Source organism: Pseudomonas azerbaijanoccidentalis (assembly GCF_019145495.1).
In the GTDB taxonomy this organism is placed as follows: domain Bacteria; phylum Pseudomonadota; class Gammaproteobacteria; order Pseudomonadales; family Pseudomonadaceae; genus Aquipseudomonas; species Aquipseudomonas azerbaijanoccidentalis.
Window position 1 is genome coordinate 171018 of sequence record NZ_JAHSTU010000006.1, and the last position, 115343, is coordinate 286360.

At 59.8% G+C, this 115343-nt stretch carries 88 protein-coding genes, 2 tRNA genes, 3 pseudogenes and 1 riboswitch (2 of these 94 cut by a window edge); of the genes and pseudogenes, 29 read left to right on the top strand and 64 right to left on the bottom strand.

Annotation, left to right across the window (positions count from 1 at the left end):
• The 3 genes from rpsF to rnr all read right to left on the bottom strand — a co-directional run.
• On the bottom strand, positions 1–217 hold the 5' portion of the coding sequence (gene rpsF / locus KVG88_RS20340; RefSeq protein WP_003217491.1) for a 30S ribosomal protein S6. It extends 206 nt beyond the left edge of the window; 217 of the gene's 423 nt are visible here — the first part of the coding sequence; its start codon is at positions 215–217; its stop codon lies off the left edge, out of view.
• A gap of 285 nt (positions 218–502) precedes the next feature.
• The gene (rlmB, locus tag KVG88_RS20345) at positions 503–1270 is read right to left on the bottom strand and encodes a 23S rRNA (guanosine(2251)-2'-O)-methyltransferase RlmB (RefSeq protein WP_150705313.1); all 768 of its coding nucleotides are present in this window, start codon (positions 1268–1270) and stop codon (positions 503–505) included.
• Entirely contained in the window at positions 1267–3903 is a 2637-nt protein-coding gene (rnr, locus tag KVG88_RS20350) for a ribonuclease R (protein ID WP_150705312.1), read from the bottom strand. The genes rlmB and rnr overlap by 4 nt, the downstream gene beginning before the upstream one ends.
• 224 nt (positions 3904–4127) lie before the next feature.
• On the opposite strand from rnr, the gene KVG88_RS20355 reads away from it, so the two are divergent.
• The 4 genes from KVG88_RS20355 to KVG88_RS20370 all read left to right on the top strand — a co-directional run bounded on the left by KVG88_RS20355 (position 4128) and on the right by KVG88_RS20370 (position 7315).
• A tRNA-Leu gene (locus KVG88_RS20355) sits at positions 4128–4214 on the top strand.
• A gap of 166 nt (positions 4215–4380) precedes the next feature.
• A tRNA-Leu gene (locus KVG88_RS20360) sits at positions 4381–4467 on the top strand.
• Positions 4468–4739: 272 nt separating this feature from the next.
• Complete coding sequence (locus KVG88_RS20365; RefSeq protein WP_217872575.1) at positions 4740–5750, top strand: extracellular solute-binding protein; 1011 nt, start codon at positions 4740–4742, stop codon at positions 5748–5750.
• Positions 5750–7315 (top strand): ABC transporter permease, encoded by a 1566-nt coding sequence (locus KVG88_RS20370; RefSeq protein ID WP_217872576.1) that lies wholly within the window; start codon positions 5750–5752, stop codon positions 7313–7315. The genes KVG88_RS20365 and KVG88_RS20370 overlap by 1 nt, the downstream gene beginning before the upstream one ends.
• Positions 7316–7404: 89 nt before the next feature.
• On the opposite strand, the gene KVG88_RS20375 is transcribed toward KVG88_RS20370, so the two are convergent.
• The 12 genes from KVG88_RS20375 to KVG88_RS20430 form a co-directional block, all read right to left on the bottom strand.
• Positions 7405–9339 (bottom strand): methyl-accepting chemotaxis protein, encoded by a 1935-nt coding sequence (locus KVG88_RS20375; protein WP_150705342.1) that lies wholly within the window; start codon positions 9337–9339, stop codon positions 7405–7407.
• A gap of 150 nt (positions 9340–9489) precedes the next feature.
• Positions 9490–10779, bottom strand: a complete 1290-nt coding sequence (locus KVG88_RS20380; RefSeq protein WP_110657998.1) for an adenylosuccinate synthase — start codon at positions 10777–10779, stop codon at positions 9490–9492.
• A gap of 54 nt (positions 10780–10833) precedes the next feature.
• Positions 10834–12021 (bottom strand): ATP phosphoribosyltransferase regulatory subunit, encoded by a 1188-nt coding sequence (locus tag KVG88_RS20385; protein WP_090328525.1) that lies wholly within the window; start codon positions 12019–12021, stop codon positions 10834–10836.
• A 313-nt stretch (positions 12022–12334) separates the two neighbouring features.
• Positions 12335–13204, bottom strand: coding sequence for a protease modulator HflC (gene hflC, locus KVG88_RS20390; protein ID WP_095192129.1), 870 nt, complete (start codon positions 13202–13204; stop codon positions 12335–12337).
• The gene (hflK, locus tag KVG88_RS20395; RefSeq protein ID WP_150705341.1) at positions 13204–14376 is read right to left on the bottom strand and encodes an FtsH protease activity modulator HflK; all 1173 of its coding nucleotides are present in this window, start codon (positions 14374–14376) and stop codon (positions 13204–13206) included. Before hflK ends, hflC begins: the two co-directional genes overlap by 1 nt.
• Before the next feature lie 96 nt (positions 14377–14472).
• Positions 14473–15774 carry a ribosome rescue GTPase HflX gene (gene hflX, locus KVG88_RS20400; protein WP_008048071.1) on the bottom strand — a complete coding sequence of 434 codons (1302 nt, stop codon included), beginning with the start codon at positions 15772–15774 and terminating at the stop codon, positions 14473–14475.
• A 12-nt stretch (positions 15775–15786) separates the two neighbouring features.
• A complete protein-coding gene (hfq, locus tag KVG88_RS20405) occupies positions 15787–16047 on the bottom strand; it encodes an RNA chaperone Hfq (protein WP_007902656.1) in 261 nt (86 codons plus the stop codon).
• 93 nt (positions 16048–16140) lie between these two features.
• The gene (gene miaA / locus KVG88_RS20410; RefSeq protein WP_217872660.1) at positions 16141–17112 is read right to left on the bottom strand and encodes a tRNA (adenosine(37)-N6)-dimethylallyltransferase MiaA; all 972 of its coding nucleotides are present in this window, start codon (positions 17110–17112) and stop codon (positions 16141–16143) included.
• Positions 17112–19010 (bottom strand): DNA mismatch repair endonuclease MutL, encoded by a 1899-nt coding sequence (gene mutL, locus KVG88_RS20415; protein WP_217872661.1) that lies wholly within the window; start codon positions 19008–19010, stop codon positions 17112–17114. Before mutL ends, miaA begins: the two co-directional genes overlap by 1 nt.
• A gap of 8 nt (positions 19011–19018) precedes the next feature.
• Positions 19019–20401, bottom strand: coding sequence for an N-acetylmuramoyl-L-alanine amidase (locus KVG88_RS20420; RefSeq protein ID WP_412071310.1), 1383 nt, complete (start codon positions 20399–20401; stop codon positions 19019–19021).
• Between the two features lie 48 nt (positions 20402–20449).
• Positions 20450–20920, bottom strand: coding sequence for a tRNA (adenosine(37)-N6)-threonylcarbamoyltransferase complex ATPase subunit type 1 TsaE (gene tsaE, locus KVG88_RS20425; RefSeq protein ID WP_150705338.1), 471 nt, complete (start codon positions 20918–20920; stop codon positions 20450–20452).
• A complete protein-coding gene (locus tag KVG88_RS20430) occupies positions 20908–22407 on the bottom strand; it encodes an NAD(P)H-hydrate dehydratase (RefSeq protein WP_217872577.1) in 1500 nt (499 codons plus the stop codon). Before KVG88_RS20430 ends, tsaE begins: the two co-directional genes overlap by 13 nt.
• A 63-nt stretch (positions 22408–22470) precedes the next feature.
• Between KVG88_RS20430 and queG the strand changes: the two genes are divergently transcribed.
• The gene (gene queG / locus KVG88_RS20435; RefSeq protein ID WP_150705336.1) at positions 22471–23535 is read left to right on the top strand and encodes a tRNA epoxyqueuosine(34) reductase QueG; all 1065 of its coding nucleotides are present in this window, start codon (positions 22471–22473) and stop codon (positions 23533–23535) included.
• Between the two features lie 88 nt (positions 23536–23623).
• Here queG and KVG88_RS20440 read toward each other — a convergent pair whose 3' ends face one another.
• The gene (locus KVG88_RS20440) at positions 23624–24235 is read right to left on the bottom strand and encodes a trimeric intracellular cation channel family protein (RefSeq protein WP_150705335.1); all 612 of its coding nucleotides are present in this window, start codon (positions 24233–24235) and stop codon (positions 23624–23626) included.
• 162 nt (positions 24236–24397) lie between these two features.
• Complete coding sequence (gene orn / locus KVG88_RS20445) at positions 24398–24940, bottom strand: oligoribonuclease (protein WP_150705334.1); 543 nt, start codon at positions 24938–24940, stop codon at positions 24398–24400.
• A 107-nt stretch (positions 24941–25047) separates the two neighbouring features.
• Between orn and rsgA the strand changes: the two genes are divergently transcribed.
• The 4 genes from rsgA to KVG88_RS20465 all read left to right on the top strand — a co-directional run bounded on the left by rsgA (position 25048) and on the right by KVG88_RS20465 (position 28151).
• Positions 25048–26079: a small ribosomal subunit biogenesis GTPase RsgA gene (rsgA, locus tag KVG88_RS20450; RefSeq protein WP_008064125.1), complete on the top strand. Its 1032-nt coding sequence runs from the start codon at positions 25048–25050 to the stop codon at positions 26077–26079.
• Positions 26080–26290: 211 nt separating this feature from the next.
• Entirely contained in the window at positions 26291–26698 is a 408-nt protein-coding gene (locus KVG88_RS20455; protein WP_150705333.1) for a TIR domain-containing protein, read from the top strand.
• A 2-nt stretch (positions 26699–26700) separates the two neighbouring features.
• The gene (locus KVG88_RS20460; RefSeq protein WP_217872578.1) at positions 26701–27660 is read left to right on the top strand and encodes a caspase family protein; all 960 of its coding nucleotides are present in this window, start codon (positions 26701–26703) and stop codon (positions 27658–27660) included.
• Complete coding sequence (locus KVG88_RS20465) at positions 27660–28151, top strand: toll/interleukin-1 receptor domain-containing protein (RefSeq protein WP_150705331.1); 492 nt, start codon at positions 27660–27662, stop codon at positions 28149–28151. Before KVG88_RS20460 ends, KVG88_RS20465 begins: the two co-directional genes overlap by 1 nt.
• 78 nt (positions 28152–28229) lie before the next feature.
• Here KVG88_RS20465 and KVG88_RS20470 read toward each other — a convergent pair whose 3' ends face one another.
• The 7 genes and pseudogenes from KVG88_RS20470 to motA all read right to left on the bottom strand — a co-directional run bounded on the left by KVG88_RS20470 (position 28230) and on the right by motA (position 37120).
• Positions 28230–28499 (bottom strand): PAAR domain-containing protein, encoded by a 270-nt coding sequence (locus KVG88_RS20470; protein ID WP_150705330.1) that lies wholly within the window; start codon positions 28497–28499, stop codon positions 28230–28232.
• Complete coding sequence (locus KVG88_RS20475; RefSeq protein WP_217872579.1) at positions 28496–30175, bottom strand: type VI lipase adapter Tla3 domain-containing protein; 1680 nt, start codon at positions 30173–30175, stop codon at positions 28496–28498. The genes KVG88_RS20470 and KVG88_RS20475 overlap by 4 nt, the downstream gene beginning before the upstream one ends.
• Positions 30172–32198 (bottom strand): annotated as a pseudogene (locus KVG88_RS20480) (T6SS effector phospholipase Tle3 domain-containing protein). The gene KVG88_RS20475 and the pseudogene KVG88_RS20480 overlap by 4 nt, the downstream one beginning before the upstream one ends.
• Before the next feature lie 59 nt (positions 32199–32257).
• Entirely contained in the window at positions 32258–32392 is a 135-nt protein-coding gene (locus KVG88_RS31210; RefSeq protein ID WP_264084128.1) for a hypothetical protein, read from the bottom strand.
• A gap of 55 nt (positions 32393–32447) precedes the next feature.
• Entirely contained in the window at positions 32448–34979 is a 2532-nt protein-coding gene (locus KVG88_RS20485; protein WP_217872580.1) for a type VI secretion system Vgr family protein, read from the bottom strand.
• 239 nt (positions 34980–35218) lie between these two features.
• Positions 35219–36265 (bottom strand): flagellar motor protein MotB, encoded by a 1047-nt coding sequence (motB, locus tag KVG88_RS20490; RefSeq protein WP_217872581.1) that lies wholly within the window; start codon positions 36263–36265, stop codon positions 35219–35221.
• 3 nt (positions 36266–36268) lie between these two features.
• Positions 36269–37120, bottom strand: coding sequence for a flagellar motor stator protein MotA (gene motA, locus KVG88_RS20495; RefSeq protein ID WP_150704300.1), 852 nt, complete (start codon positions 37118–37120; stop codon positions 36269–36271).
• Positions 37121–37286: 166 nt separating this feature from the next.
• Between motA and KVG88_RS20500 the strand changes: the two genes are divergently transcribed.
• From KVG88_RS20500 to asd, 3 genes are read left to right on the top strand one after another with little or no spacing between them, the layout of a single operon-like run.
• Positions 37287–38825, top strand: coding sequence for an HDOD domain-containing protein (locus KVG88_RS20500; RefSeq protein ID WP_217872582.1), 1539 nt, complete (start codon positions 37287–37289; stop codon positions 38823–38825).
• A gap of 43 nt (positions 38826–38868) precedes the next feature.
• The gene (locus KVG88_RS20505) at positions 38869–39684 is read left to right on the top strand and encodes a rhodanese-like domain-containing protein (protein ID WP_150704302.1); all 816 of its coding nucleotides are present in this window, start codon (positions 38869–38871) and stop codon (positions 39682–39684) included.
• An 18-nt stretch (positions 39685–39702) separates the two neighbouring features.
• A complete protein-coding gene (gene asd / locus KVG88_RS20510) occupies positions 39703–40563 on the top strand; it encodes an archaetidylserine decarboxylase (protein ID WP_217872583.1) in 861 nt (286 codons plus the stop codon).
• Between the two features lie 126 nt (positions 40564–40689).
• Here asd and serB read toward each other — a convergent pair whose 3' ends face one another.
• Complete coding sequence (gene serB / locus KVG88_RS20515; protein ID WP_217872584.1) at positions 40690–41904, bottom strand: phosphoserine phosphatase SerB; 1215 nt, start codon at positions 41902–41904, stop codon at positions 40690–40692.
• A gap of 135 nt (positions 41905–42039) precedes the next feature.
• Between serB and KVG88_RS20520 the strand changes: the two genes are divergently transcribed.
• Positions 42040–43560: an AhpA/YtjB family protein gene (locus tag KVG88_RS20520; protein ID WP_217872585.1), complete on the top strand. Its 1521-nt coding sequence runs from the start codon at positions 42040–42042 to the stop codon at positions 43558–43560.
• A 293-nt stretch (positions 43561–43853) separates the two neighbouring features.
• Here KVG88_RS20520 and KVG88_RS20525 read toward each other — a convergent pair whose 3' ends face one another.
• The 9 genes from KVG88_RS20525 to KVG88_RS20565 form a co-directional block, all read right to left on the bottom strand.
• Positions 43854–44567, bottom strand: coding sequence for a PqiC family protein (locus tag KVG88_RS20525; protein ID WP_150704306.1), 714 nt, complete (start codon positions 44565–44567; stop codon positions 43854–43856).
• 176 nt (positions 44568–44743) lie between these two features.
• Positions 44744–47011 carry a DNA topoisomerase IV subunit A gene (gene parC / locus KVG88_RS20530; protein WP_150704307.1) on the bottom strand — a complete coding sequence of 756 codons (2268 nt, stop codon included), beginning with the start codon at positions 47009–47011 and terminating at the stop codon, positions 44744–44746.
• 7 nt (positions 47012–47018) lie between these two features.
• Positions 47019–47543 (bottom strand): retropepsin-like aspartic protease family protein, encoded by a 525-nt coding sequence (locus KVG88_RS20535; protein WP_217872586.1) that lies wholly within the window; start codon positions 47541–47543, stop codon positions 47019–47021.
• Positions 47540–48529: an esterase-like activity of phytase family protein gene (locus KVG88_RS20540; protein ID WP_217872587.1), complete on the bottom strand. Its 990-nt coding sequence runs from the start codon at positions 48527–48529 to the stop codon at positions 47540–47542. Before KVG88_RS20540 ends, KVG88_RS20535 begins: the two co-directional genes overlap by 4 nt.
• The gene (parE, locus tag KVG88_RS20545) at positions 48529–50436 is read right to left on the bottom strand and encodes a DNA topoisomerase IV subunit B (protein ID WP_217872588.1); all 1908 of its coding nucleotides are present in this window, start codon (positions 50434–50436) and stop codon (positions 48529–48531) included. The genes KVG88_RS20540 and parE overlap by 1 nt, the downstream gene beginning before the upstream one ends.
• Before the next feature lie 43 nt (positions 50437–50479).
• Entirely contained in the window at positions 50480–51088 is a 609-nt protein-coding gene (locus tag KVG88_RS20550) for a YqiA/YcfP family alpha/beta fold hydrolase (protein WP_150704311.1), read from the bottom strand.
• Positions 51089–51222: 134 nt separating this feature from the next.
• Complete coding sequence (gene cpdA, locus KVG88_RS20555; RefSeq protein WP_150704312.1) at positions 51223–52038, bottom strand: 3',5'-cyclic-AMP phosphodiesterase; 816 nt, start codon at positions 52036–52038, stop codon at positions 51223–51225.
• A 111-nt stretch (positions 52039–52149) separates the two neighbouring features.
• Positions 52150–52602 carry a DUF1249 domain-containing protein gene (locus KVG88_RS20560; RefSeq protein WP_008063540.1) on the bottom strand — a complete coding sequence of 151 codons (453 nt, stop codon included), beginning with the start codon at positions 52600–52602 and terminating at the stop codon, positions 52150–52152.
• Positions 52593–53210 (bottom strand): NUDIX domain-containing protein, encoded by a 618-nt coding sequence (locus KVG88_RS20565; protein WP_150704313.1) that lies wholly within the window; start codon positions 53208–53210, stop codon positions 52593–52595. The genes KVG88_RS20560 and KVG88_RS20565 overlap by 10 nt, the downstream gene beginning before the upstream one ends.
• 223 nt (positions 53211–53433) lie before the next feature.
• On the opposite strand from KVG88_RS20565, the gene KVG88_RS20570 reads away from it, so the two are divergent.
• Positions 53434–54180, top strand: coding sequence for an RsiV family protein (locus KVG88_RS20570; RefSeq protein WP_217872589.1), 747 nt, complete (start codon positions 53434–53436; stop codon positions 54178–54180).
• Here KVG88_RS20570 and cytX read toward each other — a convergent pair.
• Together cytX and thiC are read right to left on the bottom strand one after the other, a co-directional pair.
• Complete coding sequence (gene cytX / locus KVG88_RS20575; protein WP_217872590.1) at positions 54149–55441, bottom strand: putative hydroxymethylpyrimidine transporter CytX; 1293 nt, start codon at positions 55439–55441, stop codon at positions 54149–54151. The two genes, KVG88_RS20570 and cytX, sit on opposite strands and share 32 nt — an antisense overlap.
• 151 nt (positions 55442–55592) lie before the next feature.
• Positions 55593–57482 (bottom strand): phosphomethylpyrimidine synthase ThiC, encoded by a 1890-nt coding sequence (gene thiC / locus KVG88_RS20580; protein ID WP_217872591.1) that lies wholly within the window; start codon positions 57480–57482, stop codon positions 55593–55595.
• Between the two features lie 164 nt (positions 57483–57646).
• A riboswitch (TPP riboswitch) is annotated at positions 57647–57752 on the bottom strand.
• A gap of 205 nt (positions 57753–57957) precedes the next feature.
• Between thiC and KVG88_RS20585 the strand changes: the two genes are divergently transcribed.
• Positions 57958–59397, top strand: coding sequence for a TolC family outer membrane protein (locus tag KVG88_RS20585; RefSeq protein WP_150704317.1), 1440 nt, complete (start codon positions 57958–57960; stop codon positions 59395–59397).
• A gap of 99 nt (positions 59398–59496) precedes the next feature.
• Here KVG88_RS20585 and waaA read toward each other — a convergent pair whose 3' ends face one another.
• Together waaA and KVG88_RS20595 are read right to left on the bottom strand one after the other, a co-directional pair.
• Positions 59497–60774 carry a lipid IV(A) 3-deoxy-D-manno-octulosonic acid transferase gene (waaA, locus tag KVG88_RS20590; RefSeq protein ID WP_217872592.1) on the bottom strand — a complete coding sequence of 426 codons (1278 nt, stop codon included), beginning with the start codon at positions 60772–60774 and terminating at the stop codon, positions 59497–59499.
• An 11-nt stretch (positions 60775–60785) separates the two neighbouring features.
• On the bottom strand, positions 60786–61688 hold the full coding sequence (locus tag KVG88_RS20595) for a LysR family transcriptional regulator (RefSeq protein ID WP_150704319.1): 903 nt from the start codon (positions 61686–61688) through the stop codon (positions 60786–60788).
• Positions 61689–61791: 103 nt separating this feature from the next.
• On the opposite strand from KVG88_RS20595, the gene KVG88_RS20600 reads away from it, so the two are divergent.
• From KVG88_RS20600 to KVG88_RS20615, 4 genes are all read left to right on the top strand, one after another.
• Positions 61792–62124: a DMT family transporter gene (locus KVG88_RS20600; RefSeq protein WP_015093202.1), complete on the top strand. Its 333-nt coding sequence runs from the start codon at positions 61792–61794 to the stop codon at positions 62122–62124.
• 134 nt (positions 62125–62258) lie between these two features.
• Positions 62259–63434, top strand: a complete 1176-nt coding sequence (locus KVG88_RS20605) for an NAD(P)/FAD-dependent oxidoreductase (RefSeq protein WP_217872593.1) — start codon at positions 62259–62261, stop codon at positions 63432–63434.
• Positions 63431–64243 carry an aldo/keto reductase gene (locus tag KVG88_RS20610; RefSeq protein WP_217872594.1) on the top strand — a complete coding sequence of 271 codons (813 nt, stop codon included), beginning with the start codon at positions 63431–63433 and terminating at the stop codon, positions 64241–64243. Before KVG88_RS20605 ends, KVG88_RS20610 begins: the two co-directional genes overlap by 4 nt.
• A gap of 33 nt (positions 64244–64276) precedes the next feature.
• Positions 64277–65245 carry a metal ABC transporter ATPase gene (locus KVG88_RS20615; protein WP_150704322.1) on the top strand — a complete coding sequence of 323 codons (969 nt, stop codon included), beginning with the start codon at positions 64277–64279 and terminating at the stop codon, positions 65243–65245.
• A gap of 84 nt (positions 65246–65329) precedes the next feature.
• Here the strand turns inward: KVG88_RS20615 and hldE are convergent, their stop codons facing one another.
• Both hldE and msbA read right to left on the bottom strand, forming a co-directional pair.
• Positions 65330–66754 carry a bifunctional D-glycero-beta-D-manno-heptose-7-phosphate kinase/D-glycero-beta-D-manno-heptose 1-phosphate adenylyltransferase HldE gene (hldE, locus tag KVG88_RS20620; protein ID WP_217872595.1) on the bottom strand — a complete coding sequence of 475 codons (1425 nt, stop codon included), beginning with the start codon at positions 66752–66754 and terminating at the stop codon, positions 65330–65332.
• A gap of 195 nt (positions 66755–66949) precedes the next feature.
• Positions 66950–68749 carry a lipid A export permease/ATP-binding protein MsbA gene (msbA, locus tag KVG88_RS20625; RefSeq protein WP_217872596.1) on the bottom strand — a complete coding sequence of 600 codons (1800 nt, stop codon included), beginning with the start codon at positions 68747–68749 and terminating at the stop codon, positions 66950–66952.
• Positions 68750–68865: 116 nt separating this feature from the next.
• On the opposite strand from msbA, the gene KVG88_RS20630 reads away from it, so the two are divergent.
• The gene (locus KVG88_RS20630; protein ID WP_150704325.1) at positions 68866–69507 is read left to right on the top strand and encodes a BUD32 family EKC/KEOPS complex subunit; all 642 of its coding nucleotides are present in this window, start codon (positions 68866–68868) and stop codon (positions 69505–69507) included.
• A 41-nt stretch (positions 69508–69548) separates the two neighbouring features.
• On the opposite strand, the gene KVG88_RS20635 is transcribed toward KVG88_RS20630, so the two are convergent.
• The 16 genes from KVG88_RS20635 to glnE all read right to left on the bottom strand — a co-directional run bounded on the left by KVG88_RS20635 (position 69549) and on the right by glnE (position 88495).
• On the bottom strand, positions 69549–70700 hold the full coding sequence (locus tag KVG88_RS20635; protein WP_150704326.1) for an O-antigen ligase family protein: 1152 nt from the start codon (positions 70698–70700) through the stop codon (positions 69549–69551).
• 4 nt (positions 70701–70704) lie between these two features.
• On the bottom strand, positions 70705–71472 hold the full coding sequence (locus KVG88_RS20640) for a glycosyltransferase family 2 protein (protein ID WP_217872597.1): 768 nt from the start codon (positions 71470–71472) through the stop codon (positions 70705–70707).
• A 40-nt stretch (positions 71473–71512) separates the two neighbouring features.
• Entirely contained in the window at positions 71513–72469 is a 957-nt protein-coding gene (locus KVG88_RS20645; protein WP_217872598.1) for a glycosyltransferase family protein, read from the bottom strand.
• Positions 72466–73896: a PIG-L deacetylase family protein gene (locus tag KVG88_RS20650; RefSeq protein ID WP_217872599.1), complete on the bottom strand. Its 1431-nt coding sequence runs from the start codon at positions 73894–73896 to the stop codon at positions 72466–72468. Before KVG88_RS20650 ends, KVG88_RS20645 begins: the two co-directional genes overlap by 4 nt.
• Positions 73897–73904: 8 nt before the next feature.
• Positions 73905–74801 carry an antimicrobial resistance protein Mig-14 gene (locus KVG88_RS20655; RefSeq protein ID WP_217872600.1) on the bottom strand — a complete coding sequence of 299 codons (897 nt, stop codon included), beginning with the start codon at positions 74799–74801 and terminating at the stop codon, positions 73905–73907.
• Positions 74801–75931, bottom strand: a complete 1131-nt coding sequence (locus KVG88_RS20660; protein ID WP_217872601.1) for a glycosyltransferase — start codon at positions 75929–75931, stop codon at positions 74801–74803. The genes KVG88_RS20655 and KVG88_RS20660 overlap by 1 nt, the downstream gene beginning before the upstream one ends.
• Positions 75915–77672, bottom strand: coding sequence for a carbamoyltransferase family protein (locus tag KVG88_RS20665; protein WP_217872602.1), 1758 nt, complete (start codon positions 77670–77672; stop codon positions 75915–75917). The genes KVG88_RS20660 and KVG88_RS20665 overlap by 17 nt, the downstream gene beginning before the upstream one ends.
• 165 nt (positions 77673–77837) lie before the next feature.
• The gene (locus KVG88_RS20670; RefSeq protein WP_150704352.1) at positions 77838–78173 is read right to left on the bottom strand and encodes a YceK/YidQ family lipoprotein; all 336 of its coding nucleotides are present in this window, start codon (positions 78171–78173) and stop codon (positions 77838–77840) included.
• A gap of 229 nt (positions 78174–78402) precedes the next feature.
• Entirely contained in the window at positions 78403–79854 is a 1452-nt protein-coding gene (locus KVG88_RS20675; RefSeq protein ID WP_217872603.1) for a lipopolysaccharide kinase InaA family protein, read from the bottom strand.
• Positions 79854–80606 (bottom strand): lipopolysaccharide kinase InaA family protein, encoded by a 753-nt coding sequence (locus tag KVG88_RS20680; protein ID WP_150704334.1) that lies wholly within the window; start codon positions 80604–80606, stop codon positions 79854–79856. The genes KVG88_RS20675 and KVG88_RS20680 overlap by 1 nt, the downstream gene beginning before the upstream one ends.
• The gene (locus KVG88_RS20685) at positions 80603–81337 is read right to left on the bottom strand and encodes a lipopolysaccharide kinase InaA family protein (protein WP_150704335.1); all 735 of its coding nucleotides are present in this window, start codon (positions 81335–81337) and stop codon (positions 80603–80605) included. The genes KVG88_RS20680 and KVG88_RS20685 overlap by 4 nt, the downstream gene beginning before the upstream one ends.
• Positions 81337–82143, bottom strand: coding sequence for a lipopolysaccharide core heptose(I) kinase RfaP (rfaP, locus tag KVG88_RS20690; RefSeq protein WP_150704336.1), 807 nt, complete (start codon positions 82141–82143; stop codon positions 81337–81339). Before rfaP ends, KVG88_RS20685 begins: the two co-directional genes overlap by 1 nt.
• A complete protein-coding gene (locus KVG88_RS20695) occupies positions 82140–83264 on the bottom strand; it encodes a glycosyltransferase family 4 protein (RefSeq protein ID WP_217872604.1) in 1125 nt (374 codons plus the stop codon). The genes rfaP and KVG88_RS20695 overlap by 4 nt, the downstream gene beginning before the upstream one ends.
• Positions 83264–84325 carry a lipopolysaccharide heptosyltransferase I gene (waaC, locus tag KVG88_RS20700; protein WP_217872605.1) on the bottom strand — a complete coding sequence of 354 codons (1062 nt, stop codon included), beginning with the start codon at positions 84323–84325 and terminating at the stop codon, positions 83264–83266. Before waaC ends, KVG88_RS20695 begins: the two co-directional genes overlap by 1 nt.
• Position 84326: 1 nt before the next feature.
• Positions 84327–85361 (bottom strand): lipopolysaccharide heptosyltransferase II, encoded by a 1035-nt coding sequence (gene waaF, locus KVG88_RS20705; protein ID WP_150704339.1) that lies wholly within the window; start codon positions 85359–85361, stop codon positions 84327–84329.
• Positions 85362–85555: 194 nt separating this feature from the next.
• Positions 85556–88495 carry a bifunctional [glutamate--ammonia ligase]-adenylyl-L-tyrosine phosphorylase/[glutamate--ammonia-ligase] adenylyltransferase gene (gene glnE, locus KVG88_RS20710; RefSeq protein ID WP_217872606.1) on the bottom strand — a complete coding sequence of 980 codons (2940 nt, stop codon included), beginning with the start codon at positions 88493–88495 and terminating at the stop codon, positions 85556–85558.
• Between the two features lie 383 nt (positions 88496–88878).
• Between glnE and aceE the strand changes: the two genes are divergently transcribed.
• The 5 genes from aceE to msrA all read left to right on the top strand — a co-directional run bounded on the left by aceE (position 88879) and on the right by msrA (position 98817).
• Positions 88879–91524: a pyruvate dehydrogenase (acetyl-transferring), homodimeric type gene (aceE, locus tag KVG88_RS20715; protein ID WP_217872607.1), complete on the top strand. Its 2646-nt coding sequence runs from the start codon at positions 88879–88881 to the stop codon at positions 91522–91524.
• A gap of 11 nt (positions 91525–91535) precedes the next feature.
• The gene (aceF, locus tag KVG88_RS20720) at positions 91536–93494 is read left to right on the top strand and encodes a dihydrolipoyllysine-residue acetyltransferase (RefSeq protein WP_217872608.1); all 1959 of its coding nucleotides are present in this window, start codon (positions 91536–91538) and stop codon (positions 93492–93494) included.
• A gap of 266 nt (positions 93495–93760) precedes the next feature.
• Positions 93761–95155 (top strand): alkaline phosphatase D family protein, encoded by a 1395-nt coding sequence (locus KVG88_RS20725; RefSeq protein ID WP_217872609.1) that lies wholly within the window; start codon positions 93761–93763, stop codon positions 95153–95155.
• Positions 95156–95413: 258 nt separating this feature from the next.
• Positions 95414–98107 carry a sensor domain-containing phosphodiesterase gene (locus KVG88_RS20730; RefSeq protein WP_150704344.1) on the top strand — a complete coding sequence of 898 codons (2694 nt, stop codon included), beginning with the start codon at positions 95414–95416 and terminating at the stop codon, positions 98105–98107.
• Between the two features lie 62 nt (positions 98108–98169).
• Positions 98170–98817, top strand: a complete 648-nt coding sequence (msrA, locus tag KVG88_RS20735) for a peptide-methionine (S)-S-oxide reductase MsrA (RefSeq protein WP_150704353.1) — start codon at positions 98170–98172, stop codon at positions 98815–98817.
• Positions 98818–98918: 101 nt separating this feature from the next.
• Here msrA and KVG88_RS20740 read toward each other — a convergent pair whose 3' ends face one another.
• The 4 genes from KVG88_RS20740 to putP form a co-directional block, all read right to left on the bottom strand.
• Entirely contained in the window at positions 98919–99755 is an 837-nt protein-coding gene (locus KVG88_RS20740; RefSeq protein WP_150704345.1) for a 23S rRNA (adenine(2030)-N(6))-methyltransferase RlmJ, read from the bottom strand.
• 253 nt (positions 99756–100008) lie between these two features.
• A complete protein-coding gene (locus tag KVG88_RS20745) occupies positions 100009–100746 on the bottom strand; it encodes a DUF4123 domain-containing protein (RefSeq protein WP_217872610.1) in 738 nt (245 codons plus the stop codon).
• Positions 100736–102628 (bottom strand): type VI secretion system Vgr family protein, encoded by a 1893-nt coding sequence (locus KVG88_RS20750; protein WP_217872611.1) that lies wholly within the window; start codon positions 102626–102628, stop codon positions 100736–100738. Before KVG88_RS20750 ends, KVG88_RS20745 begins: the two co-directional genes overlap by 11 nt.
• A gap of 345 nt (positions 102629–102973) precedes the next feature.
• Positions 102974–104458, bottom strand: coding sequence for a sodium/proline symporter PutP (gene putP / locus KVG88_RS20755; RefSeq protein WP_150704348.1), 1485 nt, complete (start codon positions 104456–104458; stop codon positions 102974–102976).
• 461 nt (positions 104459–104919) lie between these two features.
• Here putP and putA point away from each other — a divergent pair, with 461 nt between their 5' ends.
• Together putA and KVG88_RS20765 are read left to right on the top strand one after the other, a co-directional pair.
• Complete coding sequence (gene putA / locus KVG88_RS20760; protein ID WP_217872612.1) at positions 104920–108870, top strand: trifunctional transcriptional regulator/proline dehydrogenase/L-glutamate gamma-semialdehyde dehydrogenase; 3951 nt, start codon at positions 104920–104922, stop codon at positions 108868–108870.
• A 216-nt stretch (positions 108871–109086) separates the two neighbouring features.
• Positions 109087–110889 (top strand): acyl-CoA dehydrogenase, encoded by a 1803-nt coding sequence (locus KVG88_RS20765; RefSeq protein WP_217872613.1) that lies wholly within the window; start codon positions 109087–109089, stop codon positions 110887–110889.
• A 112-nt stretch (positions 110890–111001) separates the two neighbouring features.
• On the opposite strand, the gene KVG88_RS31390 is transcribed toward KVG88_RS20765, so the two are convergent.
• The 4 genes and pseudogenes from KVG88_RS31390 to KVG88_RS20780 form a co-directional block, all read right to left on the bottom strand.
• Positions 111002–111847: a methyl-accepting chemotaxis protein gene (locus KVG88_RS31390; RefSeq protein WP_437179958.1), complete on the bottom strand. Its 846-nt coding sequence runs from the start codon at positions 111845–111847 to the stop codon at positions 111002–111004.
• Positions 111848–111865: 18 nt separating this feature from the next.
• Positions 111866–112939 (bottom strand): annotated as a pseudogene (locus tag KVG88_RS31395) (HAMP domain-containing protein); the annotation flags it as partial.
• A gap of 100 nt (positions 112940–113039) precedes the next feature.
• Complete coding sequence (locus KVG88_RS20775; RefSeq protein ID WP_150703466.1) at positions 113040–113339, bottom strand: cell division protein ZapA; 300 nt, start codon at positions 113337–113339, stop codon at positions 113040–113042.
• Positions 113336–113566, bottom strand: a complete 231-nt coding sequence (locus tag KVG88_RS20780; protein WP_008149645.1) for a hypothetical protein — start codon at positions 113564–113566, stop codon at positions 113336–113338. Before KVG88_RS20780 ends, KVG88_RS20775 begins: the two co-directional genes overlap by 4 nt.
• A 290-nt stretch (positions 113567–113856) precedes the next feature.
• Here KVG88_RS20780 and KVG88_RS31400 point away from each other — a divergent pair.
• Positions 113857–114612, top strand: a pseudogene (locus KVG88_RS31400) (MCP four helix bundle domain-containing protein); the annotation flags it as partial.
• On the top strand, positions 114604–115343 hold the 5' portion of the coding sequence (locus KVG88_RS31405) for a methyl-accepting chemotaxis protein (protein ID WP_437179959.1). The gene runs 124 nt beyond the window's last position; 740 of the gene's 864 nt are visible here — the first part of the coding sequence; the start codon lies at positions 114604–114606; its stop codon lies beyond the right edge, outside the window. The pseudogene KVG88_RS31400 and the gene KVG88_RS31405, both read left to right, overlap by 9 nt.

A 115343-nucleotide genomic window follows, 5' to 3' on the forward strand; every position in this document is an offset into this window, starting at 1 on the left:
CGGCCAGGGCCTTGCCAGTGCACTCAACGTTCAGCATCACGTAGTGAGCCTTGTGAACATTGTTGATTGCGTAGGCCAGTTGACGACGGCCCCAATCTTCCAGACGGTGGATTTTGCCGCCGTCTTCTTCGATCAGCTTGGTGTAACGCTCAACCATGCCGCCGACTTGCTCGCTTTGATCCGGGTGGACCAAAAAGATGATTTCGTAATGACGCATGAATGCTCCTTACGGGTTGTAGCCTGCCGCTCAAAAGCGGTCAGACAAGGAGTGAATGACACTTATGGACTTGAGGACGCTAGACACGTGGGTGCCTGCCATCACAGCAAGGGGCGCAATTGTAGAGAAGGGGCGAAGGAGGCGCAAGGTAATTGGTGATTATTTGAACAACCACCATATGCCGGACACCTGTAGGAGCTGCCGAAGGCTGCGATCTTTTGACTTTGATTTTTCAAGATCAAAAGATCGCAACCTGCGGCAGCTCCTACAGAGGGACCGCGTGGATCAGGATTTCTTGGCAGCAGCCTTGGCTTTGGCACCACGCTGACGCTGCGCTTCGAACAGGCAAACGCCAGTCGCCACCGAAACGTTGAGACTGCTGACGCTACCCGCCATCGGCAGGTTCACCAGATAGTCGCAGTGTTCGCGGGTCAGGCGACGCATGCCCTTGCCTTCAGCGCCCATGATCAGAATGGTCGGGCCGGTGAGGTCCTGGTCATAAATGCTGACCTCAGCCTCCCCCGCCGTACCGACAACCCACAACCCGCGCTGCTGGAGTTTCTCCAGCGTGCGCGCCAGGTTGGTCACGGCGACCAGCGGAATCACTTCCGCGGCACCACAAGCAACTTTTCGAACAACCGGCGTCAGTGTCGCCGACTTGTCTTTGGGCACGATCACCGCCAGCGCACCTGCCGCATCGGCAGAACGCAGGCAGGCGCCCAGGTTGTGCGGATCAGTCACACCGTCGAGCACCAGCAACAGCGGCGCACCTTCCGTGCGATCGAGCAGTTCGTCGAGCATCGCTTCGCCCCAGACCTGGCTCGGGCTCACTTCAGCGACTACGCCCTGGTGCACACCCTCAACCCAGGCGTCCATTTCACGGCGCTCGGCCTGACCCACCTGGACACGGTTTTCATTGGCCAGTTCGATCAGTGTCTGCACGCGCGGGTCACCGCGACCCTCAGCCAGCCAGATCTGCTTGACGCGTTTCGGGTGGTGACGCAGCAACGCTTCTACAGCATGTACGCCGTAGATCTTTTCCAACTGACTCATGGCTTGGCCTTAGGTTTACGCGCCCCGCCACTTTTGGCTGGGGCCGAGCCCGCTTTTGGCGGGCCTTTACGATGTTTGCTCGGTTTGGCCGGCTTGCCGCCGACGTCCTTTTCAGGCGTCGACCGTCCGGTCTTTCCCCCAGACGCCGCTTTACCGCCGCTTTTCGCACCGGCCAGCAACGCCTGTTTCATTTCACGACTTTTACGCACTTCGGCGTTCTTCGCCGCAGCATCGCTCGGACGATAGGCCTCGACAGCCTTTTCCTTGGCAGGACGACGACCGGTTTTGGCCGGTGCTGGTTCTGCGGCGGTTTTTGCAGACGACGCTGCAGGCGCTGCGGTTTCGGTGCCACGCTTCTTGCGACCGATTGGCGCGCTGATGGTCTTTTCGGCCATCTCGAAGTCAATCTTGCGCTCGTCGAGGTCGACGCGCATGACCCGCACTTCCACAGTATCGCCCAGGCGGAAGCTGCGACCGGTACGCTCACCGGCCAAGCGGTGATGCACAGGATCGAAGTGGTAATAATCGCCTGGCAGCGCGGTGACGTGCACCAGGCCTTCGACGTAGATGTCGGTCAGCTCGACGAACAGACCAAAACCGGTCACCGCGGTGATTACGCCTGGGAACGACTCGCCCACGCGGTCTTTCATAAACTCGCACTTGAGCCAGTTCACGACGTCGCGGGTGGCTTCATCGGCGCGACGCTCGCTCATCGAGCACTGCTCGCCGAGCTGCTCCAGCGCGGCTTCGTCGTACGGATAAATGCGCGCCTTCGGAATGGTCATCGCACCGGCACGGCGAACGTGCGGGGTGTCCTGTTTCGAATGGATCACGCTGCGAATCGCCCGGTGCGTGAGCAAGTCCGGGTAGCGGCGAATCGGCGAGGTGAAGTGGGTGTAAGCCTCATAATTCAGGCCGAAGTGGCCCTGGTTATCAGCGCTGTACACCGCCTGGCTCAACGAACGCAGCATCACGGTCTGGATCAGATGGAAATCCGGACGATCCTTGATACCCGCCAACAAGGCCTGGTAATCCTTCGGCGACGGGCCGTCCTTGCCTTTGTGCAGGGACAGGCCGAGCTCGCCGAGGAACGCGCGCAGTTTTTCCAGACGTTCTGGTGGCGGGCCATCGTGAACGCGATACAGCGCCGGGATTTCGTGCTTTTTCAGGAACTCGGCGGTGGCCACGTTGGCCGCCAGCATGCATTCCTCGATCAGCTTGTGCGCGTCATTACGAACGGTCGGACGGATTTCGGCGATTTTGCGCTCGGAACCGAAGATGATCCGGGTTTCCTGAGTTTCAAAATCGATCGCGCCACGCACATGACGGGCCGCCAGCAACACTTTGTACAGCGAGTAGAGCTGCTTGAGGTGCGGCACCACGTCGGTGTATTCGCCACGCAGCTTGCGTGCTTCGGTGGCTTTCGGCGTTTCCAGCATCGCGCTGACCTTGTTGTAGGTCAGACGGGCGTGGGAGTGGATCACCGCTTCGTAGAAGCAGTAGTCGGTCATCTCGCCGGATTTGGAGATGGTCATCTCGCAAACCATGGCCAGACGATCGACTTGCGGGTTCAGCGAGCACAGGCCGTTGGACAGCTGTTCCGGCAGCATCGGGATCACGCGCTCGGGGAAGTACACCGAGTTGCCGCGAACCTGAGCTTCGGCATCGAGTGCCGAACCGAGTTTCACGTAGCTGGATACGTCGGCAATTGCCACGTACAACTTCCAGCCACCGGAGAACAGGCGCAATTTGCCCGGACGGGCTTCGCAGTAGACCGCATCGTCGAAGTCGCGGGCATCTTCACCGTCGATGGTAACGAACGGCAGATGGCGCAGGTCGATACGCTTCTCTTTGTCTTTCTCTTCGACTTCCGGCTTGAGCTTGCCGGCTTCCTTGAGCACGGCGTCCGGCCAGACGTGAGGAATGTCGTAGGTGCGCAGCGCAACATCGATTTCCATGCCCGGCGCCATGTAGTTGCCCACGACTTCGACCACGTCGCCTTGCGGCTGGAAGCGCGGCGTCGGCCAGTGGGTGATCTTCACTTCGACGAACTGACCGATCTGCGCATTGGCGTTACGGCCCGGCGTGACCAACACTTCTTGCTGGATCTTCGGGTTGTCGGCAACGACAAAACCGATGCCGCCTTCTTCGAAGTAGCGACCGACGATGGTTTCGTGAGCGCGAGACACCACTTCGACGATCATGCCTTCGCGGCGACCACGACGGTCCAGGCCGGAAACCCGCGCCAGGGCACGGTCACCGTCGAACACCAGACGCATTTGCGCCGGGCTCATGAACAGGTCGTCACTGCCGTCGTCCGGCACCAGGAAGCCGAAGCCGTCACGGTGGCCGCTGATGCGGCCGAGGATCAGGTCGAGCTTGTCCACCGGCGCATACGTACCGCGACGGGTATAGATGAGTTGAGCATCGCGCTCCATGGCGCGCAGACGGCGGCGCAGGGCTTCGATCTGGTCTTCTGTGGTCAGACCAAACTCTTCGACCAGTTGCTCGCGGTTAGCAGGCGAACCCCGATCAGCAAGATGCTGAAGGATCAGTTCGCGGCTAGGAATGGGGTTTTCATATTTTTCCGCTTCACGAGCGGCCTCGGGATCGAGGGACTGCCAATCGGCCATTAGAGAGTTTTCACCTTGTCTATATACGGGTTAGTTTGGCATAGGCGTAATGAAACGGGAAATTTCAGGCTAAGACGACCCTTCTTGAGCCCTGTATCGACACCTCAAAGCTGTTTTGTAGACCGCTGGCGAAATTTACGAGGTTTTTTTGAGCCTGGGGGTTTACAGTTAAAAAGACGCTCCGTATAGTGCGCGCCATCGACGACGGAGACGTTGCCGATATTGCCCAGATGGTGAAATTGGTAGACACGCCAGCTTCAGGTGCTGGTGACCGCAAGGTCGTGGAAGTTCGAGTCTTCTTCTGGGCACCAATTTCGAGCTTGAGATTAGTTCAATTTCAAGGCTCACACAAAACCCGCGAAAGCGGGTTTTTTGCATTCCGGGTTTCTGATTTATTAAATTTAAATCAGGGGTTTACAGATCAAAATGCTCTCCGTATAGTGCGCCACATCAACAGCGGCAACGCTGAAGATGATTGCCCAGATGGTGAAATTGGTAGACACGCCAGCTTCAGGTGCTGGTGACCTTACGGTCGTGGAAGTTCGAGTCTTCTTCTGGGCACCAATTCAAATCCAAGGTTACGACCCTGGATTTCACAAAAACCCGCGAAAGCGGGTTTTTGCGTTTCTGGCCTAAAAACCTCCCCCCGCAGGACCTGTAGGAGCTGCCGAGAGAAACGAGGCTGCGATCTTTTGATTTTCAAGATCAAGCCAAAAGATCGCAGCCTTCGGCAGCTCCTACAATGAGCCAACCTCGCCTTTCAATGCGCATTTGAGAAACAATATCGTTTATCATTGTTGCAAGTTTTTGCAATGCGACAGTGAGGAACCCTGCGAATGATGTTTCGAAATACCCTGCGCCGCGGCCTGACCATCACCCTTCTCGGCCTGACACTCGCCACTCCCCTCGCCCAAGCCGCCGACCCGGTTGCCCTGACCCTCTACAACGGTCAACACAAAGAAGTGGGCGACGCGGTTGCCAAAGCCTTCGAAGCCAAGACCGGCATTCACGTCAATGTACGCAAAGGCAGCAGCAATCAGCTCGCCAGCCAAGTGGTGGAAGAAGGCGATCGCTCCCCCGCCGATGTGATCTACACCGAAGAATCCCCTCCGCTGAACAAACTCGGCGAGCAAGGCCTGCTGGCCAAAGCTGACGACGCAACACTGGCGGTGCTGCCCAAGGAATACGTGGCCGGCAATGGCACCTGGATCGGTGTGACCGCCCGGGTCCGCGTGGTGGCGTTCAACCCCAAGCTGATCGATGAAAAAGACCTGCCGAAATCGGTGATGGAGTTTTCCGATCCGAAATGGCAAGGCAAGGTCGGCTTCGTGCCCACCAGCGGCGCCTTCCAGGAGCAAGCGGTCGCGATCATCAAGGTGCACGGCTTGGACGCCGCCGAAGAGTGGCTGACTGGTCTGCGGGCATTCGGCAAGACTTACAGCAATAACATGGTCGCGCTCAAAGCCGTGGAAAACGGCGAAGTGGCTACCGTTTTGGTGAACAACTACTACTGGTTCGCCTTGCAACGGGAAAAAGGCCAGCTCGATTCGAAGCTGCACTACTTCACCGGCGGCGACGTCGGCGGGCTGATCACCGTGTCCAGCGCCGCCGTCCTGAAATCCAGCAAACATCCAAAAGAAGCCCAGCAATTGCTCGCCTACATGGCCAGCGAAGAAGGTCAGCGCGTGATCACCCAGACCACCGCCGAATACCCACTGCACAAAGGCATGGAATCGGATCGTGGGCTCAAGCCTTTCAGCGAGCTGGAAGCGCCGAAAGTCACCCCGGCTGACCTGGGCAATGCTGAAGAAGCCCTGGATCTGGAACGCGAGGTTGGCCTGAACTGATGAGCGCGTCGTTATCCGCCCTCGCCACCAAGAGCATGTACGTGCCACGGCGCAAGCGACCATCGATCTGGTTGCTGCTGCCGGTGTTGCTGCTGGTTGTGCTCAGCTTGCTACCGCTGGCCTATGTCGGGCTCAAGGCCTGGCAGGCAGGCTGGGCCGAGGCGCTGCACTTGCTGTGGCGCCCTTACGTGTTTGGCCTATTGCGCAACACTCTGGCGCTGATGGTCGGCGTGACGCTGGCGTGCGGCGTGATTGGCCTGTCACTGGCCTGGTTGCTTGAACGCAGTAATTTGCCGGGACGACGGCTATGGGGCGTGATTCTATGCCTGCCGTTCGCCGTGCCCGCATTTGTCAGCAGCTTTACCTGGGTTTCCCTGAGCGCTCATTTCGAAGGGCTCGGCGGGGCCATTCTGGTGATGACGCTTTCCAAGTACCCATTGATTTTTCTTCCGGTGGCGGCAACCCTGCGCAATCTCGACCCATCCCTGGAAGAGTCCGCGCGCACCCTGGGGCAAAATCGTTGGGGCGTATTCTTCAAGATCACCCTGCCCCTGCTCTGGCCCTCACTGCTCGCCGGCTCATTGCTGATTGCATTGCACATGCTGGTGGAGTTTGGTGCGCTGTCGATCATAGGCCTGCAAACCTTTACCACCGCAATCTATCAACAGTTCGAACTGGAGTTCAGCAACGCCAACGCCGCAATGCTTTCGGCGGTGCTGTTGGTGCTATGCCTGATACTGCTGTGGCTGGAACTGCGGGTTCGTGGCAAAGGCCGACATGTGCGCACCGGACAGGGCGCAGCAAGGCGAGCGGAGCAGGTTCGTCTGGGACCATGGGCGCTGGCGGGGCAGCTTTACTGCCTGCTGCTGGCAATCATTGGCAGCGGCGTTCCCCTGGGCATGCTTGCGTACTGGCTGGCAGTAGGTTCTTCGGCGGCATTCCCGGTGGCCGCCATCGGTGAAGCGCTGTTTTCATCTCTGGCGCTGTCTGTTGGCGGCGCCGCGTTGTGCCTGGTGCTGGCGGTGCCAGTAGGCCTGTTGGTAGTACGCTACAAAGGCCAACTGGCGATCTGGGCGGAACGTTTGCCGTATCTGTTGCACGCGTTGCCTGGCCTGGTGATCGCACTGACGCTGGTGTATTTCGCCTTGCACTATGTGCCCGTGCTGTACCAGACCTCGGCGCTGCTGCTGATTGCATATGCGCTGTTGTTTTTGCCGCTGGCTCAGGCACCCATTCGCACAGCATTGAACAAGGCTGCGCCGCAACTGGAAGAAGCCGCGCGAACGCTGGGGGCCTCGTCGTTCACCGCGTTTTGCCGGATAACCCTGCCGATCATTTTCCCGGCATTGGGTGCGGCGTTTGCGCTGGTATTCCTGGATGCGATGAAGGAGCTGACGGCAACGTTGCTCCTAAGCCCCACGGGGCTCAACACATTGGCAACGGAAGTGTGGGCGCATACCGCTAATGTGGAATTTGCGGCGGCGGCGCCTTATGCGGCGTTGTTGATACTCGTGTCGGGGTTACCGGTCTATCTGCTGACGACCCGGATGTATTTGAGACACTGACAAAGCAAAAGATCGCAGCTTTCGACAGCGCCTACAGAGAAACACACATTCCCAGTAGGAGCTGTCGAAGGCTGCGATCTTTTGATCTTTTAAGCCCGGAACTGCCCCAAGCTAGCCTTCAACTGCGCGGCCAATCCATCCAGCACCTTGCCACTCGCCGTGGTTTCCACCACCGCCTGAGCCGCTTTCTCAGCCTGCGCATGAATTGTCTCGACCCGACCACGCACAGCCTGCGCACCTTTGGCCTGATGCGCTGCCGCCTGGGTCGCCAGACCGATCGCCGCATGCACCTGCTCGACCGATGCCTGCACCGACTGCTGCAACCGTGCGCTGTCGCGCAACACCAGCAAACCTTCATTGGCCTGACGCCCGGCCTGACCGATGGCCGCCACTGCCTCGCGCGCCCCCTGCTGCAATGCAACGATGTGCGCCTGAATATCGCCGGTGGAGCTCTGCGTCTTGCTTGCCAGCGCCCGCACCTCATCAGCCACCACGGCAAAGCCACGGCCGGTCTCGCCGGCCCGCGCCGCTTCAATGGCGGCGTTCAGTGCCAGCAGATTGGTTTGCTCGGCAATCCCGTGAATCACCGTCAACACCACTTCAATCTGCTCACTCTGCTGCGCCAGTCGCTCGATCACCTGCGCTCCCGTATTGACCTGGCCAGCCAACTCTTCGATCAGGCTGCCGACTTTCGCCGACGTGCGAGTGTTTTCGTCGGTCGCCTGACGAATATCCACCACCTGCTTCAATGCCGCCTGCATGGCATGGCTTTCAGACTGGGCTTCGTCGGCCATTTGCGACAAGGCGCGCAGACTTTCAGCCACTTCATCGCGCTGCATGCCCGCCGCCGCGTCGGCTCCGGCGTTGCGCAAGGTCATGGCGCCGATTTCGACACCGGTACGCTGCGCCACATCACCCGCTTCGCGCACGATCGGCTGCAACTTATCCACAAAGCGATTGACCGCCGAGGCCATGTCGCCGATTTCGTCCTTGCTGTTGATCTGCACGCGCTTGGTGAGATCACCCTCGCCCGCCGCCAGGTCATCCATGGCGACAATCAACATTTTCAGGCGATTGACCACTCGACGCCCCAGCACAACGGCCAGCAGCAGCAAAACACCACACCCCACCACCGCGAGACTCACGCCGATGCGCCAGCGCAAAGTGGACGCCGCTTCCTGCACGGTACTGGTGGTATTGGCCTTCATTTCCGATGCCGTGGACTGCGCGGACTGCAAACGCGAGCGCATGGCCGTCGCACTGTCAGCCGCAGCGCCTTTGAGGCTGTCGCCGACCAGTTGATCACTGCTGGCAATCAATGCCGAGAAGCGCTTGTCCAGCGCCGCCAGATCGGTTTCCACCGAGGCGGTCGAGACGCCCATCAGGACCTTGCCGATTTCTACGCCGTTCGGATTGATCGAAGCCTCGATGTAGAACACCGACGGATCGTTCTTCGCCGCATCCAGCACTTTGTCGAGCGCACGCTCGCCCTGCCCCTTTTCCAGCAGCGCCTTGTTGATCGGGTTTTCGCGGTTGAGGTAGCGCGTCAGGTGCTGGCCCGTGGCATCGTCATACACCACAAACAGCACGTTGGGATTGCGCTGGGCACGACGGGCGAATTCCGACAGCGTGGGAACGTCGTTGTCCCACATGGCACGGGGCGCGACGGAGGCCAGAAGTTGTGCCATGTCGCCGGCGGAATCCTTCAGGTCCTTTTCCAGCGTTGCGCGCAACTGCGCCTGCTCGTCCTTCAATCGCGAAGACAAACCCGCGGTGAGGCGCTGACGCGTACTGGTGGAGAGGTTGTCGAGGCTAGACGTGACTTCACGCCCCGCCTGCTCAAGCTCAGCGGACAGTTTTTGACTATCTGCTCCCAAGCGCACGCCCAGATCGGCTTCCAGCGCAGTCACCGTGCTCCGGGTAAGAGCAACAGCTACCAGCACCTGCACCAAAAGAGCGATACCAAGGGTAACGAACACAGGCCGCAACAAACGGCTTTGTAACAGTGAGAGAACGGCCGACACTTGAAATCCCTCTGCATGAGCGCCATTAAATTGATGGCACGCCGAAAGTGACGCTTTAAGCAAAGCTAATAGCAAAGGTCATGCCGTCCAACAGGCATAAACGACAAAGGCCCCTATTAAGGGGCCTTTGTGTTTTACATCAACAAGTTATCAAGCGAACGGATGGCGCAGAACGATGGTTTCGTTGCGATCCGGGCCCGTCGAAATAATGTCGATCGGCGCACCGATCAGCTCTTCGACGCGTTTGATGTAAGCACGGGCGTTAGCTGGCAGCTCTTCCAGGGTTTTGGCACCCACGGTCGACTCGGTCCAGCCCGGCACTTCTTCGTACACAGGCTGCAGGCCTACGTAGCTGTCTGCATCAGTCGGGGCAACCGCATTACCTTGTGCGTCTTTGTAGCCAACGCAGATATTGATGGTTTCCAGACCGTCGAGTACGTCCAGCTTGGTCAGGCAGATGCCCGAGATGCTGTTCACATCGATAGCGCGACGCAGGATAACGGCGTCGAACCAACCACAACGACGGGCACGGCCGGTCGTCGCGCCGAACTCGTGACCTTGCTTGGCCAGGTGTGCGCCGACTTCGTCGAACAGCTCAGTCGGGAACGGACCCGAACCTACGCGCGTGGTGTAAGCCTTGGTGATGCCCAGGATGTAGTCCAGGAACATCGGGCCAACGCCCGAACCGGTAGCAACGCCGCCAGCGGTGGTGTTCGAGCTGGTCACGTACGGATAGGTACCGTGGTCGATGTCCAGCAGGGAACCTTGGGCGCCTTCGAACATGATGTCTTTGCCAGCACGACGCAGGTCGTGCAGCTCGGCCGTGACGTCCAGCATCAGCGGCTTGAGCAGCTCAGCGTATTCTTTGCACTCGGCCAGGGTCTTGTCGAACTCGATGGCGGGCTCTTTGTAGTAACCCACCAGCATGAAGTTGTGGTAATCCACCAGTTCACGCAGCTTGTCTTCAAAGCGCGGCATGTTGAGCAGGTCGCCCACACGCAGGCCACGACGTGCAACCTTGTCTTCGTAAGCCGGGCCGATGCCGCGACCGGTAGTACCGATCTTCAGCTCGCCACGGGCCTTTTCACGAGCCTGGTCCAGCGCAACGTGGAAGGACAGGATCAGCGGGCAGGACGGGCTGATACGCAGGCGCTCGCGCACCGGTACGCCTTTCTCTTCCAGCTTGGTGATCTCGCGCAGCAGGGCGTCAGGTGCAACCACCACGCCGTTACCGATCAGGCACTGCACGCCTTCGCGCAGCACGCCCGACGGGATCAGGTGCAAGACAGTTTTTTCGCCATCGATCACCAGAGTGTGACCAGCGTTGTGGCCACCCTGGTAGCGCACTACGGCGGCAGCATGTTCGGTCAGCAGATCAACGATCTTGCCTTTGCCCTCATCACCCCATTGGGTGCCCAGGACTACGACATTCTTACCCATAACACTTGTCCTCATTCGCGCAAACTTGGTGCCGGCGGCGGCCGGCAGGAAAACTCAAGAAGCCAGTGGCGATACTTGCCAAAGCCCGTTCTGCTGAATCAATTGCCGGTCGCAGTCCGCTTCACGGGCGGCGGCCAAAGGTTGTCCAGGCAACGCCTGAACGACACGCTGACCCTCACTGCGCAACTGGCAAACCTGCTGCCAGAGTGCCGCATCCGTACTGTCAGGCATCCAGATACCGCCAGACGGTAGCTCGATCTCAGCACGCCCCAGGGTCACCAGGGTTTTCAAATCGGTGGAGAAGCCGGTTGCCGGGCGAGCACGACCGAAGTCGGCGCCGATGTCGTCGTAACGACCGCCCTGGGCAATGGACTGGCCAACACCCGGTACGAACACTGCGAACACCACACCCGTGTGGTAGTGGTAACCGCGCAACTCGCCCAGGTCGAAATACAGCGGCAGCTCCGGGAAACGCACGGACAAGCGCTCGGCAATTGCCAGCAAGTCATCCAGCGCAGCCAGAACCGGGGCCGGCGCCTTGGCCAGACGCTCGCGGGCTGCTGCCAGCACTTCACGGCCGCCGCATAGGTCGACCAACGCTCGCAGCATGCCCGACAGATCGGCAGGCAGGCCTTCGGTCAAGGTAATGACCTCGTCGATGGCCTTGCGTTGCAGGGCATCGAACAACTGCTGTTCAACTTCGCCGGACAAACCGGCAGCGCGGGCCAGGCCGCGGTAGATGCCAACATGCCCCAGGTCCATGTGCACATCTGGCACATCGGCCAGTTGCAGCATGGCCAGCATCAGGCTGATGACCTCAACGTCGCTGCTCGGGCTGGCGTCGCCGTACAACTCGGCACCCAACTGGATCGGGCTGCGCGAGGACGACAAGGCGCGTGGCTGAGCATGCAGCACGCTGCCGGCATAGCACAGGCGGCTTGGGCCTTCACGACGCAGGGTGTGCGCATCGATGCGCGCCACTTGCGGTGTGATGTCAGCACGGAAACCCATCTGCCGGCCCGATTGCGGGTCGATGACCTTGAAGGTACGCAGATCCAGGTCCTGGCCCGCGCCGGTCAGCAGGGATTCCAGGTACTCGATATGGGGAGTCACGACAAATTCGTAACCCCAGCTCTGGAACAGATCCAACACCTGGCGACGCGCTACTTCTATGCGCGCCGCTTCCGGTGGCAGTACTTCTTCGATGCCATCTGGCAGCAGCCAGCGGTCTACCGTTGCCATTACGCCAATCCCCTATGATCCGGGCAGCCAGCCTTGAGGCGAGCCTTGAGTGAAGCAGAAAATGATCGACCCAGCGCAAACCACGCGCATGAGCGACGTGGCGAAAAGCCTGAAACGGGCTTCGCCGACCACTTTCCTCGTAAAACCTTTCGAGCCATAGCGCTCGGGCACCTGCACAAAACAGCAATCAAACATGCAGACGCAAAAAAGCCGGGAATTTCCCGGCTGCCGCATCATACACACGTTTTCCCAAAGGATCACCCCGCCAGAGGTTTTAGCCGCCCGGCGGAGGATGATTCAGGTCAACGCCGTATCAAGGCTTGGCTTTTTCCAGGTAGTGGAAGAAGTCACTGCTTGGGTCCAGAACCATGACGTCGGATTTGTTCGCAAAGCTTTCACGGTAGGCACGCAGGCTACGGTAGAACGCGTAGAACTCCTGATCCTGACCGTAGGCCTTGGAGTAGATCGCAGCGGCCTGGGCGTCGCCGTCACCGCGAATCTCTTCAGATTCACGATAGGCTTCAGCCAACAGTACGCGGCGCTGACGATCGGCATCGGCACGAATACCTTCAGCCAGCTCGTTACCCTTGGCGCGGTGCTCGCGAGCTTCACGCTCACGCTCGGTGCTCATACGTTCGAACACACTGCGGTTTACTTCTTTCGGCAGGTCGATGGTCTTGACCCGAACATCGACAACTTCGATGCCCAGCTCCTTTTCCGCCATCTTGTTCAGCGAAGCCGTGATATCCGCCATCAGCGCATCACGTTCACCCGACACGACTTCGTGCAAGGTGCGCTTACCGAACTGGTCACGCAGACCCGACTCCAGACGACGGGACAGACGCTCGTCGGCGATTTGCTTGAGACCGGAAGTCGCGGTGTAGAAACGCTCGGCGTCCTTCACACGCCACTTGGCGTAGGCATCGACCATCACGGCTTTCTTTTCCAGCGTCAGGAAGCGCTGTGTCGGTGCGTCGAGCGTCATCAGGCGTGCGTCGAATTTACGCACCTGGTTAACGTAAGGCACTTTCACATGCAGGCCTGGCTGAACATCGGTCTGAACCACGCGACCGAACTGCAGCAACACCGCACGCTCGGTCTGAGCCACGATGTAGAAGCAGTTCCAGGCAGCGATCGCCACGACGACGCCGACAATAAGGGCGATCAGCGATTTATTGCTCATCAGCGACTCTCCCTGGTACGTGCTTGCTGTTGCTGCAGATCAGCTGCCGCACGCGCATTCGCTTCATTGCTGCTGGCTGCTGCGCCGGTCACCGGAGTGCTGGTGCTGCGGCCACTTTCGACCATCTTGTCCAGAGGCAGGTACAGCAGGTTGCTCTGGCCATTCTTGTTGCCGGTCACGAGAACCTTGCTGGTGTTGCTGAAGACTTCCTGCATGGTGTCCAGGTACAGACGCTGGCGGGTGACTTCAGGTGCCTTGCGGTACTCGGCGACCAGTTTGGTGAAGCGATCACCCTCACCCTTGGCGCGCGAGACGGTTTCGTCACGGTAGCCATTGGCATCTTCGAGAATGCGCTGGGCCTGACCACGGGCTTCCGGCACGACGCCGTTGGCGTAGGTTTCAGCCTGGTTACGCGAACGCTGTTCGTCTTCACGGGCGCGGATCACGTCATCGAAGGCTTCCTGGACTTCACGCGGTGCCGCTGCGCTCTGTACGTTGACCTGAGTGACGGTGATGCCGGTGCGATACGTATCCATGAAGCGTTGCAGGCGCTCCTTGATTTCGCTGGCCATCAATTCACGACCTTCGGTCAGCACCTGGTCCATGGCGGTGGAACCCACCACATGGCGCAATGCGCTGTCGGTCGCGTGCTGCAGGCTGATTTCCGGCTGATCGACGCTCAGCACGAAGTCCTGCAGGTTGCTGATCTTGTACTGCACGGTCAGCGGCACTTCGACGATGTTCTCGTCTTCAGTCAGCATCTGGCCCTGCTTGGTGTACGCACGCTCACGCGTTACGTTTTCCATGTACTTTTTGTCGATCGGCGGGAAATAGATGTTCAGACCCGGGCCGACGGTTTCGTAGTACTTGCCGAAGCGCAGCACCACGGCTTGCTCCTGCTCGTCGACTACATAGACCGCGCTGTACAGCCATACGGCCGCCAACACGACGAGGCCGATGCCGAGCAGGCCGCCGAAGCCGCCACCCTTGCCCGAACCACCGCCATCATCACCACGTTTCTTACCACCACCGAACAACCCATTCAGGCTTTCCTGCAGCTTTCGGAAGGCCTCGTCGAGATCCGGTGGTCCCTTGCGGTCGCCGTTATTGCGACGCTTGCCACCCCAAGGATCCTGATTATTCGAGTTGCCACCCGGCTCATTCCAAGCCATAGCGCTCTCCATCTGATAAAGCAAAGACGCACCCACGGCGCGCCGACCAATGCTACAGAATGCCTGTCACCACGGCACAACCGCTTTCTCAGGCTTTTATTGCAAAGTGTGTTGCTCGATGAATTCCATCGGCTGCAATCCCTCGCGGCTTACCAGTCGATTCAACTCGACCCGGGGCAAACGAACGGCCAGCAAACTGATGCCTTCTTCGTCGTGTTCTTCTTTCTGCACCGCACCGAGTTCGAAAAACTGCGCACGCAGTCGAGCGAATCGTTGCGGCAAGCGCAAGGTACCGACGAACAAATCACTGCCCAGTAACTCGGCAATGGCTTGTTCAAGCAATTCCAGGCCACTGCCATCACGCGCCGACAACCAGACCCGTTGGGGCTTGCCGTTTTCGTCGCGCTGGATTTGTGGCTCAACGCCTTCAAGCAAATCGAGTTTGTTATAGACCTCGAGGATCGGCAAGTCCTGAGCACCAATCTCGCCCAGCACCACCATGACCTGCTCGATCTGCAGCATGCGATCCGGTTCGGCCGCATCGATCACGTGCAACAACAGGTCGGAGTTGCTCGACTCTTCGAGGGTAGACCGAAATGCCTCGACCAGCTTGTGAGGCAAGTGACGAATGAAGCCCACCGTGTCTGCCAGGACAATCGGCCCCAGGTCGTCTATGTCCAGACGACGCAGGGTCGGGTCCAGCGTGGCGAACAATTGGTCCGCGGCGTAGACGTCGGATTTCGTCACGTTGTTGAAGAGCGTCGATTTACCGGCGTTGGTGTAGCCCACCAAAGACACGGTAGGAATGTCCGCACGCGATCGGCCGCGACGCGACTGTTCGCGCTGGCTGCGCACTTTCTCCAGCCGCCCCTTGATCTGCCGCAGGCGAACCCGCAGCAAACGGCGGTCGGTTTCCAGCTGGGTTTCACCCGGGCCCCGCATACCGATACCGCCACCCTGACGCTCAAGGTGAGTCCAGCCACGAACCAGCCGGGTGCTCATGTGGTCAAGCTGGGCCAGTTCGACCTGGAGCTTGCCTTCATGCGTACGGGCGCGTTGGGCGAAAATATCGAGAATCAGACCGGTGCGGTCGATCACGCGACACTCGAAAACACGTTCGAGGTTACGTTCCTGACTGGGCGTGAGGATGTGATTGAAAATCACCAGATCGGCCTGTTCGGCCTTGACCAGGTCGCGCAGTTCCTCGACCTTGCCACTGCCAATCAGGGTCTTGGCGGTTGGCCGATGACGCGGCACGTTAAAAAACGCGACGGTCTCGGCACCCGCCGAGTTAGCCAATTCCTGAAACTCCTGCGGATCTTCGCGCGCCTCAGGGTCCTGTCCATCCAAGTGAACGAGGATGACTCGCTCACCACCACCGTGGCGCTCAAAGAACAAAGGAGACTCCTATCAGGCGTTACCTGGCTCAGCGTCACCTGCTTCGGATTCGGTTGCGCTAGGCAGACGAATTGGACGAACCGGTACCACTGTAGAGATAGCGTGTTTGTAAACCATTTGGCTGACGGTGTTTTTCAGCAGGATAACGAACTGGTCGAAAGACTCGATCGTGCCTTGCAGCTTGATACCGTTGACCAGGTAAATGGACACCCCAACTTTCTCTTTACGTAAAGTATTCAAGTAAGGGTCTTGTAGCGAATGCCCTTTTGACATGTGCCGCACTCCTTTAAGGATTCAATATAAAAAATAGGTAATCAGATGGCTTTGGCCGTCACACCCCCAAGGATAGACGGCAATTGCAAGGACTCAGCTCAATATGGAGATGGTCCCAAGGTATTTCAAGGCGCGCGGCAGATTGTCGCAATCCAGGCTGTCCAGCCAGTGTAAATCAGCCCAACTGCGCAGCCATGTGAACTGGCGTTTCGCCAACTGGCGCGTGGCAATGATTCCACGCTCCTGCATCTCGGCTGACGTCAGCTTGCCATCCAGGTAGTCCCAGACTTGGCGGTAGCCTACTGCACGTATAGACGGCAACCCGGCATGCAGGTCACTTCTCTTACGCAGGGCTACGACCTCGTCAATGAATCCCTGTTCCAACATTAAAGTGAATCTTTGTTTAATTCGCTCGTGCAATACCTGACGATTTGCCGGAGCAATGGCCAAGTTCGCGACAGTATAGGGCAATTGTTGCCGTCCCGAAGCGGCTGCTTCAGTACTTTGCGCAGATTGTTGCAAGCGAAGCGCAGTCATGCTTTGACCGCTGACGCGATAAACTTCCAGCGCTCGACTCAGACGCTGCGGATCGTTCGGATGAATTCGCGCTGCCGATACCGGGTCGATCACCGCCAATTGGTCATGCAGGGCTTGCCAGCCAAGGCGTGCAGCCTCTTCTTCGATTTGCGCACGAACCTCGGGATCGGCCGCCGGCATTTCTGCCAGGCCTTCAAGCAAAGCCTTGTAGTAGAGCATCGTGCCGCCTACCAACAGCGGAATTTTTCCCCGCGCGGTGATATCGGCCATGGCTTCGAGGGCGTCACGGCGAAAATCGGCTGCCGAATAGCTCTCGGCCGGGTCAAGAATATCGATCAAGCGATGCGGATGCTGCGCTAACAGTTCTTTGGACGGTTTGGCGGTGCCGATATCCATGCCACGGTAAACCAACGCCGAATCGACGCTGATCAGCTCGCAAGGCAGGACTTTGGTGAGTTCGATGGCCAGGTCGGTCTTGCCGGCGGCGGTCGGACCCATCAGGAAAATCGCAGGTGGGAGCTGGCTCATCAACGACCGCGCAAGAACAGTTTGTCCAGATCGTCCAGGCCCAGTTGGGTCCAGGTCGGTCGGCCATGGTTGCATTGACCGCTGCGCTCGGTGTTTTCCATGTCACGCAGCAGGCCGTTCATTTCCGGGATGGCCAGACGCCGGTTCGCTCGAACCGCGCCATGGCAGGCCATGGTCCCAAGCAGCTCGTTGATGTGCGCTTGAATTCGATCGCTGGTGCCGTACTCCATCAGGTCGGCCAGTACGTCAGCGACCAGGCGGTTGGCTTCGGCCTGTTTGAGCAGTGCCGGAATCTGCCGGATGGCCAGGGTTTCCGGGCCAAGGCGCTGCAATTCAAAGCCCAGGCGCTGGAACCACGCGACGTGTTCTTCAGCACAATCGGCTTCACGCTGGCTGACCGCCAGGGATTCCGGCACCAGTAGCGGTTGACCGCTCAGGCCTTCGCTGGCCATCGCAACCTTGAGGCGTTCGTACATGATTCGCTCGTGGGCCGCATGCATGTCCACCAGCACCAGGCCTTGGGCATTTTCCGAAAGAATGTAGATGCCCTTGAGCTGCGCCAGTGCGTAACCCAGCGGCGGGATATCGTCCTGCCCCGCTGGTAGCGCGACGGCATTGGCCTCAGGCAGCGGTGCGAAAAACTCGCGGTAGGCCGCTTGCGCTTCAGCGACCGGCCCCCCCGATTGTGGGCGCGGCGTGTATTGATATTGGTAACCGGCACCCGCCCCTGAACCGGCGGGGGTATTGAATGCAGGCTGGGCCTGAGGCTGCTCCAGCAGCGCATTGGCTGCCAGGCGCATTTCGCCCTGAGGGCCGAACTCGCCCGCATCGAGGCCTGTGGGGCGAACGATAGCCGTCGCGACCGGTGCCGCCAGATGATCATCCGGCCGCACATCGCCCAAGGCGCGGTGCAAGGTGCCGTAAAGGAAATCGTGGACCATGCGCCCTTCACGAAAGCGCACTTCGTGCTTGGTCGGGTGCACGTTGACGTCGACGCCGGTCGGATCGACTTCGAAAAACAGCACAAACGTCGGATGCCGGCCATTGAACAGCACATCGCGATAGGCCTGGCGCACCGCGTGGGCCACCAGTTTGTCGCGCACGGCACGGCCATTCACGAAGAAATACTGCAAATCCGCCTGACTGCGGTTGAAGGTCGGCAAACCGACCCAGCCCCACAGGTGCAAGCCATTGCGCTCGATTTCAATCGGCAGTGCCTGCTCCAGAAACCCCGGACCGCAGATCGCCGCCACACGCCGGGCACGGGCCGCATCATCATGGGCCTCGTGCAAGCTGAGAATGGTTTTGCCGTTGTGACGCAAATGGAACGCCACGTCGAAACGCGCCAGAGCCAGGCGCCTGATCACTTCTTGCAGGTGATCGAATTCGGTTTTTTCGGTCTTGAGAAACTTGCGCCGCGCCGGCGTATTGAAAAACAGGTCACGCACTTCCACCGAAGTACCCACTGGGTGGGCTGCGGGCTGCACGCGAGGGGCCATGTCACGGCCTTCGGTTTCCACCTGCCAGGCTTGATCGGCATCACGGGTGCGGGAAGTCAGGGTCAGGCGTGCTACGGAGCTGATCGACGCCAGCGCCTCACCACGAAAGCCCAGGCTCATCACCTGTTCGAGGTCTTCGAGGTTGCGAATCTTGCTGGTGGCGTGACGGGCCAGGGCCAGCGGCAGGTCATCAGCGGAAATGCCGCTGCCGTCGTCGCGCACCCGCAGCAGCTTGACGCCGCCCTGCTCGACATCCACGTCGATGCGCTTGGCACCCGAGTCGAGGCTGTTTTCCAGCAGTTCCTTGATGACCGATGCCGGGCGTTCAACCACCTCACCGGCGGCAATCTGGTTCGCCAGCCGCGGGCTGAGCAGCTCGATACGCGCGCTATTGCTCACGACCTGATTCATTCTTTGGCCGCCAGATCATTGCCCGGAATGGTCAGGTGCTGACCGATCTTCAGCTCATCGCTCGACAGATTGTTGGCGCTGCGCACCGCGGCCGGCGACACCTGATAGCGAACGGCGATCATCGCCAGCGTCTCGCCCGGGCTTACCCGGTGATCACGTGGGCCTTGAGCGATTTTCCCGGAGTCACGCAGCCAGGCAATGTACGTACCCGGTGGCGGGTTTTGCTGGAAGAACTGGCGCACACCGCTGCTGATGGAACGCGCCAGCGCTTGCTGGTGGCTCGATGCAGCGAGTTTCGACGCTTCGTTGGCGTTGGAGATAAACCCGGTTTCCACCAGGATTGACGGAATGTCCGGCGACTTCAGCACCATGAACCCGGCCTGCTCGACGCGCTGTTTGTGCAGCGGCGTGACCCGGCCGATGTTGCTCAGGACTTTCTGCCCGACGTTCAGGCTGGACGTCAGGGAAGCCGTCATCGACAGATCGAGCAGAACGCCAGCGAGCATGCGGTCTTTGTCGTCGAGGCTGACGTTGCCGGCACCACCGATCAAGTCGGAACGGTTTTCGCTGTCGGCCAGCCAACGGGCGGTCTCCGACGTTGCGCCGCGATCAGACAGGGCGAACACCGAGGCACCGAACGCAGCGGCAGACGGCGCGGCGTCGGCGTGAATCGAGACGAACAGGTCGGCGCCCTTCTTGCGGGCGATTTCGGTACGCCCGCGCAATGGAATGAAATAGTCGCCAGTGCGGGTCAGTTCGGCGCGGAAACCTTTCATGCCGTTGACCTGGCGCTGGGTTTCGCGGGCGATTTGCAGCACCACGTCTTTCTCGCGCTGACCGCGCGAACCGGAAGCCCCCGGGTCTTCGCCACCGTGACCGGCGTCGATCACCACAATGATGTCGCGCTTGCCGGCCGGGGCTGGCGGCAACTTGATTGCAGGCTCTGTCGGCGTAACCGGGACGGCAGGCACAGTGGCGACCGACGGCGTCGGTGCTGGCGGCGGCGCGGCATCAGCCGGGTTATCGAACAGGTCGACCACCAGTCGATTGCCGTATTGGGCATTCGGCGCCAGGGAGAAGCTTTTCGGTGTGACCGCCTTTTTAAGGTCGATGACCACCCGTAGATCGGTCGGCGTGCGCTGAGCCGAGCGCATGGCGGTGATCGGCGTATTGGAAGTGTTGACGTTCAGCGGCGCACCCAGGCTCGCGCCATTGATGTCGATGACCAGACGATCGGGGGCCGACAGGGTAAAGACGCTGTGCTGCACCGGGCCTGTCAGGTCAAACACCAGCCGCGTGTTGTCCGGCGCCCGCCACAGGCGAACACTGTTGACCTTCGTCTCGGCCACAGCGTCGACGGTCACCGCCAAAAACAACATCCCTACGGCAGCAACCAACGCGCGAAAGCGCATACCTAACCCCATCATTTATTTGGATTCCAATGCCAAAGCGGCACACCAGGCTTCGCCGCGCGAACCCTGGGATAAAATTTTCAGCGAACGCCCGCTGTCTTGCGGGCTAATGGTAATGGTCAGGTCGGGCTTTGGCAAAAAGCCTGCACCTTTATCGGGCCATTCGATCAGGCACAGGGCGTCATCTTCGAAATAGTCGCGGATCCCGAGGAATTCCAGCTCTTCCGGGTCGACCAGCCGATACAAGTCAAAGTGAAAGGCGCGAATGTCGCCGATCTCGTAGGGCTCGACCAACGTGAAAGTCGGGCTTTTCACCGCCCCGACATGGCCAAGGCCACGGATGATGCCCCGCGACAGCGTGGTTTTACCCATGCCGAGATTGCCTTCCAGAAAAATCAAACCGTGCCCTTGAGTCGTTTGAGCGATACGTGCGCCAAACGCGGTCATCGCGTCTTCATCAGCCAGGTACAGGGTTACTTCAGACACGGTGCTTGCTCCTCCAACAACTGACGAATGGCTGGTATCAAATCACTGGCCGCCAGCCCACGGCCCGATTTTCCTTGTTGCTCACCGGCATTGGCGTGCAGCCAGACTGCCAGACAAGCGGCGTCGAACGTTGCCATGCCCTGGGCGAGCAATGCGCCGACCAACCCGGCCAGCACATCACCCAAACCGGCGGTGGCCATCGCCGGGTGGCCCTGATGACAGACCGCTAACCGTCCGTCAGGACTGGCGATCAAACTCCCGGCGCCTTTAAGCACAACGACAGCTGTATATTTTTTGCTCAACGCATGGGCCGCCCCAGGTCGGTCAGCCTGAACCTGCCCGGTGCTGATCCCCAACAATCGCGCCGCTTCGCCCGGATGCGGAGTGATCACGCAATTCTTCGGCAGAGCCACGCGATCCTCGGCCAGCATGTTCAGCGCATCGGCATCCCAGACTTGTGGCAACGGTGCGTTGGCCGCGGCGGACAACAGGCTGCGGCCCCAGGCAGCTTGACCGAGACCTGGCCCGACCACCAACACAGAAACTTTTTGAAGCAAACCCATCAGCTGATTGGCTGAGGACGTGCCCAGTACCATCGCTTCGGGGATCCGCGCCAGCGCGGCGAGTACATGCTCGCTGCGGGTCGCCACCGACACCATGCCGGCGCCGCTGCGCAAGGCACTTTGTGCACTCAACAGAATCGCGCCACCCAAACCGCGATCGCCGCCAATCAGCAGTACATGGCCAAACTTGCCTTTATGGGAAGCCGGTGCGCGGGCAGCCAGACTCGGAAGATTATTGGCGGTCAGGCGACGGCCAATGGCTGGCGCAGCGTCAAGCAACGGCGGATCGGCGTGCAGATCATTGAACACCAGCGCCCCCACCACGTCCGCCGCATCGCCCGTGAACAACCCCAGTTTCAAACCGATGAACGTCACCGTCAGGTCGGCCCGCACGGCACAGCCGAGAATATGGCCGGTATCGGCACACAGCCCTGACGGAATATCCACCGACACCACCGGCAGTTCGGCGGCATTGATTGCGTCGATAGCACTGCCATAAGGCTCGCGCGCTTCGCCGGTCAAACCCGTGCCCAGCAAGGCATCCAGCACGATGCCGCGCAACGGGGACTGCGCCGACCAGGTTTCGATGACGGCTTTTTCCGACACCGCTTGCGCATGTGCCAACGCTGCATCGCCCTGCAGACGCTGGGGCTCACCCACCGCCAGCACGCGCACTGACCATCCCGCGCGCTGGGCGAGCACCGCCACCAGATAACCGTCGCCGGCGTTATTGCCATGACCGGCCAGTACACTTAATTCGTTCGCTGTCGGCCACTGACGGACCATTGCCCGCCAGGTCGCCCGCGCCGCGCGCTGCATCAATTCGAAGCCCGGCGTGCCCGCTGCGATAAGGCTCGCGTCGAGTGCGCGCACCTGCGCGGCGCTGTACAGCGCGTCGGGTAATTCATCTTTAGTGTGCGGCATGCGTCTTCGGGCTCCGATGTCTGGCAGAATTATACGCACCTCAGCTCCGGTTTCTCTCGTCTCATGCCCGCTATTACCACAGACCTGCCCGCCCTCGCCCAATCCATCAAGGACTGGGGCCGCGAGCTGGGCTTTCAGCAAGTCGGCATCAGCGGCCTCGACCTGGCCGAGCATGAGCAGCACTTGGAGCGTTGGCTCGAAGCCGGCTACCACGGCGAAATGGACTACATGGGCGCCCACGGCAGTAAACGCTCGCACCCCGAAGAACTGGTGCCGGGCACCTTGCGCGTGGTTTCGCTGCGCATGGACTACCTGGCCGGCGACACGCACATGGCGAAAGTGCTGGCCCAACCGGAAAAAGCCTACGTCTCGCGTTATGCCCTGGGCCGTGATTACCACAAGCTGATCCGCAAACGCGTGCAACAACTGGCGGACAAGATTCAGGCCCAGATCGGCCCGTTCGGCTTTCGTGCCTTTGTCGACAGTGCGCCGGTGCTGGAAAAAGCCATCGCCGAACAGGCGGGTCTTGGATGGATCGGCAAAAACACCCTGGTCTTGAATCGCAAGGCCGGCAGTTATTTCTTTCTTGCCGAACTGTTCGTCGACTTGCCACTGCCCGTGGACCCGCCCCATGCCACCGAACACTGCGGTCGTTGCAGCGCCTGTCTCGATATCTGTCCGACCAATGCCTTCGTCGGCCCCTATGTGCTGGACGCCCGACGCTGCATTTCCTACCTGACCATCGAGCTCAAGGGCGCTATTCCCGAAGACCTGCGCCCGCTGATTGGCAACCGCGTGTTCGGTTGCGATGACTGCCAGATCGTTTGCCCATGGAACCGTTTTGCCCGCCCGTCCGACGAAGGCGATTTCAAACCGCGTCACAATCTGGACAACGCCGGGCTGGCCGATCTGTTCATGTGGGACGAGGACAAGTTCTTGAGCAGTACCGAAGGCTCGCCACTGCGCCGCACGGGTTATGAAAACTGGCTGCGTAACCTGGCGGTGGGCTTGGGCAATGCGCCTTCAACAATTCCAGTGCTGGAAGCGCTCAAGGCGCGACGCGACTATCCGTCGGAGCTCGTACGCGAGCACGTCGAATGGGCCCTGAAGCAACACGGCCTAACGTAGGAGCTGCCGAAGGCTGCGATCTTTTGATCTTGACTGTTTAAGATCAAAAGATCGCAGCCTTCGGCAGCTCCTACTTGACCGGGCGGCTTCAGGCTTCGTCGTTGTAGACGAACTTGGGCATTTCCCAGTGGAAACGGATCGCCAGCAAACGCAGGAGGAAGCCGCCGAACAGCGTGATCAAAATCGCCTGTTCACCCGGCAGATTCAGGTATAGACAGAGCATGTAGCACCATGCCGCCGCAAACGAGACGCTGGCGTACAGCTCACGACGGAAGATCAGCGGAATGTCGTTACAGAAGATGTCCCGCAGAATGCCGCCAAACACGCCCGTGATCACCCCGCTAACGGATGCGACCAACATGCCATGGCCCATTTCCAGAGCGGTCATGCAGCCAATCAGGGTGAATGCCACCAGCCCCACGGCGTCGAGCACCAGAAACAGCGAGCGCAGATGGCGCATCCAGCGCGCAGTGAACACGGTGAACATCGCTGCAACAGTTGTCAGGACCAGATATTCCGGGTGCTTGACCCACGTCAGCGGGTAGTGGCCGAGCAGCACGTCCCGCACCGAACCGCCACCCAGCGCCGTGACGCACGCGATCAGCACCACACCAAACCAGTCCATCCCGCGACGGCCGGCAGACAGGGCGCCGGTCATGGCTTCGGCGGTGATGGCGATCAGGTAGAGCATCAGCAACATGGTGGCGGTCCTTGCAAAAAGGCGCGCAGTCTACTCACTTTCACAATGACAACACATCCCATGTAGGAGCTGCCGCAGGCTGCGATCTTTTGATTTTGCTTTTGAAAGCAGATCAAAGGATCGCAGCCTGCGGCAGCTCCTACATTAGGAATGTGGGCCGTATCAGAACTTGATGAAATGCTGGCGGTAGTGCTGCAACTCGGCGATCGATTCGCGGATATCGTCCAGCGCCAGGTGGGTGCTGCCCTTCTTGAAGCTGTCGCGCACGTCCGGTGCCCATCGCGCGGCCAACTCTTTGAGCGTGGACACGTCGAGGTTGCGGTAATGGAAATAGCTTTCCAGGGATTTCATGTGCGTATAAAGGAAGCGACGGTCCTGGCAAATGCTGTTGCCACAGATCGGCGACTTGCCCTTCGGCACCCACTTCTCCAGGAACGCGATGGTCTCTGCTTCGGCTTCGGCCATGCTGATGCGGCTGTCGCGCACGCGCTGGGTCAGGCCCGAGTTGCCGTGGGTGCGGGTGTTCCACTCGTCCATGCGGGCGAGAACTTCGTCGCTGTGGTGGATAGCGATCACCGGGCCCTCGGCCAGGGTGTTCAGGTCACTGTCGGTGACGATGGTGGCCATTTCGATGATGACGTCGTTTTCCGGATCCAGACCGGTCATTTCCAGGTCGATCCAGATCAGGTTCTGCGAATTTTGCATGTGTCGGCTCCTAGGCAATGCTGCGCAGTTTAGCCTAGGCCGGTGGCCGGGCGTGCTAAACTCGCGGCCGTTTTACCTAATCGCTGCATTCTTGATACGGAACACCCATGGCCAAACGCCAACTCAATCGTCGTCAAAACTGGCGCATCGAAAAGATTCAGGGCGAGCGCGCTGCCCGCGCCGCCAAACGCGAGTCCTCGGCCGTCGAGGCACTTGAGGGTGGCGACCTGGGTCCGGAACAACACGGTCTGGTGATCGCGCACTTCGGTGTGCAGGTCGAAGTCGAGGCCCGCGATGGCGAGCTGGCCGGCCAGGTGTTCCGTTGCCACCTGCGCGCCAACCTGCCGGCGCTGGTGACCGGTGATCAGGTTGTCTGGCGTGCCGGCAACCAAGGCATCGGCGTGATCGTGGCGCAGCTGCCGCGCAACACCGAGCTGTGCCGCCCGGACAGTCGTGGCCAGCTCAAGCCGGTGGCCGCCAACGTCGACATGATCGTCATCGTGTTTGCGCCCCTGCCCGAGCCCCACGCCAACCTGATCGACCGCTACCTCGTAGCCGCCGAACACGCCGGCATCAAGCCGTTGCTGCTGCTGAACAAGTTCGACTTGATCGATGAGCACAATGCGCCGGCGCTGAATGCCCTGCTGGCGGTTTACCGCACGCTCGGCTACCCGGTGCTCGAAGTGTCGGCTCACCACGGCAACGGCATGGAGCAACTGCAGAAGCAACTGGACGGGCGTATCAGCGTGTTCGTCGGTCAGTCCGGCGTCGGCAAGTCGTCGCTGGTCAACAGCTTGCTGCCGGAAGTCGAAACCCGCGTCGGCCCGCTGTCCGAGCTGTCCGGCCAGGGCACTCACACCACTACCACCGCGCGCCTGTTCCACTTCCCTGGTGGCGGTGAGCTGATCGACTCCCCGGGCATCCGCGAGTTCGGTCTGGGCCACGTCAGCCGTGCCGACGTCGAGGCCGGCTTCATCGAGTTCAACGATTTGCTCGGTACGTGTCGTTTCCGGGACTGCAAGCACGACCGTGAACCTGGTTGCGCCCTGCTCAAAGCTTTGGAAGATGGCCGCGTGCAGCAGCAACGGATGAACAGCTACCGCTCGATCATCGCCAGCCTGCCGGAAAACGGCTACTAAACAGGCCCGCCCACCGCTCCGAACAATCGGGGCGGTGGGTTGCCGGTTCTACTGTTTAATTCCCCTGCCCGCTAAACATCAGACCTTTCTGTAAGGCGCATACACGCGCACTTGTAGGGCATTTCTCTTTAACGCCCAACCCCTTGTAGCCGCCAGCCATTGGCCTAAGTTCAAACCCTCTTCGCACTCCAGCGACACCGAGGGAAAACTTTTGCAAACCTACCATTTGTTCATCAGCCATTCGTGGAACTACCCTCTCGCCCACGACAATCTCGTGCGCTTGCTCAATGCGCAGCCGGGTTTCACCTACAAGAATTTTTCGGTGCCGCCCGACAACCCGATTGTCGGCGCCAAAACCGACAAACAACTCGAAGAAGCCCTCGAAAACAAGATTCGCCCGTGCTCGGCAGTGCTGATCATGGCTGGCATGTATTCCACTTACAGCAAGTGGATCAATAAGGAAATCGAGATCGCCAAGCGCATGGGCAAGGTGATCATCGCCATTAAGCCGTTCGGTGCCGAGCGGATTTCCACGGTGGTCCGCAACGCGGCGCACGCCGAGTGCGCCTGGAACACCAAAAGCATCGTCAATGCCATTCGCCTGCACACGGCGGTGTAACCATGCGCAAGGGACTGTTCATCGGCATCAACGACTACACCCACGTTTCGCGCTTGAGCGGTTGCTGCAATGACGCCATGGCCATGGCGTCGGTACTGAAGACCGACGCCAACGGCGACCCGAACTTCAAGAACATCGTGCTGACTTCAGCCGAGGACTACCTGAGCCGGGAAAAACTCGAAGACCAGATTCGCGAGCTGTTTTCCGGTGACTGCAATGTGGCGCTGCTGTATTTCGCCGGCCACGGCAGCTTCGATGGCGACACCGACGAAGGCATGTTGATCCCGCAGGATTACCGCAGCGCCAAGGACGGGATTCGCCTCAGCGACATCCTCAACTGGGCGAGCAAAGCCACCAGGATCAAAAACAAAGTGATCATTCTCGACTGCTGCCAGAGCGGATCAGCCGGAGAACAACGCGCCTTGCGCAGTGAAGGCAGCGTGGTAAGCGAAGGCATGACCATTCTCACCGCGTGCAAAAAGGAAGAGGCGGCGATGGAAGGCGGGCAGCACGGCGTGTTCACCGGGCTATTACTCCAGGCCTTGCACGGCGGCGCCGCGAATATCCTCGGCAAGATCACCCCCGGCAGCCTCTATTCGTTTGTCGACAACGCCCTCGATGCCTGGGAACAGCGTCCGGTGTTCAAGACCAACGTGTCGCAGTTCATTTCCCTGCGCGAAGTGTCGCCCCTTATCCCCAAGGAAATACTGCGCAAGCTGCCCGAATGGTTTGCCGAAGCGGAATCGGTGTACCCCCTCGCCCCCAGCTTCGAGCCCACCGAACCCGAGTACAACCCGGAGCACGGCGAGGTCTTTGCGCAACTGCAAAAGTGCAACCGCCACAGCCTCATCGAACCGGTGGAGGCCGAGCACATGTATTACGCCGCCATTCACTCCACCGGTTGCCGCCTCACCGCACTCGGTGCCTATTACCGCGAACTCGCCATCAAGGGACATTTCTGATGCCAGTGTTTATCAGCTACCGCCACATGGATCGCGCCTATGCGATCAACATCAACACACGCCTGATCCAAGCCAACATCAAAACCTACCTCGATGTGCTGGACGCCGAATCCCAGACCACCGACGACATCACCGGGGTCATCACCCGCAACATCAGCGAATGCACGCACTTGCTGGCCGTGGTCTCGGAAAAAACCGCACTGTCGTGGTGGGTGCCGTTCGAAATCGGCGAGGCGACCATCACCAACCGACGCATCTGTTCGTTCAAGACCGGCCCGACAGAACTGCCGCTGTACCTCGATAAATGGCCGAAGCTGAGCAGTGATCGGGACATCGAGTTTTTTATTGATGCGTATCGCAATGAATCGACGCTCAAGCGCTCGATGTCGCTGGAGTCGGTGACGGGCAGTGAGTCTGTGCGCAGCGTCAACAGGACGAATGCCGATCGGTTCCATACGGACCTCAAGTCCAGAATCATCCGCGGTTTTTAACAGTCTGCGCGCACAAAAAAGCCGACATTGCTGTCGGCTTTTTTGCACAAAACTGAAGCTGCCCGCCAGTCTTTCGACCTAGACCACTTGCACATTCTGAGCAGTGCTGGCCACGCCATGACAACCACAGGCCAGGAGATGGCCCTCCAATACAACCGGAATGCCATTCATACGCCGGCGCGGATGCCCTTCGACGAAGGCATACTCGCCCAGATGCAACGGGCAGTAAGCCTTGTCGCCCAACACCGCCGGGGTTTTTCCATTGAGGGTATGCGTGCCTTCGAGCTGGCAGGAAACCACGCTGCCGCTGCTGCTGATAGCGTCGCCCAGGCAAATGGGATTTTTCATGCTTTATCTCCCGGCATGCGAAACCTGAACGGATCAACGCCGTGGGTTTGCTGGTTTTTTGCTTTGCGGGCTTCGTCTGGCGGGCGGACCATTTGCACGGTGACGCTGCCGTCCTCGCCGGTGTACACCACCGCGCTGACACCACCGTCCTGATAGCTGGCAATCGTGGCGAGGTTGATTTCGACCAGGGCGCTACTGACGCCGGTGTTGCCCAGGCGCCGACCGATGTCGTAGCCCTCGTCGACATTGCCCAGTTCGAGGCCGGCGCCATCGACATTGAGGCCATGCAGCGCGATGGTCAGGGCGATTTCGACAGGGGTGTTGTCGGTGCTGTCGTAGAACACCCGAGCCGGTTTTTCACCCTCGGGCAGGGTTTCCACTGCCTTTACCCAGCCTGCTTGCAGCGCCTTGGCTCGTAGCGCGGGTTTGAGCGGTTTGCCGTTGTCGTCATGCATCGAGACTTTGATCGGGCGATGCAGGTAGCCCAGGACCGGGGCTTTATCGAACTCCCGCACTTGGTGTTCGGCCCAGCGCACCGGTAGCCATGCGGAGGGTTCGAAATGGCCGGGGCCTCGGTTGCTCAGGGTTTGCCAAAGGGTGGGGAGTTGTGACTGCCAGTAGGTGGAGGACATGGTGGTGATAGGGCGAATGTAACCTGTATTGCCTTTGGCACGTTCACTCTCTTTATACCAATCAAGAAATGCATCATCACGACTCCAGTAGAACGCCCACAACTTGCCCATGTCAGTGTTTGTGTTCTGGTTGTCTTCCGAGTCTTGGGTGGCAAAAGGACGAATATAGCGGTCAACTCTATCCGAACGGGTAACCAGCAGACCGGTCATGCTTTCGTACACCGTTGGCACAGCATGGACATTTTGCAGCCCCGGTGTGCCGGCCACGCGATAGCCGTTTCGAGTGACATCGCCGTCTCGACTAACGATCAGCGCCTGCGGCATCTGTGGGCTGTCATCAAAGAACTCAAATAGACGTTCGATCATGCCCTGGGCGTGAGTGGTATTGTCTGCGCTTTGCCATAGGAAAAGCGTTACACCCAAAGTAGCGGCATTGCGTCCACTGAGAATAGTGTTTGGGGCACCGGCGTCCTCAGGCTGCTTGGGCGGAGCTATCGCAAACACTGGAATTGGCCAATATGCCACTGAATCAGTAGCTGAGTGCTTAAACGCGACGCGTATGTTGATTTTTTGAGTAATTTCTCGAAAGCTCACTGAAGTGTCGTAATCCTTGGGGTTTCGCGAATAGATCGAGGTGAAGTTGCTGTTGGTCTTTTTGATTTCTCGCCAAATTGAAGATTGATGCCAATTATCAACAGCAAGCCCAGTACCCCGTATTTCGAATGCATAAGTACGCTCCTGGGTAGCGACGTGCTCAGCTCTTTCAGCCATGACTTTTGATTTGTAGGCCTCAAGCTCTGCCTCTTCGTAAGCTTCGATCTTGCCGATCCAGTGGAAGCTGTAGATCAACGTTAACGTGCCAAAAATACTCGCGATTCCCCAACGCAAAACGCTATCCACGCCCCTGAGTTCCCTATTTTCGGTTTGAGCTATGTAGTTGATGAACAACAAAAAACCGATCCAAGTGGCTATCATTATCCCGGCTGCCCAAAGATAACCCTTCAGCCGCGGTCGCTGTGATTTGCCCTGCCAGCGATTCCTCATGGTTGTACTCCTTTTCCCAAAGCAGCCATCACCAGTTGCGGCGGTGTCAGCGAAACCAATTCGGTTGAAGGAAACCTACCCCAGTCGTAATACAGATAGCAGGCCTCGACCAGCGCTTTAGTCCCTGCACTAAGCTGCGACCAACCTTCCATTTTCATGACCTTATCGAATCGCTCCTCATCCATCTTCCAATCCGCAATCGCCACCAACACCTCCCGCATCACCGGATCATCCAGACACTTGGCCTGCCCAATCGCAACATCCATCGCCGTGACCCAGCGATGGTTCTCCGGGCTACGCAATACAGCCGAGTGATAGCTGTTGTCAGTCCATTCCTTCTGGTCAACCTGCATGCGCGCACGGATTTCGTTTGGGGTTTCCTCGCGGTAGATGCGGTAGTGGTCCTTACGATTGAGCATCGGGTTGCCGGACACTGGCGTCTGGCGCAGGGCCCGGGTCTGGTCGTCGGGCTCTTTGCCGTGATTCCAGCGAATAAGCCCTTCGTCCAGGTCGAGTCGCTTTTCGCTGTTGGTCACATAAATCCATTTGAAAGAGGCGCCGGGGTTGCCCAAGGCAGCGTTTTGCGACACCGCATCCGGTCGATCCTTTCCTGGCTGATGGGTAGACCCCGTCACGGCTTCGCCACCGAACATCTGCGGTGCGTGGGCTGGGTACAGTTGTTCGGCGTTGATGGTGCGTTGCTGGCCTTCACGGATCCCTGTTTGCGAGGCTATCGCTGCAACCGAGCCGCCACCGGGATAGCGCGGCTCGCCTTCGACGCGTGTGAAGTCCGCTTGCGGCGGCTTGCCCACCAGCACCGGTTCGCCGTCACGCAGGCGCTTGGTCCACAGGCGCTGGTAGAAACGCATCGTCTGCAACGCGGTCATGGCCGGCTGGCCATCGGGCAACTCGTCCGGCACGCCGTAAGTACCGATGCCTTGCACATCATCCAGCGCCACGGTGGTGTCGTCCGGGCAGAAATACAGGTACACCTTGCCGCGGTTGTCGCGCTCGGGAAACACCAGGGTTTTCCCGTCTGCACCCAGACGCTGGCCTTGTTCGGGTGACCAGCGCGGCCCCGTGCGACCGCCATAACCCGGCAGGCCACAGCGCAGGGTGCTGAGGGGTGGCTGCGCATGGGGGGATTGAGTGATGTGTTGCACGATGTCGATCAGGGTTTGCAGGGTTCGCAAATTTTTCGGCGTGGCATCCGGCAGTACCGAATAGGGCGAGGCCACCATGATGGCGCAGTCGGCGCAGCGTTCACCGCGATCCACCAGCATGGCCTGGGCGAGCAGGGTGATCAGCGTGCCCTGGCTGTGCCCCATGATGGTGATGGTCTCGTCGGGTGAGACGCGGCGGATCTCGCTGACCAGCATCGCCAGCCGGGTCGCGGCCAGCACGAAATACCGTCGATGCGGTGCCTTACCCATGTACAGGGAGTTGGGCATGGTGGGTTGAACCCAATGGCGCAGCCATTTGGCGAAGCCTTCTTCGTACATCTCCAACAAATTGTTGGTGGCGTTAGCGAAAAATCCACCGCCCTTGGCGAAGTGACGATCCAGACGGTTGTCAAATTTGTCCAGAATTGATCGCGCAACCGGGCCGGATCGCCATTTTTATCGCGTTTGATTTCGACGGGTTCGGCCCGATAGCCCCAATAAAACGGAATCAACAGGCTGCGGGCCTTGGAATCCTCGGTATCGCGCTGGTAGAGGTAAGTATCCGGATCGTCGAGTATTTGCCCCTCGTTGTCCTTCCACGCCTTCCTGGGCGTACTGTTAGCCTCGTTGTACTTGGCCCCATACCGCCCCGCCTTCAGATCCCGCCTATCCAGCCGCTCATTCACCCCCTGGCATAACCCAGTCTCCACCGACTCATAAGACGCCCCGGGGTCATTCACGCCGTGCAGGAAAATCACCACGCCTGGCAGGTCTCGCGGCACAGCAATGTTGCGATCCGTGAATCTATTCGGCAGCAAACGACTCGTATCGGTGGCGATCACTGTGTCCGTATAGCTCATGCTTTCCATATCCTTTTGAAATCATGCTCCTCTTGCTGATCCACAGAGGAGCAGTCCTTTTACTGAGAGGTTTCAATAGTCGGTTCGTATTGATCCAGCGGGTTCATGACCCACGTTTCATCGGCGTACTTGATTTTCAGGTTTTGCAGGGCGGCATCCGTGCTTTTGCCATGCAGGTTGTTGTCGTAGATCACTGGTTGACACTTTCCTTGGCTTGCGTCGGTACGGGCTTCTGGTCCGATGCGGGGGTCAGGGCTTTGGGAAAACCTCAAGATTGGCGAGCTGCATCTCTGCTCGCAGGAGCGACTCGGTTAAACCATCGGCACCTGTAATGCCTTGCACCAGGCTGCCGTCTTCCAGGGCGATTTTGTAGGGTTGGCCTTGAACGATTGTGGTTGGATCATCTTGGTAGTGCAGTCGATGCCGTTGGTCCGCTCCGTCCCGACCGAAAACAGGAATGGCAGCACTGTCGGTCTTCGGCCCCACCCAGTCATGCTCGCTGGCATGCACAATGGCCTTGCCCTGCGTACCGATCTCGATCCCGCCGCCGATCCTGATGTAGCTGCCGTCATCGGCCACCAGGCGGATGGTGGGGGCGGTGATGAGCACTTCGCCTTCGGTCGCTGACAGGTGCAGGTTCTTTTGCGCGTTGAGCACCAGGTCGTCGTCCTGGGCCTGCACCAGCACCTTGCCGCGATTGGCGATGGCGCTGATGCCCTCATCCTGGGCGAAGGCGCTGATCCCTTTGCCGGCTTGCAGGCGCATGGCCGCGCCGCTACTCAGCTGCAAGTGATCCTGCGCGGTGGTGTCATAATTTTCACCGGCGTAATGCACCTGTGAACGCGGCGTGGCGCTGACGATGCCCGCCTCAGACGCTACCGCGACCACCGGTTCGCCCGGACTGTTGCTGGTCGGTGCAGGCCATTGACTCAACGACTGGCGCAACGCCTCGATGCCCTGGGTGTCGATTTTCGGGCTGCCACGGGCAGCGGCGGTCTGGCCGAGGGAGTGGAACAGCTCACCGCACTCGGCCAACAGCTTGAGCAGTTCTTCGCGGTCCAGTTGTGAACCCTGCGCATCGTGGCGAGCATAGGTGGTCAACAACAGCCCTTGAGCCGCCCGCAAGGCAATCGCGGCATCGCTGCGCAGTTCGGCGCCATGACCGCGCTCCTGGGCTCGCCCATCGGTTCGAGGTGTGGTGAGTTTGCCCAGGTTCAGCGCCGTGGCCTGATGGGACGTGGCCAGCCGAGCGCGCAGCGCGCCAGGGGTATCGTCGAAGAGCAACTCGTTGAAGCCCCTGCCTTGATGCTCCTGGGTCTGGATCCCCGACAACGTTCGATTGCCCGGCAAACCCGCCGCGTTACTGAAATGCGGGGGGAAATGATCGGCGTTGTAGAGCACTGAAGTCACAAGGGGCCGGTCGATGTCACCACCGAGGAAAGTCACCAGCACTTCCTGGCCGATGCGCGGCAAAAACTGATGACCGAAGCCTGCGCCAGCACTGGGCATCGCGACCCTTAGCCAGGTCGTAGCCTGTGCCGGGTCGTGCCTGCGTTGCCAATGGAAACGAACTTGTATGCGCGCCATCTCGTCGGTAAAAACCTCTTCACCTTCGGGGCCGACCACAATGGCGGTGAGCGGCCCGGAAATCGTCGGCCGCGGGGAAACGATCGGTGGGCGATACGCAATCTTGTGGCGGATGCAGACGAAACTGTTGTCGTAGTTCGCCGGTTGATCCGTCAGGTAGTTGTTGTGACCTTGGTGCTCTACCTTAAGCAGGAGGAACTGGCGATCCTCCACGGGATCACGATCGTGATCGAAGTGTTGGGTCAGTTCGAAGGTGTAACCCGGCAGCAGGGCGCGACAGTTGCTCGAACCTTTGAACGTCTTGCCCTGTACCTCCAGGGCTTCGAGTCGATGCCGCACCAGCGCTTCGCCATCCGCGGGCTTACCGTGGCTGTAATGACCGGGAAAGTCGTAGATCTCGTAGGCGGGGACATCGCCTTGGGCGTTGAGGCTGGGCATGCTGACCGGCAGCGGATTGCGCGGTTGCCTGTAATCGAATGTCTGGATGGCCATCTTGCCGGACTGCAAAATCCGATGGCTGCTCCATTGGGTGATCGAGTCGGCGGACTCGGTGATAGACGCGCTGTGGTAGCGGATGCGGGGTTGTTGTATTAACGGCTCAAGGTTGCGGGAGTGGTCGCAGATGATCAGGCGGTGTTCTTCCTTCGTATGAGCGAAATAGAAGAACAGCCCTTCACGTTCCAGCAGGCGCAAGACGAAATCCAGATCGCTTTCGCGGTATTCCGTGATGTAGCTGTGGGACTTGGGCGGCTGCTCCAGTCGGAAATCAAACGTGGGCAGCACACCATAGTGGGCGAACACCGTGCGCAGGATATCTTCGCTGGTCTGGTCCTGAAAGATCCGCGAGTCGAAGCGTCGCGACAGCATCCACAGCCAAGGGCTCAAGGTGGCCGAATAGTAAGCCAGGCCACCGTCACTTTTCTGCAGGCTGAATCGGCTGATAAAACCGTGAATGTAACGCGCATCACCGCCCGCCAATTCAATGTCGAGTGACGCCGGTTGCCCGATCAGTGACTTGAGCTCCAGTCGTGCATCCTGACTGATCAGCGACAACTCGAAACTGAAGAGTGTCGACACACCCTCCGAGCCGGAAAATCGCTCGAGCAGCAGCTCCTGCTGGCTTGCAATCGGGGCGGTGAACTTGATCAGGCGTCGGTTCTGCGGGGCAAATACTGTTGTTAGTTCCATTAACAAACTTCCTGCGGCATAAACGGCCAGAGCTCGATCAATGAGCAATGCGTTGGTGGTTCTCAAGCACAGGAATTAAGACGTCTAGGAAATAGCTTGTATGTAGGAGGCTTCCTTTTTTAGATGCAGATTTGTCCGCACAATCGCGATCGACTGGGTGGCTCTGAAAGTTTGGGGGGGGCGACGGTAAATACGTGGGTACTGGGGGAGTCCTGAACAGGAGTAAACCTATTCAGGACTCGACATCACGGCTTGGGCGCTTCAGCCGGTTTGGCGGGCTCAGCCGGTTTCGGCGCCGGATCCTCAAACAGGTTCAACCGCTCACGAAGCTCGTGGGCCGGAAGCGGCTCCTTGTCCGCCGGCAGCGCATTCGGGTCGACCGGTGCAGCCGGTGTGGCGCTTGGCGCGGCCGAACCTTGCGGTGCATCCGGTGCAGGCTCTGCACCTTGCGAGCCTTCGATCGCCCGCTGGGCTTTCTTGGTCAGTACCACGATGTCGATTCGGCGGTTGACTGGGTTGAACGGATGCTCGCGGTCGAACAGGGCCGACGAGGCATAACCGACCACCCGCGCCACCTGACCGTCCGGATAGCTGCCCGCCACCAGTGCACGACGTGCAGCGTTGGCACGGTTGGCCGACAGCTCCCAGTTACCGAAATCGCCCTGACCGGTGTACGGCTTGGCATCGGTATGGCCGCTGATGCTGATCTTGTTCGGCACCGCTTTGATGGTGTCAGCCATGGCCAGCAGGATGTCTTCGAAATACGGTTTCAGACGGGCCGAGCCGGAATCGAACATCGGCCGGTTTTCGGCGTCCACGATCTGGATGCGCAAACCGTCCGGGGTGATCTCGAACATGATCTGGTCTTTGAATTTCTGCAGCTGCGGGTTCTCTTCAACCTTGTTCTGCAATTCTTGCAGCAGCAGTTCGAGGCGTTCCTTCTCGACCATTTCGGCCATGCCTTCGACCTGTTCGGCGTCGACAGTGACCTTGTCCGGTTGCGGCTGGGATTTCACCTCAGGGTTGAGGGTGTTTTCCGGCGCCAGGGTCGGCGTACCGCCCAGGTCGATGATGTACGGCGTGCCGCTTTCGGAAAAGCCGATCGGGTCTTTGAAGTAACCGGCGATGGCGATCTTCTGTTCCGGTGTTGCCGTGGACAGCAGCCACAACACCAGGAAGAACGCCATCATCGCCGTGGCGAAGTCGGCGAAGGCGATTTTCCAGGCGCCCCCGTGATGCCCGCCGGCGATGCGCTTGACGCGCTTGATGATTATCGGCTGATTGTTTTCCATAACTTAACGACCACGAACCGCTTGTTCCAGCTCGGCGAAGCTTGGACGGTGCGCCGGGTACAGAACCTTGCGCCCGAACTCCACGGCCAGCGACGGCGGCATGCCGGAAGCCGAAGCCACCAGCGAGGCCTTGATGGCTTCGTAGACATTCAGCTCTTCCTTGGCGTCGTGGGCCAGGGAATGGGCCAGTGGGCCGAAGAAGCCGTAGGCCGCAAGAATACCGAAGAAGGTACCCACCAGGGCCGCACCGACGTGCAGGCCGATGGACTTCTGGTCGCCCTCACCCAGGGAGGCCATGGTCACCACGATACCCAATACCGCCGCGACAATACCGAAACCGGGCATGGCGTCGGCGATGCCGTTCACCGCGTGGGACGGGTGCTCAAGGTCTTCCTTGAGGCTGTACAGCTCCATGTCGAACAGGCCTTCCAGCTCGTGGGGAGCCATGTTGCCGGAGGACATGATGCGCAAGTAATCGCAGATGAACGCGGTCATGCGCTCGTCTTTAAGGACCGTCGGGTACTTGGCGAAGATCGGGCTCGCTGCGGCATCTTCAATATCGCCTTCGATGGCCATCATGCCTTCGCGGCGGCTCTTGTTGAGGATCTCGTAAATCAGACCCAGCACTTCAAGGTAGAAGGCGTGCGTGAAACGCGAACCAAACATGCTCAGGGATTTCTTGAGCACGTGCATGGTCATGTAGCCGGGGTTGGCCTGCAGGAATGCACCGAGGGCCGCACCACCGATGATCAATACCTCGAAAGGCTGGATCAGGGCGGCAATTTTGCCGTGGGAGAGCACGTATCCGCCGAGCACGCTCGCGAATACGACGATGATGCCGATTATTTTAGCCATAGGTAGGAGAGCACTTACTGAGTCGGGTTCAAGGTCATATTCGGAAGTTAAAAAATCTCTTCTTCTACTTATCGGCAAAACTGCGCCAGACTATAGCCAGTTCAGGCGAAAAGCCACTTCGACCCACTCCGGGCCCCGTTAATGCTGAAGATGATCGCCTCCAGACATGGTTAACGAAACGAACGTCCCGACGCAAAAACCGACCACTCTCCAAGGCTGGGTCAAGCTTCTGGATGGCGTACGCCTGCCGGTTCCGCAGGCCAGTCACGACCGAGTCTGCCGGGCAATCCGCGACAGCCGCAGCTCGCTGCGCGACATCGCCGATTTGATGCAGGACAGCCCGGCCCTGGCCTTGAGCGTCATTCGCGAAGCCAATCGGCACACCCATGGCAGCATGACCGAACCGGCGGAAAACCTTGAGGTGGCGATCAATCGCCTCGGTTTGAAACGCACGGAGGAATTGCTCGAACGCTTGCCCGCCCAGCCCATGGCCGAGATCCCCAAAGCCCTGCGGCAACTACAACTGATCAGCCAACATGCGACGCAACAGGCCAACGGCTTTTTCGCCAACCGCCTCGCGCGCCTGTGGCAGGACATTCACTGGGGCAGCCTGCTGTTTCTGTCACCACTGTGGCCGCTGGCGCTGACGCACCCGCAATTGCTCGAAGAGTGGGAACTGCGGGTCATCCATAAAGGCGAATCGGCGCTCAAAGTCGAAAAACAATTGTTTGGTACGCGCCTGTTGGAAATCGGCCTGGCCCTGGTGGATGTCTGGCGCCTGCCGATTTGGGTGCAGCAAGGTTATAAACTGCTGCTGACCGAGCAGCGGGAACTGGTCAAGGTCCTGCGCATTGCCCGTGACAGTGATCATCCGTTGCGTCAACAAAACCGCCTGGATGACGATCCAACGTTACGCCGCTGGCTCAACCAGCCCGCCAACACGGTGCTGCTGGCCAATGGGCTGGCGCTTTCGGCACAACAGGCCTGGGACAGCCCGCACAGCGAGCGCTGGCAGTTCCTGACCAGCCTTTACCTGCAAATGCCGATGGACGAAGTCCAACAACAACTGCACCAGCAGGCTGCCAACAGCGCCCGCCATCACGCCATGCCCGACCTCTGGCACCCCGCCGTTGCACTGCTCTGGCCGTGGGGCACGAACCGCGTTCACGCCGGCCTGCTTCCAGCCCCGGCGCCGACCGCCGAAGACCTGGCAAAGTGGCGCCGACAGTGTGCCGAATTGCTGATCGAGCCGAGCCGCTTCACCAACGCCATGCACTTGACCACCTCGGCCCGAGACGCACTGGTCGCGTGCGGCATGCGCCGGGTGATGATCCTGATGGCTGATCGCACCCACGCCAATCTGCGGGTGCACCAGACCGCCGGGTTGCCCAAAGAAGCGGCCGGATTGAATTTCGTGGTCAATCAAAGCAGCGTCCTGCAACGCCTGCTCGCGCAACAGGCCCAGGTGCGCCTGACGCCAGAAAACAACGCACAATTTACCGCACTGCTGCCCAACGGCCTGCGCTCACAGTTTAACGGCGAGCATCTGTTACTGCGTTCACTGGTCAACAACGGCCGGGTGATCATGATTGTCGTGGCGGATCAGGGCGGCGGTCCCTTTTCGGAAATCACCGTACAAGCCTTCGGCAAAACCGCGCAATGCATCGAGAAAGCCCTGCACAGCTTTAGCCACCGCGGCCAGTAAGGCTGCGTTACAATCTTCCCTTTTTGTGCCCTGGAGACCTCACATGTCTGACTTCTCTGGCTTGCCGCTGGTGATCGAGCCGAGCGACTTGCTCCCTCGCCTCGACGCCCGCGAGCTGATCCTGGTGGACCTGACCAGCAGCGCCCGCTACACCGAAGGGCATATTCCCGGTGCACGTTTTGTCGACCCTAAACGTACCCAACTCGGTCAGGCACCTGCGCCGGGACTGATGCCACCGCAGGCAGCACTTGAAGCGCTGTTTGGCGAATTGGGACACAACCCCGACGCCGTTTACGTGGTGTATGACGACGAAGGCGGCGGTTGGGCCGGGCGCTTTATCTGGTTGCTGGACGTCATCGGCCACAGCAAATACCACTACATAGACGGCGGTTTGCCCGCTTGGCTGGCAGAAGGTTTGCCGATGTCGATCCAGATCCCGCCAACCGCAGGCGGTCCAGTTGCGCTGACATTGCATGACGAACCTACCGCTACTCGCGAGTACCTGCAAAGCCGTCTCGGCGCTGCTGACCTGGCGATCTGGGATGCGCGCGGGCCGCTGGAATATTCCGGTGAAAAAGTGCTCGCGGCCAAGGGAGGTCATATCCCCGGTGCGGTCAATTTCGAATGGACGGCAGGCATGGATAAGACGCGCCAATTGCGTATCCGCAGCGACATGCCGGCAATCCTTAAACAATTGGGCATCACGCCTGACAAAGAAATCATTACCCACTGCCAGACCCATCACCGGTCGGGCTTCACTTATCTGGTGGCCAAGTCCCTCGGTTATCCGCGGGTCAAAGGCTACGCCGGCTCCTGGGGCGAATGGGGAAATCACCCCGACACCCCCGTCGAGATTTAAGGTTTTTAAGGACACCTAATGAAAGAGCGTTTGTTTATCCTCAGCCAATACCTGCTGCCCCACCACTTGCTCTCGCGACTGGCCGGCTGCATCGCCGAATGCCGCGTTCGCTGGTTCAAGAATGCCTTCACCGCATGGTTCGCCAAGCGCTATCAGGTGGACATGTCGCAGGCGCTGGTCGAAGACCTGACCGCCTATGAGCATTTCAACGACTTCTTCACCCGCGCCTTGAAAGACGGCTCCCGCCCGCTCGACGAAACACCGGGCGCGATCCTCAGCCCGGCCGACGGTGCGATCAGCCAGCTCGGCCCGATCGAACACGGTCGCGTGTTCCAGGCCAAGGGCCACAGTTTCAGCGTACTGGAACTGCTGGGTGGCGATGCGGCCAATGCTGCGCCGTTCATGGGCGGTGATTTCGCGACTATTTACCTGTCGCCGAAAGACTACCACCGTGTGCACATGCCGCTGGCCGGCACCTTGCGCGAGATGGTCTACATCCCGGGTCGTCTGTTCTCGGTGAACCAGTCCACCGCTGAAAACGTACCGGAACTGTTCGCCCGCAACGAGCGTGTAGCGTGCATTTTCGACACTGAGCGCGGGCCGATGGCCGTGGTGTTGGTGGGTGCGATGATCGTCGCGTCGATTGAAACCGTGTGGGCTGGCCTGGTTACGCCGCCGAAACGCGAGCTGAAAACCTTCCGCTACGACGAAGCCGCGCGTGCGCCGATCCACTTGGAAAAAGGTGCGGAGCTGGGTCGCTTCAAGCTGGGTTCGACCGCTGTCGTGCTGTTCGGGCCGGATCAAGTGAAGTGGGCTGAAGACATGACTGCCGGCGTCGCCGTGCAGATGGGTCAGGGCATGGGCTCACCAAAAGCCTGATCCATACGCTGATCTAAATAATGTAGGAGCTGCCGCAGGCTGCGATCTTTTGATCTTGATGTCTTAAGATCAAAAGATCGCAGCCTGCGGCAGCTCCTACATGCAGAAGCGCAGACTGCGGGTATATCAGAGCTGGCCGTCGCGATCGCGGAAGCCCAGCAGATACAGCACACCATCCAGCCCCAGGGTGGAAATCGCCTGCTTCGCCGACTGTTTAACCAGCGGCTTGGCACGGAACGCCACGCCCAACCCGGCAATTGCCAGCATCGGCAAGTCATTCGCGCCGTCGCCGACCGCAATGGTCTGCTCCAGACGCAAACCTTCCTTGTGCGCCAACTCTTTCAGCAGATCCGCTTTGCGCTGCGCGTCGACAATCGGCTCGATGGCCACGCCAGTCACCTTGCCGTCGACCACTTCCAGTTCGTTGGCGAACACGTAATCGATACCGAGCTTGGCCTGCAATTGCTTGGCGAAGTAGGTGAAGCCACCCGACAGAATGGCGGTCTTGTAACCCAAGCGCTTGAGTTCGGCGAACAGGGTTTCAGCGCCTTCGGTCAAGCGCAGCGAAGCGCCGATGGAATCCAGTACGCCGACATCCAGACCTTTAAGCAACGCCAGGCGCTCTTTGAAGCTGGCGCGGAAATCCAGTTCACCGGCCATCGCCCGCTCGGTGATTTCCGAAACCTTGTCACCCACGCCGGCGGCCTTGGCCAGTTCGTCGATCACCTCGGCTTCGATCAGGGTCGAGTCCATGTCGAACACCGCCAGACGACGGTTACGACGGAACAGCGAATCTTCCTGGAAGGCGATATCGACGTTCAGCTCCTGAGCAACGCTGAGAAATTCGGCACGCAGCGCCTGCGGATCAGCCGCTTCGCCACGCACGGAAAACTCGATGCATCCCTTGCCTTTATCAGCCGGGGTATCCAGCGGCATGCGCCCGGACAGACGATCGATGTGGTCGATGTTCAGGCCATACTTGGCGGTGATCGAACTCACGGCCTGCAATTGCCCGGCGGTCACCTTGCGGGTCAGCAACGTCACGATGTGGCGCTTTTTGCCCTGGTTGCCCACCCACTGCTGGTAATCCTGTTCGGACACCGGCGTGAAACGCACCTGTTGATCCAGTTCATAGCCTTTGAACAGGATATCCTTGAGCACGGACTTGCCTTGCTCGGTGTCGGGAATTTCAACCAGGATGCCGAACGACAGCGTGTCGTGGATCACCGCCTGACCGATGTCGAGAATGTTCACACCACCCTGGGCCAGAACGCCGGTAATGGCCGCAGTCAGACCCGGACGGTCGACTCCCGTGATGTTTATCAGGACGATTTCGCGCAAGGCGCACCCCCGCAGGTGGAAAAAAACCGCATTCTACCCACTTTCAGTGACCATCGGGCACCGTGAGCGCTTTGACGGTCTAGGGCCTGTCGCTATACTGCGCGTCAACTTCACGGACAAAAGAGCCGAGCTCAAGTGAACCGGCCCACGCCAGTAAAAACCGATAACTTCTTCCTGCTGATCTTCCGGGCACTGCGTCACCGCCGTGTACCGATTGCATTACGCATCGCCAGCCATAACGTGATCCTGGTCGCTCTGGCCCTGGTGATCTACGCCTGCGTGATGGGTTTGCAGTTCAAGCAGGCCATGCACGAGCAGGCCGATGCGCTGGGCGAAAGCCTGACCACGCAGACCGCCACCTCGGCCACCGAGCTGTTGGTGTCCAATGACATCCTCAGCCTCAACGTGCTGCTCAACAACCTGACCAAAAACAAGCTGGTGGCGCACGCCGCCATCTACAGCATGGATAACCGCATCCTTGCCGAAGCCGGTCAGCGCCCCAAACACGGCCTGCTGGGCGAAGCCGAGGGCATCTACCAGAGCAAGATCACGTTTCAGGACGTGACCGCCGGGCAGCTGCGCATCAGCCTGGACATGGACCAGTTCCAGCAACCGATGACCATCAGCCTGCAAAGCATGGGCATCCTGAGCGCGATCCTGCTGGCCTTGTCCCTGGCCTTGAGCCTGCGCCTGGGCCGGCACATCTCCACGCCGCTCATGCAATTGCGCGTGTGGTTGCGCAACATTGATGAATACACCCCGGCCACCGAACGTCAGGACGAGATCGGTGACCTGGCGCGTCAGCTGCACGCCAATTTCGCCCCCGAGCCCGCCGAACCGGAACCGGTGCCGGAACCCGAGCTCGATGACAGTGATTACGACGATGCCGAGCCCGGCTTCGAAGTACGCAACCTGCGCGATCCAAGTTTCGATGAAAGTCGCCCGATGGCGGCGATGAAGGCGGCACCGCGACGCGTTGTCAGCACGGTCGAAGACGAAGACGACGATGATGCGTTTGCCGACTTGCTCGATGAGGCAGACAGCGAAGCCAAACCGATAGCCCGCCCTGTGCCTTCGAATGTGCCGCAGCACAGCGCCGTGCTGGCCGTACAGTTGGGTTCTCAGGAGCAGCTGCGTCGTTTACCGCGCACACGCCTGGAAGAACTGCTCAAGCGTTACCGTGACTGCCTCGACCAGGCTGCTTCGCTCTACCAGAGTGAACTGCACACGCTGAACGACGGCAGTACGCTGATGCTGTTCCATACCGAAGACAGCGGCGACGACTATCTGACCAATGCCATCTGCTGCGGCGAGTTGCTGCGTGCGCTGGGCCATCAGTTGCAGATCGAAGTCGCCGACAGCGGCATTACCCTGCAATTGCAGTTGGGCCTGACGTTGGGTGATGAGCTGTTCGGCCTGAGCCAGATCGATCTGCTGCTGACCGATAGTGCTCAGGACGCCCTGGCCCTGTCGCAACACAGCCGCAACCTGCTGCTGGTGGAGCGCAAGATCAGCGACGACGCGCTCATCCGTCAACGCGCACGGATCCGCCCGATTGCCAGCCCTGAAGGGGCTTGCTGCGTAGAACGGCTGATGGAGCCTTATCCGTCGATGCTCGAACGGCAACTGGCGCGGATGCATGAGCGCCGGGCGTAAGCCTTAAGCCCGGTTGCGAAGAAGCCCGCAGACGAGTGATCGTCTGCGGGCTTTTTTATTGCCTGTACTGCCGCAATCGCTGGCAAGCCAGCTCCCACAGTGATTGGTGTCGTACATACAATCTGCGCTCAACAGCTCCCACATTGATTGATGTCGTACACACGATCTGCGTTCTACGGATACCCCTGTGGGCTGGCTTGCCAGCGATGAGGCATCAGCCGCACTGGACGTCTCCAATCAGCAGAAACAACAAAGCCCGCGCAAGGCGGGCTTTGGTTTGACTCGATCCAGCCTTAGAAGCGGAACACTTCCATATCGGTACGAATCGGTGAAGCCATTGGAATCTTCGGCTGCTTTTCCGCTTCCGCCGCAGGCGCCACAGGTTTAGCTGCCGGTTTCTTTGGCGCTTCGGCGATCGGTGGCTGGTTGGCCAGCGGCTTGAGCGCGGTCGACAGCTGTTCAGCCAGCTTCTGCAACAACACACCCTGAGCCTGAACCTGCGCCGCGGTGGTGCCGGCGTGCAGTTCCTGCAGGTGGATGATGCGGTTGTCGCGGACTTGCCCACGGCGGTCAATCAGACGCCATTGCGCATCGAGGATCGCCGGCTGCTTTTCACCCGAATCCAGACGGGTGATGGTCAACAACACCTGAACATCCGGGGTGAAACCCACGGTTGCCGGCGCCAATACCACGCGCTGGCTGTCCAGATGACCGGCGACCTGACGCAACAACAGCTGGTCGATGTCGGAAGACAGGCTGCCGGCCCAACGACCATCGGTCGCCGCTTGCAGGCTGCCATCGGGTTGACGCTGCAGCAGGGTTTCGCGTTGCAGATAGTCGGCAACGGTCACCGGGCCCAGCAATACCGCCATGCCCGCGCTTTGCGCAGGCTGAACCGGACTTCCGCTGTCCAGTTGATACAGCGACACCGGCTGGTGAACGCTGCAACCCGCCAGGCCAAGAACGCCGGCGAGCATCAAAATAAAAGGAAGGCGCAGAGCAGTCATCGTCCCATCCAGGTGATTGCCACAAGGCTAATCACAGTGAAAATACTCAATAAATATGAAGAACGCTCGGCCACGCCGGCGCTTGAAAGGCCATATCATCCGTGAATATGCGTTCCGACTCCAGCGCCAAAGCGTCGATCTACGCGTTAAATCGTAGATCGAGGCCTCTAGGACGCTTAATTGAGGTTTTCGACGAGCAGCGCATCTACCCTCTGGAAGCCACGTGGCAGTTTGTTACCACGACGCCCACGCTCACCCTTATAGTGTTCGAGGTCGTCCGCTTTCAGTGACAAGGTACGTTTTCCGGCCTGCAGCACCAAAGTGGCACCCTCCGGAATGACGGCGATGTCCGTAACATACTCTTCGCGACTGGCCACACGCTCACCGGAAATCCCGATGATCTTGTTGCCTTTGCCCTTACCTAATTGTGGCAGATCGCTGATTTTGAAGATCAGCAGCCGACCTTCGGTGGTCACAGACGCCAACCAGTTATGTTCACGATCGGCGACAGGCCGCGGCAGGATCACCTTGGCGTTGTTCGGCAGGCTCAACAGCGCCTTGCCCGCCTTGTTCTTGGCCTGCAGGTCTTCACCCTTGACCACGAAACCGTAACCGGCGTCGGACGCGATCACGTACAGCGCGTCGTCTTCGGGCATCAGCACGCATTCGAAGGTCGCGCCCGGCGGTGGCGTCAGACGACCGGTCAGCGGTTCGCCCTGGCCACGGGCCGACGGCAACGTATGCGCGGCCACCGAATAACTGCGCCCGGTGGAGTCGATAAACACGGCGAACTGGTTAGAGCGCCCGGCCGCCAAGGCTTTGAAACCGTCGCCAGCCTTGTAGGAAAGGCCGGTGGCGTCGATTTCATGCCCTTTGGCGGAGCGTATCCAACCTTTCTCCGACAGCACGACCGTCACTTTTTCGTTCGGCAACAGGTCGTGTTCGGTCAAGGCCTTGGCTTCAGTACGCTCGACGATTGGCGAACGACGGTCATCGCCGTAAGTTTCAGCGTCTTTGATCAGCTCGGTGCGCACCAGTTTCTTCAGCTTGGCTTCGCTGCTGAGCAGGGCTTGCAGCTTGGCTTGTTCCTTGAGCAATTCATCCTGCTCGGCGCGCAGCTTCATTTCTTCAAGTCGCGCCAACTGACGCAGACGGGTGTCGAGAATGTAGTCGGCCTGTATTTCGCTCAGGGCGAAACGCTCGATCAGCGCGGCTTTCGGATGTTCCTCGGTGCGGATGATGTGAATCACTTCATCCAGGTTGAGGTAAGCGATCAACAAGCCATCCAACAGGTGCAGACGACGCTCGACTTTATCGAGGCGGAATTGCAGACGGCGACGAACGGTCTGTACCCGGAACTCCAACCACTCGACCAGCAAGGCGCGCAGGTTTTTCAGCTGCGGCTTACCGTCCAGACCGATGATATTGACGTTGACCCGATAGCTCGATTCCAGCTCGGTGCTGGCGAACAGATGCTGCATCAACGCATCGTGGTCAAAGTTTTTCCGCGCACCTGGAATGATCACGATCCGGCACGGGTTCTCGTGGTCCGACTCGTCACGCAAGTCAGCGATCTGCGGCGCCTTGGACGGCTTGGCCTGCATCATGGCCGCAATCTGTTCCAGCACCTTGGCGCCCGACACTTGATGCGGCAGCGCGGTGACGATGATGTCGCCGTCTTCGATGTGATAAACGGCGCGCATGCGCACCGAGCCCTTGCCGGTTTCATACATTTTCAGCAGGTCGGCGCGCGGCGTGATGATTTCCGCTTCGGTCGGGTAATCCGGGCCTTGAATGTGTTCGCAGAGCTGTTCGACCGTGGCTTTGGGTTCATCGAGCAAACGCACGCAGGCACTGGCGACTTCGCGCAGGTTGTGCGGCGGTACGTCGGTGGCCATGCCCACGGCAATGCCGGTGGTGCCATTGAGCAGGATGTTCGGCAAACGTGCCGGCAATACCAGCGGTTCGTCGAGGGTGCCGTCGAAGTTCGGGCCCCAATCCGCGGTGCCTTGGCCCAGTTCGCTGAGCAACACTTCGGAATAGCGCGACAACCGCGCTTCGGTGTAACGCATGGCGGCGAAGGATTTCGGATCATCCGGCGCACCCCAGTTACCCTGGCCGTCGACCAGCGTGTAGCGATAGCTGAACGGCTGGGCCATCAGGACCATGGCTTCGTAGCAGGCCGAGTCGCCGTGGGGGTGGAACTTGCCGAGCACGTCACCGACGGTACGCGCCGATTTCTTGTGCTTGGAATCAGCGTCCAGCCCCAACTCGCTCATGGCGTAAATAATGCGCCGTTGCACGGGTTTCAGGCCGTCGCCGATATGCGGCAAGGCACGGTCCATGATCACGTACATGGAGTAGTTGAGGTAGGCATTTTCGGTGAAGTCAGCCAGCGATCGGCGTTCTACGCCATCTAAGCTGTCTGCAAGGATGTCGCTCATGCGGGCCTCATCGGTTCGTTGTCTGGCGCAGCAGCATGGTGCCACCGCGCTGGGTAAATTCAAGTTTGTTCAGTGCGCTCATGCCGAGCAGCACTTGGTCGCCATGCAGGCCGGGCGCCACCAGTGCGCGGACATCCCGCAGCACGATGTCGCCCAGTTGCAGGCGTTCAATACGGGTGCGATAGCCCTGGCTCAGGCCATTGGCCGTGCTCAGGGTCACACCGAAACCCTCTTCGAGCTTCAAGCGCCTGGCCAACTCGGCCGGGATCGCCACATCGGTCGCTCCGGTATCGAGCATGAAATCCACCGGCTGGCCATTGATATGGCCGCTGGCGACGAAATGCCCCTGGGCGTTGCTCGCCAGTTTCACTTCGATAAACCCATCACCCTGCTGTGAGCTCACCACCACATTCGGGTTTTGCTGACGCTCTTCCCACTGCCCGAAAAACCGCGTCGCCAGAAACAGCGCCGCGCACCAGGCCAGCACCATCAACACCCGACCGGCGCGTTTGCCTGGGGTTTGCTGGCTCACGGCTTGGCGCTCCAGCCACCGTCAGGCGCGGCAAAGCGCCAGATGATCGGACGAACTTCGCCATCGGCGCGGGCTCCGGTGTTGTTGTCGATGCCGATCCAGGCACCGTCAGCGTCCACGACCAACGCCTCGGCGAGGCCATAATCCTGTGGATAACGCCGGTTTTCCTGCAACGCCTCTTCGGCAAACGACCAGCAACGCTCGACTTTGGCGGTCACTGCGTCGCGGCGGCAGATCTCGAACGCATTGCGCTCCAGGGTAAACAGCTTGCCGTTGAACAGTGACAGATCGGCAAAGTCCCGAGGCATCGCACGGGCGTGTGGAAATTGTGCCGGTTGCATTTCTTTCCCGGCTTCGCTCAGCAACACGCAACCGCCATCGCAGTCCCACACTGATTGCTTGCGCTTGATCAGCAGCAATCCGCGGCTCTCGCGCTCGGCGGCCAACCACAATTGGTCACCTTCAGGGTTGATCGCCAGGCCTTCGAACAGCGCATTGAAGCGCAACAACAGGCCACTGGCCCGCGCTTCGCGCACCATGAGCGGCGAAATCTTCAGCCAGGAGGTCGGCCCGGTTGGCGGTATTTGCAACACCGCCGCATGGGCTTCGCTGACCACGTAGCGATTGCCGGCGCTGTCGCAGGTGATGCCTTCGAAATCCAGGTTGCCGCCACGCACGTACGATGCTGCCCAGGCCCGCGAGCGCAGGCCCCAGGGCAATCCGCTATCCGGCACGTCAAGCACGCCGATACCCACGGCTTCGGCCTGCCAGATGCTGGCCCGGGTGTCGAGGCGGTAGATCTGATCGTCGTCGCGGTCGGAGACTGTCCACAGCTCCTTGCCGCATTGAGCCAGCCCGGACAGGTTGCCGCCGCGCATGCCATCGACGGCATGCTCGGACACCAAACGCAGTTGCGGCGTCGGCTCGGCAGACACCGTCATCGAGGTCAGCAGCAACGCACACGCCAGGGCAAAGCCCAAGCGCATCAGCCCAGCACCTCCGCCAGGTTGCCCTTGGATTCCAGCCAGGTCTTGCGGTCGCCGGCGCGCTTTTTCGCCAGCAGCATGTCCATCATTTCCGAGGTGGCGTCGAAATCATCGCCCAACGTCAGTTGCACCAGGCGCCGGGTGTTCGGGTCCATGGTGGTTTCGCGCAGTTGTGGCGGGTTCATTTCACCCAGACCTTTGAATCGCGTGACCTGCGGCTTACCGCGTTTCTTCTCGGCCACCAGGCGATCGAGAATACCGTCGCGTTCGGCTTCGTCGAGGGCGTAGTAGATCTCTTTGCCCAGGTCGATCCGGTACAGCGGCGGCATGGCGACATAGACGTGACCGGCATCGACCAACGCACGGAAGTGCTGGACGAACAAGGCGCAGAGCAAGGTCGCGATGTGCAGGCCGTCGGAGTCGGCGTCGGCGAGGATGCAGATTTTGCCGTAGCGCAGCTGGCTCATGTCCGCGGCGCCCGGGTCGACACCGATCGCCACGGCGATGTTGTGCACTTCCTGGCTTGCCAGCACTTCGCTGCCGTCGACTTCCCAGGTGTTCAAGATCTTGCCGCGTAGTGGCAGGATCGCCTGGAATTCTTTGTCCCGCGCCTGCTTGGCTGAACCGCCCGCGGAATCACCTTCCACCAGGAACAGTTCGGAACGCATCGGGTCTTGCCCGGCGCAATCGGCGAGTTTGCCCGGCAGCGCCGGACCCTGGGTGATGCGTTTACGCTCGACCTTTTTGCTGGCCTTCAGACGACGACCGGCGTTATTGATCGCCAGCTCGGCCAGCGCCAGACCGGTTTCCGGGTTGGCGTTGAGCCACAGGCTGAACGCGTCCTTGACCACACCAGAAACGAACGCCGCCGCTTCGCGGGACGACAGACGCTCTTTGGTCTGGCCGGAGAATTGCGGCTCCTGCATCTTCATCGACAGGACGAAAGCGATGCGTTCCCAGACGTCTTCCGGCGCCAGCTTCACGCCGCGCGGCAACAGGCTGCGGAACTCGCAGAACTCGCGCATGGCGTCGAGCAAGCCTTGGCGCAAGCCGTTGACGTGGGTGCCGCCCTGGGCGGTCGGGATCAGGTTGACGTAGCTTTCCTGCACCGCATCGCCACCTTCCGGCAGCCACAGCAGCGCCCAGTCCACCGCTTCCTTGTTACCGGCGAACGCGCCGCAGAACGGTTCGTCCGGCAGACGCTCGAATTCGCTGACCGCGTCCACCAAATAGGAACGCAGACCGTCTTCGTAATGCCATTCGACTTTCTCGCCGGTGGCCTTGTCCTCAAAACTGACCAGCAGCCCCGGGCACAGAACGGCCTTGGCCTTGAGCACGTGCTTGAGGCGGCTGATGGAGAATTTTGGTGAGTCGAAGTATTTCGGGTCCGGCGCAAAGAACACGCTGGTGCCCGTGTTGCGTTTACCCACCGTACCAACGATTTCCAGCTCGGTGGCCTTGTAGCCGTCGGCGAAGGTCATCTGGTATTCGTTGCCGTCACGTTTTACACGCACCCGGACTTCGGTCGACAAGGCGTTGACCACCGAAATACCCACCCCGTGCAGACCGCCGGAGAACTGGTAGTTCTTGTTGGAAAACTTGCCGCCCGCATGAAGCTTGGTGAGGATCAGTTCGACGCCCGACACGCCCTCTTCGGGGTGGATGTCCACCGGCATGCCACGGCCGTCATCGCTGACTTCCAGCGAGTGATCGGCGTGCAGGATGACCTGCACCGATTTGGCGTGCCCGGCCAAGGCTTCGTCGACGCTGTTGTCGATGACTTCCTGGGCGAGGTGGTTCGGCCGACTGGTGTCGGTGTACATGCCGGGGCGTTTGCGCACCGGGTCGAGGCCCGAGAGGACTTCGATGGCGTCGGCGTTATAAGAGCTAGCGCTGGGAGTGGCCATGGGGTCTCGTCGTCAGTCATTCATTGAAAATAGGGGCGAGTTTTCACAATGCCGTGAAATCTATCGCCTGATACAAATCTGCGCCAATGCCGGCAAAACTCAGCATGGCTGGAAGCTGTGCGGCAAACCCCTGGAAACTATGGTCGCCACCGGCCTGGATACGCAAGGCACAGGCCCGGTAATACTGCTGCGCCAGGCGATAATCCAGCGTTTCATCACCCGTCTGCAACCATACCTGATACCGCTGCGGGTCCTGAGGGGCCGGCACTTCCAGTTCGGCCAGGGCCGCTACGTGGTCGTGGGTCAATTCCCAGGTCTCATCGGTATACAGGTTTTTCTGCGTCCCCAGAAATCCGTCGAACATCCGGTGCGGACTGACGGCAGGGTTGATCAGCAGGGCTTTCAGGCCATGGCGCTCGGCCAAGTGAGTCGCATAGTAGCCGCCGAGTGAGCTGCCGACCAGCAGAGGCCGCCCGAGCGCTTCAATCGCCTCTTCGAGCTGACCGATGGCCTCACGCGGGTGATGATGCAAGGCAGGCACGCGCAACTGGTCGCTCAAACCCAGACGGTCCATCACTTCGATCAACTGAGTGGCCTTTTTCGATGCAGGCGCGCTGTTGAAACCGTGGATATAAAGGATCGAACCGGACATTTGGACTCCCTGTGCGTCGGGTAAAGATGGGGAGTTTACTGTAGGAGCTGTCGAGTGCAACGAGGCTGCGATCTTTTGATCTTGCCTTTAAAAACACAATCAAAAGATCGCAGCCTTCGGCAGCTCCTACATTGTCAGTAGCCGTTGGAACCGTAATCCACCGTAAAATCGAAGCCGATGACTCGCTCCACACCGGTTTCCAGCCGCCCGTCCGGCAGCAAGCGCAACCAGCGATAACCCGGAGCCTGCTCGCCAACCTTGAAATCCTCGCTGCCCGGTTCGAACTGAATGCAGGTCGATGGCGAGGCGATCAGACGCACGCCGTTACGCAATTGATCGATCTCCTGGTGCACATGCCCCCAAAGCACGGCGCGCACCTGTGGAAAACGATCGAGCACTTCAAAAAAAGCTTCTGGATTGCGCAGTCCGATCGGCTCCATCCACGCACAACCGATCGGCACCGGATGATGGTGGAAGCACACCAGATGATGGCGCTGCGGCGCTTCACTCAGCGAGCGAGCCAGCAGTTGCAACTGTTCGTCCTGCAAATAACCCGGCACCGAGCCCGGCACCGCCGAATCGAGCAACGTGACCCGCCAGTTGCCGATATCCACCACCGGTTCCAGCAAAGCGCTCTGCACTGCGGCCTGGGCCATGATCTGCGGCTCGTCATGATTGCCGGGAATCCAGCGCGCGGGCGCGTTGAGTTGCCCGGTCAAATCGCGAAACTGCTGATAAGACTCCAGCGTACCGTCCTGGGACAGATCACCGGTGGCCAGGATCAGATCAATCCGCGGCTGCTGTGCCTGCACCAGTTCGATGACTTTTTGCAGGCTGTCACGGGTGTTCATGCCCAGCAGCGTAGTGTTCGCCTCGGCAAACAGATGGCTGTCGGAGATCTGCACCAGCAACGCCGGATCGGCGGTGGTCAAGGTGGATACGCTCGGCAAGGTGGTCTCCCAGGACGTGATCACGGGATTGGATGATTGGCGCAATTATGCTGGGGGACGATCGAAAGAAGAAACCTGTGAACCTGACGCAGTTCACAACTGCGACGGAAGTTAACGTACCACTTCGTACTCATGCCCCAGCGCCAGGCAATGGCTCAGCCACTCGCCCAGGAACATGTTCAATTGGGCCTTTTCGTCAGGCTGATGCATCGAGGCGTTCGGGTAAGGATAGATGCCGCGAAAGCGTCGCGCATGTTCGGCGCTGACCACTTCGGCCATACAGGCGTCGTGATAGACCTGCACTTCCAGTTGCGGCACCGGTAACCACGGCAGGCTGTGCTCCTGACGCACTTGCAACGTGGTGGTGTAGGGACAGACTTGCAGCACTTCCAGCGCCAGCACGCCGAGCATCTGATCGCCATGGGTCACGGCGATGCGCCGGGCGGCGGGCTCGCTGCGCATGTCTGGCAACAGTCGCATCAGGCGCGCGTAGTTCGCCTCGCAGGACGCTTGCAGCCCCACGAGGTCGACCCGATAGCGATCGCGCAGTTTGTTTACGACCATAACCCCCTCACTTCAACGCGGTTCAAAGCCAACCATTGCAAGGCAATGATGCTTGCCGCATTGGCAATACGCCCGTCGCGTACGGCTTGCAGGGCATCTTCAAAGGCCCACACCGTAACGCGGATATCTTCAGCTTCTTCCTCCAGCCCATGCAGGCCGCCGGCCCCTTTACTGTCACAACGCCCCAGGTACAAATGCACGAATTCGTTGCTGCCGCCCGGCGATGGAAAATATTTGGTCATCGGCCACAGCGCCCCGAATACAAGCCCAGCTTCCTCCTGCGCTTCGCGGTGAGCAACTTCTTCCGGCTGTTCGTCTTTGTCGATCAGACCAGCGACCAGTTCGATCAGCCACGGATTGTCGGTCTTGCCAATGGCGCCGACGCGAAACTGCTCAATCAGCACCACTTCGTCGCGCTGTGGATCATAAGGCAGAACACACACCGCATCGTGGCGAACAAACAGTTCACGACTGATTTCGCGACTCATCCCGCCGGCGAACAATTCATGACGCAAGTGCACGCGATCGAGCTTGTAGAAGCCCTCGAAGCACTTTTCGCGCCGAACGATCTCTACGGCGGTCGGAATGGCGTTGGCAAAATCAGTCATGACTATCCTCGTTCTACAAGTCCTGTTCGAGGCTGCCTTTTTCCCGGGCCTCGACTTCGCGCCATCCTAACGCGCCCGTGAGGTTTGATGCAGCCCCTTTCCCGTCAGCGGGATAGACGGTGAGGGCGAAACCCACTCTAATTAGCTTAGTGGCGAACTGACTGCTCCGTTGATAGTCGAAGCGGGTAACTTTTTGCCTTTCCCTGATTTATGAAGGACACCCATGTCGCTTTTTAAAATCGCCTCCGTGGCCGCTGTCGCCCTGACCCTGGGCGCCTGCCAGAGTTTGTTCCAGCCCAATTATCGTGCGCCGCTGGAAACAACCCGCGACGCCACCGAACAACTGCAGCCCGGTTGCAAGGACCAGGATTGCCCGCTGGTAAACATCGACACCCTGCATTTCCCCGCCGAGCCCGCGCTTGACGGCATCATCGAAAAACGCCTGCTGCAAATGACCCGTACCTCGCCCGACGCCCCGGTAGCGCCAACGCTGGCAGCTTACCGCGAGGAGTTTTTGCGCACCGCCGGCCCACACAACAGCAGCTATCTGCAAGCGAAAGTACGCGAGCAGCATGACGGCTTGGTGATCATCGAGTTGTCCAGCTACCTGGACACGGGTGGTGCCCACGGCACGCCTGGGCGCGGCTTCATCAACTACTCACGCCAGCAGCACAAAGTGCTGACGCTCTCCGACATGCTGGTGCCGGGGCAGGAAGACGCGTTCTGGAAAGCGGCGCAAGTGGCGCACAACAGCTGGTTGATCAGCACCAAGCTCGATCAGGAACCGGAGTTCGTGAAAAGCTGGCCGTTCCAGAAAACCCAGAACGTGGCGCTGACCTATGGCGGGGTGATCCTCAAGTACGAAACCAGCAGCATCGCGCCTTACGCGCTGGGCCATGTCGAACTGAAGATCCCCTACCCTCGCCTGAACGGCATCATCAAGCCCGAGCTGTTTCCCGGCCGTAACTGAAGGCCCGACCCAGCACAAGCTGTAACAGCCCTGCCACCACCAGTGCCGGCAGGGTTGCGCCGATGTCCGGATACAAATTGGCCAGCAGATGATAGGTGCTGACCCCGCCCAGCCAGGCGAGCAGCGCCGGCCAGCGCAACGCGGCTGGCGCCACCTGGCCACTGCGTTTGCGCAGGATGAAGTGATCCACCAGGACCACGCCGAACAGCGGCGCAAACACCGAGCCGATCAGCAGCAGGAAGTTCTGGTACTGCGCCAACGGTGCCAGCAGGGCGATCAAGGTGCAAACCACACCGATGGCCAGCGCCAGGTGCTCGACTTTCAAGCGCAACAGAATCCCGCTGGACACCGCCGCCGAGTGAATATCGGCAAAAGCGTTTTCCGATTCATCCAGCAAAATCAGCAGCAGCGGAATCCCCAGGCCGGCACCGGCCAGCGCCAGCAGCAAGGCATTGACTTCACCGCTCGGCGCGAACGCCAGGGTGTAGGCCACGCCCAGACTCATCAGCCAGAAATTTCCGATGAAGAAGCCGATGGCGGTGCCACCGAAGACGTTTTTCGCCCGCTTGCCGAAACGCGAGTAGTCGGCAATCAGCGGCAACCACGACAGCGGCATGGCGATGGCAATGTCGAAGCCCACGGCGAACGGCATTGAACCGTCACCGGCCTGGGCCCACAACGCGGCCAGGTCAGCCTTGGCGAACAGGTTCCAGGTCAACCAGATGCACGCTGCCAGCAGCAGCCAGATGCCCCACTTACGCAAAATCTGGCGCACGAAGGTCAACGGTCCACTGACGGCCAACAAGGTTGCCAGGGCACCGAAAAACAGCGTCCACAGCACTGGATTGGCAATCACACTACCGTCGCTGAACGCCTTGGCGCCCAACAGGCTGGCGGCATCGCGCATGACGATGATTTCAAACGAACCCCAACCGATCAGTTGCAGCAGGTTCAGCACCGCCGGCAGGCTCGCGCCCTTGGCACCGAGGCTGAGCTTGAGCGCGGCCATCGACGACAGGCCGGTGTCACTGCCAATCACGCCAACGGCGGCCAGCAGCAGAACGCCGACCAAGGTGCCAAGGAAAATCGCCAGCAAGGAGCCCGACAGGCCCAGGCCCGGCGCGAGCAATGCACCGGTCTGCAGCACCATCAGGCCGATGCCGAGGGAAAACCAGAGGGAAAACAGATCGCGACCGCCGAACACACGTTTGTCGGTCGGCACCGCGATGTCGGGGGAATAAGTACTCGGTTGAATGCTCAAGGGTGTTATCTCAGAGGGACATTTGTTGTTGTGTTGATCGCTATCGCCAGCAGGCTGGCTCCCACAGGGGACTTGTGAAACTCACAGATCCAATGTGGGAGCCAGCCTGCTGGCGATGGGGCCTGTGCAGGCCCCACCTTTTCAGGTCAGATCAAACTTTCTGATACAGCTGACTGCCTTCCTGCTTGAAGCGCTCTGCCTGTTCGGCCATGCCTTGGGCGACGTCCACGTCCACCGCTTCGATCCGTTGGTTGGCCGCGTACTCGCGGACTTCCTGGGTGATTTTCATCGAGCAGAATTTCGGCCCACACATCGAGCAGAAATGCGCGACCTTGGCCGAATCCTTCGGCAGGGTTTCATCGTGATACGAACGCGCGGTGTCCGGATCGAGGCCCAGGTTGAACTGGTCTTCCCAACGAAATTCGAACCGCGCCTTGCTCAAGGCATTGTCGCGGATCTGCGCACCCGGATGCCCTTTCGCCAGATCGGCGGCGTGCGCAGCGATCTTGTAGGTGATGATCCCGGTCTTCACGTCATCCTTGTTCGGCAGGCCCAAGTGTTCCTTTGGCGTCACGTAGCAAAGCATGGCGCAACCAAACCAGCCGATCATCGCCGCACCGATACCGGAGGTGATGTGGTCGTAGCCCGGTGCGATGTCGGTGGTCAGCGGGCCGAGGGTGTAGAACGGCGCCTCGTCGCAGCACTCCAGCTGCTTGTCCATGTTCTCTTTGATCAACTGCATCGGCACGTGGCCCGGGCCTTCGATCATGCACTGCACGTCGTGCTTCCAGGCAATCTTGGTCAGCTCGCCGAGGGTTTCCAGCTCGCCGAATTGTGCTTCGTCGTTGGCATCGGCAATCGAACCAGGACGCAGGCCATCGCCAAGCGAGAAGCTGACGTCGTAGGCCTTCATGATTTCGCAGATGTCTTCGAAATGGGTGTAGAGGAAGTTCTCTTTGTGGTGAGCCAGGCACCACTTGGCCATGATCGAACCGCCACGGGAAACGATGCCGGTCACGCGCTTGGCAGTCATCGGCACGTAACGCAGCAGTACGCCGGCGTGGATGGTGAAGTAGTCGACGCCCTGCTCGGCCTGCTCGATCAGCGTGTCGCGGAACAGCTCCCAGGTCAGGTCTTCGGCCGCGCCGCCGACTTTTTCCAGGGCCTGGTAGATCGGCACAGTACCGATCGGCACTGGCGAGTTACGGATGATCCACTCGCGGGTTTCGTGGATGTGTTTGCCGGTGGACAAGTCCATGACCGTGTCCGAACCCCAGCGAATGCCCCAGGTCAGTTTCGCCACTTCTTCTTCGATGGACGAACCCAAAGCGCTGTTGCCGATGTTGCCGTTGATCTTCACCAGGAAGTTACGGCCGATGATCATCGGTTCCAGTTCGGTGTGGTTGATGTTGGCCGGAATGATCGCGCGGCCACGGGCGATTTCGTCACGGACGAATTCGGGAGTAATGATTTTTGGCACGCTGGCGCCGAAGCTGTGGCCGGCATGTTGCTGGTCCAGCAAGCCGGCGGCGCGGGCCACTTCCAGCTTCATGTTTTCGCGGATGGCGACGTATTCCATCTCGGCGGTAATGATGCCTTGGCGTGCGTAGTGCATCTGGCTGACGTTCGCGCCCGGCTTGGCACGACGCGGGTTGTTGACGTGGGCAAACCGCAGCTTGGTCAGCTCAGGATCGGCAAGACGTTCCTGGCCGAAATTCGAGCTCAGGCCGCTCAGTCGCTCAGTGTCGCCACGGGCTTCGATCCACGGCGAACGCACGTCGGCCAAGCCTTTGCGCACGTCGATAATGACATTGGGATCGGTGTACGGGCCTGAAGTGTCATACACCACGACCGGTGCGTTGACCTCGCCACCGAAGTCGGTCGGCGTCACGTCGAGGCTGATTTCGCGCATCGGCACGAGGATGTCCGGGCGAGTGCCCTGAACATAAATTTTTTGCGAACGGGTAAACGGCTGAACCGATTGTTGATCGACCTTGGCCGAGTCACTCAGGTTAGTGGCGATTTTTGCTTTTGTAGTCATCACGGGTTCTCCAGACAGCATCCAGGCAGTGGATTTTTGTCGGAGCGAACCTGTAAACGAATGGACGCACGTGCGCTGGGAAAACCAGCTGTGCTGTGCTCAGTGCTCGAGGGGTGTTCGATTGTCGAACAACATCCCGGACGAAGCACAAGAGGACTCGCCGGGTGACGAGAAATCTTGTTCCCTACGCAGGCGCTAACCTGATCAGGTTCAACGGGATCCGAAATTATTCGATCTCAGCCTCATAGCAAGGCACCCCGACAAGAACCCGGCCAGTCTAGACACAACTGACAAAGAACGCCAACCCCGCTGTAAACACCATGATGAATGGCGTAATTACAGCGCAAGGCAGGATTGTTGCCGCCCCATTGCGCAACTACACTCGCTTTGCCGCAGCGCGCCTTGACGCTGTATGGGCCGCGCCGTACCTTGGCGCCAGAATTATTTTCATAATATTAATGCTAGGGATCGCCTCATGCTGCGCAAACTTTCACTGGCTGTTGCCGTGTCTTGTGCGTCCACCACAATGGCCTGGGCAGCAGAAGCGCCCTTGTCGACGAAGAACGATCTGGTCAGCGTCTATCAGGAGGCGGTGGACAACAACGCCGACCTCGCCGCCGCCATCGCGCAGTATGGCGCCCAGAAAGAAGTCGTGCCCCAGGCCCGCGCCGGGCTGCTGCCCAACCTGTCGGGTGGCGCGGACGTGTCCAGCGTTCGCACCTCGATCGATCAGCCGTCGGCCACGGCCAACCGCAACGCTCATTCCTACCAGGCAACGCTGGCGCAGCCGCTGTTCCGTGCCGATCGCTGGTTCCAGTTCCAGGCCGCCAAGGACGTCAACGAACAGGCTGCCCTGCAACTCTCGGCGACCGAGCAAAACCTGATTCTGCAAACCGCCGACAGCTACTTCAACGTGCTGCGCAGCCAGGACAACCTGGCCTCGACCAAAGCTGAAGAAGCCGCGTTCAAACGTCAGCTGGATCAGTCCAACGAGCGCTTCGATGTCGGCCTCTCGGACAAGACCGACGTGCTGAACTCGCAAGCCAGCTACGACACCGCACGCGCCAACCGAATCGTCGCGCAGCGTCAGGTGGACGATGCGTTCGAAGCCCTGGTGACCCTGACCAACCGGCAGTACAACGCGATTTGGGGCATTTCCCATAACTTGCCGATCCTGCCGCCAGCGCCGAACGACGCCAAAGCATGGGTCGAAACAGCCGCCAGACAGAACCTCAATCTGCTGGCCAGCAACTACGCCGTCAGCGCCGCCGAGCAAACCCTCAAACAGCGCAAGGCCGGCCATGCGCCGACCGTCGACGCCGTGGCCAGATACGAAAAGGGCGACAACGATGCGCTGGGTTTCAGCAACCCGAACGCCTTTGGCCAGCCGTACAAGGGTGATGTCGAGCAATCCACGATCGGCCTGCAACTGAACATCCCGATCTACAGCGGTGGGCTGATCAATTCCCAGGTCCGTCAGGGCTATGCGCAACTGGACCAGACCGAGCAGCAACGCGAATCCCTGCGCCGGCAAATCGTGGAAAACACTCGCGACCTGCATCGCGCGGTGAACACCGATGTCGAGCAGGTACAGGCACGCAAACAGTCGATCATCTCCAACCAGAGCGCGGTGGAAGCGACCGAAATCGGTTATCAGGTGGGGACGCGAAACATCGTCGACGTGCTGGATGCGCAGCGCCAGCTGTACACCTCGGTGCGCGACTACAACAACACCCGCTACGACTACATCCTCGACAACCTGCGCCTCAAGCAACAGGCCGGTACGTTGAACCCGGGTGATTTGCAGGACTTGGCGCGCTGGCTAAAAGCCGACTACAACCCGGACAAGGACTTCCTGCCGCCCGACCTGGCCAAGGCCGCGGCTGAACAGTTGAAAGCAAGACCGGGGCAGTAAAAGCAAAAGATCGCAGCCTGCGGCAGCTCCTACATGGGAATGATGTACACCCTGTAGGAGCTGCCGAAGGCTGCGATCTTTTTTTCCGGCAGACGCGATCTAACGTTCGATCAACCGCCCCAACCCATCGAGCAACCGCTGCAACGCGCCCTGATTGGTCCGCATCACTTTCAGTCCCGCCTCCGCCATGCGCTGCGCATCTCGCGGCAACTCGAACAGCCGCTGCACCGCCAATGCCAAACCTTCGGCATCCTCCACTTCCTGCAACGCCCCGGCATTGCGCAACTGCGCGGCGATTTCGAGGAAGTTGAACAGGTGCGGGCCGCTCAAAACCGGTTTCGCCAGCGCCGCCGGCTCCAGCAGGTTATGCCCGCCGTTGGGCACCAGGCTGCCGCCGACAAATGCGCTGTCGGCCAAGGCATAGAGAAACAGCAGTTCGCCCATGGTGTCGCCGAGCAGCACCGAAGTGGCCGCGTTGACCGGTTCGCCACTGGAACGCCGGACGGTGGCAAACCCTTGCTGCTGGCACAACCCGTACACCGAATTGAATCGCTCAGGGTGACGCGGCACCAGAATCAGCAACGCATCAGGGTGATTGGCCAGCAACTGACGATGGGCCGCCAGGACCACTTCATCTTCGCCTTCATGAGTACTGGCGGCGATCCAGACAGGGCGCTCTTGCGCCTGCCATTGGCTACGCAATTCGCTAGCACGCTGCAAAAGTTGCGGGTCGATGGTCAGGTCAAACTTGATCGAGCCCGTCACTTCGACAGTTTCTGCCCGCGCGCCCAAATCACGGAAGCGCTGGGCCTCGGCTTCAGTCTGCACCGCGAACAGGCTCATCTCGGCCAGCATCGGCCCGGTCAATTTGCCGAAGCGGCCGTAACCCTTGGCCGAGCGCTCGGACAATCGCGCGTTGGCCAGTGCCACGGGAATCCCGCGCTTGGCGCATTGATGAATGTGATTGGGCCACAGTTCGGTTTCCATGATCACCGCCAGTTTGGGCTGGACCCGATCCAGGAAACGCTTCGCCGCGCAGGGCAAGTCATAGGGCAAATAGCAGTGTTGAATGCGCGGCTCATTGGCGAACAACGCCTGAATGCGCTCCGAACCGGTCGGGGTCATGCACGTCACGGTGATCGGCAATTGTGGATAGCGTTGCAGCAAGGCACGGATCATCGGCGCAGCGGCGATGCTCTCGCCCACCGACACCGCATGCACCCAGATGCCCCCCGGCTTCATCGCCGGCATTGCGTAGGAGAAACGCTCGCCGATGCGCTTGGCATACGCCGGCGCCTTGCGCGCGCGCAGCCACAGCCGAATCGCTACCAATGGCAGCCCCAGATAAAACAGCGCGGTATAGAGAGTTCTATTCATGGCGGCGGAGTTTATCGGCTTTTTTCGCCGATCGCCTGCAAGTGCACGGCAAAACGTTCGGCCAGCCAGCGAGCCGCCGGACCGAGCGGTTCGTCACGGCGCCAGACCAGTTCCACCACCAGCGCCGGCGGGGTCCATTCGCTGACCAGTTCGACCATCTGATTCTGATACGTCGGGTACTGCACCACGTGGCGCGGCAACCAGGCCCAACCGAGGCCACGCACCAGCCACTCGGCCATCACGTAGAAACTGTCGGCGCGCCAGACTTGCGGGCTAGCGGGCTCGCTGCCGGGGTAAATGCTGGACTCGGTCGACATCAACAACTGTCGGTGCTGCGCCAGTTGCTGACAATCCACGGTGCCCTTAGCCGCCAGCGGATGATCCCGGCCACACACGGTGACCATTTCGACGCTGCCCACCACCCGCCGCTCAAGCGCCTCGGGAATCTGATCATGAAAAAACAACAAGCCCAGGTCGGCCCGTCGCTCTACCAGTTTGCGCGCCACATCGCCTTGGGCGGCGCTGGTCAGCTGCACTTCGAGGCTGGGAAATTTTTCCGCCAGGGCCGCGAAGCTTTCGATAATCGGCTGGTACGGCATCGCTTCGTCCTGCGCCACGCGCAAACGGGCTTCCTGGCCGCGCATCATCGCCAGCGCCCGACCATTGAGGCGCTCGCACTGACGCAGCACTTCACGGGCCTCTTCGAGCAATGCCATGCCGGCTTCGGTGAGTTTCGGCTGACGACCACTGCTACGGTCGAACAGGCTGACGCCCAGGTCTTCCTCCAACAGCGCAATCGAGCTACTTACCGCCGATTGCGCCTTGCGCTGATCCCGCGCCACGGCGGAAAACGATCGTTGCTCCGCTACGCTGACAAACAGCCGCAACTGCTCCAGATTCCATTGTGTGCTCATCGCTCAACCCATCTTCACAGCAGATAGGTAATGACTTTACCGCATCTGAAGAGTCTCTAGAATGCCGACCTCAGAGAGCAACACTTCACACGAGGATTGAACCATGACCGCTTACTACTATCTGGCCATCGCCATCTGCGCCGAAGTGATTGCTACTGTTTCGATGAAAGCGGTCAAAGGCTTCAGCACGCCGTTGCCGCTGGTGCTGGTCATTGTCGGCTACGGCATTGCCTTCTGGATGCTGACTCTCGTGGTGCGTAGCGTACCCGTTGGCGTGGCGTACGCGGTGTGGGCCGGCATGGGCATCGTGATGGTCAGTGTGGCGGCGCTGTTTATCTATGGGCAGAAGCTGGATGTGCCCGCAATGCTGGGAATGGCGCTGATTGTGTTGGGCGTCGTCGTGATTCAACTCTTCTCCAAAACCGCGGGGCATTGAAAAAAAATCGCAGCCTGCGGCAGCTCCTACAAAGGCGAACCCCAGCCATCTGTAGGAGTCGCCGCAGGCTGCGATCTTTATTCCTCGCCGAGCTCTGTATACTGCGCCCTCGTCTTGAACACTGAGGTCGCCGAATGCCATCTGTTATTTCCACCGACGTTCTGATTGTCGGCGCTGGTGTCGCCGGCCTCTGGCTGAATGCGCGCCTGCGCCGCCAGGGTTTTTCGACCGTGCTGGTGGAAAGCGCCAGCCTCGGCGGCGGGCAGAGCGTAAAGTCCCAGGGCATCATCCACGGCGGCGCCAAATACGCGCTGCATGGTGCCCTGACCGGTGCCTCGGAAGCCATCGCCGACATGCCGCGCCGCTGGCGTGAAGCGCTGGCCGGTGACGGCGAGTTGGACCTATCGGGCGTGCGTCTGCTGTCCGAAGCCCATTATTTGTGGTCCCCCGGGACCATCGCCGGCAACCTCACCAGTTTCTTCGCCAGCAAAGCGGTGCGCGGCCGTGTCGATCAGGTCAAGGGCGACCAGTTGCCGCCTGCCCTGCAAGACAAGCGCTTCAAGGGCAAGGTCTATCGCCTGGCCGAATTGGTCATCGACGTGCCGAGCCTGGTCCAGCGTCTGGCTGATCTGGCAGGTGACGGTTTGCTCGCCGGTCAGAAGATCGAACCGCTGCTGGAAGGCGGCGTGCTGGTCGGCCTGAAGGTCGACGAGCGCGAAATTCGTGCGCAACGCATCGTCTTGAGCGCCGGCGGCGGGACCGCTGCGCTGCTCGAAGCATTGGGGTTGAGCCAACCGGCCATGCAACGCCGTCCGCTGCACATGATCATCGCCAAAGGCCCGAGCCTTAAACCGCTGTACGCCCACTGCCTGGGCGGCGGCACCAAACCGCGCATCACCGTGACCACACACCCGGCGGCCGACGGCCAATGGGTCTGGTACATGGGCGGCGACATCGCCGAAAGCGAAGGTGTGGCCCGCGAGTCCGCCGAACAGATCGCCACCGCCCAGAAAGAGATCGGCCAGTTGTTGCCGTGGATCGACCTGAGCACCGTGCAATGGGCCACCTTGCGCGTGGATCGCGCCGAGCCGCTGCAATCGGGCCTGACCCGCCCTGACAACGCGTTCCTCGCCGAGGAAGGTCGACTGCTGGTGGGCTGGCCAACCAAACTGGCGTTGGCCCCTGACTTTGCCGACCGGGTAATCGCCAGCCTGGCTCGCGACGGCATTCAACCGGGCCCGGTTTCCTCGCTGCCGCCGCTGCCAAAACCGCCGATGGGCGTTCCGGCCTGGGAGCAACTGCTGCCATGAGCCAACCGACCCTGCACGACCTCCATCGCCCGCTGGGCAGCACCGGCCTGTTGGTATCGCCGCTGGGCCTGGGCACGGTGAAACTCGGCCGCGACCAAGGGGTGAAGTACCCCAATGGCTTCCAGATTCCGGACGACAACGAAGCGCAGATGCTGCTCAAACTCAGCCGCGACCTGGGCATCAACCTCATCGACACGGCACCCGCTTATGGCCGCAGCGAAGAACGCCTCGGCCCGTTTTTGCGTGGCCAGCGTCAGGACTGGGTGATCGTCAGCAAGGTGGGCGAAGAGTTCGCCGACGGCCAGTCGCGCCACGACTTCAGCGCCGCACATACCCGACGCTCAGTGGAACGCAGCCTGCAACGTCTGGAAACAGACTTCATCGACCTGGTGCTGGTGCACTCCGATGGCAACGATTTGGCGATCCTCAACGATAGCGAAGTCTATGCAACCCTCGCCGCGCTCAAGACCGAAGGCAAGATTCGCGGGTTCGGGTTTTCCGGCAAAACCGTCGAAGGTGGCTTGAAGGCGCTGGAGCAAGGTGACTGCGCAATGGTCACCTACAATCTGAACGAGCAAACCGAGAAGGCCGTGATTGACTATGCTGCTGCTCACGGCAAAGCCATTCTGGTCAAAAAAGCCCTCGCCAGTGGTCATGTGTGCCTGAGTCCCGGGGTGGACCCGGTGCGCGCCAGTTTCGAATTGTTGTTTGAACATCCGGGGGTGGCCAGTGCTATTGTCGGGACGATCAACCCGCTGCACCTCGCCCATAACGTCGCGACCGTTGCCCAGGTCCTACGTAGCCACTGATGCCGCCAAACGCGGCCTAAAGCAGGAGCCGACATGCCGCGTACGCTCATAAGAAAGAACCCGAGCAACTTCAAGACCCTGCCGTTATTCGTCGAAGCGACTCCCGAAGGCCTGAGTTATCAGAGCGTCGGGAGACCGTTGAATTTCTCCCAGATCCTGCAACGTCGCCGCCCAGTGACCGTCGCTGATACCGAGCGGTTCTCCCTTGAGCTGGCCAACCTCGGGGTGTCGGTGCGCCTGACGCTTCACTGGCAAAATCGCGATTACTGGGTGCTGGTGCGTCAACGCCGACAGGATCGCGGAGACGTGGTGCTCAAGTTGATTTCCGGGTACGTGCCGGCCCACGAGCTGAACCTGCCGCTGCACACAGCAATCCAGGAGATTGCCGAAGAATGCCTGCTGGAAACCCCGGAGGGCTGGCTCGGGGGGCGTTTCAATGACACCTGGCTGCCGGCGCCCTACGCGTCTGCCCTGCATTATCGTGAAGCCCTGCCGTTTCGCCTGTCGCCCCTGTCTGGCTCGGCGCGGCCGGTGCGTTGCGCCAACCTGCCGCTGATCGAACGGCCACGGGCTTATGTGCATCTGCCGACAGCTTCGTTGCAGTTGATTTATGACTTGCGCCTGGACGTGCCCAAGGAGGCCAAATCCCTGAGCCTGTTCCACGTCGACGAGCGACTGGAAGGTGATCAACTGGTGGCCCGTCTGGATCGCAAACGCCCCGATCTGTACCTGATGCCCTTGCTCGACGGTCATCCCACGGCCGAGTTGTACACGTTGAAAAAGGATCAGCTGTACCCGGCAAGTACACGCGGGTTGTACCTGGCCGAAAGCTTCGCCCGACAGGAAGGCTGGCTGGTGAGGGATGAACGGATTCGCTGGAAGGACTGGGTGCGCCAGCAAGGCTTGACCCCGCCGGGGAAGGATTCGGGGTTGGCGCTGTTACGGGGGAAGGCGAAGCAACTGCTGAAGAAGATCGTACCGCGCAAGAAAGTCAGTTCTTAAACGCAAAAGATCGCAGCCTGCGATAGCTCCTACAAGGTATTTGTAGACCTGTAGGATCTGCCGCAGGCTGCGATCTTTTTGGCGTCACTCGGACTTGCGGATTTTCTCGACAATCGCGGTCGTGGAACTGTTTTCCACCAGCCCCAGCACTTTCACGGTGCCGCCATAAGCGGTCACGATGTCGGCGCCGACCACTTGGTCAATCCCGTAATCCCCGCCCTTGACCAATACGTCCGGCTTGACCTCGCGCAGCAGGTTCTCCGGCGTGCCTTCCGGGAAACCGATCACCCAGTCCACCGCGCCCAAACCGGCCAGTACTGCCATGCGGCGGTCGACGCTGTTGATCGGACGACCCGGCCCTTTCAGGCGGCTGACCGACGCATCGTCGTTGACCGCAACGATCAGGCGATCGCCTTGCGCCCTTGCCTGTTCCAGGTAGGTCACATGGCCGGCATGCAGGATGTCGAAGCAACCATTGGTGAACACGATCTTCTCGTTGTGCGCGCGGGCATCGTCGACCGCCAGCAACAGCTGCTCGAGGCCCAGCACGCCGCGCTCCGAACCTTCTTCGCGCTGGATGGCGCGACGCAGTTCCGGTGCGCTGATCGCCGCCGTACCGAGCTTGCCAACGACGATACCCGCCGCCAGATTGGCCAGGCCCACCGCATGCGGCAGTTCCTCGCCAGCCGCAATCGCCGCTGCCAGGGTAGAAATCACCGTATCGCCGGCACCGGTGACGTCGAACACTTCACGGGCGCGGGCTGGCAGGTGCAGGGCCGGATGATCCGGACGCAGCAGAGTCATGCCGTGCTCGCCACGGGTCACCAGCAAGGCGCCGAGGTCCAGGTCGTGCATCAACTGCGCGCCCTTGCTCACCAGCTCATGCTCATCGGCGCAACCACCGACGATGGTTTCGAACTCGCTGAGGTTAGGGGTGATCAGGCTCGCACCACGGTAAATCGAAAAATCCTTGCCCTTGGGGTCGGCCAGTACCGGAATGCCACGGGCACGGGCGGCCTGGATCAGCACCTGATGGTTTTTCAGCGCGCCTTTGCCGTAGTCGGACAGCACCAGCACCTTGATGCCTTCGAGCAGTTCGTCGACTTGCACCGACAACTCCAGGGCATCCGTGGCGAAGGGTTCTTCGAAGTCGATACGCAACAGTTGCTGGTGACGACTCATGACGCGCAACTTGACGATGGTCGGCTGATGCGCAATGCGCTGGAACAGCGCCCGCACGCCTGCACCCTTGAGACTATTGGCCAGGCTGTCGGCGGCTTCATCGTCACCGGTCACACCGACCAACGAGGCCGGCGCGCCAAGGGCGGCAATGTTCAACGCAACGTTGGCGGCACCGCCGGGGCGGTCCTCGATGTGATCGACCTTGACTACCGGTACTGGTGCCTCAGGGGAAATCCGTGAGGTACCACCATGCCAGTAACGGTCGAGCATGACATCGCCGACCACCAAGACAGGGGCTTGATCGAATCGCGGCATGGACAACTTCATGGAGCAACCCACATACAAAATGAACAGGGGCGCGATATTAACACAGGGTGGCCGCCGGCTTGTGCGACGGCTGCAACGGATAAATTCGCGAAAGACGACTATAGCTGTCGAGAGCAACGAGGCTGCGATCTCTTGATCTTCTTAAAAACAAAGTCAAAAGATTGCAGCCTGCGGCAGCTCCTGCAAGGGAGGGTTTCAGGCGATGTCTTCGGCCGGTGCGTCCAGGCCCATCGCGTGGAGGCGCGAGTAGTAACCGTTTTGCGCCAGCAGTTGAGCGTGAGTGCCACGCTCGACGATCTGGCCCTGGTCCATCACCAGGATCAGGTCGGCTTTTTCGATCGTCGACAGGCGGTGAGCGATGACCAGCGTGGTGCGACCTTTCATGACCTGGTCCAGCGCCGCCTGAATGTGGCGCTCGGATTCGGTATCAAGGGCCGAAGTGGCCTCGTCGAGGATCAACAATGGCGCGTTTTTCAACAGTGCCCGCGCAATCGCCAGACGCTGACGTTGACCACCGGACAGCAACACACCGTTTTCCCCGACCTGGGTATCCAGGCCTTGGGGCATCTGCGAGATGAAGTCCATCGCATAGGCATCCGTGGCTGCTTTTTCGATGTCTTCACGAGGCGCGCCCGCCAGATCGCCATAAGCGATGTTGTTGGCGATACTGTCGTTGAACAGCGTCACATGCTGGGTCACCTGGGCCACGTGCCGGCGCAGATTGCGCAGGCGATAGTCTTCGATCTCAACGTCATCGAGCAAAATTTCGCCAACGTCGTGATGATAAAAACGCGGAATCAGGCTGGCCAGGGTCGACTTGCCGCTACCCGAACGGCCGACCAGTGCAATCATCTGCCCCGGCGCTGCCGTGAAGCTGATGTTTTTCAACACTTCACGCTCGGTCCCCGGATAGGTGAAGCTGAGGTTGCGCACTTCCAGATGACCATTGACGCGATCACGCTCGACCGTACCGTTGTCGACTTCAGGCTCGACGTCCAATTGCTCGAAAATGCTTTCGGCACCGGCGACACCCTTCTGGATGGTCGAACTGACTTCCGACAACTGACGGATCGGCTTGGGCAACAGGCCGGCGGCAGTAATGTAGGCCACCAGATCACCGGCGGTAGCGTCACCACGCAGGAACAGCACCAGGAACATCAGCACCGCCATGGCGGTGTAGATCACCAGCTGCAGCATCGGCGTGTAGACCGCACCGGTCTTGGTCATGCGCAATTGTTTGTCGGTGTTGCCCTGGCTGGCGGCGGCAAAGCGACGCTCTTCGTAGGTCTCGCCGCCGAAGCTGCGCACTACGCGATAGCCCTGAATGGTTTCGGAAGCCACATGGGTCACATCGCCCATGGCCACCTGGATCTTCTTGCTCTGCTTGCGGAATTTCTTGCTGGTGCTGCTGACCATGATTGCGATCAGCGGCAGTATCGCCAGCATCACCAGGGTCAGTTTCCAGTTCATCCACAGCAGGTAACCGAACAGGAACACAACAGTCAGGCCTTCACGAATCACCACTTTGATGGCATCGGTGGCCGCACCGGTGACCATGGTCACGTTGAAGGTGATGCGCGAAATCAGGTGCCCGGAGTTGTGCGTGTCGAAGTAGCGGTTGGGCAACACCAACAGCTTGTTGAACAGCTCGACACGCAGGTCATGGACCAGCCCCAGGGACACCTTGGCCAGATAGTAATTGCCCAGGAAAGAACCCAGGCCCTGCCACGCGGCAATCAGCACGATCAGCAGCGGCACGGCCTGCAACAGCTGCAGATCGCGCAAATAAGGAACAGTGGGGAACAGCACCGCTTCAGGATTGCTCAACCCGTCCACAAAATATTTGAGGATTCCGGCGAGCATTGGCTGAGTCGAGGCGAAAATCACGAAGCCGACAATACTGAGTGCAAACATGCCCCAGTACGGGCGCACATACGACAGCAGGCGCAGGTAAATCTTCAAGCTCGACGGCGCAGGCGAATCAGGGCTAGTCATGAGAACCCGTTGTATGAGAAAAGAGCCCGCGAGTGTAACACAGGCCATTTTAGTCGCTGAGCTGCGGTAACATGGCCGGCTATCCATGCCTTACGGCGTCGAACTCCGGAGTATTGATGCAAGCGCTTGATCACACCCGATACCTCGCCCTGCGCGAGGGAGCACAAGTCCTTGAAGCGGATGGTTCGGGGGACAAGGTTTTGCGATTGACGGACGGCTCGATCCTCAAATTGTTTCGGCGCAAGCGCCTGCTGACGTCAGCGGCATGGTATCCGTATGCCCGGCGTTTTGCCGACAATTGCACCGCGCTGCGTGAACGGCAGATTCCCTGCCCGACGATTCGCGAGGTCTATCGCATTGCGAGCATCGAACGTGATGCCGTGCATTACGACCCGTTGCCGGGGCAGACCTTGCGTCAGTTGCTCGATAGCCACGACGCTGCCGATCCGCTGCGCAGTCAATTAGGGGTTTTCATGGCGACGCTGCATGAACGGGGGATCTACTTCCGCTCGGCGCACTTGGGCAACATCGTGCTCACGCCTGAACATCAGCTGGGCCTGATCGACATTGCCGACCTACGGGTTTATCGCCGCCCGCTGCGCAAGTCCCTGCGCCTGCGTAACTTCAAGCACATGGTGCGTTACCCGCAGGATCGTCAGTGGCTGCTCGACCGACAGGGCGAAGTCTTCATGCAGAATTATGGACGGACCCAGAGCATTTGTACGCCCGAAGAGCTGAACAGCGCCCTGCAGAAGTGATTTGAGCCGCTTCGCCTCCGCGGAGGAGGCGAAGCGCCGGCTTATGCCAGCGTGGCGCGCTGCGCCTGGAGCGCTCGCCCGAGAATCATTGCCGCAGGCAGCAACACCAGCGGCCACAGTTCGTCAGGGTTGCCGATCAGCAAGCTGCCATCGAAGTTCAGCATGACCAGGGCACACGCCAGGTACATGCCCCACGCATCGCGCAGGCGCCAGGCCTGCCAAAGCGTGGCCAGCATCAACCCGATAAACAACACCAGGCCCACCCCGCCGGTGTACAACCCCAAGGCGACAAAGATGTTGTGCGGATGCTGAATTGGCATCCAGCCATCGAGCATCTGGGCGGTATGGAAGTCGATTCCGCACCCTAGCAACCAGCCGCAGTTGTGCCACTCACCGACCATGATGTTGAATATTTCGATGCGATAGGAATCGCCTCGGGTCCAGAGCGATTGGTACCAGGCTTCGTTGTGTACGACCGCATACAACAACCCCAGGATGACCAGAGTGATTACCACTGCACTGCCAACCAGCCGCGGCCTGTGGTACAGACCGTAAAGCAGCCAGATACCCAGCAGGAACGCAACGCCGACCAGCGCTGTACGGGTCTGCAGAACGAAGACAACTGCGAAGATCGACAGGACAATGGCCAGCCCACCTTCAACCCACCGGCGCGTCTTGAACCAGAATGGCAACGCCAGTGCCAGCGAGCACAGCAACCAGATACTGGCATAGATCACGTTCTGCAACCGCGACGGCAGCAAGGCCACCCGGGTGCCAACGGCATACTCTCCGGTTATCCAGCTGTAGAGTGCACAGCTGAAGATGTACAGCGCCAGAATCCAGAATTGCGCACGAACAAACGCCGGGCTTCGGAAGAACTGCGGATCACTGAATACGCCGACCACCATGACAAACATCATCACGTAGAAGACATGCTTGAAGAACTGTGCCTCCCCGGCGATCGTCGCCGGCACCAGGAACCACAGAATGAATGCCAGCCAACCCAGCGCCAAAGGCTGCTTGAATAAACCCGCACCGCGCGCCTTGATCAGGAACACCAAGCCAGGCAAGACCATCAGCCCGTAGAACAGATTGTTGGTCCACTTCGAGGACCAGCCCACCACAAAGCTCAGCAGGAACAGACAGAGCACTGTTCCAAAATAAGATGAGACGGTGAATTTGCCTGACTTCATGCAACTAAACCCCATGAAGCACCCAACCGGCTACCAACCCCAGGACAACGGCTGCTATCAGCTTGATTCGATCGAGACGTTTACGCCGTTTTTTACTCATCCGCTCTTCCGGAACGATCACATGCTCACCGAAACCGGTGTGCAGGACCGCGTCGTTTTCCAGAATCAACGCATATCGGTTTTTCGCGGCATACAGGCGCGACAGGTCTTTTTCACCGGAGAACCCGGAGTACGGCGCATGGAGCAGGTAATCGGCACGGCGGCGCAAACCGGGGTTAAAGGAGAAACCCTGCCAGTCAGCCTTGTGCGAGCCGAGCACATAAAAAGGAATGCCGTGACTGACTTTACGTTCGCTCAGGAACACATAGGGGCTATGAACCATCAGGTCGTGGTTGAAGCTGCGAAGCCATACTTGAAGGGCCTGCGGATCTTCTTCCAGCAGGCATTGGGATTCTTCGATAAACCCTTCACGATAGAAGTCCCAGTCGTCTTCACAGTGGAAAATCCACGAGGTCTGCACTTGAGCGTAGGCAGCATCAATGGACTTCAACTGACCCAGGCGCGGGTTATTGATGAAAAACTGCGTATGCGCTCTCCAGTGCTCCGGGATACAGGCCTCGACAGCACTGTCGCCGGAATCCTCGGTGATGAACACTTTACGGATGGGAGCCGTGTTGAAGCGGTCAAACGTCTCCAGGGTTCGCTTCAACAGGTCGAAGCGACCGCAACTGGTGATGACGACCGAAATGTCGCTAGTCTCGCTGAACAGCATTTATTTACACCGCACCCTTGGTTGTTGAGTCATCTGGCTGTTAAAGCCCAAACGACAAACGTAATTTTTCTTTCCAGCTCAATGGAGCCCGTTCACGCAGCGGCGCACGCATCGCGTCGACAATCGCATGCCCCACGGCACGGAAGGTGTAACGCTGCTCGACCAGCGCCTGACCGGCCAATGAAATGGCTTCGATCATCTGTGGCGATCCACGTAATACCGCCAGTTTTTCCTGGAGTTCTTCGCGAGTCCGATACAACACAATGTTTTGCATGTCGACAAAACCCAGTGCGCGATTTTCCTCTTCTCCCTGGTCGTAGGCAAAGAGCACACAACCGCAGGCCATGGCCTCGAAGTTCTTGATCATGTATTCGCCCATGCCGACGTCGGCACTGACGAAACAACGGATCCGGCTCAATGTTTCGCAGTATTCCTCACCCGATTTGGTGCGGGTGATCAGCAGGTTTTCGACCTCTGCTACCGATTCCAGCATGGCCTTGCGCCCGGCATAAGCCACACTGTTGAGACTGCCAACGAAGCCCAACTCGATATCACGCTCGCGCTGACGGTTCTGCAACAGCGCCTGATCGTAGCCTTTGGGTACGAAATGGGCGTCGAAGCCCTCATCGCGCAAACGCTGGCTGACCATGTACCCAGAGCTGATCACGCGCGCCCATGGCAATTTTTTGTAGTGCGCACTGAACTTGCCGGTGTATTTGCACGGGATGTAATTCTGATACGCATCGTGCTCCAGAATAACCAGATTGGGCAGGGTCTGTATGAACTGGACCTGTCTGATCTCTTTTTTGAAGCGCAGGAAAAAAACGATGCGGTCGTAAAGGGTGACGTCGACATGCTTGCGGAAATACCCACGCAAGTCGTCCTGCTCCGCACTGGTCAGTTCCCGCTTGTCGCACTCGCACTGCTCGGCGATCCCGTCATACAGTCGATCGAGGATCGCTCGCTGCTCTTTCTGCACCAGAAACAGAACTTTCAATTGGTCTCTCTCTTGCCGGCCAGTTCTTGGACCCAAAACAACTCGTGGCGTCGCACTGTTTTGCGGAAGAACTCGTTTTCCCCGAAAGCCGGCCAACGCCGGGCTGCGAGACAACGCTGAATTCCTCGCCGAATCAGGCGCTTTAGCGGCATCCGGGGCTGAAGGTCGTGCATCATGCCCAACGACATGGCCTTGCGCCACTGCATTTCAGTCGGCAGACAAGGCGCCCAGGGCCGCAGCGGTACCTGCGCGCTGATTTGCGGAGGCAGCGCCACACCCGTTCCGGCATCGCCCATCGGCCAGCGATCGTTGTCGTGCAGGTGATTGGCGTAATGCAGCAGTGTTTCCGGCTGCCAGGCCGTACCGTTCAGTGCCTGCATCACGGCTTGCTGGGAGCATAGATGGTCTGGGTGCGGATCAAATGTCGGATGGGGTAAAACAATGACCTGAGGCTGGATACGGTCGATCAACTCGCTCAGGTCAGCCAGCAAATTGTTCCACGTCGGTAGCCCGTCGACGTCACTGCCCAAGGCAAAGGGATTGAAGCGGCGGAAATAACGCGTATCGCCAAGTTGTGCTTCAAGGGAGGTCACGGCTTCAGTTGGCGCGCTCTGCATCGCAGGCAATTGCAGGCAGAAATACCCCAACTGGATGCAGCGCTCTTGGGGAACGCCGCCCCACAAAGGCACGCTGACGCTGTCCCAGGCCCGCAACGAACCCTTCAGGCGGGAGGCTTCGACGCCATCAAGGCCCATCTGCTGATAGTGCTCGGCTTCGATTTCGCCGGCGGTCAGGGTCACGATCCAGCTTTCACGGGCACGGCTGTACAAACCGAAGGCTGCCAGCTCTGCGTCATCGGCGTGGGGCGCGATGACCATCACCCGTTGACGGCTGTAGTCCGGGTGTTCGAACGCCCACAACACGGGTTCGCCGAGCAGGCGACAAAAACGGCCGCGCAAACGTAGCTCACCCTTGGACAGGACCTGCGCCTGACCAGTGAGGTTGAGGTAACGCAAGCCGTCTACACCGCGTTCAAACGTCTGTCGATCCGGATTATCACCACCGTTCAACTCCACCACCGGATCAAGGAAGCGGCCCAACCAGGTGCTTTTGATCCGCAACGCCAGCACCAGCGTCGCGTCGTCGACCAACATGACGCCATCGTCCAGCCGCAGGTGTTCGCCGCTCAAGTGAACCTTGGGTTGCGGCGTATAAGGCGGGAAGCTGTACTGGTAATCGTCTTTGGGCGAATAGAACAGATGGTCGGCAAACCAGGCTTCATGGGCAATCCAGCCAAGGACCGCGAGCACCAGCGGCAACCACCAGGCCACCAACAGGCCCGTAACTATCAACAGCCCCAGCGCGATCAGCAAGCCGATGCGCTTGTTGCGCCGGTGGCGCTTGAGCAGTTGCTGTTTGCGGTTCATGGGTTGGCTCATACGGTGAAGACCGGCACAGGGTTGCACCAACGATCCTTGTATTCCCGGTCGGCGCGACCAAAGGAAAAGCGCAAGGGCTTGTCCAGTGCCCGGGCGTGTTCCCAGGCACTTTGGGTATTGAGGAAGCTCAACACACTGCCAGGGCTGAATGCCCGGGTTTCAGGGTCGACGCCGCCATTGATGTATTCGACGCTGATCCACTGCGGTGTTTCGACGCGGTACACCAGCTGGATGGCAATCGGTGCATCGTTGAGGAAAATCACCGAGCCGATCAGCAGCTCGCGCAACAATTCGATGACCTCCGCCATGCGCTCGGCGCCGGTCGCTGGAAAACCCCAGCGGCGCTGGAACAGATCGCAGTAAATGGCGGCCAGCTCGCTACTGGAAAACTCCGAAACGGGTCGAACCACGCCCCCCGCCTCTTCCAGCAACCTGAGTTCACGGCGCTGGTTGTAGCGAAACTTCTTCGACAATTCTTCCGGCGTGCGGGCCATCGCCAGCTGTTCGGCCTGAAGCTTGATACCGGTGAAGCGACTTTCGTTCAGCGCCGACAGGTAGCGCCCGCGATGGCGCAGAGGCGCCTGGGCGTCGCTGGCAGCAGGCAGGATGATCTCGGCATTGCCAAGGTCGAACAGCCCTTTTTTACCGCGGCGCTTGAGCACATCCTTGGACAAGGCGAGATCGCGCCCCCAGGTCGGGATCGCCGCTTTGACGTCGCCGTCTTGCTCCCAGGCCAGGTAACGCACCGGAATATCGGCCAACTGCGCCAGCCGCTCAACCACCATCGGGTGGGTCGCGACGCTGCCGCCATAACGCTGCCAGGCCTCGGCATAGATCGAGGCATCGGCTACCGACCAGCCACGTTCGCGCCAGCCTTGAAATCTGTTGAGCATCAGCCCCTCGGTGCCAGTTCGATAACGTGTGGCAAATGCCAGAAAGCATCTTGCACCGCGCGGTCGGAGAAGCGCTCACGCAAGCGATCGAGCATCAGCTCGGCACACTGAAGACGTTGTTGATCGTCCATCGCGGCCAAATGCTGCAACCCTTGCGCCAGATGTTCAGCATCGCCCAACGGAAACAGGATGCCGACGCCTTCGACCACTTCCTTCGCCCCGCCACACGCAGTGGCCAGCAAGGGTACACCAGCGGCCATGGCTTCGAGCAGCACCATGCCGAAGGGTTCATGATCGGAACTCAGGGCAAAAACGTCGAATGCGCGAAAATAACGTCGGGCGTCGGGCACCTGACCGAGGAACAGCACGCGGTCGCCAATGCCCAGTTCGCGAGCCTGCGCCTTGAGATCCTGCTCCAGTCGACCGCTGCCGAGAATCACCAACTGACTGTTGGCGGGCAGCCCCGGCAGCGCTGCGGCGAAGCCATCAAGCAACGTCGCCTGATCCTTGTCCGGATGCAATCGGCCGACGTTGCCGACAATCCAGGCATCCGTCGACAGCCCCAGCACTTCCCGCGCCTCGCGCGTCGACACCTGGCTGGCCTGCAAGGCCGGCACATCGATGCGGTTATAAAGTGTCTGGATTCGCGCCGCCGGCCATTTCGGCAAACAACGTCGCATGTCATCGCGAACAGCGTCGGAAACCCCGAGCAGACTCAGGCGTTTGCGGAAGATATGGGCGAACAGCTTGCGAGTGCCGCGCTTGTAATCGTCAAACGCGTGATGCACGCCAATCACCGGCAACGAAGTGCCCAGCAAGGCGATGTAGATAGGTTTGAAGCGGTGGGCGATGCAGAAACTGAAATTGCGCGAAGCGGCGATCTTGCGCAGATCGCCGATGGCGCCCAGCTTCAGGCCACGAATGGCCTTGGAGCTGTATTCCATGAACAACACTTCGTCAGAAGCGCATCCCGCGGCAACTTCGGCGTCGGCGACCCCGGTGAGAAACACCGTGGTCACCCGATAACCGGTCCCCGCGAACAGGCTGGCGTACTGCCGGGCGCAGTCCAGAAACGGCCCGTCATAGCCGTGGCAGAACTGCAACACATGGCGTTCAGCCGAGCGTGTCATATGCGTTCGCGCCCTCTTTGACCACCAGGATGTCTTCCATGATCAGATACTGTAGATCGGAACCGAAGAACATGTTCAAGGCGTCCGTCGGCGAACAGATCATCGGTTCGCCACGACGGTTGAGCGAGGTGTTCAGCGACACACCGTTGCCGGTCAGTACTTCCAGCGCTTTCATCATGTCGTAGTAGCGCGGGTTGTATTCGCGCTTGAGCACCTGGGCACGGGAAGTACCGTCTTCATGGACGACTTCCGGCACGCGGGTCTTCCACTCTTCCGCCACTTCGAAGGTGAAGGTCATGAACGGCGCCGGGTGATCGATCTTGATCATCTGCGGCGCAACGGTGTCGAGCATCGACGGGCAGAAAGGCCTCCAGCGCTCGCGGAACTTGATCTGGTGGTTGATGCGATCCGCCACGCCGGGAATGCTCGGGCAACCGATGATCGAACGACCGCCCAGTGCGCGCGGACCGAACTCCATGCGGCCCTGGAACCAGGCCACCGGGTTGCCATCGACCATGATCTTGGCGATCTGCTCAGGCATGTTGTCGAGCTTGCGCCAAGTCGGCTTGCTCTCGTGACGAGCGCAGGCCGCGATCACGTCTTCGTTGCTATACGACGGGCCGAGGTAGACGTGCTCCATCTTCTCGACCGGTACCCCACGGGCGTGGGACACATAGGCGGCAGCGCCGACTGCGGTACCGGCATCGCCGGATGCAGGCTGCACAAACAGTTCTTTGACGTCATCACGGGCAATGATTTTCTGGTTCAGCTTGACGTTCAACGCACAGCCACCGGCGTAGGCCAGCTTGCCGGTTTCCTTGAGCACGTCGCCCAGGTAGTGGTCGATCATCTGCAGTGCGATTTTTTCGAACAGCGCTTGAATGCTGGCGGCGTAGTGGATGTAAGGCTCGTCGGCGATGTCGCCTTCGCGCTTTGGACCCAGCCACTCGATCAGCTTCGGCGAGAAGTAGTAGCCCTTGCCCTTCTCCTTGTAGCGACGCAGGCCGATGACGTTGGCGTAGTCGGTGTTGATCACCAGCTCGCCGTTTTCGAACGAAGCCAGGCGGGAGAAATCGTATTTGCTGGCGTCACCGTACGGCGCCATGCCCATGACCTTGAACTCGCCGTCGAGCATGTCGAAGCCGAGGAACTCGGTGATCGCGCCATACAGGCCGCCGAGGGAGTCCGGATCGAAGAATTCCTTGATCTTGTGGATCTTGCCGTTTTCGCCGTAACCGAAGAAGGTCGTGGCGTACTCGCCCTTGCCGTCGATGCCCAGGATCGCGGTTTTCTCTTTGAAACCGGAGCAGTGATAAGCGCTGGAGGCGTGGGCCAAGTGGTGCTCGACCGGCTCGATCTTGATCTTTTTCGGGTCAAAGCCCAGTTGCTCAAGGCACCAGACGATCTTGTTGCGATAGCGCTTGTAGCGACGGTTGCCCATCAGGATCGCGTCAAGTGCACGGTCCGGGGCGTACCAGTAACGCTTGGCGTATTGCCAGCGGGCCTTGCCGAACAGGCTGATCGGAGCGAACGGGATCGCTACCACGTCAACGTCGGAAGGTTTGATACCGGCCTGCTCCAGGCAGAACTTCGCCGATTCATAAGGCATGCGGTTCTTTGCATGTTTATCGCGTACGAAGCGCTCTTCTTCAGCCGCCGCGACCAGCTTGCCGTCGATGTACAGGGCTGCGGAAGGATCATGGCTAAGGGCGCCGGACAGGCCAAGAATCGTCAATGCCACAGGGGTCTAGCCTCTTTAGTCTGCGTGCAGGCGCAATGCGCCTCAAAAAATTATGTGCCCTCGCAAGGGGCGAGAGACAGCTAAAGGGCGGGATTATAGCGTAAAAGCAGCGGCAAGCCTCTAGCGGCAAACGGCAAGCATTTTCGGCAGTGGCCGACCCCCTGTTCAGCCCCGCGCCGGCCGCCAGTAGATCTGGATATTGCCGTCCATGCCTTGTCGGTAAATGGTATAGGGCAAGACAACCGTATCCAGCGCGCAGGACAAGGTCAGGTCCACCAGCACCAGCGGCACGAGGATACCCGTTGGGTCTGGTGGAGCATTGAGTACGCAGAAGTCATAAGCGAGACCGCTGTAGATCCGCGGTATGGACTGACAATAGGTTTTTTGCTTGCGCAATCCTTGAGCGGCGCCGGCGTCGTCCTGAAGGACTGTCGCGACGGTCCCGCATCCCGCCAGGGCCAGTGAAATTGCACCTGATGCCGCTGCCATTTTTATCGTCAAAGTCTGCCCTCCGAGAACGTCAGGGCAAACTAGCATCGTGCTCATTCAGGCCACAGTTCATGGCTTCCCAAGATCGTGTAGGACAGCTCTTAAAAGAATGTCCCGAATCTTCGCTGGCAGTTCGGGCCTCATCGCGAGCAGGCTCGCTCCCACAGGGGTTCTCGTGCGAACACAATATTTGCCTTCGATCAAGATTCAATGTGGGAGCGAGCCTGCTCGCGATAGCGATTCAAGCCACGCTGGAAATATCTTTGGGAAGACGCTGATCGATGATTTGGTAGAGCGCACTACTCTGCGGCCAATTGCGCATGAACCGCGCCCGATCCCGCGCATACGCCGGTGCAAAACTGGCGAGCGAGCCGTGCTGGCACATCGAATCAAGATCGATCAGCGCCCAGCGGTCCTGTTGCCAGAACAGGTTGTGGCCCTTGAAGTCACCATGGCTGATGCGGTGACGAATCAGCTCGGCAAACAAGTGATCCAGCGCTGCCAGCTCGGACTCCGGCGCCTCACCGCTTTCAACATAGGGCGCAAAGCGCTCGATGATGTCCGGCCCCGGCAGGTGCTCGGTAATGAGGTAGGCACGACTGCGAAGCCAGAGAAAGCGCTTCTCCAGTAATGCCAGCGGCTTGGGCGTGGCAATCCCCAGGAACGCCAGGCGATTGCCTTCGCGCCAGGAATGCCAGGCCCGGCTCGGGCGCCAGAAGCGTTTGAGCCAGTGTGCAAAACCCTTGATGTTGTAGCGTTTGATCACCAGCGTGCGGCCATCGACTTCGACCTTGCCGACGCTCGCCGCGCCGCCGGTCTTGTACAGATGCCCTTGTTCGAGCAAGGCATCGGCCTGTTCCAGCACCGGCAGCATGGCCGCTTCTTCTTCGCGACGAATCGCCCGCAGGCCGAACGCCCCGCGCTGCACGCTGAACAACGTGCACTCGCGACCCACCTTGTTCAGGAAATCCTTGAGACGCCAGCTGCGAACCTTGTCGACCTGCTTCTGTAGCGCTTCCATGGGCAAGGCATGCTCGCCATTGCTCAGCAGGTAGTAGACCAGCAACTCCTCGGTGAACGGTTCGAGGGATTGTGGCAACTGGGCAAAAAACACCCCGAGGTTTTCCAGGACTTTCTGCCGCGACAACGGTTGGCCCGGCGTTTCGGCGCAGATTCCGGCGCCATCGATCAAATACAGTCGACGGCCTTGGCGCAGCAGGTTGTCCAGGTGCAGGTCTTCCTGCCACAGGCCTTTGCGGTGCATTTGGCCAATGGCACCCAAGGCTTCGGCCAACACCGCTGATTGTTCGTCGGCCAGCACGGGCAAATGTTCAACCTGCTGCCATGCATCGCCTAGGCTTTCAGCGCCTTCCAGAAACTCGAACAACAGCCAACCACCCTCGCCGTCTTTCAGGCCATCGGCCAACAGCAGCGGCGTGGTCAGGCCTTGGGCGGCGAGCAAGCGCACGCCGTCCAGTTCCCGTTGAAAATGCCGTGCAGCCTTGCTGCCGACCAACAATTTGGCCAGCACCGGCCGGCCGCGCCAGACACCCGCACCGACGTAACGCTGCCCCGGCAACACCCGCAGCAGGCTCAGCAATTGCAAATCAGCCGGGCCGGCTGCATCGGCGAGGGAAAGACTTAGCGGCAATGACGGGTTGCGACCCGCGTTTTTCAGTTCGGACAATCGCATCAGCCTTTCCCCTTATGGCTGCGCCGGGCAGTCAAGCGTGTGAGCCAGCTGTCGATCAGCGAACTGTCCTGCGCTTGATCCAGATAGGCGGCCAGCAGCACGCGCAACTGCGCCTCGCTCCATTCGGGCGCGCGACGCAGCAACGGCTCCAGGTCCTTCACTCGGTCGCGCTGACCGAACAGCAGCGGCCGGGTCTTTTCCAGGTCGATCAATTGCGCCTGATAGCCGTCGCCGGTGGCGCGCAGGAAAATATGCTTGGGATAGAAGCAGCCGTGCACTTGACGCTTGCCGTGCAAGCGCTGCGCCAGATGACCGCAGGCTCGCAGGATGGCCACGTGCTGTGCCTCGCCGAGTTCCGACCAGCGCCGCAACAGTGAATCCAGATCGTCCCAACCGTCCAGCGCCCGGGTCAACAGCACCGCGCGGACCTCGCCCTCAACCTTGCGCTCGCCGAAGAACGCCGCTTTCAGCGCCGGAATCCCGAGCGTTTCATAGCGGCTGATGTTGCGAAATTCACGGGCAAAACTCGGCTCGCCAAACGGCGCGTGCAAAGTGCGCATCAGGTAATTGCTCTGGCGCTTGAGATAGAAGCCATGACCTTCCAGATCCAGCCGAAACACGCTGCTCCAGCCACCGCGAACGGTGTTGGGTTCGTCCACGGCGTCGAGTTGCCGTGCCCAAAGCGCTTCGAACGTGCCGAGGCCATGGCGCTCAAGCAGCGCACGGTCTTCAGCGGCCAGAAAATCAGTCATTCGCGTCCCTCGAAAAATCTCACCACGTGCCGGATCCGTTTTTTATCGGCGGCATTGAGCCGGTCCCGCTGGCGGTATTGCAGGTAAAAGCGCAGGCGCTGGGTGGCCGACAGTTGATACTTGGCGACCTTGTCCAGGCACGCCAGGTCCTTGGTGATGCGGTACTTGAGCCAGAAACCGCTCCAGAAATCACCATTGGGACAGTCGATCAGAAACAGCCGGGGCTGATCGTCGACCAACAGGTTGCGCCACTTCAAATCGTTATGGGTAAAGCGATGGTCGTGCATGGTCCGGGTGTAGCTGGCCAACTGACGGCTGACGGTGTCGACCCAGGCGCGGTCTGCAAGCTTGGGGTCATGCCGTTCGGCCAGAGCCGACAAATCCTCGGTGTGCGGCAATTCACGTGTGATCATCGCCCCGCGATCGTACGCCATGCCGCGACGCTCCAGCCCCCAGGCCACGACCTCGGCAGTGGGAATGCCCCACTTGGCGAAACGCTTGAGGTTCTGCCACTCCATTTTCACCCGAGGTTTGCCCAGATAGCGGCGCAAACCCTTGCCGGCGCCCACGTAGCGCTTGACGTAATAGTTGACGCCCTTGCGCTGAACACGGATGACTTCCGATAGCGGGTCACGGGTCAAGCGCTCGCCTTGCAGCGCAAACACTGCTTCAAGGCTACCAAAGTCTTCTGCCAGATCGCTGTATTCGGGCTCCAGTTTCCAACCCGCCATCAGAGCGCGTCCCCGTATCGCTGTTTGCGGTCGTAGAGTTTGTTGGCCTTGCCTTCGAGCCAGCTGAGCAGCCCGGCTTCCTCGCTGAGGATTTGTCGCAGCGGTTGCTGGAAGTAGCCTTTGAGAAAACGCAATTTGTCGCGGCGAGTCAGGCCGATATCCAGAGCGGAAAAGTACAGCGCCGCCAGATCCTTGTTGCGCCAGCGCGCCGTGATCTTTGGACGGGTCTGGGCGCGGTGCAGGTCGATCACCGACAGTTTGAAGTCATCGGCCGTCACCGGTTTGTCGGTGTGCAACAGGAAGTGGCAGATGTAGCAGTCGCGGTGGTTGACCCCGGCGCGGTGCATCATGCCGGTCATGCGCGCGACCTCGGCGATCAATGCGCGCTTGAGCTTCGGCTCGGGCGGCTGTTTGATCCAGTTGATACTGAAATCTTCGAGGCTGATGGTCGGCGCCAGCTCTTCAGTGACGATGAAGGAGTGCTGATCCGCCGGGTTGCTGCCCTTCTCGCCGTAAGCGACGGCAGTCATCGTCGGCACGCCGACTTCCTGCAAGCGCTGGATCGCCTTCCATTCCTGGCCTGCACCGAGTACCGGCAATTTGGCGGTGAGCAGGTTCTTGAAGATCTCGCCCCAGCCAATGCCGCGGTGGATCTTCACGAAAAAACCGTTGCCGTTCACTTCAGTGCGCAGAGTCCGGCGCGCTTCAAGCTCGCGGTACACCTCGCCCTGCAAGCCCTCGACTTCGGCGAACGGATCGCGTCCCGCCCAGAGGCTTTTGAACGGTTCAGCCAGCATCAACTTCATTTAGCGCGCTCCGCCAGAATTACATCGGCCGCGTGCTGCGGCATGCTGTAGAGGTCGGCCGTCTCGGCGAAGGCCAGACCGTTGCGGCTCCAGGCCGCCCGTGCTTGAGCGTCGTTTAACATACCGGTCAGGTACTGCGTCAGCTGCGCCTGCTCGAACGGCTCGTCCAGCACCAGGCCAGCATCGGCTTCGGCGATGTAATGGGCGTAGCCGCACACCGCACTGACCAGCACCGGCAACCCGGCGACCAGCGCTTCCAGCAGCACCGTGCCGGTGTTTTCGTTGTAGGCCGGGTGAATCAACAGATCGGCGCCCAACAGGAAACGCGGAATATCACTGCGCCCCTTGAGGAACGTCACGTTGTCGCCAAGCCCCAACGTCGCACTCTGCATCTGGAACAATTTGGGGTCGTCCTGGCCGATTACAAACAGCCGGGTGCGTTTCTTCAGATCAGCGGGCAATGCCGCCAGCGCCTTGAGGCTGCGATCGACGCCCTTGGTCTTGAACCCGGAGCCAATCTGCACCAGCAACAGTTCATCGTCCTGGAGGTTGAATTCGGCACGGAAGCCGGCACGAATCTCGTCGGCATCGGCCGGCCGGCGGCGATCCTGGGCAATGCCTGGCGGCAACAGATGGAAGCGCTCCAGTGGCGTGTCGTAATGCTTGATGAACAATGGTTGCTGGACTTCGGAAATCATCAGCACTTCGGTCTTCGCATCTTTGGCGAACACCGCGCGCTCATACTCGGCGAAGTGGCGGTAGCGGCCCCAGCGGCGGTACAGCGAATTGCGCAGGTTCTGCGCCTTGTCTTCGAAGCAGCCATCGGCGGCGTAATAGACGTCCAGCCCCGGCATCTTGTTGAAGCCGATCAGACGATCCACGGGGCGCTTGGCCAGGTCCGCTTCCATCCACTCGCTGAGTTTTTCGTTGCGCCGATGGTTGAAGAACGCCTTGACCGGCGCCACCAACACTTCAAAACCCGGCGGCACGTCGCCTTCCCAGATCAGCGTGTAGACGCGGATTTGATGACCGCGCTTCTGACACTCGAGGGCGATGCGCATGAAATCGCGCTGCAAGCCGCCAAACGGAAAGTACTTGTACAGAACAAATGCCAATTGCATCAGCGCAGCTCCTCAGCCAGTAGCAACGTGCTCAGTCGGCTGGCGACACGCTCGGGATTCAGGCGCGTGAAGCACAATGGCCACTCGCGTTTAAGGTCGAACTGACGGGCATCTTCGGCCGTCGGTTGATACGTGCATTTCTTTTGCAGGCACGGTGCGCAGGGGAAATCGCTGGCCAGGTGAATCTGCGATTTGCCATAGGCACCGGTCAGGCCCGGGTTGGTTGGGCCGAACAGCGACAGGGTCGGCACATCCAGTGCGGCGGCCAAATGACCGAGACCGGTGTCCACCGCCACGCAAGCTTGCGCCCCCGCCAACACCTTGCCGACACCGGCCAGATTCAGCTTCGGCAACACTTCGGCGTGCTTGAAACCAGCGGCGATACGCTCGGCCCGGGACTTCTCGGTCGGGTTGCCCCACGGCAGCTTTACACCGACACCCAAATAACCAACGCGCTCAGTCAGCTCGCGCCAATAGGCTTCAGGCCAGTGCTTGGTGTCCCAGGTGGTGCCATGCAGGAACAATACATAGGGGTTCTTGCGCGGCAACTCAACCAGCCGTTCGACACTCAGGCCATAGTCACCCAAACCTTTGGGCAAGTCGTAACCCAGGGCGATGGCGAACAACTGACGCACGCGCTCAACCGCGTGCTGGCCACGGGCAACCGCCAGGCGTCGGTTGTAGAAGCGCGCGGCGATGGGTTCGCGTGCCGATGCCTTGTCGAGGCCCGCCACCGGGGCTTTGACATAACGCGTCAGCCAGGCGCTTTTCAGCAGGCCCTGGGCATCAATGACCAAGTCGTATTTCGTGGCGCGCAGGCTTTGCTTGAAGCGCTTCCACTCGCCGCTCTTGATGGTTTGCCAGAGGTTTTTGCGCCAGCGGCGGATCGCCACCGGAATCACCTTGCCCACCGCCGGGTGCCAGGTCGGGATTTCGGCGAAGCCTTCCTCCACCACCCAGTCGAACTTGATGCCGGGGATCGCCCGCGCCGCGTCGGTCAGCGCCGGCAACGCATGGATCACGTCGCCCAGCGATGAAGTCTTGATCAGCAGTACCCGCAAACTATTTGACCTCGACCGCTGTGCCCTGCAAACGCTGCAAGGCTTCGTTCACCGCTTGCGGCATCAGCTGGCGCAGGCAGTTGTAATGGCCGAACCGGCACGTGCGATCGAAACACGGACTGCACTCGATGCCCAGGCGCACGATCTCGACATGCTCGGCCAACGGCGGCGTGAAACCCGGCGAGGTCGAACCGTAGACCGCCACCAGCGGGCGGTTCAGCGCAGCGGCAACGTGCATCAGCCCGGAATCGTTGGACACCACGGAATCCGCGCAGGACAGCAGATCGATGGCCTCGGCCAGCGAGGTGCCGCCGCTAAGGTTCACCGATTCTTCGCGCAAACCGGGAATCAACCGCGAACGGATGTCTTCGCCGACGGCGTGATCGTTTTTCGAACCGAACAGCCACACTTGCCAACCGTCACGGATTCTCGCTTCGGCCACCTTGGCGTAATGCTCGGACGGCCAGCGCTTGGATTCACCGAACTCTGCACCGGGGCACAGCGCCAACACCGGGCGATCGAGAGTCAGCCCGAACTTGGCCAGGGCGGCCTCGCGGGTGACCGGATCGATCTGCAGGCTTGGACGTGGGTACGGCTTTGGCAGCTCAACGCCCGGCTCATAGGCCAGCGCCATGAAGCGCTCGATCATCAGCGGGTAACGATCTTTGTCCAGCGTGCGCACATCATTGAGCAGGCCGTAGCGGAATTCACCACGCCAGCCGGTGCGCTTTGGAATACCTGCGAAGAACGGCACCAATGCCGACTTCAAGGAATTGGGCAGCAGGATCGCCTGGTCGTACTGCCCGGCCAGGGATTTACCAATGCGCCGACGCGTCGCCAGCTCCAGCGCGCCGTGGCCGAGCGGAAAGCTCAAGGCCTGGCGTACTTCGGGCATGCGCTCAAGAATCGGCCGGCTCCACTCGGGGGCCAGCACGTCGATTTCGCACTGCGGGTGGCGTTGCTTGAGACACTGAAACAGTGTCTGCGCCATCACCATGTCACCGACCCAACTGGGCCCAACGATCAGAATTTTCATGTGGTTTCCATAAACGAACCGGGGAGGCTAATGCCTCCCCGCCTCGTGAATTCTACAAAACACTGCAAATCTACTGTGGGAGCAAGCCTGCTCGCGATGGCGGCGTAACAGTCAGCATAGATGCTGGATGTGACGGCCTCATCGCGAGCAGGCTTGCTCCCACATTTGAATCTCATCGCTTCAACCAGCGAAAATCAGCTTAGCCCCAGCTCACGCCAGATCCGCATGACCTGCCGCCGTTCGTCTGCGAACTGGTCGCCCGGTATCACCCCGGGGTCCTTCTGCAAGGCCTGCCGGTGGGCGGCGGAGCGGTAAGCCTTATAGGCTTCACGCAGCAGACTGGCATCTTCGACGGGCATCAACCCTTCGTGCTCCAGCTCTTCCAGAATGCGGATGTTATCGGTCCAGCGCAGCAATGGCGGGTGCGTTTGCGACCACGCCAGGGCCGCGTATTGCACCATAAATTCAATATCGACGATACCTCCGGCGTCCTGCTTGAGGTCGAAGGGCGCCGTGGCGTCGAAGGCATTTGCCCCAGTGCCGGCCGCCGTACTCTTGCTGCCGAGGTTTTCGCGCATCTTGGCGCGCATCTCGCTGACCTCCTGGCGCAGGGTCGGCAAGTCACGCGGCTTGCCCAGAATCGCGGCACGGACTTTTTCGAAAGCCTGGCCGACATCCTGGCTGCCCACCAACACCCGCGCCCGCACCAGCGCTTGGTGCTCCCATGTCCAGGCTTCATTTTCCTGATAGCGGGAAAACGCACCGAGCGAACTCACCAAAAGACCCGATGCACCGGACGGTCGCAGGCGCATGTCCACTTCGTACAGCTGACCCGAGTTGGTCTGGGCCGTGAGCAAATGGATGATGCGCTGCCCCAGCCGGGTGAAAAACTGCGCGCCATCGATCGACTTCGGCCCATCGGTTTCGGCCTGCGGATCACCATCGTGGATGAATACCAGGTCGAGGTCCGAACCATGCCCGAGTTCCAGCCCGCCGACTTTTCCATAACCGACAATGATGAATCCGGGATCGCATAAAGTGCCGTCGGTGCGCAGCGGCGTACCGTATTTGGCCACCGTTTGCCGCCAGGCCAGGGCCAGCACTTGCTCAAGGATCGCTTCGGCGAGCCAGGTCAGGTAATCGCTGACTTTCATCAGTGGCAGGCTGCCGGCGATTTCTGAAGCGGCGACCCGCAAGCGGTGCGCCAGTTTGAAATGGCGCAGGGCTTCCATCTGCTGCTCAAGGTCATCCTCGGGAATCCGCGTCAGACGCTCACGCAGCTCGGCAGCCAGCTCCGGGGCCAAAGGCGGCTTGAACAGTCGTCCTTCATTAAGCAATTCATCGAGCAACAGCGGGAAGCGGGTGATTTGCTCAGCAATCCACGGGCTTGCGGCGCACAACGTCAACAAGCGACGCAGCGCGCCGGGGTTTTCGGTCAGCAATACCAGATACGCTGAACGCCGCGCCACGGCCTCGACCAATGGCAGCACACGCTCCAGCACCAGATCCGGGTTGGCGTGCTCCACCGCCTGGGCCAGCAAACGCGGGATAAAAGCATCGAGACGTTCGCGCCCCAGACGTTGCATGGCCCGCAACTGCGGGCTGCTGCGCAGGCTGGCCAACGCCTTCAGTGCTTTGGGGGCATCAGCGAAACCGCCCTCTTCGAGTTGACGGCAGGCGGCTTCTTCATCCTGGGCTTCTTCCCACAGCGGCAGCCATTCACCGCCAACCACCACTTCGCTTTCGGCACCCTGCTCCTCGTCAGGGTCGGCAATGACCTGACCGAAGTGCCACGCCACCCGCCCGCGCCAGTACATCAATTGTTCATGGAACGCCGGCCAATCGGCAAAACCCAACATAAAGGCAATGCGCGCCTGATCCTGAGCGCCGTCCGGCAGCATCTGGGTCTGGCGGTCGGCAATCGCCTGGATCGCGTGCTCGGTGTAACGCAGGAATTCGTAGCCTTCGCGCAGTTCGCTGATCACCGCTGGCGGCAAGTAGCCTTGCCCTTCCAGCGTGCTCAGCACTTTTAATAGAGGACGCTGCTGCAAGCTCAAATCGCGGCCACCGTGGATCAACTGGAAGGCCTGGGCAATGAACTCGACTTCGCGAATACCACCGGAGCCGAGCTTAATGTTGTCGGCCATGCCTTTGCGCCGCACTTCCTGCTGGATCAGCTGTTTCATGGTGCGCAGCGCTTCGATGGCCGAGAAGTCCAGATAACGCCGGTAAACGAACGGCCGCAGCATCTCTTGCAGTTGCGCGCCGGCGACTTGATCGCCCGCCACCACCCGCGACTTGATCATGGCGTAGCGTTCCCAGTCGCGGCCCTGATCCTGGTAATACTGCTCCAGCGCGTTGAAGCTCAACACCAGCGCACCGGACGAGCCGTAAGGACGCAAACGCATGTCGACGCGAAACACAAAACCGTCGACGGTCATTGGGTCCAGCGCCTTGATCAGACGCTGCCCGAGGCGGATGAAAAACTCCTGGTTATCCAGCGGACGCTTCACGCCTACGGTTTCGCCGCCCTCGGGGTAAGCAAAAATCAAGTCGATGTCAGACGACAGGTTCAACTCCACCGCACCGAGCTTGCCCATCCCCAGCACCACCATCTGCTGCGGTTCGCCGCTGCGTCGACCGGTGGGCACACCAAACTGCTGACAATGGCGCGCGTACAACCATTGATAAGCCTGATCGATGCTGGCATCGGCCATGTCGGAGAGATCGCGACAGGTCTGGACCAGATCGGCCTGACGGGTCAGGTCGCGCCAGATGATTCGCACCTGATGGCGAGTACGCTGGCGGCGCAAGGCGCGGCCGAGCTGGTCATCGGTTTCGGCTGCACTCGCCGCAGCCGCAATCTGCGCGCACAACTCACCCGGGGCGTAGCCACGGTCCAGTTCGCCGGACTGCACCAGCGCCAGCAACATCAAAGGGTCACGCACACTCTGTTCAATGACAAAGTCGCTGGCAGCGGTCACTCGGGCAAATTGAGCCCAACGCTCAGGGGACCAGCTGGACAATCCATGATCATCATCCAGCGCTGCGACTGCGGTACGGAACGACTGCTCGGCGCGGGAGACAAGCGGCAACAGAATGGCGGGCAGTTCGGCAAGCGAAGGGAGGCTCATGGTCTATCCTTGATCGGCGTGTATCGGGCTGCATGTAGTGAATTTTCATAATGCACTACCTGAAGGACTGTCGAACAAAAGTTAGAAATAGCTGAAAATTCTTTATTATTGGCAGCCAGCATCAAGCTTTCACCTTTTCTGGTTGGTAAAAGACCAACCTTAACGATTATTCTCACAACAGAGTCGGGGGCCAAAAGCCGCTCATCTGTAGTTTTACTACTCGTATATACATTAGTAAGGCTGAAATGCCGGATGATTTGTAGTAAAACTACACACCGCCGGAACAACCTGTCGGCAATCCAAGAATTCATAACGTCTGCCCACAAGGCCAGTCGCTAACTCAGGCAACCGATTCTGGTAGCCTTTCCGCCCTGGAGCAAGCCATGCAAGACCTCGATCCCGTCGAAACCCAGGAATGGCTGGACGCCCTGGAATCGGTTCTCGACAAAGAAGGCGAAGACCGTGCTCACTATCTGATGACCCGTATGGGTGAACTCGCAACCCGCAGCGGTTCGCAGTTGCCTTACGCCATCACCACGCCTTACCGCAACACCATCCCCGTTACCCACGAAGCACGCATGCCTGGCGACCTGTTCATGGAACGCCGCATTCGCTCGCTGGTACGCTGGAACGCGATGGCCATGGTAATGCGTACGAACCTGAAAGATTCTGACCTCGGCGGTCACATCTCCAGCTTCGCTTCCAGTGCGACCCTGTATGACATCGGCTTCAACTATTTCTTCCAGGCCCCGACCGACGAACACGGCGGCGACCTGATCTACTTCCAGGGCCACACCTCGCCAGGCGTTTACGCCCGTGCATTCATGGAAGGCCGCATCACCGAAGACCAGATGAACAACTTCCGCCAGGAAGTCGACGGTCAGGGCCTGTCGTCCTACCCGCACCCTTGGCTGATGCCTGACTTCTGGCAGTTCCCGACCGTATCCATGGGTCTGGGCCCGATCCAGGCGATCTACCAGGCACGCTTCATGAAGTACCTGGAACACCGCGGCTTCATCCAGCCGGGCAAACAGAAAGTCTGGTGCTTCCTGGGCGACGGCGAGTGCGACGAGCCGGAATCCCTGGGTGCTATCTCCCTGGCCGGCCGCGAGAAGCTGGACAACCTGATCTTCGTCATCAACTGCAACCTGCAGCGCCTCGACGGCCCGGTTCGCGGCAACGGCAAGATCATCCAGGAACTCGAAGGCGTGTTCCGCGGTGCTCAGTGGAACGTAACCAAAGTCATCTGGGGCCGTTTCTGGGACCCACTGCTGGCCAAGGACGTCGACGGTATCCTGCAACGTCGCATGGACGAAGTCATCGACGGCGAGTACCAGAACTACAAAGCCAAAGACGGCGCCTTCGTGCGTGAACACTTCTTCAACACGCCAGAACTCAAGGCGATGGTTGCAGACCTGTCCGACGACGAGATCTGGAAACTCAACCGTGGCGGCCACGACCCGTACAAGGTCTACGCGGCGTACCACGAAGCGGTCAACCACAAAGAACAACCGACTGTCATCCTGGCCAAGACCATCAAAGGTTATGGCACCGGTGCCGGCGAAGCGAAGAACACTGCGCACAACACCAAGAAAGTCGACGTCGACAGCCTGAAGTTGTTCCGCGACCGCTTCGACATCCCGGTCAAGGACGAAGAGCTGGAGAACCTGCCGTTCTTCAAGCCTGAGCCAAACAGCGCCGAAGCCCGTTACCTGGCCGAGCGCCGCAACGCGCTGGGTGGTTTCGTGCCACAGCGTCGCGCACAAAGCTTCAACATCCCGACGCCACCACTGGATACGCTCAAAGCGATCCTCGACGGCTCGGGCGACCGTGAAATCTCCACCACCATGGCTTTCGTGCGGATCCTCGCGCAACTGGTCAAGGACAAGGAAATCGGCCCGCGCATCGTGCCGATCATCCCGGACGAAGCCCGTACCTTCGGTATGGAAGGCATGTTCCGTCAGCTGGGCATCTACTCCTCGGTCGGCCAGCTCTACGAGCCAGTCGATAAAGACCAGGTGATGTTCTACAAGGAAGACCAGAAGGGCCAGATCCTCGAAGAAGGCATCAACGAAGCGGGCGCCATGAGCTCCTTCATCGCTGCCGGTACTTCGTACTCCAGCCACAACCAGCCGATGCTGCCGTTCTACATCTTCTACTCGATGTTCGGCTTCCAGCGTATCGGCGACCTGGCATGGGCCGCTGGCGACAGCCGCACCCGTGGCTTCCTGATCGGCGGCACCGCCGGCCGTACCACCCTGAACGGTGAAGGCTTGCAACACGAAGACGGTCACAGCCACCTGCTGGCCTCGACCATCCCGAACTGCCGCACCTACGATCCAACCTACGGCTACGAGCTGGCGGTGATCATTCAGGACGGCATGAAGAAGATGACCGAAGAGCAACAGGACGTCTTCTACTACATCACCGTGATGAACGAGTCGTACCAGCAGCCAGCCATGCCGGCCGGTGCCGAAGAAGGCATCAAGAAAGGCATGTACCTGCTCGAAGAAGACACCCGCGAAGCGGCGCACCACGTTCAGCTGATGGGCTCCGGCACCATCCTGCGTGAAGTCCGCGAAGCGGCGAAGATCCTGCGTGAAGAGTTCAACGTCGGTGCCGACGTGTGGAGCGTTACCAGCTTCAACGAACTGCGTCGCGACGGCCTGGCCGTTGAGCGCACCAACCGTCTGCACCCGGGCCAGAAGCCTAAGCTGAGCTTTGTGGAAGAGTGCCTGAACGGCCGTAAAGGTCCGGTCATCGCATCGACCGACTACATGAAACTGTTCGCCGAGCAGATCCGTCAGTGGGTACCATCCAAGGAATTCAAAGTCCTGGGCACCGACGGTTTCGGCCGCAGCGACAGCCGCAAGAAACTGCGTCATTTCTTCGAAGTTGACCGTCATTTCGTGGTGTTGGCAGCCCTGGAAGCACTGGCTGACCGTGGTGACATCGAACCTAAGGTTGTGGCTGAAGCCATCGCCAAGTTCGGTATCAACCCGGAAAAACGCAACCCACTGGACTGCTGAGGAGAGATTCTGTGAGCGAACTCATTCGCGTACCTGACATCGGCAGCGGTGAAGGTGAAGTAATTGAACTGTTTGTGAAGGTCGGCGACCGTATCGAAGCCGACCAGAGCATCCTGACACTTGAGTCGGACAAGGCGAGCATGGAAGTGCCTGCGCCGAAGGCCGGTATTATCAAGAGCCTGAAAGTGAAGCTGGGCGACCGTCTGAAAGAAGGCGACGAATTGCTGGAGCTGGAAGTCGAAGGTGCCACTGATGTGGCCCCTGCGGCTGCCGCTGCGCCGGCTGCCAAGGCTGAAGAGAAGAAAGCAGCTGCCGCACCTGCCGCTGCTGCACCAGCCGCTGCTCCTGCTGCCGCTTCGGTCCAGCAAGTGCACGTGCCGGACATCGGTTCGTCGGGCAAGGCCCAGATCATCGAGATCCAGGTCAAGGTCGGCGACACCGTCGAGGCTGATCAATCGCTGATCACCCTGGAATCCGACAAGGCCAGCATGGAAATCCCGTCGCCTGCCGCTGGCGTGGTCAAGGCCATCAGCGTCAAGCTCAACGACGAAGTCGGTACCGGCGACCTGATTCTGGACCTGGAAGTGGCAGGTGCTGCGGCACCGGCTGCTGCCGCTCCGGCTCAGGCTGCTGCACCTGCCGCCGCTCCAGCGCCTGCCGCTGCCGCTCCGGCTGCACCGGTGGCCGACAGCGTCCAGGACATCCACGTTCCGGACATCGGTTCGTCGGGCAAGGCCAAGATCATCGAAGTACTGGTCAAGGCTGGCGACAACGTTGAAGCTGATCAATCGCTGATCACCCTGGAATCCGACAAGGCAAGCATGGAAATTCCATCGCCTGCCGCTGGCGTGGTGGAAAGCGTTTCCATCAAGCTCGACGACGAAGTCGGTACCGGCGACCTGATCCTCAAGCTGAAAGTCAAAGGCGCTGCTCCGGCTGCTGCTCCGGCACCTGCCGCGGCCGCACCGAGCGCTGCTGCTCCAGCCGCTGCTGCACCGGCCGCCGCTGCACCTGTAGCGGCCCCGGCTGCTGCTCCAGCCAAGCCTGGTGCAAAAGTTCACGCCGGCCCTGCCGTACGTCAACTGGCCCGCGAGTTCGGCGTCGAGCTGAACGCCGTTGGCGCCAGCGGTCCGCACGGTCGCATCCTGAAAGAAGACGTGCAGGTTTACGTCAAAGCCATGATGCAGAAGGCCAAGGAAGCACCGGCCGCTGCCGCTGGCGCAACCGGTGGCGCGGGTATCCCGCCGATTCCGGTCGTGGACTTCAGCCGCTTCGGTGAGATCGAAGAAGTACCGATGACCCGCCTGATGCAGGTCGGCGCTGCCAACTTGCACCGCAGCTGGCTGAACGTGCCACACGTGACGCAATTCGACTCGGCGGATATCACCGAGCTGGAAGCGTTCCGTAACGCCCAGAAAGCCGTTGCAGAGAAGGCCGGCGTCAAGCTGACCATCCTGCCGCTGCTGCTCAAGTCCTGCGCGCACCTGCTCAAGGAACTGCCGGACTTCAACAGCTCGCTGGCGCCAAGCGGCAAAGCGATCATCCGCAAGAAATACGTGAACATCGGCTTCGCCGTCGACACCCCGGATGGCCTGCTGGTACCGGTCATCAAGAACGTCGACCAGAAGAGCCTGCTGCAACTGGCTGCCGAAGCGGCTTCCCTGGCTGAAAAAGCCCGGACCAAGAAGCTCTCGTCGGACGAGATGCAAGGCGCCTGCTTCACCATTTCCAGCCTCGGCCACATTGGCGGCACCGGCTTCACGCCGATCGTCAACGCGCCGGAAGTGGCGATCCTCGGTGTTTCCAAGGCAACCATCCAGCCAGTCTGGGACGGCAAAGCCTTCCAGCCGAAACTGATGCTGCCACTGTCGCTGTCCTACGATCACCGTGTGATCAACGGCGCCGCTGCTGCACGCTTCACCAAGCGTCTGAGCGATCTGCTGGCGGACATCCGCACCATCCTGCTGTAACACCGGCCGGCCCTCCTTCACCGGAGGGCCTGTCGCGTTCCACGTTTTCCGAGCGCCACGCTCGTACCTCAACCCCGCCAATTTGGCGGGGCTTTTTTTGCCTTCGATAAAGTAAATTCCTACATACGCGGCTTATATCGCCCACAACCTCGATCCACTTTAGCCCGGTATTTTTCCCGTCCAACACTCTAGGCTTAGTTCAATAGCCGCGAATAAATCAATTTACAGCGGCAACTTGAACAACTTCATTTCGAATGGATTCGAACATGTTAAAACCCACTGTCGGCCCCATTGTCGGGCATACAACAACAGAGCATGCGCGCATTTTTTTGCGCGGCGCATGGCAAAACAATCAACGCGTATTTGCCGGTATTCGTTATCGCCGGGCGGGCGATGAATATTGGAACAAAGGCGTATTTACCGAGTTGACCGCGTCACGCGACATGTCAGACGTTATCGTTCTGCGTGAACTGATCGCCGACACCGAGTACGAATACCAGGCCGGATGGTTGAGTCCGATGAATCCGGTGCACAACGCAGACACGGTCCAGGAACTAGCACTGCAATGGCCGCGAGATATTTATCGTCTGCGCACGCAATCCGCCAAGGCAACTGCCCCACGGGCTTACGTCGTGGGCTCCTGCCGCTATTTGCGCATGACTGCAGGCCGGCCATCGGCCCCGCATCTGGGCGACCGGATCTTCGCGTCCATCAACCATTTGGTACAACGTGCCACACCGCCGGTCAGTGCTTTACTGATGACGGGCGATCAAGTGTATGTCGACGATTTGAACTTCATTGCACCCGACCGGGAATACAAGGACATACTCGCCAAATATCGCACTGCGTTCTCTCAGCCTCATATTTCAAAGTTAATGTCCGCCGTGCCAACTTACATGATGCTCGATGATCATGAAATAGAAGACAACTGGCCTGCCAACAAGAACAACGCTGATGAGTTCTTATATAAAAACGCCATGAGCGCCTATGAGCTCTATCAAGCCAGCCACAGCCCGGCCCACGAACTGGATAGACACGCGAAGATTAGTTATCCGTTAAAACGATATTGGTATCAGTTCACCCAGGGTGATATCGAGTGGTTTGTCACCGACAGCCGCACACGACGCAATCTCTCGGCCACCGAGCGACGCATTCTCGACGTCGAACAGGAACATGCGCTGTGCCAGTGGCTGATCCACAGCCCCGCTAGGGTCAAGTTCGTCGTTACCAGCGTCATGTTCTACCCGGACCGCAAACGCCTGGGTGATGACGCCTGGAAAGCCTTTCCCGAACAACGTCTGCGACTGCTGGAGACGATTCGCACCCACGGCATCAAGAACGTCGTGTTCATTTCTGGCGACGTACACGGCTCCCTGACCAGTCGCCTGACTCACAGCGAAAACCCGGACTTCGAAGTTCACACCATCGTCTCGTCGCCGCTGTGCAACAGCAAACTGCTGCCGTACGCCAAAGCATCAACGTTCATCCTCGACCAACCGCTGGCCCGAACCGCTGCTGGCGACTACCGGCATGAGCTGACCAGCACAGTCATCAGCCAGGATAATTTCGCGCATATGATCGTCAACGCCGACCAGATTGACGTGAATTACCACGATCGGGATGGCAAGTTGCTGGAGTCAACCAGCATCCAATTGCGTTGAAACCTGCCTGCGGCAGCTCCAACAGGATTTGCTCTTTCCATTGTAGGGGCTGCCGCAAGCTGCGTTTTTTTTGACCCATAGCATTACTTTTCTCCGCCGACTGGAGAAATCTTCACGACTGCCGACATATTCTTATAGCACTTGGCCTTCATGTCTCTTGTCAGTCGGTGTCGCAATGATGCAACCTTGCCGTAGGCAACAGTAAAGAGGGCGAGAGCCCCGGCGCGTTCAGCAAATTCGAAGCGAGTTTCCCTCCATATGAAGAGCCAACCCGATGCCGCCAGCCGTATGGTGGCCGAGGTAGTGACGCAGTTGCCTGTGCCCTCGCGGCTCGGCATGCTGCGTTTCGAACGGCTGAATGAACCAAGCTGGGCGCTGCTGTTTCTCGATCCCAATTGTGAACGCCAGTTCGGCCTGCCGGCCGTGGAGCTGTGCGCACTGGTGGGTTCGCCCTACGCGAGCCTCATGGAGCCGGAAGCGCGCTATCAGTTGCACGACGCTGTCCAGCAGCAACTGAGCGAAAGCACTCATTATCTGATCCGCTACACCCTGCACACCGCCTCAGGCTCGTTGAACCTGCTGGAGCTGGGTGAAGCCTATAAACAACACAATCGTCACCTGTTGCGTGGCTACCTGCTGGTGATCGACGGCCTGTTCGACGATGCCCCGCTGCTGCCGGCGCTTGACCTGGAAACCCAGAACTCTCGCCTGCAAATCGCCCTGGAGCTCAACCAGCGCGCCCAGCAGGAACAACTGCTGCATCTGGACCGGGTACGTGCCCAGCAGGACTTGATCCTGTTGCTGACCCGCCAGCGCTACAGCAGCAACAATTCCCTGCAAGAAGCTGCCGAGCTGATCACCCGCAGCGCCTGCGACATTTATGAAATCGACTGCGCCAGCCTGTGGCACCTCGAAGGTTCGCAGCTGGTACCGATCTCGTCTTATCACCGCACCAGCCAGGAATACCTGCTGCCGGAACCGATCGATGTCAGCGTGTTCCCTGACTATCTCGATGCCTTGCATACCGGCCGCGCCATCGATGCGCACAACGCCATGCGCGACCCGCGCACCCGGGAGATGGCCGAGAGCCTGCGCCCGCGCGATGTCAACGCGATGCTCGACGCCAGCATCCGGGTCGACGGCCAGGTGGTCGGTGTTCTGTGCCTGGAGCAAACCGGCGCCACGCGCGCCTGGCAATCGGACGAAATCGCCTTTGCCGGCGAGCTGGCGGATCAGTTTGCCCAGGTCATCAACAACCACAACCGACGCACTGCCACCAGCGCCCTGCACCTGTTCCAGCGTGCAGTTGAACAAAGCGCCAACGCCTTTTTGCTGGTCAACTGCGACGGCGTGGTGGAATACGTCAACCCAAGCTTCACCGCGATCACCCAGTACAGCACCGAAGAGGTGCACGGCCAGCGCCTGGCGGAACTGCCGGCCCTGGAAAACCTCAGCGAGCTGCTGTTCGACGCGCCATCAGCGCTGGCCAAGAGCAACAGCTGGCAGGGTGAATTCAAAAGCCGTCGGAAAAACCTCGAACCCTACTGGGGCCAGTTGTCGATCTCCAAGGTTTACGGCGACAACCGCGAACTGACGCACTACATCGGCATTTACGAAGACATTACCCAGACCAAGCTCGCGCAGCAGCGCATTGAGCGCCTGGCGTACACCGACAACCTGACCAACCTCGGCAACCGTCCGGCGTTCATTCGCAACCTCGACGAGCGCTTCGCCCGCGACAGCGACACGCCAATCAGCCTGTTGCTGGTGGACATCGACAACTTCAAACGGATCAACGACAGCCTTGGCCACCAAACGGGCGACAAGTTGCTGATCAGCCTGGCCCGCCGTCTGCGCAACAGCCTCAGCCCGAGCGGCAGCCTGGCGCGGTTCGCCAGTAACGAGTTTGCAGTGTTGCTGGACGACACCAACCTCGAAACCGGTCAGCGGATCGCCAGCCAATTGTTGACGACCCTCGACAAACCGATGTTTGTCGACAACCAGTTGATCAGTGTAACCGGCTCCGTTGGCCTGGCCTGCGCGCCGCTGCACGGCCGCGACCCGCAAACCCTGATGCGTAACGCCGGGCTGGCGCTGCACAAGGCCAAGGCCAACGGCAAACACCAAGTGCAAGTGTTCACCGAGGCACTGAACGCCGAGGCCAGTTACAAACTGTTCGTCGAGAACAACCTGCGGCGCGCCCTGACCCAGAACGAACTCGACGTGTTCTACCAGCCCAAGCTGTGCCTGCGCAGTGGTCGCCTGCTGGGCATGGAAGCGCTGCTGCGCTGGGACCACCCGGAAAAAGGCATGATTCGCCCGGACCAGTTCATCAGCGTCGCGGAAGAAACCGGCCTGATCATCCCGATCGGCAAATGGATCGCCCGCCAGGCATGCCGCATGAGCAAAACGCTGACCGCGGCCGGCCTGGGTAATTTGCAAGTGGCGATCAACCTGTCCCCCAAGCAGTTCTCCGACCCGGACCTGGTAGCCTCCATCGCCAATATCCTCAAGGAAGAAGCGTTGCCGGCGCACCTGCTGGAGCTGGAACTGACCGAAGGCCTGTTGCTGGAAGCCACCGAAGACACCCACTTGCAACTCGACCAGCTCAAGCGTCTGGGCCTGACCCTGGCGATGGACGACTTCGGCACCGGTTACTCGTCGCTCAGCTACTTGAAAAAATTCCCGATCGACATCATCAAGATCGATCGAAGCTTCATCCACGAAATCCCGGACAACCAGGACGACATGGAAATCACCTCCGCGGTGATCGCCATGGCGCACAACCTGAAACTCAAGGTCGTGGCTGAAGGCATCGAGACCGCCGATCAGCTGTCCTTCCTGCGTCGCCACCGCTGCGACGTCGGCCAGGGCTACCTGTTCGACCAGCCGATCCCCGGCACCGAGCTGATCGAAAAGCTCAAGCGCTACCCGCGTGGCCCAATCGCCTGACAGCGAGCCAACACTCGGGCAAACTGCATCTCTAAACATTCCAACGACTGAGAGGACTGATGATGGTTCTGCGCTCGGAAATTCTGGTGAACAAAAACGTGCTCCCTACCAAAGAACAAGCTTTGCCTGGCCGTGAAACCCCGATGAACCTGCCGGAAAGACATTTCGTCCACGACGCCCCACTGCTGGGCCCGTTCGCGATGGACGTGGATTTCGCGATCTTCGGCCTCGGTTGCTTCTGGGGTGCGGAACGTCGCTTCTGGCAGCGTGAAGGCGTAGTCAGCACCGTGGTGGGCTACGCCGGCGGCTTCACGCCAAACCCTACGTACGAAGAAGTCTGCTCGGGCCTGACCGGCCACAGCGAAGTAGTGCTCGTGGTCTACGAACCGGCAAAAGTCAGTTACGAAGAATTGCTCAAGATGTTCTGGGAACTGCACAACCCGACCCAAGGCATGCGTCAGGGCAACGACATCGGTACCCAATATCGCTCGGTGATCTATGCGACCAACCCGACGCAATTAGCCGCCGCCAAACACAGTAAAGAAGTGTTCCAGATCGAACTGACCAAAGCCGGCAAAGGCGAGATCACCACCGAAATCGAAGAGGCGCCAACGGTCTACTTCGCCGAGGCGTATCACCAGCAATACCTGGCGAAGAATCCGGAAGGTTATTGCGGGATTGGCGGTACGGGCGTGACTTGCCCGATTTAAGCGCTTAACGCAAAAGATCGCAGCCTTCGGCAGCTCCTACGGGTGTACGCATAACCCTGTAGGAGCTGCCGCAGGCTGCGATCTTCTGATCATGCAGCTTGTTACTCAGCTATCAGCCAATCCATCTTCCAGCTACCCTCGGTCTGCCCCAGCTTCTGGGACAACCATGGCAGCAGCTCACGCAATTCTTCTTCCAGCCCCCACGGCGGATTGGCGATCGCCAGCCCGGAGCCGTTCAGGGTGTTCGGCGTGTCCAGCGGATGCACCAGCAGCTCCACGCGCAACAGCTTTGGCGCGCCAGTGCCGGCCAGGTCCTGATAGAAACGGCGCAGTGCACGCTGATCCTTTACCGGATACCAGATCGCCGCCACGGTTTGGCGCATGCGGCCAATCGCTTCTTTCAACGACGCCGCGCAACGCTGCATCTCGTCGAGTTTTTCGAACGGCGGGTCGATCAACATCACCGCACGCTTCTCCGGTACCGGCAGCAAGGCACGCGGCACGTGCCAGCCTTCGCCCAAGTGCACCTTCACGCGACGATCACCGGCCATGTTGTCCTTGAGCAGCACGCCGTCTTCCGGGTGCTTTTCGTTGAGCAACACGCGATCCTGCTTACGCGTCAGACGCCGCGCCAACTCCGGCGAGCCCGGGTAGTAGCGCAACTGGCCATCCGGGTTCATCTCGTGCAGCACCTGCATGTAATCAGCCGTCAGGATCGGCAGATCCGGTTGATCCCACAAACGCGCGATGCCTTCCAGGTACTCACCGGTACGGTTGGCCTGATCACCCTGAAGGTCGTAAAGGCCAATGCCGGCGTGGGTATCGAGATAGGCAAACGGCTGCTCCTTGCGCGACATCAGGGCGATGAGGCGGGTCAAGGTCAGGTGTTTGAACACATCGGCGTGATTGCCGGCATGGAAGGCGTGACGATAATTCATGGCTGCTCCTGCGAAGGCCGGGAAGTTTACCTTTTACCGGCCGGCAAGTCAGGAGTTGGCGGCTGAGCGGAGCCTCAACACAACTTGTAGCAGCTGGCGGAACCTGCGTTCGGCTGCGCAGCGGTCGCAAAATCAGCACATGCGGCGTTTCAGGCACACCGTGCAAGCAGGATTGGCGACTGCTTCGCAGCCGAACGCAGGCTTCGCCAGCAGCTACAACGCGCGCTTGGCTATTGGGTTCGACAAACTTGCGTCAGCGTAACTCCGACATCAAAAAATCCACCAACTCATTATGCGGAGCCGCCGACACCTCTGCCTGCTCAAAAAAATGTGCAACTTTGCGGCGCAACACAGGTTCCGAAAACGCCTCGAACACGCTTGGTTGTTCTTCACTCAGCCACTGCACCCAGTTGTTGAGTCGCGTCGTACTGTCACCGGTACTCATCTGCTGCAACAGCACCTCAGTCACCTCCCACCACGGGAAAACCTTCGATGTTTTCTGTGCACGGCCGCCGATTTCAACGGCCTGACCATTGATCAAGCAGCGCCCAATCATCGGCAGCAGTTCAACCGAATTGACCTCGCTACTTTGAAGAATGGGCAACAAGTAACGCCCATCCCAAAACCGAAAAAACACCGCATTGCCACTTGGCAGCAGCACCTGTGTAAGGCTGCGCAGATGCTCGACCAGCGCATCCTGGCTGGCGGACGAAACCATCAACCAGCCCCAATCAGGAGACGCCGTTGTCTCCACCCACTGCAAAAACTCACTGTCCTCAGAAAGGGTTCCTACGAAGGGCATCACCGCCTCCCACTCGGCATAAGCGGTATCGGCCCAGATCGGGCTCACCTTGCTCGTGGACATTGAACGTCGCCAGGCTTCGAATGGTGTGGCGGTGCTGGCGTTACTGAAGATTGCGAACAGCTGTTCCGACGTTTGCAGTGGCTGACGCTCAAGCCAGTCGTGTGGCGATAGAAAATCAGGCGGCACAGACACCTTCCTTGCAACGCTCGCACTCTTCACAAAATGGCGCTGCGCTTTTCAAACTCAACATCTGCGCCATGCTCAACGCTACACCTTGCACAGACAGACTCGACGCACCGGGGGCTGCAATCGGCGCACCACCCACTTCGATCGGCACGCTGCTGAAAATACCTTCAGGACCAATACTGATCCAATGCCCGCCCGCCTGAATCGTGGCCCGGCCACCGCCATCGATCACGACCTGGCTCGCGGCATTTACCTGAAACTGCCCACTCGCGGTGACGGTCTGGCTACTGACGCTGATATGCCGGTCACCGGTGACGTGCAGGTATTCGTTTTGCCCCACCTGCACGTGCAGGTCATGCAACACTTGCTGGCTCCAGTTTCGCTGGGCGCGCAGGTAGATTTCCTCGGCCCCTTTGCGATCCTCGATGCGCAACTCGTTGTAGCCTTCGCCACCCGGGCTCGTCCGCGAACGGAAAATGCTGCGGGTCTTGTCAGCCGGCAGGTTCAACGGTACCGAAGTGGCGGCATTGGGCAGACAACCCATTACCAACGGTTTGTCGGCATCGCCATCAACGAAACCCACCAGCACTTCCATGCCGACCCGCGGGATCAACACGCTGCCGTAGCCATCGTGCGCCCACCCGCTGGCGACCCGTAGCCAGCAACTGGAATGCTCATCCAACTGACCCTCGCGATCCCACAGCAGCCGGACCTTGACCCTGCCGAACGCATCGCAATGAATTTCACTGTCTTTCGGACCGGTGACCACGGCCGCTTGATACCCGGCAACCTGCGGCTTGGCGATCACCCGAGGGCGGAAAAACACATCCCACGGCGTTGCCAGGAAAGTATTGCGATAGCCCTGAAAACTACTCGAACCATCGCCGCTCGCCAGCTCTTCGAGCACTTGCGGCTGACGGCCCTGATGTTCGACTTCGGTCAACAGCCACAGATTGTTCCAGTCCTGCTGAGAGTGCTCGTCGAGTTGCAGGAAATGCCCACTGTTCAACGCGACTTGATCACTCTTGCCCTGCGCCTGTCGGTAGTCCGCGCGATGGCTTTCCAATGCTCGCCGGGCCAACTGCCTGCCGTCCTCGCGATCATTGAATTGCCCGGGAAAGCCATAATCCTCCAGCACCGGCAGTTGCTCGCTGTCGAGACGGCTTTCCAGCTCAAGCCGGGGTTGATGGAAGTCATAGTCGCGGCGCGTCACCACGGTGGGCCGGGTCTCCAGACGCACGTTGAACCGATTGATGACCGGTTCGCTCGCCGCCATACCGCTGCCCGGTCTGTACGCTGTCGGTTCAGGCAACCGCGTAAATACCGTCTGGTCATCGCCAAACACCAGCAGATGACCCTCAACACTGTGTTGGAAGTGGTAGTGAATACCCAGCTCGGCACACAGCCGCTGGATAAATGCCAGATCGCTTTCCGCGTATTGCACACAGTACTCGCGCTCGGAGTAGTCGCTGCCGAGTGCAAACGCGAAGGCATCCCCCAGAATGCCGTGATCCTTGAGGATTTGCGTGATGATGGCCGGCACGCTCTGGTGCTGGAAAACCCGTCGGTTGATGCGCTGTCCCAGGTAGGTCAGGCGCGGCACCAGGCTGATCTGGTATCGCGTCAGGCGCGTGCCGGAATCGCCCTGGCCTACGCGAAAAATCTGACCATGAACGCCGGTCTCTGCCCCATCAAAACTCAGAAACGCCTGACGATGCAGCAAGCTTTCAAGATCGATGTCCGGTCGCTCGCTGACCAATTCCACGTCAAAACGGTAGGGCTGGCTGATGGCCTCTTTGCCGGTGAACTCAAGAACTTTGAGTTCACTTTGGACACCGTCGACGGTCAACGTGAAGCGCGGTTGATTAGCAGAAGCGAACATCCGATGTGTCTCTGCAGAATGAAAGTGGTCGATTCTGCATGAGCATCCGCCCGCACAGATCAAGATGCAGGAAATTCAGATTTTCCCTACCGCCCATGAAGCATCGCCCCTCAAAAAACGCTTCATCCGACTACAGACAACCCCGAAAACACCACCACTCACTGTGGGAGCGAGCCTGCTCGCGATGGCGGCGGATCAGCTGTAGAGATGTTGAATGTCAGTCCGCCATCGCGAGCAGGCTCGCTCCCACAGGTGGAAAACGCAGGCACAAAAAAACGGCCCGCCTCCAAAGGAAGCGGGCCGTTTTCAATCAAGCCATCAGCTCAGCGCTTTCGCTCGTGCCAATTACTTGTTCAGGCGGAAATCCTTCTCGGCTGCGTCGAAACGCTGCAGCATGCCGGCAGTCGGTGCGCCCATTTTGCTGACGAAGTAGATCGCCAGGCTAGCGAAGATGAAACCAGGAATGATTTCGTACAAGCCCAGCAGTTCGAAGTGTTTCCACACGATCACGGTGATCGCGCCGACCAGGATACCGGCCAGTGCGCCGTTGCGAGTCATGTCTTTCCAGATCACGGAGATCAGCACGACCGGACCGAACGCCGCACCGAAACCAGCCCAGGCATAGCTCACCAGGCCCAGTACACGGTTTTCCGGGTTGGAAGCCAGTGCGATGGCGATCAGCGCAACCAGCAGCACCATGGCGCGACCGACCCAGACCAGTTCAACCTGGGAAGCGGATTTGCGCAGGAAGGTTTTGTAGAAGTCTTCGGTCAGGGCGCTCGAGCACACCAGCAACTGGCAGCTCAGGGTGCTCATCACGGCAGCCAGAATGGCCGACAGCAGCACACCGGCGATCCATGGGTTGAACAGGATCTTGGCCAGTTCGATGAACACGCGCTCGTGGTTTTCAGTCACAGGACCGGCCACTTCCGGGTGCGCCGAGAAGTAAGCGATACCAAAGAAACCAACAGCAACGGTGCCGCCCAGGCACAGGATCATCCAGGTCATGGAGATGCGACGGGCGTTGGCGATCGATTTAACCGAGTCTGCCGCCATGAAACGCGCCAGGATGTGCGGTTGACCAAAGTAGCCCAGACCCCAGCCCATCAGCGAAATGATGCCGATGAAGGTAGTGCCCTTGAGCATGTCGAAGTTGCTTGGATCTTGCGCTTCGATGGCCAGGAACGTGGTATCGACACCACCGGTCGCCAGCAGGACGATGATCGGCGTCAGCAACAGCGCGAAAATCATCAGGGTGGCTTGTACGGTGTCGGTCCAGCTCACTGCCAGGAAACCGCCGATGAAGGTGTAGGCAATCGTCGCCGCAGCACCGGCCCACAGCGCTGTCTCGTACGACATGCCGAAGGTGCTTTCGAACAGACGGGCACCGGCCACGATGCCGGAAGCACAGTAGATGGTGAAGAACACCAGGATCACGACCGCCGAGATAATGCGCAGCAGACCGCTTTTGTCTTCAAAGCGGCTGGCGAAGTAATCCGGCAGGGTCAGGGCATCGCCGTTGTGCTCGGTCTGCACACGCAGACGGCCGGCAACGAACAGCCAGTTCAGGTAGGCACCGACGATCAGGCCGATGGCGATCCAGCTTTCAGACAGACCGGACATGTAGATGGCGCCCGGCAGGCCCATCAACAACCAGCCGCTCATGTCGGAAGCACCGGCGGACAGTGCGGTCACGACGCTACCCAGGCTACGGCCGCCCAGAATGTAGTCAGACAGGTTGTTGGTGGAGCGATAGGCCATCAAGCCGATCAGCACCATTGCTGCGATGTAGATCACGAACGTGATCAGTGTTGGATTGCTTACGCTCATTATGTGACGCCCTGGCTTTGTTTTTATGTAGCGGCGGCTGGTGAACCGCTCGCAAACGGTGACGTTTGACAGACGATCCGGGATGCCGCGCATTTATGACTGATGTTTCCCCAGGAAAGCCATCAGCCGGCACACCAGACTCCGGGTCCGGTTGCACCTTGGGCGCGAATGCTATTCAACAAAGCAAATAAGGTGCAACCCATTTCTCGGGAATAAGTTGCACCCAGTCGGAAATAAACTTTGAAAGCGGTTTTTTGCTCCTTTTCGGAGCAAAAATGCCCACCAACCCACGCAAAAAGCACCAAGCGGATGCAGCACTGGCGTACCAGAATTTATTTCCTGACGAGCTGCGTAATATTCCGACAAAAAAAGGGTTGCACCCGGTTGCACCTCAACAGTCTCACGGCTAATCTTGCGGCCAGCTGATGCCACGCGGTCGTGGCAAACATGAGGATAAAAACATGGCTACCACCACCCTTGGCGTCAAACTTGACGACCCGACCCGCGAACGCCTCAAGGCCGCCGCGACCTCGATTGATCGCACCCCGCACTGGCTGATCAAGCAGGCAATTTTCAATTACCTGGAAAAACTCGAGGGTGGTGCAACCCTGACCGAGCTGAACGGTTTGACCAAGGATTCCGACGATGCCGTCGACGCGCCTCTGGATCACGCCCACCAGTGCTTCCTCGAATTTGCCGAAAGTATCCTGCCGCAATCGGTACTGCGCGCTTCGATCACGGCCGCTTACCGTCGCCCGGAGCCTGAAGTCGTTCCTATGCTGATCGAGCAGGCACGCCTGCCGGCAGCCATGGCCGAAGCCACCAACAAACTCGCCGCGTCCATCGCGGAAAAACTGCGCAACCAGAAGAGTGCTGGCGGCCGTGCCGGCATTGTTCAGGGCCTGCTGCAGGAGTTTTCCCTGTCGTCCCAGGAAGGCGTGGCACTGATGTGCCTGGCCGAAGCGCTGCTGCGTATCCCGGACAAAGGTACCCGTGACGCACTGATCCGCGACAAGATCAGCACCGGCAACTGGCATCCGCACCTGGGCAACAGCCCTTCGCTGTTCGTCAACGCTGCGACCTGGGGCCTGTTGCTGACCGGCAAACTGGTGTCCACGCACAACGAAGCTGGCCTGACGTCGTCGCTGAGCCGCATCATTGGCAAGAGCGGCGAGCCGATGATCCGCAAGGGCGTCGACATGGCCATGCGCCTGATGGGCGAGCAGTTCGTGACCGGCGAAACCATCGCCGAAGCCCTGGCCAATGCCAGCAAGTTCGAAGCCAAGGGTTTCCGTTATTCCTACGACATGTTGGGCGAGGCCGCACTCACCGAGCACGACGCGCAGAAGTACCTGGCCTCGTACGAACAAGCCATCCACTCGATCGGCAAAGCGTCCCACGGTCGTGGGATTTATGAAGGCCCGGGTATCTCGATCAAACTGTCCGCCCTGCACCCACGTTACAGCCGTGCGCAGTACGAGCGCGTGATGGACGAGTTGTACCCGCGCCTGCTGTCGCTGACCCTGTTGGCCAAGCAATACGACATCGGCCTGAACATCGACGCCGAAGAAGCCGACCGCCTGGAGCTGTCGCTGGATCTGCTCGAGCGCCTGTGCTTCGAGCCGCAACTGACCGGCTGGAACGGCATCGGTTTTGTGATCCAGGCTTACCAGAAGCGTTGCCCGTACGTGATCGACTACGTGATCGACCTGGCTCGTCGCAGCCGTCATCGCCTGATGATCCGTCTGGTGAAAGGCGCGTACTGGGACAGCGAAATCAAGCGCGCCCAAGTCGAAGGCCTGGAAGGCTACCCGGTCTACACCCGCAAGGTGTACACCGACGTTTCCTACATCGCTTGCGCTCGCAAACTGCTGTCGGTGCCGGAAGTCATTTACCCGCAGTTCGCCACGCACAACGCCCACACGCTGTCGGCCATTTATCACATCGCCGGTCAGAACTATTACCCGGGTCAGTACGAGTTCCAGTGCCTGCACGGCATGGGCGAACCGCTGTACGAACAAGTTGTAGGCAAAGTTTCCGAAGGCAAGCTGAACCGTCCGTGCCGCGTGTACGCTCCGGTCGGCACCCACGAAACCCTGCTGGCGTACCTGGTACGTCGTCTGCTGGAAAACGGCGCAAACACGTCGTTCGTCAATCGCATCGCCGACCAGTCGATTTCCATCCAGGAACTGGTAGCCGATCCGGTAGCCAGCATCGAGCAGATGGCGACTGTGGAAGGCGGTTTCGGCCTGCCGCACCCACGCATTCCGCTGCCGCGTGACCTGTATGGTTCCGAGCGCGCCAACTCCAGCGGCATCGACATGGCCAACGAACATCGTCTGGCTTCACTGTCCTGCGCCCTGCTGGCCACCGCACACAACCACTGGAAAGCTGCGCCGATGCTCGGTTGCGCTTCCAGCACTGAAACCCCTGCGCCGGTTCTGAACCCGTCCGATTTGCGTGACGTGGTCGGCCACGTTCAAGAAGCCACCGTCGAAGACGTCGACAATGCGATCCAGTGCGCCCTGAACGCCGCACCGATCTGGCAGGCCACCCCGCCCGCCGAGCGCGCCGCAATCCTGGAGCGCGCTGCAGACTTGATGGAAGCCGAAATCCAGCCGCTGATGGGCCTGTTGGCTCGCGAAGCTGGCAAGACTTTCGCCAACGCCATCGCCGAAGTGCGCGAAGCCGTGGACTTCCTGCGTTATTACGCAGTGCAGGCACGCAACGATTTCACCAACGACGCTCACCGCCCGCTGGGTCCAGTGGTGTGCATCAGCCCGTGGAACTTCCCGCTGGCGATCTTCAGTGGCCAAGTCGCTGCTGCGCTGGCCGCCGGTAACCCGGTACTGGCCAAGCCTGCGGAACAAACGCCACTGGTTGCCGCCCAAGCTGTGCGCCTGCTGCTCGAAGCCGGTATTCCGGAAGGCGTGCTGCAATTGCTGCCGGGTCGTGGCGAAACCGTGGGTGCCGGCCTGGTCGGCGACGATCGTGTCAAAGGTGTGATGTTCACCGGTTCCACCGAAGTCGCTCGCCTGCTGCAACGCAACATCGCCGGTCGCCTCGACAACCAGGGTCGTCCGATCCCGCTGATCGCCGAAACCGGTGGCCAGAACGCAATGATTGTCGACTCCTCGGCCCTGACCGAACAGGTTGTGATCGACGTGGTTTCGTCGGCCTTCGACAGCGCCGGCCAGCGTTGCTCGGCACTGCGCGTGCTGTGCTTGCAGGAAGATTCCGCTGATCGCGTCATCGAAATGCTCAAGGGCGCGATGGCTGAAAGCCGTCTGGGTAACCCTGAGCGTCTGTCCGTGGACATCGGCCCAGTGATCGACGCCGAAGCCAAGGCTGGCATCGAGAAGCACATCCAGGCCATGCGCGACAAAGGTCGCAGCGTGTACCAGGTGGCCATCGCCGACGCCGAAGAAGTCAAACGCGGCACCTTCGTGATGCCGACGCTGATCGAACTGGAAAGCTTTGACGAACTGCAGCGGGAGATCTTCGGCCCGGTGCTGCACGTGGTTCGCTACAAGCGCAAAGACATCGACCAGCTGATTGCCCAGATCAACGCTTCCGGCTACGGCCTGACATTGGGCGTGCACACCCGCATCGACGAAACCATCGCCAAGGTGATCGATAACGTCAACGCCGGTAACGTCTACGTCAACCGCAACATCGTTGGCGCCGTGGTCGGTGTTCAACCGTTCGGCGGTGAAGGCCTGTCGGGCACGGGTCCGAAAGCCGGTGGCCCGCTGTACCTGTACCGCCTGCTGTCGACCCGTCCTACCGATGCGATCGAACAATCCTTCGCTCGCGGTGATGCTGCCGCAGCGCCGGACGTTCGTCTGCGCGACGCCATGAGCAAGCCGCTGACCGCCCTGAAGGCCTGGGCCGACAGCAACAAGTTCGCTGACCTGAGCAGCCTGTGCGTACAGTTCGCCGCGCAATCGCAAAGCGGTATCACCCGCCTGCTGGCTGGCCCGACCGGCGAGCGCAACAGCTATGCGATCCTGCCGCGTGAACACGTGCTGTGCCTGGCCGAAGTCGAAGGCGATCTGCTGACCCAACTGGCCGCCGTATTGGCGGTCGGTGGTTCGGCGGTTTGGCCGGAAGCCGAGTTGACCAAGGCGCTGTTCGCACGCCTGCCGAAGGACATTCAGGCACGCATCAAGCTGGTTGCCGACTGGAACAAGGACGAAGTGGTGTTTGATGCGGTTGTGCATCACGGCCATTCCGACCAGTTGCGCGCGGTGTGCCAACAGATTGCCAAGCGTGCCGGCGCGATCGTTGGCGTGCAGGGTCTGTCGCAAGGTGAAACCAACATTGCGTTGGAACGTCTGGTGATCGAGCGTGCGTTGAGCGTTAACACTGCTGCTGCGGGTGGTAATGCGAGCTTGATGACTATTGGCTAAATCGCTGTAAGACCAGGTGCCCGCAATGGGCGCCGGTTTTATTGGAAGCAAGATCAAAAGATCGCAGCCTTCGGCAGCTCCTACAGTTGGAATGTGTTCCTGTAGGCGCTGCCGAAGGCTGCGATCTTTTGCTTCTCCATCACCAAGATCAATCATCCTGTTCAGCCTCTATTCGCCAGCCTAGACTCGGTCCACTCCAATAAAAGGTAGGCCGCCATGTCCGAGACGCTGCTAAGTTCCCGCAATCTGGCTTTCGAGCTGTATGAAGTCCTCGATGCCGAGGGCCTGACCCAGCGTGAGCGTTTCGCCGAACACAACCGCGAAACCTTCGACGCGGCCATCGGTACCGCCCGCAGCATCGCCGAGAAATTCTTCGCCCCGCACAACCGCAAGGGCGACGAGAACGAGCCGCGCTATGAGAACGGTCAGGCGATTCTGATTCCGGAAGTGAAACCGGCGGTGGATGCCTTTCTCGAAGCTGGCTTTCTCAACGCCGCGCGCAGTTTCGACGCGGGCGGCATGCAGTTGCCCACGTTGCTGTCCCAAGCCTGTTTTTCGCACTTCCAGTCGGCTAACGCGGCTTCGACTTCTTATCCGTTCCTGACCATGGGCGCGGCCAACCTGATCGAGAGTTTCGGTACCGACGAGCAGAAGCGCCGCTTCCTGCAACCGATGATCGACGGCCGTTTCTTCGGCACCATGGCCCTGACCGAACCGCACGCCGGCTCATCGCTGTCGGACATTCGTACACGCGCAGAACCGGCGTCTGACGGCACCTATCGCCTCAAGGGCAACAAGATTTTCATTTCCGGTGGCGATCACCCACTGTCGGAAAATATCGTGCACATGGTGCTGGCCAAGCTGCCGGACGCACCGGCTGGGGTGAAGGGCATTTCGCTGTTCATCGTGCCGAAGTTCCTGGTAAACGATGACGGCAGCCTCGGACAGCGCAACGATGTGTTGCTGGCGGGCCTGTTCCATAAGATGGGTTGGCGTGGCACCACTTCGACTGCACTGAACTTCGGCGATAACGGCGAGTGTGTCGGCTATCTGGTGGGCAAGCCGCATCAGGGCTTGAGCTACATGTTCCAGATGATGAACGAGGCGCGGATCGGCGTCGGCATGGGTGCGGTAATGCTTGGCTACGCCGGCTATCTGTATTCGCTGGAATACGCCCGCGAGCGTCCGCAGGGACGCGTGCCGGACAGTAAAGACCCGAACACCGCGCCGGTGGCGATCATCAATCACGCCGACGTCAAACGCATGCTGCTCACCCAAAAAGCCTACGTTGAAGGCTCTTTCGACCTCGGCCTCTACGCCGCGCGGTTGTTCGATGACACCACGACGCTGGAGACCGAAGCCGAACGCAAACAAGCCCATGAACTGCTGGATTTGCTGACGCCGATCGTCAAATCCTGGCCCTCGGAGTTTTGCCTGAAGGCCAACGAACTGGCGATCCAGATTCTTGGCGGCCACGGCTACACCCGTGAGTACCCGGTTGAGCAGTACTACCGCGACAACCGCCTGAACCCGATCCACGAGGGCACCCACGGCATTCAGTCGCTGGACCTGCTGGGCCGCAAACTGGCGCAGAACGGTGGCGCGGGGCTTAAGCAACTGATCCGCCTGATCGCCAACACGGGTGAGCGTGCCCAGGTATTCGAATCGCTGACGCCATTGCGCGAACCGCTGGAAAAACTGGTGGCTCGCTTGCAAACCGTGACCATCGGCCTGTTGACGGATCTGGCGCAGGGTAAGGTCAACAGCAGCCTGGCGAATTCGGCGCTGTACCTGAAGGTGTTTGGGCACACGGTGATCGGCTGGCGCTGGCTGGAACAGGCGATCCGTGCAGAGGAAGGTTTGGCCAAGGGCAATGCGGCGGATGTGGCCTTCTATAAAGGCAAGCTGCAGGCGGCGCGGTATTTCCTGACGTGGGAAGTGCCGGGGTGCCACCATGAGCTGGCGATTCTTGAGGCGCGGGATGATGTGTGCCTGACGATGCAGGATGAGTGGTTCTGACCTGGCATAGAGCGGTTTAACGGCCACAAAAAAAGATCGCAGCCTGCGGCAGCTCTTACATTGGAATGCGTTTCCCTGTAGGAGCTGCCGCAGGCTGCGATCTTTTGATCTTTTAGCTCAGACGAAACCCACCCATCTGCCGCGCCAGATCATCCGCCAACCGCTGCAGCGTCTGACAGTCTTCACGACAAGCCCTGACCTCCCCCGCCGTCGCGCGGGCCAGATCGGAAATCCCCTGCACGTTACGGTTGATCTCTTCGGTCACCGCCGACTGCTCCTCCGTGGCCGTCGCCACCTGATGGTTCATGTCGCTGATACGTTCGACCTGCCCGGTGATCGCCGTCAATGAAGCTCCCGTGCGCTGGCTGGACTCAACGCCCGTGCCGGTTGCCGCTTGCCCGGAATGCATCGACGACACCGCGTTCTCCGCACCCTGCTTGAGGCTGCCGATCATCTGCTGGATTTCATCCGTGGACGACTGCGTACGCCGTGCCAAGGTCCGCACTTCATCGGCCACCACGGCAAACCCGCGCCCCATGTCCCCGGCCCGCGCCGCTTCGATAGCGGCGTTGAGCGCCAGCAGGTTGGTCTGCTCGGAAATCCCGCGGATCACCGCCAGCACCTGATCGATAGACGCCACTTGATGGGCCAATTCGCCCACCGCAGTGGCGGCGACGCCGATTTCATCAGACATGCTTTCGATGTGCCGGATCGAACCGCCCACCACCTCCCGCGCCTGCATCGCTTCATCCCGAGCGGTTTGCGAGGCGACTGCCGCATTGCCGGCGTTCTGCGCGATCTCCTGCACCGTCAGGCCCATTTCGTGAACGGCGGTGGCGACCATGTCAGTCATTTCCTGCTGTCGACCGGAGCGTTCAGCGGTGTTATCCACAACCTTGGCCACCTGGCCCACCGCGGTGCGCAGACGTTCGCTGGTGGTCAGCACCTCGCCAATCATGTCTCGCTGACTATCCAGAAAGCGATTGAACCCGCGCGCCAGGTCGCCCAACTCATCGGCGCGGCTGGAATCCAGCCGATGGGTCAAATCTCCACCACCGCTACCGATGGCCACCAGCGCCGCTGTTACCTGTCGAATCGGTCGCACCAACCCACGGGCCAGCAACACCACCAGCAACAGGCACACCATCGCCACCGCCAGGCCGATACCGCTGCTCATCCACATGGCGCGGCGGGCTTCGGCGTAGATCTGCGACTGTGGCACTTCGGCCACCAGGGTCCAGCCGAGATCGCGCAGGGGCAGGCTTAACGCAAGGAAGTCTTCGCCATCACGCTGGAAGCCACTGCTGGTGGCAGCTTTTTGACTCATCACTGCTTGTGCTGCCGTAGCACCAATCTGCTCGGTCAGGCTGCGTTTACCGCTGAACTGCGCTTCAGGATGAACCTGGATCAAACCGTCGGAACGCACGAGATAGACCTTGCCGCGCTCCCCGAAGCTGAAGTTGTGGATCAGCTCCGACAGCTCTTTCATGTTCAGGCCAAGCCCCGCAACACCGACGACTTTGCCGGCCTGCTCAACCTTGAGGTCAATGAAAAGCGCCAATTCTCCGCTGGCCGTGTCGGTGTCGATATTGAGGGTGCGCGGCTGGTTGCTGTCCAGAAATGCGTAGAACCAGGCATCTTTGGGGTTGAAACGACTGAGGGTCCGGTCCAGGCCTTTCTCGGTGAAGTAATGGTTGGACGCGGTGCCGACAATCAGCGCGGTAAAGGCCTTGTGCTCGGCGCGGATGCCTTCGAGATAGGTGGTAAACGTACCGATCTGGGCACTGTTTTCACCCTCGGCCAGCCAATCGCGCACCATGCTGTTGCTGGCGATGTCCTTGGCGGCGGTGAGCGGTTGAACGAGGATGCGCTCGATGTCGTTGCGCATCGCTTCGATGCTCGACGGTAGCGCTTGCTCGACCAGATAGCTCTGGGCAAGGCGGTTGACCACGAGGGTATAAATGCCAACCACGATCAGGATACTGACGAGCAGGGCGGTGCCCATACTCAGGATCAACTGCCATTGAATACTGCGTCGCCAGAACTGCATGGAGCACCCCCAAAGAATAAGAGGCTGAAACACTGCAACAGCCGTGCCGATTGTATACAACGAAACCGACAATCTATTCTTTGGTTGTGCGCAAAGCCGATCAGGCCTGATTGATCGTCTTGGAGATCACTTCAACCGTGGCGCTGACTTGCTCTTGGTAACGGTCGAGTTCGAGCTTGTGCTGCTTCTGCATTTCGATCTGCTGGGAGCACAGATTCATCGCCGCCAGTACCAGCAGTCGGTCACCGATCAAGGTCGGGTACTTTCTTTTGGTGTCGGCCAAGGCAGCTTTCAACATTAGTGCAGCGTCCAGCAGGGTCTGCTCTTCCCCGGCCGGGGCCTTGATCGAATAGTCCTCCCCCAGGATCGAGACGACTTTCACACCCGGGCCGTAACTCATGCGCTGACTGGGCCAGCGCTGACGCGCTCAACCAGAGCCTGGATGCGTGCGGCAGTGGCGCCTTGCTTCTCTTCCTGTTCCATCAGGCTCAGTTGCAGGCTTTCATTTTCGTCCTTGGCCTGGGCCAGTTCGGCGCTCAGGGTCTGGTTGGTGCCGAGCAGGGTCTGGTTCTGTTGTACCAGGTCGCTGACCAGCTGTTCCAATTGGCTAAGGGATGCTTCCAACATTTTGATTTTCCAGGCATTTTCAAAGGGCGCGTACGATAAAGAAAAGTCACCGTGGATGCCAGGGTTATACGGGCGCAAGGCCTTGATTTTCCTGACGAGTGACTGTTCTCGCGAACTGTAGAGACTGTCATTGCCCAATCTGGTTCCTGCACTTCGTCGCCATGGCGGTTGTGCGGCAAAAACGCGCAGGGGCTCAAGACTTTAGTCGTATGACCGATAAGTCATCCATACGTCAGCCTCGGCACCCCTCAGGTGCGCTCATCTCGGTAAACACTATGTCCCTTCGAAATATGAATATTGCGCCGCGAGCGTTCCTCGGTTTTGCCCTGATTGGCGGTTTGATGATGCTGCTGGGCGTGTTTGCCCTGAACCAGATGAGCAAGATCCGCGACGCCGCCGAAGACATCACCGTCACCAGCGTGCCGAGCATCAAGAGCCTCGACGAATTCACCCAATTGACCCTGCGTTTGCGCGTGCTGTCCTACCGCTTACTGGTCAACCGCGAGCCAGACGTACAGCAGAAAACCATGGAGCTGCTGGATATGCGCAACCAGCAGATCCGCACTGCCCAGGCCACCTACGAAAAGTTGATCAGCAGCCCGCAGGAGCGTGCGGCCTACGATCAATACGTGCAGTTGCTCGGCCAATACCGTCAGATCGAAGACCGGATGAAGACCCTGTCGCGCAACAATCAGGTCGATGAACTGCGCAGCCTGCTCAACGCCGATTTGCTGAGTAACTCCGAAGCCGTCAATGCGGTGCTGACCAAGCTGCTGGAGATCAACACTCAGCAGACCCTCGACACCAACCAGCAAGCTGCCGACCAGTACGAATCGGCCTTTAACCTGGTGATCACCCTGCTGGTCATCGCCACCGGCCTGACCATCCTGTTCGCCTGGTTGCTGACCAACAGCATCACCAAACCCATCGCCAACGCGCTGGACGCCGCCGAACAGATCGCCGAAGGCAACCTGACGCGCCCGATCACCGTCGATGGCGAAGACGAGGCTGGTCGCTTGCTGTTGGCGATGTCGAAGATGCAGGACAAGCTGCGCGACACCCTGCAACGGATTTCCGGTTCGGCCACGCAATTGGCTTCCGCCGCCGAAGAACTCAACAGCGTCACCGACGAAAGCGCCCGTGGTCTGACCCAGCAGAACAACGAAATCGAACAGGCTGCCACCGCGGTCAACGAAATGACCAGCGCCGTGGAAGAAGTCGCGCGCAATGCGGTGAGCACGTCCGAAGCCTCGAAGAACGCCACCACTTCCGCCGGCGATGGCCGTGATCTGGTGCAGGAAACCGTCAGCGCCATCGAACGCATGAGCGCCGATGTGCAGAGCACCGCGACCCTGATCGGCGACCTGGCCAATGAATCCCGCGACATCGGCAAGGTGCTGGACGTGATCCGTGGCCTGGCCGACCAGACCAACCTGCTGGCCTTGAACGCAGCCATCGAAGCCGCTCGTGCCGGTGAGGCCGGTCGTGGTTTTGCCGTGGTCGCGGACGAAGTGCGGGCACTGGCCCATCGCACCCAGCAGTCGACCAGCGAAATCGAGCGCATGATCGGCAGCATCCAGAGCGGCACCGAACACGCCGTGGATTCGATGCGCAACAGCACCGAGCGCGCCGAGTCGACCCTGAACATCGCCCGCGGCGCCGGACTGTCACTGGACACCATCAACAGTGCCATCGTCGAAATCAACGAGCGCAATCTGGTAATCGCCAGCGCGGCCGAAGAACAGGCGCAAGTAGCCCGTGAAGTGGACCGCAACCT

What these genes read in the sequence shown, in the direction of transcription:
- rlmB (WP_150705313.1), bottom strand. Translation starts at nt 1,270, where the DNA reads ATGAGTCAGTTGGAAAAGATCTACGGCGTACATGCTGTAGAAGCGTTG.
- rnr (WP_150705312.1), bottom strand. Translation starts at nt 3,903, where the DNA reads ATGGCCGATTGGCAGTCCCTCGATCCCGAGGCCGCTCGTGAAGCGGAA.
- KVG88_RS20365 (WP_217872575.1), top strand. Translation starts at nt 4,740, where the DNA reads ATGATGTTTCGAAATACCCTGCGCCGCGGCCTGACCATCACCCTTCTC.
- KVG88_RS20370 (WP_217872576.1), top strand. Translation starts at nt 5,750, where the DNA reads ATGAGCGCGTCGTTATCCGCCCTCGCCACCAAGAGCATGTACGTGCCA.
- KVG88_RS20380 (WP_110657998.1), bottom strand. Translation starts at nt 10,779, where the DNA reads ATGGGTAAGAATGTCGTAGTCCTGGGCACCCAATGGGGTGATGAGGGC.
- KVG88_RS20385 (WP_090328525.1), bottom strand. Translation starts at nt 12,021, where the DNA reads ATGGCAACGGTAGACCGCTGGCTGCTGCCAGATGGCATCGAAGAAGTA.
- hflC (WP_095192129.1), bottom strand. Translation starts at nt 13,204, where the DNA reads ATGAGCAATAAATCGCTGATCGCCCTTATTGTCGGCGTCGTCGTGGCG.
- hflK (WP_150705341.1), bottom strand. Translation starts at nt 14,376, where the DNA reads ATGGCTTGGAATGAGCCGGGTGGCAACTCGAATAATCAGGATCCTTGG.
- hfq (WP_007902656.1), bottom strand. Translation starts at nt 16,047, where the DNA reads ATGTCAAAAGGGCATTCGCTACAAGACCCTTACTTGAATACTTTACGT.
- miaA (WP_217872660.1), bottom strand. Translation starts at nt 17,112, where the DNA reads ATGAGCCAGCTCCCACCTGCGATTTTCCTGATGGGTCCGACCGCCGCC.
- KVG88_RS20420 (WP_412071310.1), bottom strand. Translation starts at nt 20,401, where the DNA reads ATGTTGTTTTTGGCGGTGACCGTCGACGCTGTGGCCGAGACGAAGGTC.
- KVG88_RS20430 (WP_217872577.1), bottom strand. Translation starts at nt 22,407, where the DNA reads ATGCCGCACACTAAAGATGAATTACCCGACGCGCTGTACAGCGCCGCG.
- queG (WP_150705336.1), top strand. Translation starts at nt 22,471, where the DNA reads ATGCCCGCTATTACCACAGACCTGCCCGCCCTCGCCCAATCCATCAAG.
- KVG88_RS20440 (WP_150705335.1), bottom strand. Translation starts at nt 24,235, where the DNA reads ATGTTGCTGATGCTCTACCTGATCGCCATCACCGCCGAAGCCATGACC.
- orn (WP_150705334.1), bottom strand. Translation starts at nt 24,940, where the DNA reads ATGCAAAATTCGCAGAACCTGATCTGGATCGACCTGGAAATGACCGGT.
- rsgA (WP_008064125.1), top strand. Translation starts at nt 25,048, where the DNA reads ATGGCCAAACGCCAACTCAATCGTCGTCAAAACTGGCGCATCGAAAAG.
- KVG88_RS20460 (WP_217872578.1), top strand. Translation starts at nt 26,701, where the DNA reads ATGCGCAAGGGACTGTTCATCGGCATCAACGACTACACCCACGTTTCG.
- KVG88_RS20465 (WP_150705331.1), top strand. Translation starts at nt 27,660, where the DNA reads ATGCCAGTGTTTATCAGCTACCGCCACATGGATCGCGCCTATGCGATC.
- KVG88_RS20470 (WP_150705330.1), bottom strand. Translation starts at nt 28,499, where the DNA reads ATGAAAAATCCCATTTGCCTGGGCGACGCTATCAGCAGCAGCGGCAGC.
- KVG88_RS20475 (WP_217872579.1), bottom strand. Translation starts at nt 30,175, where the DNA reads ATGAGGAATCGCTGGCAGGGCAAATCACAGCGACCGCGGCTGAAGGGT.
- motB (WP_217872581.1), bottom strand. Translation starts at nt 36,265, where the DNA reads ATGGAAAACAATCAGCCGATAATCATCAAGCGCGTCAAGCGCATCGCC.
- motA (WP_150704300.1), bottom strand. Translation starts at nt 37,120, where the DNA reads ATGGCTAAAATAATCGGCATCATCGTCGTATTCGCGAGCGTGCTCGGC.
- KVG88_RS20500 (WP_217872582.1), top strand. Translation starts at nt 37,287, where the DNA reads ATGGTTAACGAAACGAACGTCCCGACGCAAAAACCGACCACTCTCCAA.
- KVG88_RS20505 (WP_150704302.1), top strand. Translation starts at nt 38,869, where the DNA reads ATGTCTGACTTCTCTGGCTTGCCGCTGGTGATCGAGCCGAGCGACTTG.
- asd (WP_217872583.1), top strand. Translation starts at nt 39,703, where the DNA reads ATGAAAGAGCGTTTGTTTATCCTCAGCCAATACCTGCTGCCCCACCAC.
- KVG88_RS20525 (WP_150704306.1), bottom strand. Translation starts at nt 44,567, where the DNA reads ATGACTGCTCTGCGCCTTCCTTTTATTTTGATGCTCGCCGGCGTTCTT.
- parC (WP_150704307.1), bottom strand. Translation starts at nt 47,011, where the DNA reads ATGAGCGACATCCTTGCAGACAGCTTAGATGGCGTAGAACGCCGATCG.
- KVG88_RS20540 (WP_217872587.1), bottom strand. Translation starts at nt 48,529, where the DNA reads ATGCGCTTGGGCTTTGCCCTGGCGTGTGCGTTGCTGCTGACCTCGATG.
- parE (WP_217872588.1), bottom strand. Translation starts at nt 50,436, where the DNA reads ATGGCCACTCCCAGCGCTAGCTCTTATAACGCCGACGCCATCGAAGTC.
- KVG88_RS20550 (WP_150704311.1), bottom strand. Translation starts at nt 51,088, where the DNA reads ATGTCCGGTTCGATCCTTTATATCCACGGTTTCAACAGCGCGCCTGCA.
- KVG88_RS20560 (WP_008063540.1), bottom strand. Translation starts at nt 52,602, where the DNA reads ATGGTCGTAAACAAACTGCGCGATCGCTATCGGGTCGACCTCGTGGGG.
- KVG88_RS20565 (WP_150704313.1), bottom strand. Translation starts at nt 53,210, where the DNA reads ATGACTGATTTTGCCAACGCCATTCCGACCGCCGTAGAGATCGTTCGG.
- KVG88_RS20570 (WP_217872589.1), top strand. Translation starts at nt 53,434, where the DNA reads ATGTCGCTTTTTAAAATCGCCTCCGTGGCCGCTGTCGCCCTGACCCTG.
- thiC (WP_217872591.1), bottom strand. Translation starts at nt 57,482, where the DNA reads ATGACTACAAAAGCAAAAATCGCCACTAACCTGAGTGACTCGGCCAAG.
- KVG88_RS20585 (WP_150704317.1), top strand. Translation starts at nt 57,958, where the DNA reads ATGCTGCGCAAACTTTCACTGGCTGTTGCCGTGTCTTGTGCGTCCACC.
- waaA (WP_217872592.1), bottom strand. Translation starts at nt 60,774, where the DNA reads ATGAATAGAACTCTCTATACCGCGCTGTTTTATCTGGGGCTGCCATTG.
- KVG88_RS20595 (WP_150704319.1), bottom strand. Translation starts at nt 61,688, where the DNA reads ATGAGCACACAATGGAATCTGGAGCAGTTGCGGCTGTTTGTCAGCGTA.
- KVG88_RS20600 (WP_015093202.1), top strand. Translation starts at nt 61,792, where the DNA reads ATGACCGCTTACTACTATCTGGCCATCGCCATCTGCGCCGAAGTGATT.
- KVG88_RS20605 (WP_217872593.1), top strand. Translation starts at nt 62,259, where the DNA reads ATGCCATCTGTTATTTCCACCGACGTTCTGATTGTCGGCGCTGGTGTC.
- KVG88_RS20610 (WP_217872594.1), top strand. Translation starts at nt 63,431, where the DNA reads ATGAGCCAACCGACCCTGCACGACCTCCATCGCCCGCTGGGCAGCACC.
- KVG88_RS20615 (WP_150704322.1), top strand. Translation starts at nt 64,277, where the DNA reads ATGCCGCGTACGCTCATAAGAAAGAACCCGAGCAACTTCAAGACCCTG.
- hldE (WP_217872595.1), bottom strand. Translation starts at nt 66,754, where the DNA reads ATGAAGTTGTCCATGCCGCGATTCGATCAAGCCCCTGTCTTGGTGGTC.
- msbA (WP_217872596.1), bottom strand. Translation starts at nt 68,749, where the DNA reads ATGACTAGCCCTGATTCGCCTGCGCCGTCGAGCTTGAAGATTTACCTG.
- KVG88_RS20630 (WP_150704325.1), top strand. Translation starts at nt 68,866, where the DNA reads ATGCAAGCGCTTGATCACACCCGATACCTCGCCCTGCGCGAGGGAGCA.
- KVG88_RS20635 (WP_150704326.1), bottom strand. Translation starts at nt 70,700, where the DNA reads ATGAAGTCAGGCAAATTCACCGTCTCATCTTATTTTGGAACAGTGCTC.
- KVG88_RS20640 (WP_217872597.1), bottom strand. Translation starts at nt 71,472, where the DNA reads ATGCTGTTCAGCGAGACTAGCGACATTTCGGTCGTCATCACCAGTTGC.
- KVG88_RS20650 (WP_217872599.1), bottom strand. Translation starts at nt 73,896, where the DNA reads ATGAACCGCAAACAGCAACTGCTCAAGCGCCACCGGCGCAACAAGCGC.
- KVG88_RS20655 (WP_217872600.1), bottom strand. Translation starts at nt 74,801, where the DNA reads ATGCTCAACAGATTTCAAGGCTGGCGCGAACGTGGCTGGTCGGTAGCC.
- KVG88_RS20660 (WP_217872601.1), bottom strand. Translation starts at nt 75,931, where the DNA reads ATGACACGCTCGGCTGAACGCCATGTGTTGCAGTTCTGCCACGGCTAT.
- KVG88_RS20675 (WP_217872603.1), bottom strand. Translation starts at nt 79,854, where the DNA reads ATGCGATTGTCCGAACTGAAAAACGCGGGTCGCAACCCGTCATTGCCG.
- KVG88_RS20680 (WP_150704334.1), bottom strand. Translation starts at nt 80,606, where the DNA reads ATGACTGATTTTCTGGCCGCTGAAGACCGTGCGCTGCTTGAGCGCCAT.
- KVG88_RS20685 (WP_150704335.1), bottom strand. Translation starts at nt 81,337, where the DNA reads ATGGCGGGTTGGAAACTGGAGCCCGAATACAGCGATCTGGCAGAAGAC.
- rfaP (WP_150704336.1), bottom strand. Translation starts at nt 82,143, where the DNA reads ATGAAGTTGATGCTGGCTGAACCGTTCAAAAGCCTCTGGGCGGGACGC.
- KVG88_RS20695 (WP_217872604.1), bottom strand. Translation starts at nt 83,264, where the DNA reads ATGCAATTGGCATTTGTTCTGTACAAGTACTTTCCGTTTGGCGGCTTG.
- waaF (WP_150704339.1), bottom strand. Translation starts at nt 85,361, where the DNA reads ATGAAAATTCTGATCGTTGGGCCCAGTTGGGTCGGTGACATGGTGATG.
- glnE (WP_217872606.1), bottom strand. Translation starts at nt 88,495, where the DNA reads ATGAGCCTCCCTTCGCTTGCCGAACTGCCCGCCATTCTGTTGCCGCTT.
- aceE (WP_217872607.1), top strand. Translation starts at nt 88,879, where the DNA reads ATGCAAGACCTCGATCCCGTCGAAACCCAGGAATGGCTGGACGCCCTG.
- KVG88_RS20725 (WP_217872609.1), top strand. Translation starts at nt 93,761, where the DNA reads ATGTTAAAACCCACTGTCGGCCCCATTGTCGGGCATACAACAACAGAG.
- KVG88_RS20730 (WP_150704344.1), top strand. Translation starts at nt 95,414, where the DNA reads ATGAAGAGCCAACCCGATGCCGCCAGCCGTATGGTGGCCGAGGTAGTG.
- msrA (WP_150704353.1), top strand. Translation starts at nt 98,170, where the DNA reads ATGGTTCTGCGCTCGGAAATTCTGGTGAACAAAAACGTGCTCCCTACC.
- KVG88_RS20740 (WP_150704345.1), bottom strand. Translation starts at nt 99,755, where the DNA reads ATGAATTATCGTCACGCCTTCCATGCCGGCAATCACGCCGATGTGTTC.
- KVG88_RS20750 (WP_217872611.1), bottom strand. Translation starts at nt 102,628, where the DNA reads ATGTTCGCTTCTGCTAATCAACCGCGCTTCACGTTGACCGTCGACGGT.
- putP (WP_150704348.1), bottom strand. Translation starts at nt 104,458, where the DNA reads ATGAGCGTAAGCAATCCAACACTGATCACGTTCGTGATCTACATCGCA.
- putA (WP_217872612.1), top strand. Translation starts at nt 104,920, where the DNA reads ATGGCTACCACCACCCTTGGCGTCAAACTTGACGACCCGACCCGCGAA.
- KVG88_RS20765 (WP_217872613.1), top strand. Translation starts at nt 109,087, where the DNA reads ATGTCCGAGACGCTGCTAAGTTCCCGCAATCTGGCTTTCGAGCTGTAT.
- KVG88_RS31390 (WP_437179958.1), bottom strand. Translation starts at nt 111,847, where the DNA reads ATGATTGGCGAGGTGCTGACCACCAGCGAACGTCTGCGCACCGCGGTG.
- KVG88_RS20775 (WP_150703466.1), bottom strand. Translation starts at nt 113,339, where the DNA reads ATGAGTTACGGCCCGGGTGTGAAAGTCGTCTCGATCCTGGGGGAGGAC.
- KVG88_RS20780 (WP_008149645.1), bottom strand. Translation starts at nt 113,566, where the DNA reads ATGTTGGAAGCATCCCTTAGCCAATTGGAACAGCTGGTCAGCGACCTG.